This is a genomic window from Neobacillus sp. GCM10027624 (assembly GCF_042675345.1).
GTDB classification, from domain to species: Bacteria; Bacillota; Bacilli; order Bacillales; family Cytobacillaceae; genus Neobacillus; species Neobacillus cucumis_D.
Genome location: NZ_JBHTHD010000008.1, coordinates 115343 through 230685, shown reverse-complemented (window position 1 = coordinate 230685; position 115343 = coordinate 115343). Strand labels below are relative to the sequence as shown.

At 36.5% G+C, this 115343-nt stretch carries 87 protein-coding genes and 2 pseudogenes (1 of these 89 cut by a window edge); 59 read left to right on the top strand and 30 right to left on the bottom strand.

Annotation, left to right across the window (positions count from 1 at the left end; all coding sequences use genetic code 11):
* From ACFQZ9_RS12330 to ACFQZ9_RS12320, 3 genes are all read left to right on the top strand, one after another.
* Nucleotides 1-1821: the 3' portion of a PAS domain-containing hybrid sensor histidine kinase/response regulator gene (locus ACFQZ9_RS12330; RefSeq protein ID WP_498944016.1), read on the top strand. It extends 189 nt beyond the left edge of the window; only the last 1821 of its 2010 coding nucleotides appear in the window; the start codon falls outside the window, past its left edge; its stop codon occupies nucleotides 1819-1821.
* Nucleotides 1822-1890: 69 nt separating this feature from the next.
* Nucleotides 1891-2622, top strand: a complete 732-nt coding sequence (locus ACFQZ9_RS12325; protein ID WP_498944015.1) for a LytR/AlgR family response regulator transcription factor — start codon at nucleotides 1891-1893, stop codon at nucleotides 2620-2622.
* Between the two features lie 514 nt (nucleotides 2623-3136).
* On the top strand, nucleotides 3137-3301 hold the full coding sequence (locus tag ACFQZ9_RS12320) for a YwzD family small protein (protein WP_498944014.1): 165 nt from the start codon (nucleotides 3137-3139) through the stop codon (nucleotides 3299-3301).
* Between the two features lie 87 nt (nucleotides 3302-3388).
* On the opposite strand, the gene ACFQZ9_RS12315 is transcribed toward ACFQZ9_RS12320, so the two are convergent.
* Nucleotides 3389-4141 carry an SGNH/GDSL hydrolase family protein gene (locus ACFQZ9_RS12315; protein ID WP_498944013.1) on the bottom strand — a complete coding sequence of 251 codons (753 nt, stop codon included), beginning with the start codon at nucleotides 4139-4141 and terminating at the stop codon, nucleotides 3389-3391.
* 226 nt (nucleotides 4142-4367) lie between these two features.
* Here ACFQZ9_RS12315 and ACFQZ9_RS12310 point away from each other — a divergent pair, with 226 nt between their 5' ends.
* The 19 genes and pseudogenes from ACFQZ9_RS12310 (at nucleotide 4368) to ACFQZ9_RS12220 (ending at nucleotide 26738) form a co-directional block, all read left to right on the top strand.
* On the top strand, nucleotides 4368-5117 hold the full coding sequence (locus tag ACFQZ9_RS12310; protein WP_498944012.1) for a YveK family protein: 750 nt from the start codon (nucleotides 4368-4370) through the stop codon (nucleotides 5115-5117).
* Complete coding sequence (locus ACFQZ9_RS12305; protein ID WP_498944011.1) at nucleotides 5107-5805, top strand: CpsD/CapB family tyrosine-protein kinase; 699 nt, start codon at nucleotides 5107-5109, stop codon at nucleotides 5803-5805. The genes ACFQZ9_RS12310 and ACFQZ9_RS12305 overlap by 11 nt, the downstream gene beginning before the upstream one ends.
* Nucleotides 5806-5877: 72 nt before the next feature.
* Complete coding sequence (locus ACFQZ9_RS12300) at nucleotides 5878-6639, top strand: tyrosine-protein phosphatase (protein WP_498944010.1); 762 nt, start codon at nucleotides 5878-5880, stop codon at nucleotides 6637-6639.
* 298 nt (nucleotides 6640-6937) lie between these two features.
* Complete coding sequence (locus tag ACFQZ9_RS12295) at nucleotides 6938-8764, top strand: polysaccharide biosynthesis protein (RefSeq protein WP_498944009.1); 1827 nt, start codon at nucleotides 6938-6940, stop codon at nucleotides 8762-8764.
* Nucleotides 8765-8819: 55 nt separating this feature from the next.
* The gene (galU, locus tag ACFQZ9_RS12290) at nucleotides 8820-9701 is read left to right on the top strand and encodes a UTP--glucose-1-phosphate uridylyltransferase GalU (RefSeq protein WP_498944008.1); all 882 of its coding nucleotides are present in this window, start codon (nucleotides 8820-8822) and stop codon (nucleotides 9699-9701) included.
* Nucleotides 9702-9860: 159 nt separating this feature from the next.
* The gene (locus ACFQZ9_RS12285) at nucleotides 9861-11078 is read left to right on the top strand and encodes a DegT/DnrJ/EryC1/StrS family aminotransferase (protein WP_498944007.1); all 1218 of its coding nucleotides are present in this window, start codon (nucleotides 9861-9863) and stop codon (nucleotides 11076-11078) included.
* Nucleotides 11079-11092: 14 nt separating this feature from the next.
* Nucleotides 11093-11713 (top strand): sugar transferase, encoded by a 621-nt coding sequence (locus ACFQZ9_RS12280; protein ID WP_498944270.1) that lies wholly within the window; start codon nucleotides 11093-11095, stop codon nucleotides 11711-11713.
* A 22-nt stretch (nucleotides 11714-11735) separates the two neighbouring features.
* Nucleotides 11736-12461 carry a GNAT family N-acetyltransferase gene (locus tag ACFQZ9_RS12275; RefSeq protein WP_498944006.1) on the top strand — a complete coding sequence of 242 codons (726 nt, stop codon included), beginning with the start codon at nucleotides 11736-11738 and terminating at the stop codon, nucleotides 12459-12461.
* Between the two features lie 33 nt (nucleotides 12462-12494).
* Nucleotides 12495-13721 carry a glycosyltransferase family 4 protein gene (locus ACFQZ9_RS12270; RefSeq protein ID WP_498944005.1) on the top strand — a complete coding sequence of 409 codons (1227 nt, stop codon included), beginning with the start codon at nucleotides 12495-12497 and terminating at the stop codon, nucleotides 13719-13721.
* An 81-nt stretch (nucleotides 13722-13802) separates the two neighbouring features.
* Nucleotides 13803-15032 carry a glycosyltransferase gene (locus ACFQZ9_RS12265; protein WP_498944004.1) on the top strand — a complete coding sequence of 410 codons (1230 nt, stop codon included), beginning with the start codon at nucleotides 13803-13805 and terminating at the stop codon, nucleotides 15030-15032.
* 20 nt (nucleotides 15033-15052) lie between these two features.
* Nucleotides 15053-16078 (top strand): EpsG family protein, encoded by a 1026-nt coding sequence (locus ACFQZ9_RS12260; protein WP_498944003.1) that lies wholly within the window; start codon nucleotides 15053-15055, stop codon nucleotides 16076-16078.
* 86 nt (nucleotides 16079-16164) lie between these two features.
* The gene (locus ACFQZ9_RS12255; protein WP_498944002.1) at nucleotides 16165-17364 is read left to right on the top strand and encodes a glycosyltransferase family 4 protein; all 1200 of its coding nucleotides are present in this window, start codon (nucleotides 16165-16167) and stop codon (nucleotides 17362-17364) included.
* A gap of 21 nt (nucleotides 17365-17385) precedes the next feature.
* Nucleotides 17386-18408 carry a polysaccharide biosynthesis protein gene (locus ACFQZ9_RS12250; protein WP_498944001.1) on the top strand — a complete coding sequence of 341 codons (1023 nt, stop codon included), beginning with the start codon at nucleotides 17386-17388 and terminating at the stop codon, nucleotides 18406-18408.
* Nucleotides 18409-19272 carry an SDR family oxidoreductase gene (locus ACFQZ9_RS12245; protein WP_498944000.1) on the top strand — a complete coding sequence of 288 codons (864 nt, stop codon included), beginning with the start codon at nucleotides 18409-18411 and terminating at the stop codon, nucleotides 19270-19272.
* Nucleotides 19273-19288: 16 nt separating this feature from the next.
* Nucleotides 19289-20398: a non-hydrolyzing UDP-N-acetylglucosamine 2-epimerase gene (gene wecB, locus ACFQZ9_RS12240; RefSeq protein WP_498944269.1), complete on the top strand. Its 1110-nt coding sequence runs from the start codon at nucleotides 19289-19291 to the stop codon at nucleotides 20396-20398.
* An 82-nt stretch (nucleotides 20399-20480) separates the two neighbouring features.
* Entirely contained in the window at nucleotides 20481-21698 is a 1218-nt protein-coding gene (locus tag ACFQZ9_RS12235; RefSeq protein ID WP_498943999.1) for a glycosyltransferase family 2 protein, read from the top strand.
* Between the two features lie 38 nt (nucleotides 21699-21736).
* Nucleotides 21737-23116, top strand: a complete 1380-nt coding sequence (locus ACFQZ9_RS12230) for a lipopolysaccharide biosynthesis protein (protein ID WP_498943998.1) — start codon at nucleotides 21737-21739, stop codon at nucleotides 23114-23116.
* A 163-nt stretch (nucleotides 23117-23279) separates the two neighbouring features.
* A complete protein-coding gene (locus ACFQZ9_RS12225) occupies nucleotides 23280-23975 on the top strand; it encodes an acyltransferase (RefSeq protein WP_498943997.1) in 696 nt (231 codons plus the stop codon).
* 1449 nt (nucleotides 23976-25424) lie between these two features.
* Nucleotides 25425-26738, top strand: a pseudogene (locus tag ACFQZ9_RS12220) (transposase).
* 461 nt (nucleotides 26739-27199) lie between these two features.
* Here ACFQZ9_RS12220 and ACFQZ9_RS12215 read toward each other — a convergent pair.
* The 10 genes from ACFQZ9_RS12215 to ACFQZ9_RS12170 all read right to left on the bottom strand — a co-directional run bounded on the left by ACFQZ9_RS12215 (nucleotide 27200) and on the right by ACFQZ9_RS12170 (nucleotide 35975).
* Complete coding sequence (locus tag ACFQZ9_RS12215; RefSeq protein WP_498943996.1) at nucleotides 27200-28690, bottom strand: right-handed parallel beta-helix repeat-containing protein; 1491 nt, start codon at nucleotides 28688-28690, stop codon at nucleotides 27200-27202.
* Between the two features lie 390 nt (nucleotides 28691-29080).
* Nucleotides 29081-29389, bottom strand: coding sequence for an IS66 family insertion sequence element accessory protein TnpA (gene tnpA / locus ACFQZ9_RS12210; protein WP_498944268.1), 309 nt, complete (start codon nucleotides 29387-29389; stop codon nucleotides 29081-29083).
* Between the two features lie 155 nt (nucleotides 29390-29544).
* Nucleotides 29545-29967: a hypothetical protein gene (locus tag ACFQZ9_RS12205; RefSeq protein ID WP_498943995.1), complete on the bottom strand. Its 423-nt coding sequence runs from the start codon at nucleotides 29965-29967 to the stop codon at nucleotides 29545-29547.
* A gap of 14 nt (nucleotides 29968-29981) precedes the next feature.
* Nucleotides 29982-31295, bottom strand: coding sequence for a replicative DNA helicase (locus ACFQZ9_RS12200; protein WP_498943994.1), 1314 nt, complete (start codon nucleotides 31293-31295; stop codon nucleotides 29982-29984).
* Complete coding sequence (locus ACFQZ9_RS12195) at nucleotides 31295-32263, bottom strand: DnaD domain-containing protein (RefSeq protein WP_498943993.1); 969 nt, start codon at nucleotides 32261-32263, stop codon at nucleotides 31295-31297. The genes ACFQZ9_RS12200 and ACFQZ9_RS12195 overlap by 1 nt, the downstream gene beginning before the upstream one ends.
* A gap of 82 nt (nucleotides 32264-32345) precedes the next feature.
* A complete protein-coding gene (locus ACFQZ9_RS12190; protein ID WP_498943992.1) occupies nucleotides 32346-32882 on the bottom strand; it encodes a competence protein ComK in 537 nt (178 codons plus the stop codon).
* 303 nt (nucleotides 32883-33185) lie between these two features.
* Complete coding sequence (locus ACFQZ9_RS12185) at nucleotides 33186-33395, bottom strand: helix-turn-helix domain-containing protein (protein ID WP_498943991.1); 210 nt, start codon at nucleotides 33393-33395, stop codon at nucleotides 33186-33188.
* 321 nt (nucleotides 33396-33716) lie between these two features.
* Nucleotides 33717-33968, bottom strand: a complete 252-nt coding sequence (locus tag ACFQZ9_RS12180; RefSeq protein WP_498943990.1) for a helix-turn-helix domain-containing protein — start codon at nucleotides 33966-33968, stop codon at nucleotides 33717-33719.
* Nucleotides 33969-34471: 503 nt separating this feature from the next.
* Nucleotides 34472-35092, bottom strand: coding sequence for a DUF3885 domain-containing protein (locus ACFQZ9_RS12175; RefSeq protein ID WP_498944267.1), 621 nt, complete (start codon nucleotides 35090-35092; stop codon nucleotides 34472-34474).
* Between the two features lie 496 nt (nucleotides 35093-35588).
* Nucleotides 35589-35975, bottom strand: a complete 387-nt coding sequence (locus ACFQZ9_RS12170; RefSeq protein WP_498944266.1) for a hypothetical protein — start codon at nucleotides 35973-35975, stop codon at nucleotides 35589-35591.
* Nucleotides 35976-36732: 757 nt separating this feature from the next.
* Here ACFQZ9_RS12170 and ACFQZ9_RS12165 point away from each other — a divergent pair.
* From ACFQZ9_RS12165 to ACFQZ9_RS12120, 10 genes are all read left to right on the top strand, one after another.
* Nucleotides 36733-37581: a MurR/RpiR family transcriptional regulator gene (locus ACFQZ9_RS12165; RefSeq protein ID WP_498943989.1), complete on the top strand. Its 849-nt coding sequence runs from the start codon at nucleotides 36733-36735 to the stop codon at nucleotides 37579-37581.
* 40 nt (nucleotides 37582-37621) lie between these two features.
* Nucleotides 37622-38767: a cyclically-permuted mutarotase family protein gene (locus ACFQZ9_RS12160; protein WP_498943988.1), complete on the top strand. Its 1146-nt coding sequence runs from the start codon at nucleotides 37622-37624 to the stop codon at nucleotides 38765-38767.
* 163 nt (nucleotides 38768-38930) lie between these two features.
* Nucleotides 38931-41411 carry an exo-alpha-sialidase gene (locus ACFQZ9_RS12155; RefSeq protein WP_498943987.1) on the top strand — a complete coding sequence of 827 codons (2481 nt, stop codon included), beginning with the start codon at nucleotides 38931-38933 and terminating at the stop codon, nucleotides 41409-41411.
* A 455-nt stretch (nucleotides 41412-41866) separates the two neighbouring features.
* Nucleotides 41867-43597, top strand: a complete 1731-nt coding sequence (locus tag ACFQZ9_RS12150; RefSeq protein ID WP_498943986.1) for a sigma-54 interaction domain-containing protein — start codon at nucleotides 41867-41869, stop codon at nucleotides 43595-43597.
* 255 nt (nucleotides 43598-43852) lie between these two features.
* Entirely contained in the window at nucleotides 43853-44668 is an 816-nt protein-coding gene (locus ACFQZ9_RS12145; protein WP_498943985.1) for a substrate-binding periplasmic protein, read from the top strand.
* Nucleotides 44669-44671: 3 nt separating this feature from the next.
* Nucleotides 44672-45340, top strand: coding sequence for an amino acid ABC transporter permease (locus ACFQZ9_RS12140; protein WP_498943984.1), 669 nt, complete (start codon nucleotides 44672-44674; stop codon nucleotides 45338-45340).
* A gap of 46 nt (nucleotides 45341-45386) precedes the next feature.
* Nucleotides 45387-46145 carry an amino acid ABC transporter ATP-binding protein gene (locus ACFQZ9_RS12135; RefSeq protein WP_498944265.1) on the top strand — a complete coding sequence of 253 codons (759 nt, stop codon included), beginning with the start codon at nucleotides 45387-45389 and terminating at the stop codon, nucleotides 46143-46145.
* A 42-nt stretch (nucleotides 46146-46187) separates the two neighbouring features.
* Nucleotides 46188-47351 carry a saccharopine dehydrogenase family protein gene (locus tag ACFQZ9_RS12130; protein ID WP_498943983.1) on the top strand — a complete coding sequence of 388 codons (1164 nt, stop codon included), beginning with the start codon at nucleotides 46188-46190 and terminating at the stop codon, nucleotides 47349-47351.
* A gap of 153 nt (nucleotides 47352-47504) precedes the next feature.
* Nucleotides 47505-49124, top strand: coding sequence for an amidohydrolase (locus ACFQZ9_RS12125; protein ID WP_498944264.1), 1620 nt, complete (start codon nucleotides 47505-47507; stop codon nucleotides 49122-49124).
* Between the two features lie 108 nt (nucleotides 49125-49232).
* On the top strand, nucleotides 49233-50690 hold the full coding sequence (locus ACFQZ9_RS12120) for an aldehyde dehydrogenase family protein (RefSeq protein WP_498944263.1): 1458 nt from the start codon (nucleotides 49233-49235) through the stop codon (nucleotides 50688-50690).
* A gap of 1260 nt (nucleotides 50691-51950) precedes the next feature.
* Here the strand turns inward: ACFQZ9_RS12120 and ACFQZ9_RS12115 are convergent.
* Nucleotides 51951-53288: a DUF5050 domain-containing protein gene (locus tag ACFQZ9_RS12115; protein ID WP_498943982.1), complete on the bottom strand. Its 1338-nt coding sequence runs from the start codon at nucleotides 53286-53288 to the stop codon at nucleotides 51951-51953.
* Nucleotides 53289-54346: 1058 nt separating this feature from the next.
* Here ACFQZ9_RS12115 and ACFQZ9_RS12110 point away from each other — a divergent pair.
* Nucleotides 54347-56062, top strand: coding sequence for a bifunctional metallophosphatase/5'-nucleotidase (locus ACFQZ9_RS12110; protein ID WP_498943981.1), 1716 nt, complete (start codon nucleotides 54347-54349; stop codon nucleotides 56060-56062).
* 306 nt (nucleotides 56063-56368) lie between these two features.
* Here the strand turns inward: ACFQZ9_RS12110 and ACFQZ9_RS12105 are convergent, their stop codons facing one another.
* On the bottom strand, nucleotides 56369-56569 hold the full coding sequence (locus tag ACFQZ9_RS12105) for a cold-shock protein (protein WP_026574136.1): 201 nt from the start codon (nucleotides 56567-56569) through the stop codon (nucleotides 56369-56371).
* Between the two features lie 300 nt (nucleotides 56570-56869).
* Nucleotides 56870-57346, bottom strand: a complete 477-nt coding sequence (locus ACFQZ9_RS12100; protein ID WP_498943980.1) for a hypothetical protein — start codon at nucleotides 57344-57346, stop codon at nucleotides 56870-56872.
* Between the two features lie 488 nt (nucleotides 57347-57834).
* Here ACFQZ9_RS12100 and ACFQZ9_RS12095 point away from each other — a divergent pair, with 488 nt between their 5' ends.
* From ACFQZ9_RS12095 to ACFQZ9_RS12070, 6 genes are all read left to right on the top strand, one after another.
* Nucleotides 57835-59460, top strand: a complete 1626-nt coding sequence (locus ACFQZ9_RS12095) for a PucR family transcriptional regulator (protein ID WP_498943979.1) — start codon at nucleotides 57835-57837, stop codon at nucleotides 59458-59460.
* Nucleotides 59461-59691: 231 nt separating this feature from the next.
* The gene (locus tag ACFQZ9_RS12090; protein ID WP_498943978.1) at nucleotides 59692-61317 is read left to right on the top strand and encodes an amidohydrolase; all 1626 of its coding nucleotides are present in this window, start codon (nucleotides 59692-59694) and stop codon (nucleotides 61315-61317) included.
* A gap of 36 nt (nucleotides 61318-61353) precedes the next feature.
* A complete protein-coding gene (locus tag ACFQZ9_RS12085) occupies nucleotides 61354-62610 on the top strand; it encodes a M20 family metallo-hydrolase (RefSeq protein WP_498943977.1) in 1257 nt (418 codons plus the stop codon).
* 34 nt (nucleotides 62611-62644) lie between these two features.
* A complete protein-coding gene (locus tag ACFQZ9_RS12080) occupies nucleotides 62645-63829 on the top strand; it encodes a M20 family metallopeptidase (RefSeq protein WP_498943976.1) in 1185 nt (394 codons plus the stop codon).
* Nucleotides 63830-63857: 28 nt separating this feature from the next.
* The gene (locus tag ACFQZ9_RS12075; RefSeq protein ID WP_498943975.1) at nucleotides 63858-64058 is read left to right on the top strand and encodes a DUF3311 domain-containing protein; all 201 of its coding nucleotides are present in this window, start codon (nucleotides 63858-63860) and stop codon (nucleotides 64056-64058) included.
* Entirely contained in the window at nucleotides 64055-65539 is a 1485-nt protein-coding gene (locus tag ACFQZ9_RS12070; protein WP_498943974.1) for a sodium:solute symporter family protein, read from the top strand. The genes ACFQZ9_RS12075 and ACFQZ9_RS12070 overlap by 4 nt, the downstream gene beginning before the upstream one ends.
* Nucleotides 65540-65793: 254 nt before the next feature.
* Here ACFQZ9_RS12070 and ACFQZ9_RS12065 read toward each other — a convergent pair whose 3' ends face one another.
* Nucleotides 65794-65865: a helix-turn-helix domain-containing protein gene (locus ACFQZ9_RS12065; RefSeq protein WP_498944262.1), complete on the bottom strand. Its 72-nt coding sequence runs from the start codon at nucleotides 65863-65865 to the stop codon at nucleotides 65794-65796.
* A gap of 722 nt (nucleotides 65866-66587) precedes the next feature.
* On the opposite strand from ACFQZ9_RS12065, the gene ACFQZ9_RS12060 reads away from it, so the two are divergent.
* Complete coding sequence (locus ACFQZ9_RS12060) at nucleotides 66588-67028, top strand: SRPBCC family protein (protein ID WP_498943973.1); 441 nt, start codon at nucleotides 66588-66590, stop codon at nucleotides 67026-67028.
* Between the two features lie 165 nt (nucleotides 67029-67193).
* Here the strand turns inward: ACFQZ9_RS12060 and ACFQZ9_RS12055 are convergent, their stop codons facing one another.
* The 4 genes and pseudogenes from ACFQZ9_RS12055 to ACFQZ9_RS12040 all read right to left on the bottom strand — a co-directional run.
* Nucleotides 67194-67715 carry a cell division site-positioning protein MapZ family protein gene (locus tag ACFQZ9_RS12055; RefSeq protein WP_498943972.1) on the bottom strand — a complete coding sequence of 174 codons (522 nt, stop codon included), beginning with the start codon at nucleotides 67713-67715 and terminating at the stop codon, nucleotides 67194-67196.
* A gap of 78 nt (nucleotides 67716-67793) precedes the next feature.
* Entirely contained in the window at nucleotides 67794-68486 is a 693-nt protein-coding gene (locus tag ACFQZ9_RS12050) for a hypothetical protein (protein ID WP_498943971.1), read from the bottom strand.
* A gap of 552 nt (nucleotides 68487-69038) precedes the next feature.
* A complete protein-coding gene (locus tag ACFQZ9_RS12045) occupies nucleotides 69039-70280 on the bottom strand; it encodes a multidrug effflux MFS transporter (protein ID WP_498943970.1) in 1242 nt (413 codons plus the stop codon).
* 223 nt (nucleotides 70281-70503) lie between these two features.
* Nucleotides 70504-71013: pseudogene (locus ACFQZ9_RS12040) on the bottom strand (methyl-accepting chemotaxis protein); the annotation flags it as partial.
* A 279-nt stretch (nucleotides 71014-71292) separates the two neighbouring features.
* On the opposite strand from ACFQZ9_RS12040, the gene ACFQZ9_RS12035 reads away from it, so the two are divergent.
* The 5 genes from ACFQZ9_RS12035 to ACFQZ9_RS12015 all read left to right on the top strand — a co-directional run bounded on the left by ACFQZ9_RS12035 (nucleotide 71293) and on the right by ACFQZ9_RS12015 (nucleotide 82611).
* Nucleotides 71293-72375 (top strand): hypothetical protein, encoded by a 1083-nt coding sequence (locus ACFQZ9_RS12035; protein WP_498943969.1) that lies wholly within the window; start codon nucleotides 71293-71295, stop codon nucleotides 72373-72375.
* Nucleotides 72376-72514: 139 nt separating this feature from the next.
* Nucleotides 72515-73408 carry an NPCBM/NEW2 domain-containing protein gene (locus ACFQZ9_RS12030; RefSeq protein ID WP_498943968.1) on the top strand — a complete coding sequence of 298 codons (894 nt, stop codon included), beginning with the start codon at nucleotides 72515-72517 and terminating at the stop codon, nucleotides 73406-73408.
* Nucleotides 73409-73624: 216 nt separating this feature from the next.
* Entirely contained in the window at nucleotides 73625-74209 is a 585-nt protein-coding gene (locus ACFQZ9_RS12025; protein WP_498943967.1) for a hypothetical protein, read from the top strand.
* A gap of 621 nt (nucleotides 74210-74830) precedes the next feature.
* Nucleotides 74831-80047, top strand: coding sequence for an Ig-like domain-containing protein (locus ACFQZ9_RS12020; RefSeq protein WP_498943966.1), 5217 nt, complete (start codon nucleotides 74831-74833; stop codon nucleotides 80045-80047).
* Between the two features lie 128 nt (nucleotides 80048-80175).
* Nucleotides 80176-82611: an Ig-like domain-containing protein gene (locus ACFQZ9_RS12015; RefSeq protein WP_498943965.1), complete on the top strand. Its 2436-nt coding sequence runs from the start codon at nucleotides 80176-80178 to the stop codon at nucleotides 82609-82611.
* 338 nt (nucleotides 82612-82949) lie between these two features.
* Here ACFQZ9_RS12015 and ACFQZ9_RS12010 read toward each other — a convergent pair whose 3' ends face one another.
* The gene (locus tag ACFQZ9_RS12010; protein ID WP_498943964.1) at nucleotides 82950-83129 is read right to left on the bottom strand and encodes an aspartyl-phosphate phosphatase Spo0E family protein; all 180 of its coding nucleotides are present in this window, start codon (nucleotides 83127-83129) and stop codon (nucleotides 82950-82952) included.
* Between the two features lie 309 nt (nucleotides 83130-83438).
* Between ACFQZ9_RS12010 and ACFQZ9_RS12005 the strand changes: the two genes are divergently transcribed.
* A complete protein-coding gene (locus ACFQZ9_RS12005) occupies nucleotides 83439-84731 on the top strand; it encodes a protoglobin domain-containing protein (RefSeq protein WP_498943963.1) in 1293 nt (430 codons plus the stop codon).
* Nucleotides 84732-84970: 239 nt separating this feature from the next.
* On the opposite strand, the gene ACFQZ9_RS12000 is transcribed toward ACFQZ9_RS12005, so the two are convergent.
* The 4 genes from ACFQZ9_RS12000 to ACFQZ9_RS11985 all read right to left on the bottom strand — a co-directional run bounded on the left by ACFQZ9_RS12000 (nucleotide 84971) and on the right by ACFQZ9_RS11985 (nucleotide 90730).
* A complete protein-coding gene (locus tag ACFQZ9_RS12000) occupies nucleotides 84971-87946 on the bottom strand; it encodes an EAL domain-containing protein (protein WP_498943962.1) in 2976 nt (991 codons plus the stop codon).
* Between the two features lie 557 nt (nucleotides 87947-88503).
* Nucleotides 88504-89175 carry a hypothetical protein gene (locus ACFQZ9_RS11995; protein WP_498943961.1) on the bottom strand — a complete coding sequence of 224 codons (672 nt, stop codon included), beginning with the start codon at nucleotides 89173-89175 and terminating at the stop codon, nucleotides 88504-88506.
* Nucleotides 89176-89188: 13 nt separating this feature from the next.
* The gene (locus tag ACFQZ9_RS11990; protein WP_498943960.1) at nucleotides 89189-89293 is read right to left on the bottom strand and encodes an LPXTG cell wall anchor domain-containing protein; all 105 of its coding nucleotides are present in this window, start codon (nucleotides 89291-89293) and stop codon (nucleotides 89189-89191) included.
* Between the two features lie 717 nt (nucleotides 89294-90010).
* Nucleotides 90011-90730: a hypothetical protein gene (locus ACFQZ9_RS11985; protein WP_498943959.1), complete on the bottom strand. Its 720-nt coding sequence runs from the start codon at nucleotides 90728-90730 to the stop codon at nucleotides 90011-90013.
* Between the two features lie 284 nt (nucleotides 90731-91014).
* Here ACFQZ9_RS11985 and pgaC point away from each other — a divergent pair, with 284 nt between their 5' ends.
* Nucleotides 91015-92253 carry a poly-beta-1,6-N-acetyl-D-glucosamine synthase gene (pgaC, locus tag ACFQZ9_RS11980; RefSeq protein WP_498943958.1) on the top strand — a complete coding sequence of 413 codons (1239 nt, stop codon included), beginning with the start codon at nucleotides 91015-91017 and terminating at the stop codon, nucleotides 92251-92253.
* Nucleotides 92254-92271: 18 nt separating this feature from the next.
* Complete coding sequence (gene pgaD, locus ACFQZ9_RS11975; protein WP_498943957.1) at nucleotides 92272-92640, top strand: poly-beta-1,6-N-acetyl-D-glucosamine biosynthesis protein PgaD; 369 nt, start codon at nucleotides 92272-92274, stop codon at nucleotides 92638-92640.
* 229 nt (nucleotides 92641-92869) lie between these two features.
* Here the strand turns inward: pgaD and ACFQZ9_RS11970 are convergent, their stop codons facing one another.
* The 5 genes from ACFQZ9_RS11970 to ACFQZ9_RS11950 all read right to left on the bottom strand — a co-directional run bounded on the left by ACFQZ9_RS11970 (nucleotide 92870) and on the right by ACFQZ9_RS11950 (nucleotide 99393).
* On the bottom strand, nucleotides 92870-95158 hold the full coding sequence (locus ACFQZ9_RS11970; RefSeq protein WP_498943956.1) for an EAL domain-containing protein: 2289 nt from the start codon (nucleotides 95156-95158) through the stop codon (nucleotides 92870-92872).
* Nucleotides 95159-95580: 422 nt separating this feature from the next.
* Nucleotides 95581-96351, bottom strand: a complete 771-nt coding sequence (locus tag ACFQZ9_RS11965; RefSeq protein WP_498943955.1) for a diguanylate cyclase domain-containing protein — start codon at nucleotides 96349-96351, stop codon at nucleotides 95581-95583.
* A gap of 322 nt (nucleotides 96352-96673) precedes the next feature.
* Nucleotides 96674-96760 (bottom strand): YjcZ family sporulation protein, encoded by an 87-nt coding sequence (locus ACFQZ9_RS11960; protein WP_198313910.1) that lies wholly within the window; start codon nucleotides 96758-96760, stop codon nucleotides 96674-96676.
* A 52-nt stretch (nucleotides 96761-96812) separates the two neighbouring features.
* Entirely contained in the window at nucleotides 96813-96932 is a 120-nt protein-coding gene (locus tag ACFQZ9_RS11955; RefSeq protein ID WP_198313895.1) for a YjcZ family sporulation protein, read from the bottom strand.
* Between the two features lie 424 nt (nucleotides 96933-97356).
* Nucleotides 97357-99393 (bottom strand): sigma 54-interacting transcriptional regulator, encoded by a 2037-nt coding sequence (locus ACFQZ9_RS11950; protein ID WP_498943954.1) that lies wholly within the window; start codon nucleotides 99391-99393, stop codon nucleotides 97357-97359.
* 330 nt (nucleotides 99394-99723) lie between these two features.
* Between ACFQZ9_RS11950 and ACFQZ9_RS11945 the strand changes: the two genes are divergently transcribed.
* The 5 genes from ACFQZ9_RS11945 to ACFQZ9_RS11925 all read left to right on the top strand — a co-directional run bounded on the left by ACFQZ9_RS11945 (nucleotide 99724) and on the right by ACFQZ9_RS11925 (nucleotide 105026).
* Nucleotides 99724-100494: a gamma-glutamyl-gamma-aminobutyrate hydrolase family protein gene (locus tag ACFQZ9_RS11945; protein ID WP_498943953.1), complete on the top strand. Its 771-nt coding sequence runs from the start codon at nucleotides 99724-99726 to the stop codon at nucleotides 100492-100494.
* Nucleotides 100495-100616: 122 nt separating this feature from the next.
* Nucleotides 100617-102047: a YfcC family protein gene (locus tag ACFQZ9_RS11940; protein ID WP_498943952.1), complete on the top strand. Its 1431-nt coding sequence runs from the start codon at nucleotides 100617-100619 to the stop codon at nucleotides 102045-102047.
* Between the two features lie 996 nt (nucleotides 102048-103043).
* Nucleotides 103044-103766 (top strand): hypothetical protein, encoded by a 723-nt coding sequence (locus ACFQZ9_RS11935; protein WP_498943951.1) that lies wholly within the window; start codon nucleotides 103044-103046, stop codon nucleotides 103764-103766.
* Between the two features lie 392 nt (nucleotides 103767-104158).
* On the top strand, nucleotides 104159-104401 hold the full coding sequence (locus ACFQZ9_RS11930) for a hypothetical protein (RefSeq protein ID WP_498943949.1): 243 nt from the start codon (nucleotides 104159-104161) through the stop codon (nucleotides 104399-104401).
* 166 nt (nucleotides 104402-104567) lie between these two features.
* Nucleotides 104568-105026, top strand: a complete 459-nt coding sequence (locus ACFQZ9_RS11925) for a 2-thiouracil desulfurase family protein (protein ID WP_498943948.1) — start codon at nucleotides 104568-104570, stop codon at nucleotides 105024-105026.
* A 175-nt stretch (nucleotides 105027-105201) separates the two neighbouring features.
* On the opposite strand, the gene ACFQZ9_RS11920 is transcribed toward ACFQZ9_RS11925, so the two are convergent.
* Nucleotides 105202-108327, bottom strand: a complete 3126-nt coding sequence (locus ACFQZ9_RS11920; RefSeq protein WP_498943947.1) for an efflux RND transporter permease subunit — start codon at nucleotides 108325-108327, stop codon at nucleotides 105202-105204.
* 300 nt (nucleotides 108328-108627) lie between these two features.
* On the opposite strand from ACFQZ9_RS11920, the gene pssA reads away from it, so the two are divergent.
* From pssA to ACFQZ9_RS11890, 6 genes are all read left to right on the top strand, one after another.
* Nucleotides 108628-109119 (top strand): CDP-diacylglycerol--serine O-phosphatidyltransferase, encoded by a 492-nt coding sequence (gene pssA / locus ACFQZ9_RS11915; protein ID WP_327838593.1) that lies wholly within the window; start codon nucleotides 108628-108630, stop codon nucleotides 109117-109119.
* Between the two features lie 214 nt (nucleotides 109120-109333).
* Complete coding sequence (locus ACFQZ9_RS11910; RefSeq protein WP_498943945.1) at nucleotides 109334-110611, top strand: VTT domain-containing protein; 1278 nt, start codon at nucleotides 109334-109336, stop codon at nucleotides 110609-110611.
* Nucleotides 110612-110628: 17 nt separating this feature from the next.
* The gene (locus tag ACFQZ9_RS11905; protein ID WP_498943944.1) at nucleotides 110629-111342 is read left to right on the top strand and encodes a response regulator transcription factor; all 714 of its coding nucleotides are present in this window, start codon (nucleotides 110629-110631) and stop codon (nucleotides 111340-111342) included.
* Nucleotides 111320-112672, top strand: a complete 1353-nt coding sequence (locus ACFQZ9_RS11900; RefSeq protein WP_498943943.1) for a sensor histidine kinase — start codon at nucleotides 111320-111322, stop codon at nucleotides 112670-112672. The genes ACFQZ9_RS11905 and ACFQZ9_RS11900 overlap by 23 nt, the downstream gene beginning before the upstream one ends.
* Before the next feature lie 74 nt (nucleotides 112673-112746).
* Nucleotides 112747-113343: a DedA family protein gene (locus ACFQZ9_RS11895; protein ID WP_498943942.1), complete on the top strand. Its 597-nt coding sequence runs from the start codon at nucleotides 112747-112749 to the stop codon at nucleotides 113341-113343.
* A gap of 218 nt (nucleotides 113344-113561) precedes the next feature.
* A complete protein-coding gene (locus ACFQZ9_RS11890) occupies nucleotides 113562-114749 on the top strand; it encodes an MFS transporter (RefSeq protein ID WP_498943941.1) in 1188 nt (395 codons plus the stop codon).
* The last annotated feature ends 594 nt before the right edge of the window (nucleotides 114750-115343 follow it).

The following is a 115343-nucleotide window of genomic DNA, read 5'->3' as shown; positions in this document are numbered from 1 at the left end:
ACGTTAAAATATGTAAAAATCGGCGATCGATACATACATACTTTGTGTGAAGGAGAACTGCTAGCCAAATTAGGACTATCTTCTGAAGCAGTAGTCGGAAAAGATTTACGCGATTTTTTACTTCAGGAATATGCGGAAGAAAAGCTTCAGTCCTATCGAAAAGCCTGGGAAGGGGAGCAGATAAACTATGAGCAAAGATTAAATGGAGTCGACTACCTGGTCGGTTTACGTCCGGTTTTTGAGAACGGCCAAGTGGTGGAAGTGATTGGTTCAGGTGTCGATGTCACCTCGCAAAAGGAAAATGAAAAAAAGCTGAAAGAATCCTATGCCTTAGGCAGAACGTTAATTGATAGTCTGCCATTCGGCATCCTTGTGGTGGACAAAGAGAAGAATATCATCGCGATTAACGAGGCATGCGGCCAAATCTTTCATTTAGACCAACCCACCAAGTGTTACATGGGAAAAAATGTGGCAGATTACCATCATGTCTATTTTGAACATGTCGAAAAAGAGGGAAAAAGAGTGGGAGAAATGATCGAGAATCACCAGCCGGTAGTGGATGAAGTCTTCTTTAAGGGCGGAAGAACCCTGAGAAGAAGCTATCGCCCTTTTTATATGGATGAGGAGCTAAAGGGACATCTGTGGACATTTGAAGACATTACCGAACGTAAGACATTGGAAGAGGCCAATCGAAAGGCTAAGGAAGAAGCGGAAAAAGCGAACCGAGCCAAATCAGAGTTCTTGTCCAATATGAGTCATGAACTGCGAACACCGTTAAGTGGAATTCTTGGATTTTATCAACTGCTGGAATTGGATGAAACGTTGACCGAAAAGCAGCGGGGATTTTTAGAGGAAATCGGTAAGGGTGGACGCCATCTGTTGGATTTAATCAATGAAATCCTAGACCTTTCCCGAATTGAAGCGGGGAAACTAAAAATCACAACGAAAAAGATCAACATTAACGAAATGATCAAGGAGTGCATCGATTTCACACGTCCTTCGGCCAATCAGAAAGGAATCCTCATCCTCTATCAAGAAAATGCCTTAGACCAATATGTGGTGGCAGATCCTGTTCGTTTACGGCAGATTATTTTGAATCTATTGGATAATGCGATCAAATACAATCGGGATAACGGGGAAATTTTTATAGTATATACGAGCGAAGAAGGGTTTCTCTCTGTTCATATCCGCGATACTGGAATTGGCATACCAAAGGAAAAACAGGACGAGGTGTTTGAACCCTTCTATCGGATTGACCATTCCTCTGTGGAAGGGGCAGGAATCGGACTTTCGGTTGTCAAGCGTCTCCTGGCCTTAATGGGCGGCCGGATGGGGGTAGAAAGCGAGAGCGATAAGGGCAGCGATTTTTGGTTTAGCCTCCCATTGGCCAATCATCATGGGGGGGCGAAAGAAGAAACGATCGTGCACGCTGGCAAAAACCCCCAAAAACCGATGAACACAAAAGTATTATATATCGAGGACAATATCGCCAATATGCAATTGGTTTTGGAGATATTCGAGACGCTTGAGGGAGTTTCGTTGATTTCGGCTTTAACCGGCGCGGAGGGAATCAAAGCAGCCCGTGAACAATTCCCTGATATAATCCTCTGTGATCTCCATCTTCCTGATATAAGTGGATTTGAAGTCATCAAGGCGCTAAAGGCAAATCCGGAAACCGCCAACATCCCGGTTCTGGCGGTAAGTGCGAATGCGATGGAGGAAAACATCCATCGGGCATTGGAGGCTGGTTTTTTGGAATATATCACAAAACCGCTGGAAATTGCCTCTTTTATTCAGCAGATTTCCAAGTATTTAATTTAATGTATAATAACAAACAGATAAGCGAAAATATGGATGGATCGATAGGTTCGTTTCAAATGGGGGATCAATATGGAACAGATTAAGGTGGTCATTGCCGATGATGATCCTTCTTCGAGAACACTTTTAGCACAATTTACACAGCTTATGCCCAATTATATCATTGCCGGTGAAGCGGCAAGCGGCAATGAATTGCTGGAATTAGTCATGAAAGAAAAACCGGAAATTGCCTTATTGGATATCCAGATGCCCGACCTAAATGGTGTGGAGGCAGCAAAAGCCTGCAAATTGATGGCCCCATCTCTTCATATCATTTTTACCACGGGCTATGAGGAGTATGCAGTGGAAGCATTTAACCTCTCAGCCGTGGATTATCTAGTCAAGCCGATTGAGCGGACCCGCTTTTTTATGGCACTTGAAAAGGCAAGGAAGTCGATTGAAGTAGCGAAAGTAATCGAATCAAGAGCGGCAAAGAAGGAATGGAAAAGGCTTGCGATTCGGTCGAATCAAACCTTTGTCTATCTCCCGGTGGAAGAGATTCTTTTTATCGAAAAAGAGGGAAGGAAATCGGTCGTTCATACGGTGGATGAGCGGTTTGTAACGCATGAACCGCTTCAAGAGCTGGAGGAGCGACTCCCTGACTATTTTTATAAAACCCATCGATCCTATCTTGTCAACTTGAAGAAAATTGTCAGAATAGAAGCCTTGGGGGAAACCTATTCGGCACACTTCGCAACCTCTGAAAAAATAGTTTATATTTCTAAATTGAAAATCAACGAGGTTCATCGATTGATGGGGACATGAGGAGGTCTTTTAACGTTAGTAAAAGGCCTTTTTCGTTTGGGAAATTCATGGATAATTTTTTAGCTAGAAAGATCCGTCGGTGATGAATCGATTTGGCCATTCTGTCTTTTTGTTATGAACCTGTATAGGTCACGGGTCACATACACCCTTTATAATTTTACCAACCTCTCATAGCCCTTCATGTCATGGATTCCGCATTTCATACCTCCCTAACCGCATTTCAATCCAATATTCTTCCATATGAGAACCTTCCTATTATAATGCGTTTTTTTTTATGATATTTTGGTGTTCAAAGCTTTTTATGGATTACAAAAGTGGAAAAATTGATTTTGATGAGTTTGTGAGTCAAGGGTGAATTGCCTGTTAAGAAAACGGCATAGTGGCATTAGGCCGGGCTGTTATTCCGATTCCCATTGTAGGTACGATGATGGGCAGTTTTGCTGCAAGTACTCTTGTTACCATTCCTATAAATTAGGAATAAAATAGGTGATTAGGATGATAGTAGGAGGCGTCGATGAAAGTGGAAGGCAAGGAGAAGAAGAGTAGGTCTGAAGAGCAAAGTGCATTTTCAGAGATCGTAAAGAAATCTTACGAAAAAGGCCTAAAAGATAGTAATCTCACAGTACATAAGTTACTAGAAGACTTAGAGACTGAACTAAAAAATATAATGGTAAGGTAAAAAGTGATAATAGGGTCGCCTACAAACGACACCCTGTTTTCGCTTTTTATATTTTTACACAAAAAAAGCGAATCATGACGATTCGCTCTAGCTGTTCATTAAATAATGTAATAAATAATCGCTCCAAACCTGAATTCCTTTTTCATTTGGACCGCTTTGATCTGGAAGCAGGTAGTCCTTAATTTCTTCCTTTTGATAATCAGGCCATGCAGACCAATGATCAAGAAAAGGAATATCCTTCTTTTCAGCAAATTTCTTCAGTTCTTCAACTTGAATAGGATAATATTTTGCTTGATAAATAGGATAGGACGGTTGCAGAACTAAAGATGCATCCGGATTCGAAACAACCACCTGTTCAGTGATCTTCGACACATTTTTAAGGGTATCATCGATCACTACTACGCCATTATCCGCTACCAAAAAAGGTTCAAGCACGAATAAATCGGCCTTCTTATCAGCAAGATCCTTTTCTTCAACAAATTTCGTGGAAGTTTCATTAAAGGAAACTATGGAAACAGAGATATGGTCCCCAAATGCTTCGGTAAGCTTCTCTTTTACATCTTTATAGCTTTTCGCATCAGACTTATTACCTACTAAAAGAAGCTTAAACTTCTTTTTCTCTTTAATAGTTTGCTTCATTCTTCCTACTGCCTTATCAGGCCAATTTTTTGTAAGGTCATCGATATCGATGGACTGTTCAACTGCTTCTTCGCCTGCTCCCTCACTTATCTCAGTTCCTTTATTTGATGCTGCTTCAATTTTTTGATTATAGTAGGAATGGCCCCAAAAAAGTATTGCCACACATATAATTCCCAATAGAACAGTTAAAAAATTCTTCATAAACAAAAAAACCTCCAATAAGTTCTGCATTTCTATTATAGCAGAAAGAAGAAAGCATTTTATTCCAATTACCAAAAATGCCTACAAAAATTTACAAAAGAGGTGTATGATTAGAAAGTCAAAAGGAAGAAATTTAGCAAAAATTGTAGATTTATGGTTCTTATCGACTACAATCTATGATATAATTATGGATGTTTTGAACTTGAAATAATATCAGGAGGACCCCATGGAAGAAACTATCAGTTTACAGGAATTATTGCAAACCCTCAGAAAAAGGCTAAGATTAATCCTTTCAATTGCCTTTATCGCCGTTTTAATTAGTGGTGTGGTTAGTTATTTCTTCTTAACACCCATCTATCAAGCTTCCACCCAGTTGCTAGTCAATCAATCGAAAAACAAGGATAATTTATATAACACAAATGAAGTTCAGACTAACCTTCAATTAATTAATACCTATAATGTCATTATCAAAAGTCCTGCCATTTTGGATCTTGTTATCAAGGACTTAGATCTAAAGATGACGGTAAATGAATTAAACCAGAAAATAACGGTACAAAATGAAACTGACTCCCAGGTTGTCAATTTATCTGTTCAAGATACAAATCCAGCAATGGCGGCGAAAATTGCCAATAAAACGGCCGCAACTTTCCAAAAAGAAATTGTCAAAATCATGAGTGTAGACAATGTCAGCATCTTGGCAAAAGCGTCGGTAGGAGAAAATCCGTCTCCGATTAAACCCCGCCCATTGTTAAACATAGCAATCGCATTAGTGGTAGGTTTGATGGCTGGTGTAGGTTTTGCTTTCCTATTAGAGTACTTTGATAATACAGTGAAAACAGAACAAGATATTGAAAAACTAGTCGGACTTCCAGTACTTGGAGTCATTGCGACGATGGATGAATCGCGTTTGAAGGAATTGTCAAAAAAACGGGTAGACCGAAAAGCTAAATTAAGAGGTGAGACAATTGGCTCTTAAAAAGGATAAAAAAATATCTAATAAAAGAAATCTAGTCGCAATGATTGATCCAAAATCAACGATTGCGGAACAATATCGAACGATTCGGACAAATATTCAATTTTCGTCTGTTGATCAGGAAGCAAGAACGTTAATGGTAACATCAGCTGGTCCAGGAGAGGGGAAATCGACAACGGTTGCGAATTTAGCCATTGTTCTTGCCCAGCAAGGTAAAAAAGTCTTATTGGTGGATGCGGATTTACGTAAGCCAACGGTTCACTACACCTTTAATAAAACGAATACTTTTGGATTGACGAGTGTTCTTACAAAACAGTTGAAGCTAGAAGAAACGGTAGTAGAGTCTGCGGAAAGAAACCTATACATTTTATCAAGCGGGCCGATTCCTCCGAACCCGGCAGAATTGCTAAGTTCGATGGCCATGGAGGTTTTCCTCAATAACGCATTAGAAGAATTTGAAATGGTCTTGTTTGATGCTCCTCCAGTACTAGCCGTAACAGATGCTCAAATTCTTGCCAATAAATGTGATGGAACGATTTTGGTCGTTTCGAGCGGAAAAACGGAAAAAGATAAATTAGAAAAGGCAAAAGAGTTGTTAGAAACTGCTCAAAGTAAAATCATAGGAGTCGTTCTTAACAATAAAAAGATCGATTCAAAATCAAATTATTACTATTATTATGGAACGAAATAATAATAGATAAGCTATTAAAATAGTTATGAAGTGAATTATTGTATTGAAAAATATGGAAGGGTGGTAGTTAACGTGATTGATATACACTGTCATATATTGCCGGGGATCGATGATGGCGCAAAAAGCTTTGAGGATAGTATTGCCATGGCCAAACAAGCGGCAAAAGAAGGGATTCATACAATCATTGCTACCCCCCATTTGAATAGTAAATATGATAATCGAAAGCCGCAAATTCTTGATCAAGTAGAAAAGCTAAACCATGTTCTACAAGAACATGGAGTTGGTGTTAAAATCCTACCTGGACAAGAACCAAGGATTTACGGTGAAATCCTCGAGGATTATCAGCAAAATCAAATTCAAACCCTAAATGGCAGTTCCTATTTATTTATTGAGTTCCCTTCCAACCATGTTCCAAGATATACAGAAAGGCTTCTTTATGATCTACAAGTAAAGGGATTGACACCAATTATTGTTCATCCTGAACGAAATTCCGAATTAATGGAACGCCCAGAATTATTGTATCAGTTCGTGGAAAAAGGGGCATTGACGCAGGTCACAGCATCAAGTGTTGCCGGGTATTTCGGAAAAAAAATCAAGGAATTTTCGAATCAAATAATTGAAGCGAATTTAACGCATTTCATTGCATCGGATGCTCATAACATCACAAGTCGTTCCTTTAAAATGGAAGAGGCAATCTATTTGATTCAGTCAAAATTTGGAGATGATCAGGTCTACTTGTTTAGGGAGAATGCCGAGCTATTGGTAAATGGAGAAAATGTGATAAAGGAAGTTCCAGAGCCAATAAAAAGGAAGAAAAAGTTTATATTTTTTTAATAGATGAAGCCGATAGACTTAATTTATTCTTTTTAGATGAAATCACCTGACAGTGAGGCTTCCATCTCCGATATCCATTGGAGTACTTGGTTACAGTGTGCGGGGAGGAAACATTTTCTCCTTAATCAGAGTTGACAAGGGCGTGTTGTAAGGATGGGTTTGGCGTACGATACATAAAAATAATAAATATCTAATGAAAGAACAGGTGTTGTCACACATGCATTTCCATTAGGTATTTATTTTTTTGTGAAAATAATTTAGAAGAACGAAATAGAGAGAATAAAGGGGGAAGAAACCATTGTCCTATCGAAAGAGATTGACGACACTTGCTTTATTGGATTCGGTGATTGTGCTTACTGCTATTTACATAAGCTATTTCACACTGGTACCGGAAATACCGATCTTTAAACTGAAAATGCTGCCAATTACGGCGATTACGTTATTATGCAGTCATCATGTGTTTGCTTCACTTTATAAGCTTTATAATAAGGCGTGGCAATATGCGAGTGTTGGTGAGTTGGTGGCGATTGTTAAGGCAGTGACTTTTTCCATTGCCGTGACAGCTGTAATGCAAGAAATTGTGTTCCATAATATTTATGTTCGAGCGCTAATGATTACCTGGATGCTTCATGTTCTGTTCATTGGCGGTTCACGATTTTCGTGGAGAATGTTTCGCGACAACGTTATGAATAAGCAGCAAAATATCAAAAAAACGTTGATTATTGGTGCAGGTTCAGCCGGAACTATGGTTGCACGTCAATTACAGAAAAACCAGGAAATTGATTTAAAGCCAGTAGCATTTATTGATGATGATCCCGTTAAATACAAGTTGGATATTCTTGGAGTCCCGGTTGTCGGCAATTCTGATTGTATTGTACAAACAGTTGAAAAATATCAAATTGATAACATCGTCATTGCGATTCCTTCTTTAACACAAAGAGAGTTAACTCGGATTTTTGATGAATGTGCAAAAACTAAAGCAAAAACACAAATTATTCCAAAGCTTGAGGATTTGATGACAGGGAAGATTTCAGTAAATCAGTTCCGTGATGTTCAAGTAGAGGACTTGCTTGGTAGAGAACCTGTCGTATTAGATATTCAAGGGATTTCAGCAAAGGTTGCGGGAAAAACCGTGCTTGTTACAGGTGCAGGTGGTTCCATTGGTTCCGAAATTTGCCGGCAAATTTGTAAGTTCAATCCTAGTAAAATCGTATTAGTAGGACACGGTGAAAATAGTATCTATCAAATTGATATGGAACTTCGGAATAAATATCAGAAACAAATTGAAATTGTCCCGATAATTGGAGATATTCAGGATCGGACAAGGATCTTTGAAATAATCGAAGAACATAAGCCATTTGTTGTATATCATGCGGCCGCTCATAAGCATGTGCCGTTAATGGAATACAATTCAAGAGAAGCAGTTAAAAATAATATTTTTGGAACAAAGAATGTAGCAGAAGCGGCAGAAACATTCGGAGTTCATACATTTGTAATGATTTCGTCAGACAAGGCTGTGAATCCACCAAACGTAATGGGGGCAACAAAGCGTTTTGCAGAAATGATTATTCAGAGCTTGGCACAACACAGTAATACTAAATTTGTAGCTGTTCGGTTTGGTAATGTATTAGGCAGCCGTGGCAGTGTGATTCCATTATTTAAAAGGCAAATTCAGGTTGGAGGGCCAGTAACAGTTACTCATCCGGATATGACACGTTACTTTATGACCATTCCAGAAGCTTCACGTCTTGTGATTCAAGCAGGGTCATTAGCAAGAGGAGGCGAAGTGTTTGTGCTTGATATGGGAGAGCCAGTGAAGATTGTAGATTTAGCAAAAAACTTAATTAAACTCTCAGGTTATCAAGAAGATGAAATCGGAATTCACTTTACAGGGCTTCGTCCAGGAGAGAAGATGTATGAAGAACTTCTCAATGAAAATGAAGTACACCCAGAAAGTATCTTCCCAAAAATTCATATTGGGAAGGCAAATGTAATGAATGCTGAGGTACTCAATCAACTAATCTACCAGCTATTAAAAATGAGTGAAACTGAAATGCATGACACGTTAATTGCGATAGCTAATAATAAGTTCGATAATACATTAATTTTGACAGCAGTAAATTAAAAAATGCTTTTAAAAAAGCATTAACTTTTTGAAAGTATTCAAGGGTGGAATGCAAATGAAAAAAGTACGGAAAGCAATCATACCAGCAGCAGGGCTAGGAACAAGATTTCTTCCGGCTACAAAAGCAATGCCTAAAGAAATGTTACCAATCGTAGATAAGCCGACAATCCAATACATTGTTGAGGAGGCTATAGCCTCGGGGATTGAAGATATTATTATTGTTACCGGTAAAGGCAAACGAGCAATTGAAGATCATTTTGATTTTGCACCAGAGCTTGAGCAAAATTTATTAGAAAAAGGAAAAACCGACCTTCTCGATAAAGTTCGTTATTCTACTAATCTAGCAGATATTCATTATATTCGGCAAAAAGAGCCAAAAGGGTTAGGGCATGCAGTATGGTGTGCACGAAATTTTATTGGGGATGAGCCATTTGCAGTCCTGTTAGGTGATGATATCGTGCAAAGTGATACTCCATGTTTAAGACAACTAATAAGTATATATGAAGAAACACGGTCATCAGTTATTGGAGTTCAAACAGTACCTGACGATGAAGCACACCGCTACGGAATTGTTGATCCATCTATACAAGAGGGACGACGTTATCAGGTTAATAATTTTGTTGAAAAACCGAAACCAGGTACAGCACCTTCAAATTTAGCAATAATGGGACGGTATATTCTTACACCTGAAATCTTTAAGTTATTGGAGCAACAGGAAACCGGGGCTGGTGGCGAGATTCAGTTGACAGATGCAATTCAAAAGTTAAATCAAATTCAACGTGTATTCGCTTATGATTTCGAAGGAAAGAGGTATGATGTCGGAGAAAAAATTGGGTTTGTAAAGACAACAATTGAGTTTGCGTTGCAAGATGAAGGATTAAGAATTGAATTGATTAATTATATTAATCAGGTCATGGATGAATTTAAAGTGAAATAGAAAATGGATCATTTTGGTCCTTGTTCATATACTTCTTTGGGTTGGGACCATAGATTCTAAAACTTTAGTGGTTAGTAGTTGGTTGGATAAGTACTAAGCGTCTGAAAAAATAATTATTAGTTCTTTTAATTTAATCTAAATTAAGCGAGGAAGATAATAATGATTGATACTAAACTAAGAAATATCCCTTTCTCTCCTCCGGATATTACGGAAGCTGAAATTGAAGAAGTAATTAAAGCGATGAAGTCTGGTTGGATTACAACCGGACCTAGAACAAAAAAGTTTGAAAGCAAAATTGCTGACTATGTTGGTGTAAATAAAGCTGTATGTCTTAATTCTGCTACTGCTGCTATGGAGTTAACTCTTCGTATTTTAGGCATAGGTCCTGGAGATGAAGTTATTACTTCAGCCTATACCTACACTGCATCTGCTTCGGTTATTGACCATGTTGGAGCAAAAATTGTCCTAGTCGATACCGCACCTGATTCTTATGAGATGGATTATGCGAAACTTGCCGATTCGATTACAGAGAATACGAAAGTGATTATACCAGTGGATATAGCAGGGAAGATGTGTAATTACGATGCTATATATGAGATTGTTGAAAACAAGAGAAATCTCTTTAAGGCCAACAATGAAATTCAAAATATATTTAATAGGATAATTGTTATGACTGATGCTGCTCATGCTTTCGGAGCTGAGAGACATGGCTTGAAATGTGGACAGGTTTCAGATTTTACTTGCTTTTCATTTCATGCGGTAAAGAACCTAACTACTGCTGAGGGTGGGGCTGTTGTTTGGAATAGAGGTCTTGGATTGGATGATGAATGGATTTATAAACAATTCATGCTATTAAGTCTGCATGGTCAATCTAAAGATGCTCTGGCAAAATCACAAAAAGGTTCATGGGAATATGATATTGTATATCCAGCTTATAAGTGCAATATGACTGACATTATGGCAAGTTTCGGTTTGATTCAGCTAGATAGATATAGAGGTTTATTACAAAGGCGTAAGGAAATTATTGGAATGTATGATCGTTCTCTATTGCCGTTAGGTATTCAAAGCTTAAGGCATTATGGAGATGATTTCGCATCTTCAGGTCATCTATATTTAGTAAGAATTCCAGGAATTACAGAAGCTGAGAGAAATGAAATAATTATTAAGATGGCTGAGGCTGGGATTACATGTAATGTCCACTATAAACCTTTGCCTATGTTTACTGCATATAAGAACTTAGGATTTAAAATTAAGGATTATCCAAATGCTTTTAGTGTATATAAGAATGAAATAACATTGCCACTGCATACTTTGTTGAGTAATGAAGATTTAGAGTATGTGATAAATAATTTGAAGAGGATAATGGATGAAATCTAATGTGTGGTGATTATATGTATAAGAATTTTTTAAAAAGAATATTTGATTTATTATTAGCTTTTATAGCACTCCCTTTTTGGCTAATTATCCTTGCTCTTATAGGACCAATTATATATTTTCAAGACAAAGGGACAGTTTTTTATAATGCACCGCGACTTGGAAAGAACGGAAAAATATTTAAAATGTATAAATTTCGTTCTATGAAATTGAATGCTCCTGATCTAAGAAATGAAGATGGTTCAACTTTTAATGCAGAAGACGATCCTAGATTAACTAACATAGGGAAGTTTATTCGAAAGACAAGTTTAGATGAAACACCTCAAATCTTAAATATACTCAAAGGTGATATGAGTATTATTGGTCCAAGACCTGACTTACCGGAACATATTGATTTATATGAGGGAAACGAAGAACGAAAGCTAGAAATTAGACCTGGAGTTACTGGATATAATCAAGCATACTTTCGAAATACTGTGCCTTGGAAAGAAAGAATTCAAAATGATATTTATTACATTGACCACCTTTCTTTGGCGCTTGATATTAAAGTGTTTTTTAAGACCGCTATATCTGTTTTAAGGCGTGAAGATATATTTGTAATCGATAAAAATACTACTTCAAATAAAGATGCAGATTAGAAATGTAAGGGGAAATATCATTTTGGAAAATATCGAGAATGCAATTTCTTTTAATAAATTAAAGTGGGATACAGATTTTTTTGGTGTAACTAGTGCTAGGGCAATTTTGCATAGGGCTATTTCATTTACCGAATGGAATGAACTAAAAACTAGGTTTAGTGATTTTCAGTTTTTATCTATTGTTAACCAAAATTCGGAGCCTGTTAATGCACAATTGATAGGAAAGGAAACATCAGCATTTTTAGCTGATGTGAACATTCAATTTGTAAAAGAGATAGAAGATATAAATGAAATGCCGAAAAACATCACAGTTCATCAATCTTTAAAGAGAAATAATCAAGTAATCGATTTGACAAATTTTTCGGTATCAAAATTTATCGAGGATGAAGAACTATCTAAACGTGGAGGTAAACAAGTGTATCGGCAATGGGTAATGAATTCATTTGGTAAACCGGATAAATTCTTTGCTTTATCCTTGGATGAAAATGGCGAAATAAATGGTTTTCTTTTGCATTCATATTCAGGTAACACTTGTGTTATAGAGCTTATCGCTGTTTCAACATCAGTAACTAAAAGGGGTGTGGGTTCTAGGCTATTCAAGGCAGTTGAATTTACAGCTCATTTAAAGGGGATCAATGAAATTAAAGTTGGTACACAAATGAGAAACATAGATGCAATAAATTTTTATCATCGGGTTGGTTGTAAACAAACTGAATGCCATCAAGTCTATCACTTGTGGAATAAATAAATTTAATTTTGTGAAATGAGAAGTGGTGATATAGTGAAAAAAATTCTAGTTGTTGCGCAGTTCACACAGTTGCCGGGTGAAAAGGGAAACAATAGAAGTCGATTTAAATTAATATGCGAGATACTATCGAAAGAGGGCTATGAAGTTACAGTTTTAACAAGTAGATTTAGAGAATTAGATAGAACTTTTAGAAGTGATAATGAGCTATTTAACAGTGCCCCATATAAAATAGTTATATTAGATGAAGTTGGATATCAAAAGAATATAAGCTTTAAACGAATTTACAGTATGTGGTCCTTTACTCAGAGTTTAAAGAATTTTTTAAATAATAGTAAGGAAAATTTTGATTTGGTATATGCTTGTGTACCCGGATTAGATAGTGCGCTGGCTGCTGGGAAATATGCTAGCAAAAAAAACATACCTTTTGTTATTGATGTCCAGGATGTATGGCCTGAAGTTATGTATGATTTAGTGCTTGATATTCCAATAGTAAGTAATATACTATTTTCTCCTCTACAATTAATGGCTAATAGGGTTTATGCTCTTGCAGATGGAATTATGGCAGTTTCTAAGACTTATTTAGAGATTGCTAAAAGAAAAAATACTAAGAGTTTGATAAATGACTATGTTTTTATAGGTACAGACTTAGACAAATTTGACAGTGGTATAAATGAGAAAATTGGGCTTATTAATAAACCACCTGGTGAGTTTTGGATTACCTATATTGGTTCTCTAGGGCATAGCTATGACATTAATACTTTTATAACAGGAGCTAAGATTGCAAAGGATAAGGGTATTAATGTTAGACCTATAATATTAGGAAGTGGACCTCTGGAAAGTGAATTTAAAGAATTTGCAAAGAGAAATAATAGTAATGCTTTATTTGCTGGCTGGGTAGACCATGCCACAATGGGGGGATATTTGAAAAAATCTGATGCAGTTATTAATGCGATTAAAAGAAAGGCTCCACAGAGTATAACTAATAAAATCGGTGACTATTTATCTTCTGGTAGGCCGATACTTAATGGGAGCTTAAATAAAGAGTTTTTAGAATTGCTAAATGCCTATAATTTTGGATATAACTATGAACCTGAAGATGCAAAAAGCCTATCTTTAACTATAGAAAAAGTTTATAAGATTAGTGAGCAGGAAAGAAGTTTAATGGGGCGAAACTCAAGAAAACTTGCTGAAGAAAAATTTGATAGAAAAGTTACTTATACAAATATAATTAGAATGATTGAGCAATTAACTAGTAGATAATTGGGATGAAAAAATAAACTTGAATAAGTATAAAGGAATTTTAGCGTATACTTCTTAATTTATTGTATTGGATGGGTAATTATGGAAATGATGTTCTTGGGTGGAGTGTTTTCAAAAGAGATGGAAAAAGAGATATTGGATAATTCAAAGGGGACAGTGCATTATGCCGCGAATAAATTCCAGTGGGCATTAATAGATGGAATAATGAATAATAATGATATTCATTTGGAAGTATTGTCTGCACCCTTTATTGGAACATATCCAAAGGAATACTCTAAATTGTTTTATGGAAACCATAGTGATTTTTATAAGAATGAAATTTTATGTAATTATGTATCATTTTGTAACCTTTGGGGATATAGAAATCTTTCAAGAAAAGATTCACTTAAAAAAGCAATAGAGAATTTTATATTAAAGAAGGATAGTCGAAAGGTAATTTTAGTTTACTCACCACATACTCCGTTTTTACAAGCAGCTGTCTATGCGAAACAAAAAGATCCATCAATACACATTTGTTTAGTGGTGCCAGATTTACCTATATATATGAACTTAAACGAGAAGAAGTCGATTTTGTATAAATTATTTAAAAAAATAGATATAAAAACATTTGAAAGTATACTAGAAAAAGTTGATTCATTTGTATTAATAACTGAATACATGAAGGATATATTGAAAGTTGGTAAAAGGCCCTATGTTGTTGTGGAGGGGGTAGTTGACGATGCTAATAATGAATTAAACAAGAATGTTCAAGATATTAAATCGGAAGAAGAATCAAAAACAATAGTTTATACTGGTACATTAAATAAAAAATTTGGAGTACTAAATTTAGTTCAAGCATTTCATGAAATTGATCATCCTAATCTGTATTTGAAGATTTGCGGAAGAGGAGACGCTAGTGACCTAATTAATGATTATATTAAAAACGATAATCGGATTTGTTACCTTGGACAATTGACAAATGAAGAATCAATAAGATTACAACGAGATGCAACCGTATTAGTGAACCCTAGACCAAACAATGAGGAATTCACCAAATACTCCTTTCCAATAAAAACTATGGAATATCTTTTGTCAGGAAAGCCAGTAATTGCATATAAACTCGATGGAATTCCAAATGAATATGATGATTATATATTTTATATAGAAGAAGATACAATTGAATCATTGAAAAATAAAATTTACGAAGTCATTAACCTTTCATATAAGGAAAGGATTGCAATGGGTGAAAAAGCAAGAAACTTTATTCTAAAAAATAAAAATAGCAGTAAAATCGGGATTGATATTTTCAATATGATAAATAGCAATATGTAATAGAAAGGAAAGGTAACTAAGTGACCCATTTAATATTTTTATTTGCACTATTTTTTACTTTTCCAGATTTAAACAAAAGATACCCTGTCTATATTATTACCTTTTTTTCGCTTTTTCTTTTTTTAGCATTAAGGTATGACTATGGAAATGATTATATGCAATATTACAGTATTCATAATTTATTTGTTAATGGACAATCAGCATGGGGAGAAAATGATATTTTATTTAAATATTTAAATTTGTTAATTCCTAACTTTTATTTGTTTATAGCTATTACTAGCCTTTTTTATATCTTAACTATTTATTTATTAATCAAGAAAAATTTAAGAGTTAAAGACTATTGGCTTTCTGTAATGCTTTTACTAATTAATCCGTATCTTTTTTTAGTCCAATTATCCAGTATAAGACAGACAATCGCAATCTGCTTTTTTGTCATTGCGGTCAATTTTGCAGTAAAACGGAAACTTTTATTGTTTTTATTATTTATTTTAATTGCTGCAGGTTTCCATTCAAGTGCGATAGTATTATTACCTTTATACTTCGTATTAAATGATTCAAAAATTAAAAAGAAGTGGTTTGTATTAATAACGGTCTTAACTGCTATTTTAATCGGAACACCACTATTCGATCTAATTATGACAAGAGTATTGGTATACCTGCCATTGAATTATACTGCATATTTTGAACAAGGACTTACAGGAAGTCTTAGAGCGACTTTAATTTCTAGCGTTTTCTTCTTTATAGTTTTATTTAATATTAACAGGCTAGATGGTAAAGAAATAATATATGGAAAGCTTTCTTTAATCGGTACAATAATATCACTTTTGGCTATTAAACTTTCCATGATTGCACGTTTAGGAATGTATTTTGAAATATTTTTAATCCTAACATTAGTCCAAATATTGCTAAAAATAAAAGTTAAAGCTTATAGACAACTATTATTTATTATTGTTATTATTATATACCTTTTAAGATATGTTTCATTTTTCTTAAACCCTTTATGGGCAGAACACTATGTCATTTATAGAACAATATTGGGCTACTGATTTTATATGCATAATTTAAATAGATTTTTATAATTGAGTTATTTTCATTAACAATTAAAAAAGAAAATTATAAAGTGGGAGTATTTATGAAAAAAATTCTGTTAATACATCACTGGAGTTCAATAGGTGGATCAGGTATTAGCATGTATAACACGTGGGAATCACTAAGAAGCAAATATAATGTGATAGCATATATTCCGGATAGCCCTCCGCATTTACTGGATTTTTTACAATCAAAAGGTTTGAATCCAAAGACCTATTCTTTTATGTGTGGACAAATCCCATATTATAGTGGTGGAAGCAATGTGTTTAAACCTGGTTTTTGGTATCTATTAAAAAATGCAATTTCTCAACTGAGTTATTGGAAAAATATAATATCCGAAGAACAACCAGACTTAATTATCGTGAATTCAAAGGTACTTTGCTGGATGGGGAAGTTATTTAAAAAATATAAAAGTGTTTGTTTCGTAAGAGAAACAATTAAAGGAAATCCTCATAACTTTATTAATAAAATCATGAAAAATATGTTAGAAGACTTTACATTGGTTTCCTTTCTATCAGAATATGACCTTTTACAAACAAGTTTAAATAAGGCAAAATCACTGGTTGCACCAGATTTTTTGTACCCAGAGAACTATGTAGACAAATTGGGGAAAGAATTTGCATGCAAACAAATAAATGTTGAACAAAGTAGTTTTAATGTTGGGTTTGTAGGTGGAATTGACAAATTGAAAGGTATTGATATAGCCATTCAGGCAATGGAATTATTAAAGAATGAAAATATAAATCTACTGGTAGCTGGTAATGATATAGGAGCAATTACTGCGGATAGTGGAAGGAATTTTTTAAAAAAAATAATAAATAGGAAATCAATTAAATTTTCCAATAAAATAAAATTGTATATTAGCCAAAAAGGTATTGAAAGTAAAATTAAGTTTGTTGGAGTTCAAAATGATATTTCAGTATTATATTCAGCATCTGATGTACTAGTTTTTCCGATGAAAAAGCCACATCAAGCAAGACCAGCCTTTGAAATTGGAGTTCAAAAGAAACCTGTAATTATAAGTGATTTCCCTAATATTCGAGAATTTGTACGAGAGGGAGAAAATGGACTGACATTTGAGCCGAACAATCCAGAAGAATTAGCTAAAGCTATTTTAAAACTTAAGAACAATAGACAACTTTCGAAAAAGATGGGAAGTTCAAATTTTGAATATACAATGAAGTATCATACGGAAGAATATGCGATGGGTAGATTGATAGATAAGATTGATGAAATTATATAATTTCTTTAGGAGGATAAAATAATGTTTAAAGACAAAACACTACTTATAACTGGCGGAACGGGTTCATTTGGGAATGCTGTAATGAAACGTTTTTTAGATACAAATGTTAAGGAAATACGAATCTTCTCAAGGGATGAAAAGAAACAAGATGATATGAGGAAGTTATATAAGAATGATAAGCTCAAATTTTATATCGGTGATGTACGAGATCTGGCAAGTGTTAAAAATGCTATGCACGGTGTTGATTATATATTTCATGCTGCTGCACTGAAGCAAGTTCCTTCATGTGAGTTTTTTCCCCTTGAAGCTGTTAAAACTAATATTATTGGAACAGATAATGTTATTACTGGAGCTATAGAAATGGGTATCAAAAAGGTTATTTGCTTATCAACCGATAAAGCCGCATATCCAATTAATGCAATGGGTATCTCTAAAGCTATGATGGAAAAAGTGTTTGTTGCGAAATCAAAAACTGTTGATTCTGATAAGACATTAATTTGTGGAACTCGCTACGGAAATGTTATGGCATCTAGAGGCTCAGTCATTCCTCTATTTGTTGATCAGATTAAGAATGGACAACCTTTAACAGTAACAGATCCAAATATGACAAGATTTTTAATGAGTTTAGAGGAAGCGGTGGAACTGGTTGTTTTTGCATTCGAAAACGCAAAAGCGGGAGATATAATGGTTCAAAAGGCGCCTGCTTCTACAATTGGAGAATTAGCCCAAGCACTAATAGAGATTTTCAATGTCGATAATGAAATAAAAATCATTGGTACTCGGCATGGAGAAAAATTGTACGAAACTTTACTTACTAAAGAAGAACATCTAGTGGCACAAGACTTAGGTGGGTTTTACAGAGTTCCGGCAGATAATAGAGATCTTAACTACGATAAATACTTTGTTGAAGGTAATGAGCAGTTAAAGGAAGTTGAGGATTATAACTCTCATAATACTCAAAGATTAAGGATTGAGGCAATTAAAGATAAACTTCTAAATTTAGACTATATTCAAGAAGAATTGAAGAAATGGAGGGATAAATAGTTGAAAATTCTTGTCCTTGGTTCAACTGGTATGGCAGGTCACTTAATATCAATCTATCTAAAAGAAGTTGGTCATAATGTAACTGCATTTAGTAGAAGACGGTTCGAGTATTGCAATAATATTATTGGGGATATTACTGATTTTACTTATCTTAAGGATGTAATTGCTGAAGGTAGATTCGATGCCATAATTAATGCAATTGGAATACTAAATAGTGATGCAGAGGAGAATAAGCCACTTGCAGTTTTATTAAATAGTTATTTACCACATTATTTAAGTGAGATTACCAAAAATCTAAAAACCAAAGTTATCCACATGAGTACAGATTGTGTTTTTTCTGGTAAAGAAGGTGGATATACCGAAACATCATTTAAAGATGGGGAGACATTCTATGATAGATCTAAAGCACTTGGAGAACTAGAAAATAATAAAGATTTAACATTTAGAAATTCAATAATCGGTCCAGATTTAAATAAAGATGGAATTGGTCTTTTTAATTGGTTCATGAAACAACAAGGACAAATTAATGGATATACCAAAGCCATATGGACAGGTGTAACTACGCTAACATTGGCAAAAGCTATGGATAAGGCATTAGAAGAAAATTTAACAGGGGTATACAACCTTGTAAATAATGAAACTATAAATAAGTTTGAATTACTTAACTTATTTAATAAATACATGAAAGATAACTCCATATCAATAGTGCCAAGTGATTCATTAGTTTTGGATAAATCCCTTATTAATAATAGGACCGATTTAGGATTTAAAGTGCCAAGTTATGAACAAATGATTATAGAAATGAGAGAGTGGATTGAAAAGCACAAAGAGCTTTATCCACATTATTTGGTCAGGGGGGTATAAAGTGAAATTAAAGGTAATGACAATTGTTGGGACACGGCCTGAAATTATTAAACTATCAGAGATTATTAAAAAGTGTGATAAGTACTTTGATCATATATTAGTTCATACAGGTCAAAACTACGATTACACGCTTAATGAGGTATTTTTCGAAGAGTTAGGGTTACGTGCGCCTGATTACTATCTTGGAGTTGTTGGAGAAAACCTTGGGCAAACAATGGGGAATGTTCTTTCGAAATCTTATGACTTAATGGTTGACCAAAAGCCAGATGCTGTCCTAGTTTTGGGAGACACAAACTCTTGCCTTAGTGTAATTTCTGCTAAAAGATTAAAAATCCCAATTTTTCACATGGAAGCTGGTAATAGGTGTTTTGATGAAAACTTACCAGAAGAAATTAATAGAAGAATTGTTGATCATACTAGTGATGTTAATTTATGTTATACAGAGCATGCTAGAGGTTATTTAAATTCGGAAGGAGTACCTAGAGAAAGGACTTATGTCGTAGGTTCTCCTATGGCAGAAGTTTTAAATGTTAATGAAAGTCTAATTAATAATAGTAAAGTCTTAGAAATTCTTGGGCTAAAAAAAGGAAATTATATCTTGTTATCCGCGCATCGTGAAGAGAACATCGATAATAAAGAAAATTTCATGGCGCTTATGAATGCTATTAATAAAATGGCTGAAACATATGACATGCCTGTTATTTATAGTACCCATCCAAGAAGTAAAAAAATTATAGAACAGCGTGACTTTAAATTTCATCAGAATGTAAGAAGCTTGAGCCCATTTGCTTTTTCAGATTATAATAATTTGCAAATGAATGCTTTCTGTGTTGTTTCTGACAGTGGGACAGTTGCAGAAGAAGCATCCTATTTTAAATTCCCTGCCGTGTCAATTAGAACTAGTACCGAACGTCCGGAAGTATTTGATAAAGGCAACATGATAATTGGAAGCATAACAACTGAACAAGTACTACAAGCTGTAGAAATGGCGGTTAATATGAATTCTAATAATGATTTAGGCATTGATGTTCCTTTTTACACAGATCAAAATGTCAGTGTTAAGGTAGTAAAAATTATTCAGAGTTATACCGGAATTGTTAATAAAATGGTTTGGAGAAAGATATAAAATCTTGATGTTATTGGGCTTTAAAACACAATACCTATATACCTAAATATTATTGTACTTAGTAACAAGAGGGTAGGTTTATATGAAAAAAAATTTTTTGTTATCCGTTGTAATCCCAACTAAAAATAGAGAAAAATATGCAAGTGCAACAGTAGAGCAAATTTTAAACTTTAACGATGATCGAATACAAATTGTAATACAAGATAATAGTGATACGCGTGTATTATCTGATTTATTGATTAAATATAAAAATGATATCAGATTAAAATATAACTATACCAAGGGAATAATATCATTTGTTGAAAATTTTAATTTAGCTGTTAATCAAGCTGATGGAGAATATTTGTGCATTATTGGTGATGATGATGGAATAGTCCCCCAAATTATTGAAGCGGTTTTGTGGGCGAAAAATAATAATATTGATGCAATTAAACCAGAATTAAATGCAGTTTATTTTTGGCCAAATTCTGAGGCACTAAGTACAAGAGAAGATGATGGATACCTAAGTATTAATAAAATCACTACCAACGCAAAAATTTGTAATCCTTATTATGAAGTAGAAAAACTGCTAAAACAAGGGGCGCAACATTACTTATCTTTAGACCTTGTAAAATTATATCATGGAATAGTAAGAAGAGATTGTCTTGATGACATAAAAAAAGTTACAGGAAGATACTTTGGAGGATTATCGCCAGATATCTATATGTCAGTTGCCCTCTCGTTAACAGTTAATAAGATGGTAAAAATTGACTTCCCTCTAACTATTTCAGGGATTTGTAATAAAAGTGGTTCTTCAGATTCAGCTACAGGAAGACATACAGGGAGATTAGAAGATGCTCCACATTTTCGTGGTCATTTAAATTATGATTGGTCAGCGCTAGTTCCACAATTCTATAGTGTAGATACCATTTGGGCAGATTCTGCTTTAGCAGCAATTAGAGATTTAAAAAGAAGTGATTTGATTAAAAAATTTAATGTTGAGTTCTTAACAATAAATTGCCTTTTAAAATATCCTCAATTTAAACAGGCAATTATTATGAATTATAAAAACTATTTTCATAAAAACATTTTCTTAGTAACTACTGGAATAGGGGCATTTTTTAAGTATCTATTTAAGGGGTTTTTTAAAAAAATTCTTAGAAAAGTTAGTGGTAAACAAAGTGATTATTATCGGATAAATGGTATCGAGAATATATTAGTAGCTGATGAAACTCTTCAAAGAAGATTTAAAGAAATAGGAATAGATACAAGAACTATGTTAAAGTCCTTAAATAATGCTTTTGGAAAAGTCGAAAATTAATAAAATAGCCAAAACAATGCAATGATTGGAGAAGGAAAGTGAAGAAATCGATAAGAAATTTTTTTTCTAGTGAAAAAGATAAAGTTGTTATTAAAAATATATTGGCTGCCTTTTCTATTAAGGGAGGCAGTTTAATAATTTCTCTCCTTACCATGCCGGCTTTTATGAGGTATTTTAATAACCAAGAAATACTAGGAGTATGGTTTACAATCTTTTCGGTTTTAACATGGGTTCTTACTTTTGATTTTGGAATTGGTAATGGACTAAGAAACAAGTTAGTTGGAGCGATAGTTCGAAATGATAAGTCTGAAATAAGGCAGTATATATCTTCAGCTTATTTTGTTATCGGTGCAATAACCGTTTTAGCTCTTGTCCTAAGTTTTGTTCTTTTTCAATACATTCAATGGAATTCAGTTTTCAATATATCTAAGACCCTAGTATCTCCAAATACAATGAATTTTGTTGTAACGTGTGTATTTATTACAATTATGTTGCAATTCTTTCTACGTCTTGTCTCTTTTATACTATATGCCTTACAGAAGTCAGCGATAAATAATTTTTTGTCTCTAATAACTAGTACGTCTCAATTAATATATATATTATTTGCTCCTTCATTTGATGTAGAGACAAACTTAAAAATGTTATCAACAGTATATTTATTTTGCGTAAATTTACCCTTAATAATTGCAACAATTTATATTTTTAGGAAAGAGTTAAAAGGATGTTCTCCGAGTATAAAAAATCTTAATAAGAAATCAGCAACAGAGATAATAGGGTTAGGGGGGGTCTTTTTTTGGAACCAAATCATGTATACTGCTATTACTCAGACGAATTTAATATTAATAACAAAATTTATTGGACCAGGGAATGTTGTAGAATATCAAATTTATTTTACCTTATTTACCCTTTCAGGTACTTTATTCAACCTGGCCCTAACTCCTATGTGGTCTGCGATAACAAAAGCTTTTGAGGAAAAGGACGGAAAGTGGATTAATAAGTATTTTGGATTCTTTAATGGCTTAATAGTAGTTGTAATTATTGTGCATTTTCTTTTTATACCCTTTATGCAAGTTTGTGTAAATTTATGGTTGGGACAAAAAAGTATTGATATAAATTATATCAGTGCAATAGTTTTTGCGATATTTGGAAGCACTTTTGTACTTCAAAATGTTTTATCTACATTTGCTTGCGGATTAGGCAAAATGAAATTACAAGCATATTTTTACACTATTGGATTTATAATCAAATTCATCTTTATATATTTTGTGAGCCATATATATCCTCATTGGACTATTATTGTTTTGGCTGATATTATCATACTATTTCCATATTGCATAGTTGAATTGTTTTCATTAAAGAAGCAGTTTTCAGAGTTGACAAAGAAATGTGAAGAAAGTTTAAAGGTTAAGGCTGTTTGAGGCCATAGTCAAAGGAATTTGATTTTTCAGGTAAGTACTTAAATAAAAATTTGCTTCTATTGGATGTAATGCTTTCATCATTTTTGATATTAACTAGTGCTTTAAAAGCATACTATGAAAGCAGTAAACAAATCATAAATATTTGGAAGGGCGCAAGAATATTGTGAAAAGTATATTTAAAAAATTATGGGTTTATACACAAAAAAGAGAACATTTAAGAAAGATTGCTTCTATACTTTTCAATAAAATAGGCGGAAATAAAAAAAGTATTAAAGGTATAGGAAATAAAATTAATTATGAAGAAGCATTTTTAAAAGGATGTTCAATTATCGTTAAGGGTAATAATAATTTGATAAATATAAAAAAGGGAGCTGTTTTAATAAATACAAATATATTAATAGTCGGAGATAATCATTTAATTGAGATAGGCGAAAATTGCATTATTAAAAAAAGTGGGTTTTGCTTTGAAGATAGTGGATGCAAAATCATTATTGGTAAAAACACAACAGCTGAAGGTATACAAGTTGCAGCGCTAGAATTAAACACTTCAATAAATATTGGTGAAGATTGTATGTTCTCTGCTGGAATAAGTATAAGAAATAGTGATTCTCACACTATAATTGATAAAATGACAAATAAGCGTATAAATTATGCAAAAAATATTGTAATAGATAATCATACATGGGTGGGGGAAGATGTAAGGATCTTAAAAGGTGCAGAAATAGGAAGCAATTGTATAATAGGGGTGGGGGCTATTGTTACTAATAAAATACCAAGTAATTGTGTTGCAGCAGGAGTACCCGCAAAAGTTGTAAAAGAGAATGTATCCTGGTTAAGACAACGTATCTATTCTGAATAACACCTGAATTTAAGTTTATGTGGCATCGATTGACTCAAGTGGAAAATAATTTGGTTGTGATGCCCGCTGCGATGGTCATTGCCCACACATCATAGTTTGGTGAAGATTAGTAAGTTTTTTAAATGAGGGAATATGGCACGGTGGGCCACGTATCTATGACTTCCGCCATACTAATAAAGCTTATTGTCTAAAAAGGTGGGATGAACTGGAAAGGGGGTTAAGGGTATACCTTCCAGTACATAAAACGTTTTTAGTCCATAATTCTCTTTGAAGAAATTGCTTATTATTTGCGCCTTACTGCTGATGTGTTTATTTAACATAAGAAACCGTTAGTGAGATAATACTGGCGCAATTTTTTAAAGTGGTTAGCATCTTCCGCCCATTACTCTATTAGGCAGGACTCTAGTCATTACGTAATGCACTCTATTTTCTAAGTGTACAATACAATAAAACGTCCCTAATTCTATTTTGGTATTTATGATTCATTTTATATATTAAAACCGAACGGCGTTCTATCCAAAGCTTTATGTTTAATAATTACTTGGGCACATTTTGTAAGTCTTCGCAATATCTTTTGATGTGTGTTGAGTTTAAAATAACATAACTCATAAAAGGAGAATCAACAACACACGGGATATATGGTGAAAAAACATAAAGAAAATGAGTCATATAAGTGGAATTTTAGTTGGAAAAGTGGAAAAGGTGATTCCAATTTATTTGGTTAATATACGTAAATACATATACCTATATGGTATGTATGCAAAAATCAGTAAATTGTTAACCACGTAATTTTCTACGAAATAAAACAGCTTCATAATCTTTCTGTCTATTCACATCATTTATTATGTTATTGAAATTGTTATTTGATCGTCACTACAAAAATCAATATATTCATAATTAAATTGTCGTCCAAATATAAACTTGATTTGGTTGCTAATTCGGCTACTTTACGACCATTTTCAATAAAGCCTGCATATACTACATGCATATTACCATCATTAATCCTAACTTTAGGTCGTATAGATAACTCGTAATTACCATAAGAAATTAAGTAAGGTTGGTATTATTGAATTTTCCCTCGCTATGTTGTTGATAAAAAGATAGGCATCCGCATTGGATAAAAGCTAATTCCTCACTTTTTTTATTTTCATGAGTTTTTGAGACTAAATGATAAAGATTGTTAAATTCAAGGAAGAGATTAATTTTTGAACTTCAAAAGAAATTAAACGGAATTATATACAGTAATGAATGATAAATCAACACTTGATCATTCTTTTTTACATTAAAAAGGACATAGAATATGTTTTGTAAAACTCATAAATGAATGAATTTCATAATTATGAGCCCTACGGGCTCAGGGCTTATAAAGACTAAAAAAAGGAGTACCTCCCCAAAATGTCGAATTTAGTAAGCGACCAAACCAACTAAACGACTGGAGGAAGACTCCCTATGCCTATTATAAGACAAGGAAGCCTTTTTGGCATCCAAGATTTTATGATTTAGCACCTACCCAACGTTTTGAAGCCATTTTTTCTTCTATTGATATGGATACAACCATTTAAGCAGTGTCCAAAAAATCTTGGCGTGGTGCACCAACCGAGTTGAATTACGCTGTAATGATCTATTCTTTGGCCGCTTGAATCGTTGAGCGTATTCCTACAATAAAGGATCTTGTAAAGCGATTAGAAAATGATATCATTTTCCGTCTTGAATGTGGATTTTTGGTTTCAGAGGATGTCCCATCTGAAGCTTCTTTTCCCGATTGATTTTGAAATTATCGGACACAAGTGTCATTGAAAACATTAAAAATTGCACTCTTCTTCAAGCCATTGAAGAAGGTTTTGTTCAGGATGAGAATGTAGATATAGATGCCTCCCATTTTGAAGCGAGAGATCAAGTTCCTGCTCAAGAAAAGAAGGATAAACCTGAACCGAAAAAACGTGGTCGCAAAAAGAAAGAAGAAAAAGAACGATATGACCAACAAAAGCTAGAAGAAGATCAGAATAAAACTCTTTACGAAAAAAACATTGCCGAACAACTTGATGTTTCCTTAGAAGAACTTCGTTCTGAAATCCTATTGAGCCAGCTGAGGGTAATAAGAAAAATAGTGAAGGAAAAAATGTTTTCTGGTATGGGTACAAAGCTCATCTAGCAATTGGCACGAAAAGTCAATATATTCTTCAATCTATTCTGAGTTCCGGCAATCTAAATGACGGTAAAGCTGCCATTCCATTATTAAAAGGAATTGAAAAATTCCCTCTATGCATTAAGTATGGAACGATGGATGCTGGTTATGATTACACCCCCATTTATCAGCAGCTTTTTCGTATGGATATTCATTCAATCATTGCTTATAACAAATGCAGGGAAGGTGAAATGGAAGGATTTGATAAACATTTCGCGCCAACGTGCGTTAGAGAGCATTCATATCGCTACGATAGCTATGATAAGAAATATAAAACGATAAAATTTTGCCGGCCTAAAGAGTGTAAAGATTGTCCTTTAGCGCAGGATTCACTCTGCCAAAAAATTTACAATGTAAAAATTGAGACAGATTTGAGAAAGTATGCAGCACCAGCCCGTAGCTCAGAGAAATGGAAAGGTCTATTCTCTGAAAGAACAGCAGTTGAGCGTGTGAATGCATATTTAAAAGAATTTTTTCAATTAAACAATGTTCGTCATAGAAAAGGGAGAAAAGCCAAGTTGCATTTTGATTTGGTCACACTTGTCTATAACGCATCGAAATTAGCAGTAGATCGCTAAGAAAAATATTAGAAAATCAGCAAAAACAAGTAGCATAATTTTTAAAATTGAATAAGTCCCGCTAGTGACAGTCTAATTTCTTTTAAAAGAAGCAATTATGAAATTGATTCAAATAGATCCTTATTTATAGAAATCTTATTGTTGGTAAATAAATATTTTGTTCTATCAGATATTTTAATGGTTTTCCTTTTTAAAAATCCTATTTTGCAATTGCTGTTGAAATGAAATTTAACTTAATCCTCCTAGTTTACCACTGACTTTTTACGTATTCCACTTTAGGAGGTGCTACAGGATTTGACTTCCTTTTGTTTCTCCATATCCTCACTTAAATAAAAAGAAAAATAATGCCCCTATTGCCCACGTTTCTTTTCCGCTTTTCGTTACTTCTAATTAAAATACACCATAAAGTCCTATATTATATCAACAATGGGAAAAACTATTAATAAAGTGCATATTTTATCCTATTCTACATACGTTATAATTGGGTTTTGCACTTGAAAATTAGTTCCTCCTCCACTATTCACAAATTGTAATTGTAGGTAGTATTCTTCATTCGCCATTATTCTACCATTATTAGGTGAATCCAAAGTCTGAATATCAGGGGTCTCAATATACCTAGTTCCACTTTTATTCAATATGGTTGAACTGACAACGTTTGAAAAGGATACCCCTGTACATGCATTTCTTTTTAAAATGGTAAAGGTCACATTGTAATTAGTTGAATCGCTAATGATAACAACCCCTGCTTTTATAAACTGTTTACCACTCGGTAATTGAATCGGATAGCAAGCTTTGATTGTTTCCAACGTGGATATGATGTTATTACTCATAGCAGGATCTTTATAAGTAATCCCTTTACAAAAGAAATATCCATTAATAACAAAGGTTTTTTGATTATTATTTACGCCGCAAGTTCCTAGATTTTTATAGGATAACGAAAAGTCAGATGTAGGTAAATTTGATTCAATTTTAGACTGTCCATCTTGGTAGATGGAATTTCCTAAGTCGACATGAGCTAAAGTATCGGTAAAAACGGTATTACCTTTTTCAAAAATAAAACTGACCACTCCATCATAGATTGTATCTGTTGTGGCATTTATGATAGAATTAATATTCGCATTAACTTGATTTGCATTTAGATATAGATAGTTGCCATTTACTCGGCATGAATAAACTCGATAACCCAATGATGGGTACAAATCAAAGGAAATGTGACCGTTTTTATTACCTTCAAAATAATTATCTTCAATATTTAGGTTGGTAATATTAAATTTTTTAGTTGAAACAAAAATACCTGATTTACTATTATTTTCAATGACGTTATCCTTTATATTTACAACGGTAGTTCCTCCAAGATAAATACCATGCTCTCCATTTAACCAAGTATGAGAGTTTTTTATATTAATCGCATTGATTTGACCGTTTCCGCCACCCGAAACTGCATAGATACCACTTTGGGTATTGTTGAACAAATAACAACGTTCAATATTGACAATCCAAACGTTAGGTAAAATCTTGATACCATGTTTTCCATTTGCACTTAGGAAAACATCAATCAAGTTACAAGATTCATGTCCAACGACTACCCCTGATTTAGAGGAGGAAGTTCCTTGGATCATAATGTTTTTAATATTAGCTCTTTCATAGTTAAGAAGAATGCCATCGTCTGAACCATTGTTTTGAATTATTGTACTGTAATAATTTTCCCCGACAATTTCTATTCGTTTACTTATCGTAATTTTTGAGGAAATTTTATAGGTACCTTTTGGAAAATATAAGATTTGCCCATCTACCATAGACGACAAAGCACGATTGATTCTACCTGTATCATCTGATTCTGGAACTTTAATAGGGAAATTTCTTATATTTGTCGCTATATCTGCAAAGAGTGTCGAAATGTTATTCTCATCTTTATCTAGACCCTTCCTCACATTTGTATTAATAAAATCCATGCCCTCACCTTCCTTTTTGATCATGTATCCAAAAAAGAAAGCTAGAATCCAAAGTGTAAAGTCTAATATGAAATTCCTTCGTTTCAAAATAATCACCTCATATTGGGAACATGGGGAGGGTTCTTCTGGCATATCTCCTAGTATTAGAACCGCTGGGAGGTCCTGCCGGAATTTTTGGTACAAAAAATAAAGAAAATAGATCAAGAGAACCGTCCCTGTGAACCCATTAAACTAGAATTTGAGAATTTATATATTATTATAATAAACGGATTTAGGCAAAATTAAAAGGCATGAGTCCGGTTATTTACCGAACTCATGCCCAAGTAGTTGCTTAAATTTCTCTGTCTAACTTTTTTGGTTCTGGTCATTTTGAAAGGTGGGAATTATTTTTTAATTTTCTTTTCTCGTTTTAAACCGATAGTGTCCTTGAAGCCCTATAAATGTTTTCTGTTCCAAACAATCTCTCATTTGGAGTATCTTTATCACAGCGCCGAAGAATTCAAATCCTACTTTTACAGACAAAGAGTTTCTAGTTCGCATCTGTTCACCAATATCAATTAAATGCCAATTTGAATTTGATAAATTTTTGGACTCATTTAAATTGCAAGAGTTGAATTTTCTTAACCAATACTTGAATTGATGAATATTTAAATCGTGAGTAGCGCACCATTTTGATTGTGTTTGGCCACTAGCTTTAATTCAGTAATTCGCTGTTCCCATTCATTACGCTATTAGAATTTATTCTATAAAAAACCCCAAAAAAATTTTTATTTGAGGAGATTATTTCATGTTGGATATCTTTTAATAGGTGGAAGTATTTGACGCTTACCCTTAAAGAACCGTCCCTGTGGAATTCACCCCCTCATAAAACACCCCGCAATAGCCGGAAAACTCTTGAATTCCTTCTTCATCTCCCGAAACGAAATGACACCCTTTCCTCTAGCAAGCTCCAAATCTAGCGGATATTCGTGACAGTTCAAAGGGGTTTTATGAAAGGATTGGACATAGAATTGAATGGCCTCATCCTGGCTGCCCGCATAGATAAAGGCAAAGGCCTTCTGGTTCATCTTTAAGGAGTAGATGCCCACCTTATGAAAACCTAATACATTGTTTTCAATCATTTCCGCTACCTTCTGATGATCTGCTTGGCTTAAGTCTATTTTGGAAGAGTCGCACTCTAATGAAATTTTCTTCTCTGCTAGTAAATGGTAGAGGTAATAGGCTAATGGGGTTTCTTCATAAAGTAAACAATCCTGGTATAGATCCTTCACAAGCATGTGACAACACCCCGTTATTCGATTCCTTTTTCAGTTATGGGCTTACGTTTAGCAGGGTCCAAGATATATTCAAGGGTAGGTTTCTTATCCTTTTCATTCTCAATCCTTCCCGTATGCTCGTTATAATTCACCCTGATGGTACCAACCGGACCATTTCGGTTTTTGGAGACAATGATTTCAAGGGAATGGTCCGTGGATTCCTTGTCATAATACACTTCACGGTACAAGAACAAAATGAGATCGGCAACCTGTTCCACACTGCCTGATTCCCGAATATCCGACATCATCGGCCGTTTGTCGGCTCTTGATTCCACCGATCGATTGAGCTGCGCCAAACAAATGACGGGGCAATCAAAATCCTTCGCCATCGTTTTCAGGGATTTGGATATTTCTGTTACCTGTAAATGAGCATTCCCGCCATAAAATTGACTTGAATGAATCAGGGTTAAGTAATCAATAAAAAGGATTGGTTTCTTGTAGGGAAATTGATGCATCATCTTCCTCGTTTTCGCCCTCATTTCGGCAATCGTCTGTCCTGCTCCATCAAAAATTTGCATATGGGTTTCCGTGAGATCCCCAATCACATCCGACCACTTATTCTTTTGATTTGGCGTAAGCATTCTTTTCGGATCCCGCATTTTTGCCCGGTTAAAGCCCCCGGTTGAAGCAATTAATCGGGACGTTATTTGCTTTTCAGGCATTTCTAAGGAAAATACGAGGGGCAGAAACCCTGCCCAACCCGTCATTTTTGCAAAGTGAAGCATCACATCGGTTTTTCCCATTGATGGTCTTGCCGCTACAATCGTTACTTCCCCGTTCTGAAAGCCTCCCGTTATCTCGTCGAGCTTTTTGATCCCTGTGGTGGCAGTTTTCAAGGCAGCCTGATCCTCCCAGGGGGCCTCATAGACATTGGCCAGCGCTTGTTGTAAGGACGTGTGATCCTCCGTCTTTAATTGATTAATTTTATCCAATTCGGCAATGACTTTCGCAATTTCCCAATCATTTATTGCAGCAATGCTCAAGATGTTTCGCTTTTCCCGTTCCTTCCACAGTCCAAGAATAAGCTTCTCCGTTCCGTCAAATTTCTCCACATCTGCAAACGATAACAACTCCGAGAGGTAAGACATTCCACCGAATGATTCGAGGTCGGGGAGGGTAGTAAAGGTAATCAAATCAATATTCTTACCAGATCGTTTCAACTCCACCATTTTTCGCATCAATTCTTGATGCCGTTTACTTTCAAGCTGTTCCGATTGAATCACCGTATCCTTGAGTAAATACTCTGCCTTCATCAAGCTTCCTAAGAACGTCTTTTCAGCTATGCTCATTACACTTCACCTGCTGTTAGATCAAGTGTAAATTCACTTGGAATGGCTCTTCCGACAGAAGGGGATACGGTGAATGTCTTAGACTTAAGTACAGGCTTTTGGTTCTCATAATAAGAGTCAATTTCTTCTATGGTCCGTAAAGATTCATTTTCCCAGTTTTTAAGAATCCCCACAATATAGTTCAGCCTTCGTTTGTTATTGGCACAGGCAATATTCATGGCCTTTAAAATCAGCTCTTTTGGCTGTAAAAAGCTAGACTCGTCTAGCCAAGATAATAGCTGTTCTTTTGCATTCACGTTCGTAAGCCCAAATCCATTCATGTCCCAAAACTCAATAATTTCTTTCACATCTTCTGTTGTTTGGGGATTTTCTATGTCTAGGTAAAAGGCTTTTTGTTGTTTTTCATTTTCATTTTCTTTTTGTTTTTCTTTTTGTCCACGTATCGTATGACGACACGGGTACGAATCGTCCATTTCTATATATTCCGTCTTATATGTATCATTTTTATCCTGTTCTCTTTCTTCGTTACCGAAAAACCTCTCATCTTGTTTATAAAAAGATTCATAGAGGCTGCGAAAGTACTGTTTAGGAATGGGTTCCGAAACATAACGGATGAGCGAATGATCCTCAACCCTTTTTAATTCGGAAAGAATACAATCCACGACTGGTTTCCCGCCTTTATCCAGGTTATCCTTCCCCCAGTTTTTAATCGCAAGTTCTCTTGTTTCAGAATTGTAACGAATCAACTTGTAATGTAGGATGAAGCGCTCTAATAACAAATGGACACTCTCAATCGAATAGCCCATATCAAAAGCCATTTGTTTTTCTGTAATTTTATAGATTCCAATTTGAGTCGTATGCGGATTCGTAAGAAGATATAGGTAAAAATATTTCTCCTCCGGGGTCATCTCTTCTGAAACGATGGGAATCTTCCAAAATTCAGTTTGTACCATTCTATATTTTGCCATTATCCATCACTGTCCCTTCTTATGACCAAGGGGACGGTTCTCGTGGTTTTTTCGGACCAAGGAAACCGTCCTTGTGGAATTTTTAGTTGCTCCGCTTTTCTTGTTTTTTCTGACCAAGCTCCATGCGCTTCTTCTTCGGCTCTAGAACAAAGCAAAGAGGATCTCTTGCAATCCCACACGTAATCCTTCTAAACTGTTCCGCCGTCTGCAGCTTTGTGTTAAATGCGGTCAGCCTGCAGGGAACAATCAGAATATGTCCATTCTTAAATTCAAATTTTGTCTTGTTGTAATAGCTGCTTGTCCGGAGGATTTGGTCCGGGTTCAACCAGATGGAGTCCTCATTTTTGATTGATTTTGTTGGGAACACGACGATTCTTTGAATCGGATTCACCATGATGGGAGACATATAGGAATCCCCCATGATCCATTTAGAGGTTTTCATTGCGCCTTTTAAAGTAAATCCAATGCATCGGATGCTATCATCGAGAATTTGGATAGGGGACTTGTCGACAAGGATGATTCCATCTGATTGGGTTACCTTTGAACAGAGCCACGCGTTCCGATCGACATGGCCTTCCATGTACATAAACGATGGCTGAATGATATGAAATTTTTCCATAAACGTTCCACAACTCCTTCATTTATTTAAAGAAAGCATTACAAACAAAGAGTGAGAGCTGTTCTATTTAAGCGGTTACAAAAAGTAAGGGATTAAATTTTGGCAAATGGTTTCATTGCCTGAGGATTGAACACTAACATTTTGGGGTTGAATGACGGGCGCTGAGGCTGAATGTTAAAGAATTTCTGGAATATCCAATTCTCTTAAACGATTTGATTTGTTCCCATTCGCCAAGATAGAGGGGCGGCAATGAATAGTTGCACGGTTAATAGAAAAGCCGCCCGTTGAAGATTAGGTATTTATTTATTCCAGGTCAATGATTTCACGAATATCATTGATGCCAAAGACATCAGCAATTCGCAAAATATGGGGTATATGAATATTTTGCACTTTTTGACTCATTAATTTACTTAAAGTAGAACGAGGAATATCCGTTCTTCTGGACAATTCTCTTATGGATATATTGTATTTCTGTACTATGTTGTGCAATTTGACTGTCACTGTCTTTTCCATCTCTGTGCCTCCATTTCTTGTAATGCCTCTAGGTCAAAAGTAACACATGGAAATTATCCGAGTGGAATGCGTTCATTCCCCATTTGTATGTTTTCATGCAGTTGTTCAGGATTTTGTCAAATTTTGCGGTAAACCTTCGACAATGTTCTTGTCCAGCTGAATAGACAAAGCCAGTTATAGGAAGGGGTGTTGCCGAATTTAATCAAACGATTGATTGATAAATACATTTGTCGAAATCAATCAAAGATTGTAATTATATGTTGTTGTTAACCGCAACCAGTTTACGTATTTAGGAAAAGCTGCAATGGGGAGTTATCCCTTTTATTCCTCTTCCTTAAACATACGATTGAAGTTAATGGAATCAGCAATTATTTTTACAAATTGATCAGGTTCTAATCCGAACCCTTTAGCAAGCTTAAAGGTAACATAGAGCGACGGTTCTTTTTCATTCCTTTCGAGTTCGCCTGTGTAGGTTCGGTTTAGTTTACTTTCTTCTGCAAGTTTTTCTTGTGTATATCCTAACTCTTTCCTTAACCTTTTGATCACTTCTCCAATGTGCATGGCTTTATCCAAGGGAATTTCTCCTTTTTAAAACCATTACATATTTAGAAGGGCTCTTGCTCTACCGTCTATAGACGGCAATTTTGAATAAGGGAGAAATTCTTTATTTCTGCCCATACTTCCGACAACTTTCTTGGCTCTTTCCATTAAGAAACCTATATATTAGATGGGATTACTCAATTTCTAATCAAACGTTTGTGTAGAAAGCCAGTTTGTAGAAATTGGTATAATTTTGAGAGATAAAGTCATTTATTGAGAGTTTGGGAGATAAATCGAGAAGGACGGAACGAATTTATCGACAAAATATTTCCTCGGAAACTGGACAATGTTCATTTTTCAAAAGGCTTTGTGGCGGTTTTAATCAAACGATTGATTAAAAAAGAAAGCGCAAGAAGCTGTCGACTTTTCATGATTGCTGTCCGGATTCAATCGATTGGCAGTACCTTTTCTCAAATAATTCTTCAACATGATAAAAAGGGGAAACGCCAATAAATGGCATTCTCCTTATACAAAATTCAATTAAATACCTGATCAATTTCAGGTTTGTCATAATCCAATATCCAGTCATTGTATCTTTTATAAATATCTCTTATTGTATCGGGGGAAGCTGCCAACAAATCACAGCCCCTGTCATCGTAAACGTGAAAGATGGTTTTCCTGTTGATATTAATGAAGTAAACTCTATGGAAAATACTCGGTTTCAAACCCAGGTCTTGATTGCAAATTGCTTTTAATAATGGAACATATTTAAAATCGGATGTTTTGCATTTTAGAGTAAATCTATGAGTTTGATATATGCCTTCTTCATCATCTTCTGGAAAAATATAAGGCAATACTTGATGTTTCAATTTAAACAATAATGATTTTTTAACATAAGGAGAAAAGTTCTTTAGCTGATGTCTAAGGTTTTTCCCTTTATCAAAATCATTGACATCTATCACCACAAGAATATCTTCTGTTGGTGAATGTGTGGCCTCGAATAAAGAAATAGCCCTTTTATAACACACCAGTACATATGGGTTGTTTGGAAAATCATATTCCCTTTTCCACTCTACCCCAAGTTCAAAGCGTATCCCAATATCCCAGTTGTAAAACAAAGGCGGTCTAAGCTCTAAATGGGGGAATGTTTGGTGCATAAAATCATTTAACTGCATCTCAACACCTCATCGTTACAATTTGTATCGGTTAACTGAATTGAGTTTGGACTGATGTAGACTATCATACGTTTCTATCATTTCAAATACAAATGTTGTCAATAACCGGCAACGATAAAAAGTAAAATAATCAAAAAATAAGCGCTTGAAGGCTTCATCCTTCAAGCGCTTACTGGTTATAGATTTTTTACGTTGCCTGGATGAGATGGTTTATGTTTCGGTGACTAGCAATGGAAGGATGAACAGTTTTTAAGGATATCAACACTTTTTCATTGAATATCAACACTTTTAGACGGATAACAACACAAAATTGGATGATATCAACACTTTTTGGCAAGATATCAACACAAATTTGGGGTTTATCGGCAATTTTAAAATCCCCTTGCATCGAAATGTAAGGGGAGTGGGCTGCAGGGGGAGACCCCATAAGGAGTCTCCACTACCTATTGCTGATTTATTAAATTTCTAGAACTTTTAGTTACCCAAAAGTGTATTCTTCATTTCTGAAAACAGTAGATGGCAGATTGTGACCTGCAGAGTCTGCTAAAAAGGAATACACAAGGACATCCTCAAGATCATCTTTGCTTCCTCTAATGATGACATCAAGAAAATCTTCTACTTGGAATCGTGGGGTAAACAACACAATCTTAGTCGTTCTGTTTGGTTGTAAAGTAACAGAAGTACGAGAGATTTCGACTAATTCATTTTGAGTTGGAAAAAAAGTGTTTGGACTTCTTCTTACAATCACCGTTACATTATTAACAAGGTAGAGTGAATCATTGTTTAACATGATGTTGAGAGCGGTTGGAACAATCCCATTTTCAGAAACCGGAACTCGAAACACCCCAGTAGTTTTATGAGCCATATAATCACCTCCATATGTTTGATACTGCAAAATATGTCGAAAAATAGTTTTTGATTGGACAAATCTAGTATGGAAAATGACTAACTTTAGTGGGGTGAACCCCACTAAGGTTATTTTGCTATACTCAGCGAGTTGTTCTTGTGTAAAACCCGCCTCTTTCCTTACCTCTTTGATTACTGCTCCAATGTACATGGCTTTATTTTTATCCAAGAAAATTCTCCTTTTTAAAACCATTACATAGGTAGAAGAATAGTTATTACACCGTCTAGACGGGAATTTGAATAAGGGAGAAATTCTTTATTTATGTCAAACTTCCGACAACTTTCTTGCCTCATTCCATTAAGAAACCTATATATTAGATGGGTTTACTCAGTTTCTAATCAAACGTTTGTGTAGAAGCCCAGTTTGTCGATATTGGTGCAATTTTGAGAGATAAGGTTATTTATTGAGAGTTTGGGAGATAAATCGAGAAGAGCGGAACGAAAAGCAAGGAGAACCGTCCCTGTGGGATTTTTGATAGTTGATTGTCAATATTTAAAAAATATAGACAACTAATTGTCAATTGTGTTAATATTTCCCTAACATAATCGAACGAACATCATGTGAAAAAATGAAGAAGAGAGGTGACTTCTGCAAAAAAACGATTTAAAAAGGTTTTGAAAGCGTTCGCATAGAACCGTTCGCTCCGCTATGCTATTTTTAAAGAAAGGTCTTATAAAAACTGTGGGGCTGTTTTCAATTTTGGAGGTTAGAGACGATGACAACAAATTCGATGGATAAAATGAAGGGGATTAAGCCGTCCATTTTATTGGAGCAAAACAAGCATACCTTTACGAAAGCAGAAACTAAAATCTATGAATACATTCGAAATCATAGTCAACAGGTGATCTATTATTCTTTAACAGAGCTATCAGAGGCGAGCGGGGTAGCGGAAGCAACTGTTCTACGTTTTTTTCGAAAACTGGGGTTTAAAGGTTTTCAAGATTTTAAGTTTTTATTTGCACAAGAGACATTACACGCAGTACAAAAGGACAGCCATGAAACCATCATTAGAAAAATCAGAAATACGATGATCCAAGCGATAGATGAATCATCTGATATTGTCAGATTGGAAGATTTGCAAGCTGGAATCGATATGATCCATCAATCCGATGATGTCGTGATCTTTGGTATTGGTTCTTCAGGTATCGCCGGATTAGATATGCAAAATCGCTTAATGAGAATTGGAAAACATGCTAGTGTTGTCACGGACCCGCATTTTCAAATTATGCGGGCATCGTCTATGACAGAGAAAACGGTGGTCATTGCTATTAGTCTTACAGGCAGCACAAAAGACATTGTCGATGCGGTGGAAGTGGCCAAGCGAAATAACGCGACCGTGATTGCCTTAACAAGTTATGTGAAATCTCCGTTAACAAGGTTTGCTGATTTAGTCTTATTGTCGTCTGCGAAGGAGAGTCCATTAGATAGTGGATCCTTAGTGTCGAAAGTCGCTCAGATGTATCTCATTGACCTTCTCTGTACGGGAATTGCTATGCAAATATTTGAAAGTGCAAAATCGATGAACGTGAAGATATCTGAAAATTTATCAAGTAAGCTTTACTAGGATTTTTTGAAGGAAGAGTACAATACGAGGAGGAAATCGCTTGAAAAAATTTTTAATAGCAGGAATGACATCTATGCTGGTTCTGGGAAGTTATGTTGGAATCAAAGCAGATGCATCTGGTAGTGCAAAATCCGTAGATCGAATTACGTGGGAGTACGCAGGAGCACTAGAGGCACAAAAAGGATTTGATAAGAATATCGGTACAGCGGGAGTGTTAGCGGGATCGTATAAAAAGAATTTAATCGTTGGAGGCGGAGCGAATTTTCCTTATGAATCCGTCTTAAATGGAGGGGCAAAGAAATATTACTCCGATATCTATGTTTTAAAAAATGAAGATCATCAATTAACGATGGTCGAACATACAAATCTTAATCATGAGATTGGATATGGAACTTCGATCACTACAGATCAGGGAGTTTATTATATTGGAGGAAGTCCTGAAAAAGAATATGCAGATGATATTACGCTGCTAACTCTTGATTCACATAAAAAATTGAAAGTGAAAAAAGTAGGCGATCTGCCGTTTACGATTAGTGATGGTATCGCTGTTCAGAAAGATGGAAAATTGTATATTGGTCTTGGTAAGCAAAATGGAAAAGATAGTAATAAATTATATGAATATGATTTGAAAACTTCTAAAACGAGAGAATTAGCGTCCATCCCGGGGGAAAGTGCCAGGAATCAAAGTGTCGCTCAACTGTTAAACGGAAACCTCTATGTCTTTAGTGGTGGAGGATCCGTTGCTTATACGGACGGGTATAAATATGATATCGAAAAAAATACCTGGTCAAAGGTTTCTTCCGTCAAAGTGGATGGAAAAGAAATCTCTTTACTAGGAGCCAATTCCGTCAAATTAAATCAAGATGAAATGATGGTCATTGGAGGATTTAATAAAGAAATCTATGACAATGCCGTTAAAAATTTAAGCACCTTAACGGGAGAAGAATTAGCAGCTTTTAGAACAAAGTATTTCAATGCAGATCCTTATGAATTTCATTGGAATAAAGATGTTTTAATCTATAATGCAAAAAAGGATACGTGGAGATCGATCGGAAAGGTTCCTTTTGATGCACCTTGTGGGGAAGGCTTAGTGTTAATGAATAAAGATATTTTTTCTATCAATGGAGAAATAAAACCTGGGGTAAGAACGAATGCGATTTATTCAGGAACCTTACTCAACCATTAAATAGATTAAATGATTTTTAGAAATAGGGAGAAATCCCTTTATTGTCTCGTGAAACGAATATTTCATGCAGCTTATGAGGACAAGATCAGCTAAAATGCAGACTTTACAGCACAGAAAGAAGTAGGTTGTTTCATTTCAAAAATTTATAGAAATGGAGTTTTGTATGAATACTTTTTTAGTTAAACGTCTATTCAATTTTTTGCTAGCGTTTGTGCTTGTACTCTCTTTTAGTTCCATGATCCATGTGAGTAAAACAAAGGCAGAGGCCAATGCACTGCTTGATTACTCAGTAAATAAAACCTTTAACGGCACGAGTGACTACATAGATAAAACAGCGGATGTTCAAAAGATCTCAGGACTGACCGAAGGATCGATCGTTGCGAAGTTTAAAACGACAAGCGGTGCTGCTGCAAAAGCCATCATTAGTGGTACAGATACGAAAGACCCTTCGAGTAATATCACCTTAAGTGTAAATGGATCTGATTTATACTTTGAAAATCGGGAAAATGGAAGTTACGCTTCTAGCCTGAAAGCGGCTGGTTATTATAATGACGGGAACTGGCATACTGCCGTCCTTACGGTGGATGCTGCTGGAACCAAATTATATGTCGATGGAATTTTAATGGCCACCCATTCTTCAAAAGCATTTTTCTCGAATGTATCAGACATGGATGGCTTGTATATTGGCCGTAATGCCGATAATGGCGGCGGGCAGTGGTACTTTAATGGAGACATTGAGAACGTGAAGATCTTCAACCAAGCCTTAACTGCGGAAGACGTGAAAAAGATAAGCGGTGATACCATCTATCCTGTACCGGATGTACCTGCCGCTGTTCCTTTATTTGAACCAGGCATGGCGAATACTGCAGCATATCGGATTCCCTCTTTGCTTACCACCCAAAAGGGAACGATCATTGCTGCGGCTGATGTAAGAAAAATTGGTATAGGGGATAGCCCGAATAATATTGATACCGGCATCCGCAGAAGCACAGATAATGGTAAGACATGGAGTGATTTGGATGTCATTATTGATTATCCAGGTTCTGGATATGATGGTGCTTCTACCATTGATTCTTCCATGCTGCAAGATCAAGAGACCGGGACCATCTGGCTTTTGGTTGACCATTTCCCTGGCGGCATTGGGTTTGGAAGTGCCACACCAGGTAAAGGATTTGATGCCAACGGATATCGCCTTCTCTATGACAAGGCTGGAAATGAATTCACCCTAAGAGAAAACGGACAAGTGTTTGATCAAGCCGGGGTCAAAACAGATTACACGGTGGCTTCCAATGGTGATGTCGATCTAAACGGCGAAAAACGCGGAAACATCTATCTGAAAAAAGGTATTGACCCGCAAGAAAGCCTGCTTGAAGCAAGAACCGCCTTTTTGCAAATCATTAAAAGTGATGACGATGGCAAGACATGGTCAAAACCGATGGACTTGAACAGCCAGGTGAAGGAGTCCTGGATGAAATTCCTTGGTACAGGACCTGGAAGAGGGCTTCAATTAACTAAGGGCGAGCATAAGGGAAGATTAGTTTTTCCAGTTTACTATACAAATAAAAACGGGATGCAATCAAGTGCTGTCGTCTATAGTGACGATCACGGAAAGACGTGGAAACGCGGTGAATCTCCAAACGATGGCAGAGTATGGCAAGGCACAACGCTGCAATCTGAAACAACAGGTGTTTGGGGGGCACAATTAACCGAATCACAAGTGATTGAACTGGATAACGGAACGTTAAAATTGTATATGCGAAATACTTCAGGGACAGGAAGAGTGGCAGTTGCTGAAAGCTTGGATGGAGGAGAAACCTGGGGGGATGTAACCTTTGATCAAACCTTGTTAGATCCTTATTGTCAGTCAACGGTTATTAATTATCCTGATCTGGGAGATGGTAAAAACCGTGTCATCTGGGCGAATCCGGCAAGTACCTCCGGCAGGGTAAACGGGACGGTCCGTGTAAGTGAAGATGACGGAGTAACATGGAAATCTTCCATGCTGGTAAAACCGGGCGGCTATGCGTATTCTGCCTTAACCGTTCTACAGGATGGGAAAATTGGTCTGTTATATGAAGATAATGCAGGGTCGATTTTATTCACCTCCTTCTCGCTATATGATGTTACGAAAGAGGATTCCACCCCGCCTGTGATTGATCTTAAGGACTCTCTGACTGTAAACCAGACAGATGAAGCCAATATTCCAGTTACAGTGACGGATCCAATCAGCGGAGTGGCTGACGTTCAAATGACTTTGGATGGGAAAGAAGTCGAGAATCCGATTCATTTCGAGCCGCTATCCCTTAAGGCGGGCGATCATACGCTTCAAGTGAAAGCAGTGGATGTTGCTGGAAATGAAGCAGTGAAGACAAGTACGCTCCATGTATCCTTTGATATCGGTTATCTGGATGAATTCCTGGCTGTCGCTACGAATAAAGGCTGGGTGACAGATGAAGGAATTTTGAACAGTTTAACATCAAAAGTTCAGCACATTCAGTCTAAACAGGATGACAACGGTACCGTTCTGAATGGTCTGAAGGCTCTCGAGAACGAAGTGAAAGCACAAGAAGGCAAAAAGATCGATGAAGATGGTGCGAAATTACTTTTGGAGGATATCTCTTATCTTAAAGCCCATATAGAGTAGATTTCATCTTTGCGGCTGGAGGGTCAAAATACACGTGTCGTGTTAGCTAAATAAGAAGGAATGGTTAGATTCCGAAATCGTGATTGACCCAAAAGAATTGATAAGTAGGATTGCTAAATATTTTGATAGATAAGAAGTTTTTTAAAGCCGTAACCTATTGGCAGGTTACGGCTTTTTAATGAAGGGTGTTTTCAAAAATTCAAAATTTGGGGTCAGAACCCCCTGCTCGGCTAGTTCTATCGGCCAATTAAAGGTTCCCATTGGAAAACCGCCCCGCGCCGCAGCAAGCACAAAGGGCTATTTCCAAAAGGCAGGAAATTGCCGGTCCTTGTCGAATACTTGTAACCAACAACCTCTTCATTTCCCATTACTCCAACATAAGGTGACCATTGATATCTAAAGATTAACATTCGTGATATGAATAAATTTTTTATTGAATAAGGAGGGGACCGATCATGAAGGTAGATGAATATCTCATAAAGGATGTAGTTTGTATCACATGGCCTGCCACTGTTGAAATCATTTATTTAGAAGCGATAAAGAGTAATTATCACTGGTTTCTATTAACAAAAGGAGAAGAAATTATTGGATGTATAAAACGAAATACGCTATATGACCAATTAAAGGCTATCAATTTCGCAGAACTCAATTCAATATCGATAGAAAATTTATTGACAGATGTTTCAGTCGTAACGGATGAAGAAGCGAGCCAAATAAACTATGATGCCAATAAGGTTGTTGTTGTAATCGAGTCAAAGGGGAAGGTTAAGGGAGTAATTGATTGGGAATTTTGGAAAAGGATGCATCAAGTGGTTAATGAAGATGAATGGATTATCAAAGAAATGCAGACAGTTTTTGATGAGTTTTATCAAAGTATTTTTGTTACAGATGATAAAGGAAATGTTATACGGGTCAGCTCTTATGATGACCAGCAGCACTTGGGGAAAAATGTTTTTGATTTAGAGAGAGAAAGAGTCTTTTATCCATCCATCACGGCAAAAGTAATTAAGTCAGGCAAGCGGGAGAGCGGTTTACAATATACAAATACGGGTGAAATGTTTCAAATTGATTCCATTCCTATTAAGAATGAATTGGGAGAAATTGTACGTGTCGTGTCCATTACGAAACATTCTTCGGAAATTGAGAATTTAAAAAAGTTACAACAAGAGACCAAGACTTTATTTGATAGTTACCAAAGAGAGGTGGCGCGAATTAAGCAAGAGAAATACGAGGATAAACCCTTCATATACAAAAGTAAAGCGATGGAAGATGTGTTTGAGCTTATTAAGTCAGTATCCTCTGTAGATACTTCTGTTCTCATTTTAGGCGAAACGGGTGTAGGGAAACAAATGGTTGCCAATCAAATTCATTTATTATCTCATCGAAATGATAAGCCGTTTGTTACCATTAACTGTGGAGCGATACCGGAAAATCTATTAGAGTCTGAGCTGTTCGGTTATGAGGAGGGGGCTTTTTCTGGTACAAGAAAGGGAGGGAAATTAGGACTTTTTCAAATTGCTGATAAAGGGACTATATTTCTGGACGAGATTGGCGAGATGCCAGTATCTTTACAGGTGAAACTATTACGGGTTTTGCAAGAAAAAGTGATTTTAAAAGTTGGAGGAACAAAAGAGCATAAGATTGATGTTCGAATCATTTCAGCAACAAATAAAGATCTGAGTCAAATGATTAAAGATGGCTCCTTTCGTGAAGATCTATACTATCGAATCAATGTTGTTCCCATCAGAATTCCAGCCCTGAAAGAACGAAAGGATGATATAGAAGCACTTGTCTATCATTTCCTTGATAAATTTAATAAGAAGTATCAAAAAAATGTCGAGCCCTCATCCAGACAATTGGAACAAATATTAAACTATTCATGGCCCGGAAATGTAAGGGAGCTTGAAAATGCAATTGAAAGAATGATTGTCTTAGAGAAGTCTTTGTTCTTTGAAGATGAAAGAACAGACTCATTGTATCTTCATGAGGTTGAAAAGGAGGAAGGAAAACTTCCTCATTTAACGAAGTTCATGGAAACAGCCGAAAAGGGGCTTATTATGAAGGCAATGTCACGTTTTTCAACGACGAGGGAAATGGCGAATAGTCTGGGGGTCAATCAATCCACCATCGTTCGAAAGCTACAAAAGTATGGATTGCGGGATCATCTCCAACAGAATGATATTTAAAAGCAGGATAAAATAGGAAGTTAACTCCTTTTTATGCAAATACAAGGTAATGTTTGCCGATTAGATGCCGATACGCATCAATCTTGATGCATGATGTCATCAAGCACGTCTTGTTTTTACAGAAAATTCAATAATAACTTACTTTTCGCTCAATTACATTTTGGCACGATTATTGCACAATAGAATACTAAAGGGGATTTGCTTTTTAAATAAAATGAAAGCATTTTCAACACACGATAAGGGGGAAAAAGGAAAATGAAAAGAAACTTAGCAATAGTTATAGGATTGATTATGTTATTTGTTCTATCAGCGTGCGGGCAGTCCGCCACTAGCGGAAAAGAAGACAAAAAGGGGACGAATGAAAAAGTCATTCGTGTTGCTACAGACAGCGAAAGTGTTCCTTTTACTTATCTTAATACGAAAACTCACGAACTAGATGGCCTGCTTATTGATGTTATTAAGGAAATTGGAAAGAGAACGGATTATAAAATTGAACTGCAAAATATGGAATGGACAGCACTCATTCCATCCGTTCAAACAGGAAAAGCTGATGCAGTTGTAGCCGCTATGTATACTACAGAGGAAAGAAAAAAGATTATTGATTTTACGGAACCTGTATTTGGATATGGTGAAGGCTTGATTGTTCAAGAAGGAGATCATACCACTAAAACATTAGAGCAGTTAAAAGGAAAAACGGTTGGCGTACAGATGGGAACATCCTATAAGGATATGTTAGATAAGAAAGCCAGCAATCTAAAATTGAATATTAAATCATATAAAGCATCTGCAGATATGGTAAAAGATTTAGAGAATAAAAGAATAGATGCAATGTTATCGGATAAGCCGATTTTTCAATATATGAAAGTAATTAATCCTGGTTTGAAAATAAATATCGTAGATGATTATAAGCCAGAGCTGTTTGGAAATATTGGAATTGGAGTAAATAAGGATAATAAAGATTTATTGAACAAACTTAATGCTGCAATCAAAGATATGAAAGAGGATGGATCCTTAAAAGAGATCTATAAGAAATGGAAGCTCGACTACGATTATGAAAAAAATGGGGAATGATAAATGGACAAATTCATCGAAGGATTAAAAACTTTTTCTCCGCAGTTGTTACAAGGGACGTATATAACCATTGAATTAACTGTAATCTCGCTTATTCTTGGCCTTATTCTTGGATTGCTTGTTGCAATGGGGAGGCTGTCAAATAATAAGCTAATCAATAAAGCCTGTGGTGTCTATATCAGTATCTTAAGAGGAACACCTTTGCTGGTCCAATTAATGTATGTATATTTTGTATTTCCGGAATTAGGGATTCAAATGACTGCTTTTCAGGCGGCCATTGTGGCATTATCCATTAATGAAAGCGCCTACCTCGCTGAAACATTCCGGGCCGGAATTCTATCAATCCCAAAAGGGCAGATGGAGGCTGCAATGGCTGTTGGAATGGATTATTCGAAGGCTATGCGAAGAATTATTCTACCGCAGGCAATTAGAAATATGCTGCCGGCCATTGGGAATTCCGCGATTACCTTAACGAAAAATTCCTCCCTGGCTGCAGTGATCACTGTGTCCGAGCTCATGTACCAGGGGCAAATCCTGGTTGCGGCAACCTTTGAAAATATCCTTATTTTTACACTAGTTGCGATTATTTATTGGCTGTTACACTATCCGCTGGCATTATTAGTCAATTATCTAGAAAAGCGTGGTGATTATAGAAATGCTGCAAGCAGCTAATCTTGAGGCATCCTCTAATCATGAAGTGCCATCCACTAGGCCCAATATTTTGGAAGTCCAAAATGTAAAAAAGGAATTTGGCTCAAAAAAGGTTCTTAAGGGAATCGATTTGACGATTCATAAAGGCGAGGTTGTTGTAATCGTAGGGCCGAGCGGGAGCGGTAAAAGTACGTTGCTTCGGTCAATGAATGTACTTGAGGCACCTACGTCTGGAGATATTCTATTAGAAGGCCAGTCTATTTTATATAAAAATTCAGCAAAGAAAAGAAAGGAATATACTCCAAAAGAAATTAGTAAGTTTCGTGCAGAGATTGGTATGGTCTTTCAGTCTTTTAATCTTTTTCAGAATAAGAAGGTACTAGAAAATATTATTGAGGGCCCCGTACAGGTACGAAGGATTAAGAAAGAACAGGCAATTGAAGAAGCCAAGATCTTACTCGGCAAAATGGGGTTGTCTGATAAATGGGATCAATACGCACATTCTCTGTCCGGAGGGCAGCAGCAGCGTGTAGCAATCGCAAGAGCTCTCGCTATGAAGCCAAAACTATTATTGTTTGACGAACCAACATCTGCACTTGACCCTGAGCTGGTAGGGGAAGTGTTATCGGTTATGAAAGACCTGGCATTAGAAGGGTTAACCATGGTGGTGGTAACCCATGAAATGGGATTTGCACGTGAAGTGGGAGACCGGATTATCTTTATGGATGAAGGAAATATTCTTTACGAGGCCCCTTCAGACCAATTCTTTGGTAAACAAAATCGACATGAACGAATACAAAAGTTCTTAAATACGATCGATAAATAAAAAATGTTTTTATTACGAAAAAAGAATTAGGAGGAATTCAATATGAATAAAGTAGTCGTACTAGGTGCAACAGGGACAATCGGCCAGGTAATTGTGCGGGATTTAGTTGAAAGCGGTGTAGAGGTAATTGCTGCGGATTTAGATATTAAAAGATTAGAAGAGTTGAAGGCAAAAACGAATCATCAAATCGAAATTACCCCTTTGAATATTAAAGATCAAGAAAGAACGGAAGAAGTCCTTCTTCAAGGAAAGGTTTGTGTCAATGCTACAAACTATGTTTTTAATATTGAAGTTATGAAGGCAGCGGCTGCTGTGGGAATCAGCGTTCTTGATTTAGGCGGGTTATATAAACTGACCAATGAACAGTTAAAGCTGGATAAGGAAATGAAGGAAGCGAATATATTATCGATTGTGGGAATGGGGTCCGATCCAGGAGCATCCAATGTTTTCAGTCGTTATGGTGTAGAAATGCTGGATTCTGCCGAAGAGATCCATATTCGTTTCGGCTCTACCTCCTCAGGGGCTACCTTCGCTTTTGCGGTAGATACCATCATCGATGAAGCCATAAAAAATGCAGTGGCCGTTAAAGATGGAGTCCTTACTGAAATTCCACCTCTATCGGATGAGGAGCTGACAGTCTTCCATGAAGATATTGGGGTACAAAAAACCTACTCCATCATTCATTCGGAATTAGCAACCTTGCCAACTAGCTTTCCAGAAGTTAAGAACATCACGTATAAGGATTCCTGGGATCCGGCTACAATTGAAAAAATCAAAACATTGGACGCACTAGGCTTGTTAGAAACAGAACCAGTCGAAATTGCAGGGAATACTGTCCTTCCTAGACGTCAAACTGTGTCTTTATTACAAAATGTATTAGTAGCTAAAGAAAAACCACAGTGGGGGAAAGATGTATTGTTGGTTGAGGTTAGAGGGTGGAAAAACGGAAACAAGGCATCTGTTAAATTAGAAATGCTCACTGATTACCAGCCTGAGTGGGATGTGAGTGGTACCCAATATGGCACTGCCATTCCTGCTTCCATTGCAGCCCAAATGATTTTGAATGGAGAGGTAACAGAAAAGGGAGTTAAGCCTGCAGAACAATGTATTGACCCGAAAATATTTTTATCCTATCTAAAAGACAAGAATGTTGAAGTAAATATTACGTATAGTGAAACAAAAAAAGATATAGCTGTTTTTGCTTAAGAATATCTAAGATTGAGGAATCATGAACTCAGGTGTCAAATGAGTTTCTGATCCCTCGATCGTTTTATTTTTTATCGGAAAGGTTTAATTTTCTATTAAATTGAATCGTATAAGTAACGAATAGATCATAGAGGGATAGGGAAGGTGAAAAACATGCATGTAGGGGCTAAAGCAGATGTTATTCTTTCTAGCAATGCAGTATTTACGGCTGTTGATGACAGTCCAAGGAAGGCATCTATTGCAATTATAGGAAATAAAATTGCCTGTGTTGGCAGTGAACTTGAAATGGAGCCATTTATAGGCCCGAAGACTAAATTCTATCGTTTTGAGGACAATCTGATCATGCCGGGGTTCAATGACGTACATACACATGTGATTCTGGGCTGCCTCATGGAGGATACTGTCAATTTACTTGAAGCCGGATCAGCTAAGGAAGCGGCTTGCCTCATGAGGGATTTTGCCGAGAAAAGGCCAAATGATCAATGGATTTTGGGATTTAGCTGGTATCATACATATTGGGAGAATCAACAGGTACCTCACCGTTCAGAATTAGATGACGTAATCCCTGACCGTCCCGTTTTCCTTTTGCATGCTGCCGGTCATATTGGCTGGGCAAACAGTAAAGCGTTAGAGTTAGCAGGCATTAATCGAGATTCGGTTGATCCGGTTGATGGAGTGATTGAACGGGATGAACAAGGTGAACCAACAGGAATTCTGTATGAAAATGCCCTATCATTAGTGGCGAAAAAGGCATTTAATTTACAGGGTGAACAAAGAGAAAGAATATTTACCAGATTTCTTGGTAAGGCAGCTAAACTTGGAGTTACCTCCGTTACAGATATTTTTACTTTGACAGGTTATGAAATTAATGAATTAGATTTATATGAAGAGTTTCTTAAAAGCGGAAAATTAACCACCCGTATTTTCTTTTTAACTGGATTAGCGGACATTGAACGGGCAAAACGATTACGTGATACCTATCAATTTGATAAGCTCCAGTTCTCCGGACTAAAGGAATTTTTAGATGGGATTGTGACTGCTCACACAGCCCATCTTGTAGAGCCATACTCAAACCGTCACGAGACTTGCGGGCCTAAACCGCCTGATAGAATGAAAGATTTGGTGTTACGGGCAGATCAAGAAGGATTTCGAATTCGATTTCATGCCGTAGGTGATGGAGCCGTCCGTTATGCTTTAGATGTTTTTGAAGAGGCACAGCGAATCAATGGAAAAAGAGACTCTAGACATACTGTTGAACATATTGAAGTGATCCACCCAGATGACATACCGCGTTTTGCAGAATTACGTGTTCTTCCTTCCATGCAGCCGGAACATATGGGCCTTATTGAAAGAAATCATTATGTTTCCTGTATAGGTAAAGGGAGAGAACCTTATACGTTTCCAGTAAAGTCTTTAATGGAAACAGGGGCAACGCTTTTACTGGGGACGGATTACCCGATTGTTGAATTGAATCCGATGTTCGAACTATATCGAGCTGTCTCAAGAGTTTCCGGAGACGGAAAACCATGGAATGAAAGTGAAGCTATTTCCTTGGCCTCTGCTTTAAAAGCGTATACTGCAAATGCAGCCTATGGAGTGTTCAAAGAAAATGATTTAGGTACTCTAGAACAAGGAAAACTAGCCGATCTCATTGTCCTTGATCGAAATTTATTTAATGTTCCTGTAAGCGAGATCAAGGGTACAAAGGTAAAACTAACGATGATGGATGGAGAAATTGTTTTTGAAGATGTTCCATCTGGTCTTTTTGTATAGAAGCTTGAGAAAAAGTGAAAGTCAAAAAGTATAGGGAGGGCGATTTAATTGTTGATCTCAAAGGAAAGATTTGAATCTGTTCTAAGAGGAAAATCGGATGTTCAAAGAATGTATATTAACGGGGAATGGGTTACAAGTAAATCAAATTTAGTTCGGGAGATCGTAAACCCTGCAACTAACGATAGTATTGCAACCGTAACGGAGGGGACTATTGAGGAAGTTGAACTTGCTATTAAGGCTGCTAAAGAGGCTTTTTATAAAAATGGCTGGAAATTAACTTATGCCCGTACCAGAGCGAATCTTCTATTAAAGGTAGCTAGTAAACTAGAAGATCGAAAAGAAGAATTTGCCATGCTTGAGACATTGAATAATGGAAAGGTATATGCGGATGCATTAAACGATGTGGAGGATGCCATTAACCAGTTTCAATATTATGCGGGACTTGCCACAAAGCCGCATGGCCAAACATATGATGTACCGGATGAGATCCGGGCGATGGTTGTCCGTGAACCTGTTGGCGTGGTAGCACAGATTGTTCCTTGGAATTATCCTCTTGTTATGGCTTCACAGAAAATGTCAGCTGCATTGGCGGCCGGCTGCACAGTTGTCATTAAGCCAGCTTCGCAAACTCCTTTAACCCTGATTCGATTATTTGAAATTCTTGATGAAGTTGGTTTTCCAAAGGGAGTTGTAAATTTAGTTCTAGGATCGGGCTCTGTTGTTGGGAATACACTTGCCAATCACCCTGATGTTGATAAAATTTCATTTACTGGGGGCACATCTACAGGTATACAAATTATGAAAGACGCTGCAAATACGATTAAAAAGGTTGGTTTGGAGCTTGGGGGGAAATCACCGAATATTGTCTTTGCTGATGCGGACTTCGAGACAGCTGTGGATTATGCTTTGTTGGCTATCTTTGCCGGTCAAGGGCAAGTTTGTTCCGCTGGGTCACGCCTCCTTCTTGAAAAAAGTATTTATGAAAAGTTCGTTACCGAGCTTGTAGCCCGTGCAAAAAAGATTAAAATCGGTCCGGGCTGGGAAGAGGAGACAGAAATGGGTCCCCTTATTTCTAAAGAGCATTTGGAAAGCGTGCTTAGTTATGTAAAGATTGGATTGGATGAAGGTGCGGAACTCTTGTGTGGAGGGAAGCGGATTACAGATGGCGCACTTGCCCAAGGTAATTTTATGGAGCCGACTATTTTTTCAGCGACAACGCCCGATATGAGGATTGTTCAAGAGGAAATCTTTGGCCCTGTCCTTGCCATTCAAGTGTTTGAGACAGAGGAAGAGGCAATCGAACTTGCAAACGGGACTGATTTTGGGCTTGCTGCCGCCGTTTTTACAAATGATGGAGCTAAGGCACAGCGTGTTATTCGTGATCTGCAAGCCGGAATAACATGGATTAATACGTATCATCCTACATTCAATGAGGCACCTTGGAGTGGGTATAAACAAAGCGGTATTGGCGGAGATTTAGGAACGTATGGTTTTGAAGAGTACTTGCATACAAAGCAAATTAATATTGCATTAAATGTTCAACCCTCGGGTTGGTATAAAGGATAAAGTTAACGGCCATTTCCTATGAAGGAAATGGCCGTTTTAAGGAGTAGCGACAGATGCCATCCAGTAATTTTTTTAATTCTCGATTCCCGGGGTTAGACCAAAAAGAGGTGAACCCCTTTTGTTGGACCAAAAACCCAACATGGGGGTTTTTTATTCTAATAAGGCTGTTTTCTAAAAGATTGTGTTTTTATATAGGTAGCACGAGAAGTTGATGGAGGTGGAAGGTGCAAGACTCCTCGAAGATGCTACCACATTTTCTTCGGGCGTGGGCGGATTCAAGGATGTAATTCAATGTCCTGCGGGAGCAGCGGGACAGGTAAGACCCCACAGGCGCTCAGCGCCCGCCCCGCGGAAAGCGAGCAACCTAGAGTGGAAATCAACCACTCTACTTTTTAGTAAATAGCAGCCAAGTTTACGAAATCAGCCTTTGATAAAGACAAAAAAATTACTTTTAATAAAAAATTTCACCTGCTATAACACCCAAAATAATAAGAATGTCTAATGTTACAAGTATCTTCATCCATATTTTCATAGTGTGAGATCTCCATTCTTTAATGTCTTATAATGACCAGGGACCAAAAGACCAAGAGAACCGTCCCTGTGGAACCTTTTCTTTATCTTTTTCTTCCTTTCCTAAAACCCAAGTAAAAAACACCCAAACTATAGGATACAAACCCGAAAATAGTCATAATAACTTTCTTATGCGATTTCCATAGTAAGGCCATATTGTACATAAAAGTACCTTTGGTATGCAAATAATAAAGATAGACAATTAGTAGAGATAGGAAAATAAGAAAGATAACCTTAAGTAATTGAAAAAAGCTTACATTTTCTAGAAAAGCTGTTTTCTGTTTCTTTTTTTTGAGGAAGATTTTTTTATTGCTCTTGTTTCAGCCACAGAATTCTCCTCTCGATTTTTAGCTAAGAAAATATAATTAATACTAATTATATAAAAAATCTCTAACAATATTATAGTGTCAGAGCTTTTCAACATCTAAAACCTCTCTGGAAAGCTTGGAGTCAGAACCCCGCTCGGCTAAAGTTTAAAGTGGTAATGTAAAAGAATCCCCTGCCTCATTGAAGCGGGGGATTCTTATTGATTATTTGAGAGAGGAGAGCTTTTTTACTTTGTAACTTGTAATTTTGGGGTCAGACTCCCGCTCTGCCTAATTCTAAGGCACCAATCAAAGCGGCTCAAGAAAAAGAAACAGGGGATACCGTCCATTCAGGGGTGGCTTAGGTTTTTGGGAGGTGAAATCATTAATAAAGAGTTTGCTTTTGTGTCCCATCTGTTTTTATTCTATATACCATTTTCTCCGTTCTTGTGTAATAAATCCAATCATCGAAAATGTTTATATTCGTTACAAAATGCTCATTTAAGAAAGTATTACCTGTTCCATCTAGTTTCATCTTGTAAAGATCTCCGCCAGGGACATCCACTGTGGCATAGTATATCCAACCGTTCGACACGTTGAAGGTTGAAGAAGGGACATCACTCAATTTTATAAGATTTGACCCATCCAATGTCATCTTATAAATTCTATTTTCATCCGCTGGATTTCTAAAATACATCCAATACCCATCTATTTGAAAATAGTAGGCACTTGTTTCATTTAATTTTGCTCTTTCTGTTCCGTCAATTTTTACTCTGTATGGTTTTTGGCTGTCCGATACATTTTGGTAGTAAATCCAATTACCGATTAGGTTAATGGCGGAAGTTTGATCATCATTTAATTTTATTCTTCCTGTTCCATCTATGTTTAATTTGTATAATTTGGCACCGTCGGATTGATTTGCATAGTAAATCCAATTGCCTGCAACCGTTACATTCGTTGAACTATCATCCGTTAATTTTGTCCTTTCCGTCCCATCTGTTTTTATTTTGTATATCTTTCCATTATCCCTTCCATTTCGATAATAGACCCATCCATTTAAAACATTCATATAGGTTGGATCATCATTTGCTGATAACGGTGTATCCAATGTTAAATCTGTTTTGATTTTAGACAATGTTCCGTACAATGCTGTGCCTTGTCGTTTATTATAAAATAGCCAATCATTTTCTTTAGCCACTATACCGTTATTCAATATATTTCCTGTTGTATTCCCTAGCCCTCCCGTAGTTAATTCTTCTGTGAGAGCTAATAAATATTGATTCTCCTGGGTGAGGACATTCACTCTATTTTGCAATTCGTTATAATCAGAAGTGACATTAATTAACTGATTCGTTTCATCCCACACTACCTTAGCCCCCACCCTGCTGAACTCGGCAATTGGAACGTAAATAAACGGGTAGGTTGCACCTTCGGGTTTAAAATTAAGTACAGGATAGAGACCAGTATTAATATCTACACCATTCACAAGAATGGGTCTATCTGCTGTGTAGGCAGTAACAGGCTTGTATTGCAACTGCCTGACTTCCATGCCCTTTTTTGCTGTTAGATCGGGAATCAAAAGTGTTTGCCCAATATATATGATTGGGGTCGAAAGATAATTTGTATGGGTAATACTTTCCACAGATGTATTGAACTTCATGGCTATTGAATATAAGTTATCACCTGGTTGAACAACATAACTAAGATTAAGGTTTCTGTTCATGATCGCACCCTCCTTATGGCAGATTACATTATTTATCGTATTACTCTGTAAAAGAAAAAGTGCCTAATTGATTTTGCTTCCTTTTAGTTAGGGGTTATGGTCGGTTCAAGGATTGTGAAGAAGCCTAATTTGTAGGAACTTGAATGTTTTGAAGGCCAAAGGACATTTTTTGAGAGTTTGGGAGATAAATCGGGAAACTGAATTGAATTTTCGACAAAAAATTTCCGGGGAAACTGGACAATGATTGTTTTCTAAAAGGCTTTAGTTCAGTTTTAATCAAACGTTTGATTGAAAAAATATGTATCAGAATTTGTCGGTTTATACGGATTAGGAGCTGCATGATCAGATGAAGAAGAGCGAAACCAGAACTTGCCTCCGGGCAAGTTTTTTATTTTTTCTATGCTAAATATGGGGGATTAATCTATGAAAAAGATGCTGATTTAAGATGTAGTTCATTTTGTTATGGATTTGACCTGGACACTATGAATGGGGTTTAATCCCTTTTTCGGGAAATCCTAGAATTATTGGAGATTCTCGTAAAGTAGGCAAGGACAGGGTGGAAGTCACTGAATCTGGGGAATTTGAATTAACTGTAAGAGTATATTTAGGTGTAGATTTACAGATGGAAGAACTGAAGAAACAGTTATAGTTGATTGTGTCAGAACAGCTAACAGAGAATTTAGTCAGTGAAGAAATAAAGCAGCATCGCAGTATTTTTAAAAAGTGGCTGAATCAGTCTCTCTTTCTTCAAATAAGGGTGCTTTACAAATGATCTGGTTTCCAAATGGGTTTTGAATAATTCTAAAAATTCAACCTTTTTTGTTGACAAAAAAGAATTGTTTAATGTAATTTATTTATAGGTTACTATTTTGGTAGTAACTCATGGTTGTTTCTAATCATCGAGAAAATCACTGGAAAATTATCAGAAACCGGTTCAACTCTTGCAATGCAGCACTTTTAATTTCGGAGGTGATAAATGTAACCGGTTGCTTTATGCTCAGTCCAATTCTAAGTATTTTTCTATCAATCTATAAAACAGCCAAAGGAGGCTAAGTAGTGTGAAGAAGGTATTATTATCCATTTTAATTGTATCTTTTCTATCGGTTTACCTTGCTGTAACCCCATTATTAGCACAAGCAAAAATGAAAAATAAAAGCATTGATTTTCAAATGCTTGCAGTTAATGATTTTCACGGCAATTTAAATACCGATAGCGATTTTGAACAAAACGGTAAGACAGTGAAAGTTGGTGGAGCTGCCTATTTGGCTACTCATTTGAATATGGCTGAACAGGATATGAGAAAGCAAGCCAAGAAAGAGGGGCTTAAGTCATATACGATCCGTCTACATGCAGGAGACCTTGTTGGTGCAAGCCCCCCGATCTCCGCATTACTTCAGGATGAGCCGACAGTAAAAGCCTTTAATGAGATGAATTTTAAAGTAGGAGTCCTTGGAAATCATGAATTTGATGAAGGCATACCTGAAATAAAACGTCTATTATATGCGACTTCTGTTCATCCAAATGTCGCGGTCTACACAGAAGGGTTTCACTATCATTACAAAGGGATTGATAAAGACTTTGATTATTTGGCAGCCAATGTGATAGACAAAGAAACTGGCAAACCAATATTTCAACCCTATTCGATTAAATATTTCGGAAGTGTAAAGGTTGGATTTATTGGAGTGGACACGGTAGAAACCGTAACAACGACTTTAGCCAAAAATATTGAAGGATTAAAATTTCTTGATGAAGCAGAAACAGTTAATAAATATACGAAAGTACTTCAAAAAAAAGGGATCCATGCCATTGTGGTGGTAGGCCATATCCCGGCAGACAATCAAGATGGGAAAATTGTCGGAGCCGCTGCGGATTTAGCCAAAAAGGTTAATCATGATGTGGATGTCATTTTTGCCGGACACAATAACACAAACGTTAATGGCTTTGTCGATGGAAAACTGATTGTGGAAGACCTTAAATATGGACAAGCTTATGGTGACGTGAGAGGCAAGCTTGATCTGAAAACGCAAGACTTTGTTAAAGGATCGCTTAAAGCAAATGTGGTTCCAAACACAATGGACGTCAAACCGGACAGGAAAATAGAGAGTATTGTTGAACAAGCCAAGACCATAACTGATAAAGTAACAAAAAGCCCAATAGGTTATACTATGGACGGTCAGACAATCGGTAAAAAGAATCCTAGGGAAGGGGAAGATCCTTTAGGAAATCTTATTACGGATGGTCAGCGAAAAATGGCAGGTTCACAAATTGCATTTACGAACTCTGGGGGGATACGAACAGGCTTAATACCACATTTGAATAGTAAGGGTGAGTATGAGATTTCCTGGGGTGATGCTTATTCTGTTCAACCGTTCCAAAACCAATTAGGGGTGTACCAATTAACAGGAAGTCAAATTAAGGAAGCCTTAAACGAACAATGGCTAAACCCTGATAAAATGGTGTTCATGCAATCATCGGGTATAAAATACACTTACGTTTACGGCAACAAGGTCCCTGGATGCAATCAAACCTATTGTGTAAAAGATATGTATTTATCTGATGGAACAAAAATGGATATGGACGGGATCTACACAGTAACCTTAAATGAATTTTTAGCAACAGGCGGAGATGGATTTTCTGCATTTAAACAAGGGAAATTACTAACACCTTATAAGGAAGATACGGAAACTTTTATTGATTATATTAAACAATTAACAGCTGAAGGAAAAAAGATTGCCCCCCAAATTGAAGGGCGTGCAAAATTAGTAGAGCAGTAGGTTTATACCTTTAAAACGCTTGGACTGTAACGTAAGGGGAGGAGCTAAAATAGCTTGCTCCTCTTTTCCTGTTTACTTTATCTCTTTTGGGGTCATTATCTTGACTTCTTTCCAATGCCGACCATATATTTGATTTCAATTTTATTCAAAGTTAATTAGGATAATTCGTGATTATGTGATACACTTTGTTTACCATTTGATTTACTGTTTACATGTACCCCACTCATTTATGAGTGGGGTTTCTTGTTTTTAAGATAAATAAAAAAACAGACTCTATAATGAGCCTGCTTAGGTTTAGGTTTATTATTAAGCTTTACGCACGTTAGCTGCTTGAGCACCACGTTGACCTTGCTCAACATCGAAAGTCACAGCTTGACCTTCTTCTAAAGTTTTGAAACCTTCGCCTTGAATAGCTGAGAAATGAACGAATACGTCTTCTCCACCTTCACGCTCGATGAACCCGAAGCCTTTTTCGCTGTTAAACCATTTTACTTTACCATTTTCCATTTTTGTTGCCTCCTAGTGTGTAAAAACACACATTGTGTTACTATCCTTGCTCTCAGTGATCATCAAGACGAAAAGTTTTACTGATACGATCCTTTACACCGAACAAAAATAATTCTTATATACATTAACATTTTTCACAAGTATTAGCAAGAAGACATACAAGCGACCATTCTTGCCAGTTATGAATGTGGGGTCAGACCCCACTCAACTCGTAAAATGTACCCTATAAAATAGAGGCTTTGAAAAAAGACCTTTCTATAGGGTGCATTTTAGGGACTGGTTGCCCTTTTGGTTTCGGCCTTATCTTTTTTTCTCCTTCAATAAGGCCGCGTAGTGTGCTGCCTTTTCGGGTGGGGCAGTTAGAGAATTCTCATAACCTTTTTGGAAGCTACTTTCGTACGCTCTCACAAACCTCTGCCCAAGGATCCGCTGGGCCGCCTGTACCACATTGATTTCCGGATTTTCATGAAGGTAGGCGTCGAATTTTTCCGCAGAGGAAAAAGAGAGGTACACCTGTTGGAGAAGTCCTATTTTCATGAGGGACCGAGCGATCTCCTTCTTGTTGTTCAAGCTCAACTTAGAGGGCGGTAGCTGCTGCCAAGCACGGGAGATTCTGAAATTATGCCGGTCTTCAAGGCCCGAACGGATTCCTTCATAGTATCCTTTTTCCATCCCCATCTTGGCGGGGTCTGGCGGTGGGTGGCCGTCTGTCTGAAGAACGCCTGCGAAAAAAAGAAGGCCGGTAAATAGGAAAAAGGCCATAATTTTCCGGATCACACCCTTTTCCTCCTTTCTGTTTATTCGTCTTCTTTAGTTTAACCAGTCATTTCTTTCATATGTAGTAGGGATCTGAAGTCTGTCTTAGGTTTTGAATGTAAAAAAGATCCTTAATCAACTAAAACATGTAAAAAATGGTCAACCGGATATAAAGTGTACCCGTTGAGTTGTTAAAAAAGGCGAAGTCAATGTCACCGAAGACAAAAACAAGGAAGAAAAAGGCAACGGTTATTTCAATAGTGCAAAAGTTTATTCTGGTCCTGAAACCCACTATAGGGTGTTATTTTTAAATCCCCGATATTATTTTAAAAGTCAATATTAAGTAAATATCATTATATGATAAAATAAACTAAATAGAAAAAATATTATAAAAAATATGAATATAGAAGAGAGTAAATATCAGGACGTTAAACCAATACCGCATCGTTTTTGTTTTGCAAAAGATTAAGAAAATGTTTTATGTTGACATCATAGAAAGGAGATTCCTGGTGAGTGTAAAAGTTAGAGATTTGCTGGATGATAAGTTTTTTGTTGGATACAAGATTTTAGCCGGGGCTGGTGGCCTTGACAGGGAAATCCAGTCTGTCTCCGTGTTTGACGCCCCAGACGGATATAGATGGTTTAGTGGCAAGGAATTTGCGCTATCCACCGGGTATTTATTCAAGGATAATATCGAACTCTTTAAGGATGTCATATATCATTTGAACGATCATAATTCTGCTGCATTAGGCTTAAAAGTAAACCGATATCTAAAGCAAATTCCTAAAGAAATCTTGACATTGTGCAATAACTTGAATTTCCCTCTTATTGACATTCCTGATGAACCTGCATGGGTAGAAATCATGGATGCTGTAAATGCAATTGCCATGCATGGTTTTATGATCAGAATGAATAACGGGAAAAGACACCCAGGCTCTACCTTAGAAAGTCTTTATCCTGAAATAAAGATCAATGAGTGCATTGAGAATCTCTCAAAGGAAATTGCTTTGCCCATTTCGATTGTAGATTATTTGGAAGATAGGAATTTTCATTACCCGAGTGAGGGGAAAACAATAGAGCTTGAAAAAACACTAAGAGGCCTTGCGGAGCCCAATTTTGACTATCAAAGAGAAAAGATTTACGACAAAATCAATATTTATAGAATGAAAGATTTAGAAGATGGCCGGAATAAAAGCTGGATCATCATTCCCATCATAGTTCACGATATTCTAGTCGGGAATTTGGTCGTGTGGGAAATGGGCAAAGAATTAGGCTATTTTGATTTTTCAGCATTAAGGATAACCTTTGAACTTCTTTTGTATATTTTTACGCAAATGTATTATATGAATTCAAAGGAAGCAAATTTCCAAGATGATTTTATTCAAGAAATCCTGCTGGAAGAAAGTGATCAGGAAAAACTATTTAAAAAAGCAAAACATTTGGGTTGGGATGTTCGTAAGAATTATGTGTGCATCCGTTTTAAGCAATTAAATGATGGTATTAACTTGGACGATTATCGTGGAGTAATCAATTCTTCTATCAGAAGGTTTTTTCCAAAAAGGGAGTCACCTCTGGGTTTGCTTGAGGGGAGTATTATTATTTTCCACCCGGTTGAGGAAGAGTTTAGCCAAAGCAATATGGAAGAATTAAAAAAGAAATGCACAAGACTTATTGCTGCGCTTGAAGAGGAGATTCCCAAAGCAAAAATAAAAGGCGGAATAGGCTATACAACAGCTCCTTTTTATCATATAAAAAAGAGTTATATGGAAAGCGTGAAAACCGTTGAAATAGGCCAGTTTATTTACCCGGAAAGAAACGTGCTTTCTTATAAAGACTTAGGACCTTTTGGATTTATTCATCTTCGGTCTTTTAAAGAAGACTTCAGTAACGTAATAGAGAATCTTTTGCCTGTTTTACAACAGGATGACGGGGAAGAATTAATTGGTACGTTAAAGGCATTTCTCGAAAGTAAATGTAATTTTAATTTAGCTGCGAAAAAATTATATATACACAATAATACGGTAAGATATCGAATCGCGAAAATTCAGCAGCTTACGAAGATTGATTTGGAGGATCCACCCGAAAGATTAAAATTGGAGATCGTTTTAATGTTTGAGAAGCACTTAAATTTTTAATTAAGTGCTTTTTTTATTTTTTTGTAAAAGTTTGCAACAAAACAAACTATTTTTATGAATATTTATAAGGTTACAAAAATTATAAATAATTTCTAAAAAAGTTACAAAAGAAAGCGAAGAATTATGTTGTATTATTAAAAAGTATCAAATTTCATAATTTTTAGAAAATATATCCCTGAAAAAAGGACGAATACCGCAAAATCATTTCCATTTAGGAAGGGGGAGAGGCAGTTGGTAAGCAACTACCTATTCATTAACGGAGAGGTCATTACGGTCAATCAAAAGGATGAGATTCATCGCGCGGTTGCGGTCAAGGGGAGAGAAATTATTGCCGTTGGCAGCACAGAAGAGATTTTGAGATTGAAAGATGATGATAGCAAGGTCATTGATCTGAACGGAAGGACCCTTCTTCCAGGTTTTATTGAATCCCATCTTCATATCAGCCTGTATGGCACAAACCAATTATCTGTTTCATGTAAGGATGAATCTGTACAATCCATCTCTGATTTACTGGAGAAATTGAAAGAAAAGGCAAAAGAAACGCCAAAGGGTGAATGGGTTCGTGCCTGGGGCTATAATGACCAAACCATCGCCGATGGCCGTTTTCCTACAAAAGAGGAATTAGATACTGTTTCAACCGAACACCCGATTATGGTTGTACGGGCATGCAACCATATCTCAACGGTCAATAGCCTTGGCCTGCAAATAGCTTCCATTGATAAAAATACACCGGATCCTGAGGGCGGGAAGATTGTCCGGGGGGCTGATGGAGAGCCGAATGGAGTGCTGCTTGAAAATGCCCATATGCAAGTGTTCCAAATTGCCGGGTTTACTCGCGACGAGCTGCAGAAAGCTCATTCGATTGCATCCGGGGATTTTGCTAAAAAGGGAATTACCTCTACCCATGATGCAACAGGGTACGGTGTATCAAATATTGAAGCTCTTAAACAGGATTCTGAAAGCGGTGTCATTAAACAGAGAGTTTATGCCATGGTCGGGGCACTAAATGAGCCTGAAAAGGTGATTAAGCATTTTCTCGCAACGGATCTCAAGACGAAGGATGGAAATGACCGCTTTAAATATGGTCCGGTGAAATTATTCCTTGATGGAAGCAGCAGCGGTCCAACCATTTGGACGAGAGAGCCTTATGACAGTGACCCGAACAATTATGGCATTCATTATTATCAACAGGAAGAAATCGAGGAAATTTTTATTCCGGCTCATCAAAAAGGCTGGCAAATTACCTCACACGCCCAGGGCGATGCAGCGATTGACATGCTCTTGACGTGCATTGAAAAAGCAAACAGCTTGTACCCAAGAGAGGATGCGCGTCACCGGATTGAGCATGCCGGAATTGCGCAGCCAGACCTGATTGAAAGGATGAAAAAGCAAGGGGTCATTCCAACTCCGAATCCGGCATTCTTCTTTGAATATGGTGATATTTATAGTAAAAACTACGGGAAACGTTCCAGCCAAATGTATCCATTACATAGCTACCTAGAAGCTGGGGTGCCCGCTGCCATCGCATCTGACTGTCCGGTGACAGATTTCAATCCGCTTAGGGGGATTCATAGTGCCATCACAAGAATCGCTCCATCAGGAAGTGTTCTCGGTGAACAGGAACGAATCGGACTTTTGGAAGCCATCCGTATGATTACTTGGAATGGGGCTCACGCATCCTTTAGTGAAAATGAGACTGGCTCCATTGAACCAGGAAAACTGGCGGACATCATTATCCTGGATCGTTCCATCCTTAAGGCAAAAACAGATGAAATCCCATCTATTCAAGTGGTTTATACCATGATCGACGGTGAAATCGTTTACTCAGAACAGCTAGAAAATGAACCTGTGAGATAGGGTTAGGTTTTATCTTATTGGAAGAAGGTAATGAAGATGAAAATCAATATAGAAAGATTATTTAAGGATTTGGACTATATTGTCACATTCACGAACACCCCAGGAAAGGGCTGTACCCGTTTTTCTTTTAGCAGTGAAGATCGGCAAGCAAGGGAGTATTTGTTAACGCTGATGAACGAGTTAGATCTTTCCATTAAGGTTGACGGGTTTGGCAATATTCGGGCGACTTATGGTAAAAACATCAATCTGCCGCCTATCTTAATCGGCTCCCATATTGACACTGTTGCAAACGGTGGAAAGTATGATGGTTTACTTGGCGTTTTGGCAGCTTTAGAGACGATTAGAGTATTGAAGGAAGAAAATGCCGAGCTTACCCGTCCCGTTGAATTGATCATTTTTTCCGAAGAAGAGGGTTCAAATTTCGGCGTGACCATGATGGGAAGCAAGGTGATGACAGGTAAATATTCATTAGCAGATTTAAAGTCTATTAAAAACAGTGAGGGGAAATCCTGTTACGATATTGTCAAAAATTTTGGCTTAGGCGTTGACCATATCGAGCAGGAGACGGTTAGAAAAGACGAAATTGAGGCAATGATTGAACTCCATATTGAACAAGGAGCCGTTTTGGAAACTGAAAATAAAACGATTGGGATTGTCCAGGCGATTGCAGGGATGAAAACCTTTAAAGTGACGCTTGAAGGGGATTCGAATCATGCGGGGACAACCCCTATGGATTTAAGGTCAGATCCGATGGTTGGAGCTGCCAGCATCATCGCCCATCTTCAAGGTATTGTGAAGAACGATGCTTTACCAACGACTGTTGCAACGGTTGGGAAAATTAGCTGTGAGCCCAATTTACCGAATGTCATTCCGCAGAAAGTTAAGTTCTTTGTCGATGTCAGAGATGTTGAGGTGAAGGGAATCGATTTTGTAACGGACTATCTTGTTGAAAAGGTTAGCGAAGTGGCAAAAGAACATTCACTTACAAGCCATATTGAGCTGGTTGGCCAATCTCAAATTAAACAGCTGTCCCCTCAAATCATGAATGTGATTGAGCAGGAAGCGATTGCTGCCGGTTTCAACTATAAGATAATGAATAGCGGTGCCGTCCACGATGCTGCTCTTATGACCGACGTGACCGACGTTGGAATGATTTTTATCCCGAGTTTGAAGGGAAAGAGTCATTGTCCGGATGAATTTTCAAAAGTGGAAGATATTGAAGCAGGCTGTCAGTTATTGCTAAAGGCTGTCGCTTCTTTAGCCGTTAAAAAGCATGTGATCCAAGAAAAATAGAGTTACACAATGAATGAAAATGGAGGGAGTTACAATGACTACTGAAGTAGTTCATAATGTCGAGAATTTAGTCAATGAGGTAAAGGCTGAGGTAGTAAAGTGGCGCCGCCATTTACACGAAAATCCGGAAGTTTCCTTCCAGGAAGAAAAAACGTCCGATTTTGTCTATGAAACTCTAATTTCTTTTGGAAGCCTGGAAGTTTCCCGGCCCACCAAAACAAGTGTCATGGCCCGTTTAATTGGCGAACAGCCTGGGAAGGTTTTGGCGATCCGTGCTGATATGGACGCTTTGCCAATCCAAGAGGAGAACACCTTTGAGTTTGTCTCCAAGAAACCTGGCGTCATGCATGCTTGCGGTCATGACGGACATACCGCGATCCTGCTCGGTACAGCAAAGATTCTTTCTTCGTTAAAAGCACAGATTAAAGGGGAAGTGCGTTTTCTGTTCCAGCATGCCGAAGAAACGCTGCCTGGCGGGGCTGAAGCAATGATCCAAGCGGGTGTCATGGATGGGGTTGATTTGGTCATTGGAGAGCACCTATGGTCCCCAATCGAATTCGGCAAAATCGGTATTGGCTATGGACCTGTTATGGCATCCATGGATACTTTCTACATTACCATCCAGGGAAAAGGCGGGCATGCCGCGATGCCGCATCAAACGATTGACAGCATCACCATTGGAACACAGGTAGTCAACAATTTGCAGCAAATTGTTGCCAGAAATATTGACCCGATCGACCCGGTTGTCCTTTCCGTTACCAAATTTATCGGCGGGACCACTCATAATGTCATCCCGGACACCGTTGAAATTGTCGGGACAACCCGTACGCTCAATTCAGATGTCCGTGAAGGCCTTCCTAAACGAATGGAAGAAATCATCAAAGGGATTACAATGGCGCATCAAGCGACCTATACATTTAAATATGATTTTGGCTATCGTCCGGTTGTGAATGATCAAACTGTGACAAGTGTTGTGGAAGAGCTTGCTCGTAAAGTGGTGGGAGATGAAAATGTCGTTCCATTTAGACCGACAATGGGAGGAGAAGATTTCTCTGCTTACCAGCAAAAAGCTCCAGGCACCTTCTTCTACGTCGGGGCAGGGAATGCTGCAAAGGGTATTACCTATCCACATCATCACCCAAAATTTACGGTTGACGAAGATTCCTTTGAAATTGCTTTAAAAATGTTTGTCGAGGCTGTATGTAAGTTTAATTTGTAAGAATTATACAATTTCGGGAGGCGAAAAAATGAAACTCCAGCATTTGCTTAGTCTATTGCCCTTTATAGGTATTCTTGTCTTGATGCCATTTGTCAATACAGTAAAGCCATATGTACTCGGCCTGCCATTTGTCTTCTTCTGGATGGTTATGTGGGTAGTGCTTACATCGATTATTTTGTGGATTGTTTATCGAATTGATCCTATCAATAAGGAGAGTGAAGCAGAATGAATATTGCACTCGTCGTCATTTTTGCCTTTCTGTTGCTTGCAGTTTTTCTAGGTGTCAGGGCAAAAAAAGGCCATGACATGAACCTGGAGCAATGGACGGTTGGAGGCCGTGGATTCGGGGCCATGTTTGTGTTCCTGTTAATGGCCGGAGAAATCTATACCACGTTTACGTTCCTTGGAGGCAGTTCATGGGCCTATGGCAAGGGCGGGCCTGCCCTTTATATTTTAGCTTATATGACGCTTGCTTATGTTATTTCTTACTACCTATTGCCGGTTATTTGGAAGTATGGAAAAGAAAAGAAGCTTTTATCGCAGCCTGACTTCTTTGCCAGCAAATATAACAGCCCAGCCTTGGGTGTTGTAGTAGCCCTTGTGGGTGTTCTAGCCATGGTTCCTTATATTATCCTTCAATTTAAGGGGCTGGGAATCATTGTATCATTGGCTTCCTATGGCAGTATTTCCAATACGGCGGCCGTCTGGATTGGGGCCATCGCGGTTACCTTCTATGTAATGGTATCGGGGATTCACGGTTCCGCTTGGACGGCTGTATTAAAAGATACTATGATTCTAGTGATTGTCGTTATTATAGGAATCTATTTGCCATACCATTATTATGGCGGAATCCAGCCAATGTTTGAGTCCATTGATAAGGCACATCCGAATTTTGCAACGATTCCAGATCAAGGAAATAGTATGTCGTGGTATATTTCTACCGTCATATTGACATCCCTTGGCTTTTATATGTGGCCGCAATACTTTGCCTCTTCCTTCTCGGCAAAAAGTGCAAAGGTATTCCGTAAAAACGCCATGATTAGTCCGCTCTATGCTCTACTAGTACTGTTTGTCTTCTTCGTCGGCTTTGCTGCCATTCAGCAAGTTCCGGGCTTGCAGGGATCGGATCAGGACCTTTCTTTATTAAAGCTTTCGATAAAGTCCTTTAATCCATTTATTGTTGGCCTGATTGGGGCCGCAGGATTATTAACAGCACTTGTCCCAGGATCCATGCTGTTAATGGCGGCTTCCACTTCGTTAGCCAATAACGTGTACAAACCTTTTGCAAAAAATGCTACTGACAAAAAAATCATCAAGTTGGCAAAAATTTTGGTTCCTGTTATTGCTTTGATCTCTATCTATTTCACCTTAAATGGAGGAAATACGATTGTATTGCTGCTGTTAATGGGATATAGCTTTGTAACTCAGTTATTCCCATCCATGATCTGCAGTTTATCGAAGAAAAATTTTGTAACCAAGCAGGGGGCCATTGCCGGAATTATTGTCGGTGAAGTGACCGTCTTATATGTCACCATTACAAGCGCAACGGTTGGGACGCTGTTCCCGTCACTGCCTCAGTTGATTAAAGATCTCAATGTAGGGATTATCGCGCTGGTGCTAAACGTCTTTGTCATGGTGATTGGCAGCCTTGTCACAAAAAACTCCAGCCTTCAGCTGGTAAAACAGAATGCTTCTAAGGTCACTCCCTGAATCTTGCAACCGTTAAATTAATCGGTACAAGGTATATTTAACAGTTGTTTATCCAAAATCTTATCCTGAGAATAAATACATGGAATCTTATATAAACGATGGAAAACATAAAAGTAAGAAGAGTGGCTGAAAAGTCACTCTTCTTTAAATTTCTCCAATATGTGGTACACCTTTAATCCTTTAAGTCACCCAAATAAATAAAAAAGGCTCTAGTGGCATCGGTTTCATTTATTCATCTTGAAACTCCAACAGAGCTATTTATTTAAATATCTCCATAACGTTGTTCGACTGATACCAAGCTGCTCGGCTGCTAAAGTTTGGTTGATTACTTACGTGTAAGTTAGTCGATTCAATTTTCAAAAATGAGGTCAAGTAACCGAACCAGCTGATTTAAGTGAGAAATATTATTGAAAACTGTAGAATTGATAGAATCTTGGCTATGGGGGCAGGCAGGTTTTTAGGATATCGACACTTTTTCGGCGGATATCAACACAATATGGGATTATATCAACACTTTTTGGTGGGATATCAACACTTTTTACGATTATATCAACACTTTTATGATTATATCGACAATTTTAAAGATCCCCTTGCACTTACCCCACTTATACTGAAGAAACAATCCAAGGCACTATGCAGTTGTTTTTCCACGGCTTTGGTGAGGCTGGGAGAACCGTCCCTGCTGAATGTTCCCCTTGGAATTCACATGCCAATACTGGTGCATACGCCTATTCCCCTCATTTTAAAAACGTAATGTTAGACTTAACCTATGTAATATTCCTTTTTGTGGCTGGTTAAATAACTAAGTCTGCAAGCCCATATTTAAAAGAATGGGTGCGTGGTCTTGTTTTAGTGGGATATCAACACAAATTCCGATTATATCAACACTTTTTATGACTTTATCGACAATTTTGAAGATCCCCTCGCACTTAGGTTAGTGGGGTCAGGCCCAAGCTCAGTTAGTGATGTAAGTTTATGCTTTTTATGTAATAATGATTTTGTAGAAATGTAAATTTACAATTCATACATAGTGGAAGTGGGGATTATAATGGCAACGGGAACACATACAGTAGAAATTCCAGTAGATGTACATACAGTTTGGGAGTATGTCAGTGATCTTGAAAAATGGGCAACGTCAGTTCCAGCCTATAAAGAACATGAAACCATAAATAACAAGCAATCTATCTGGACATTTGAAGGTAATGTGAAAGGTATTAAAAAAACCATTCAAGCGCAGGTAGATATTACCGAATGGAATGAACCTTCAAATATTAAGTTTGAACTAAAAGGTCTAACTGATAATTTTACAGGAAGCGGTCACTTTACTGCAGAGGATGTTAATGGTAAAACAACCATGACTTGTACAGTGGACGTCCATGCAGGTGGATTATCGGGTGTGGTATTAACACCCATTATTAAATGGGCTGTTCCAAAAGTAGCATCTCGTTTAACAGAATCGATCGCACGTAAAATTGTAGTATTCTCATAGTTTTCCAAGACTGAAAGCCGGTTCATTTCGGAGAAGAGTTTTACTAGAAATTTTATAGTTAGCGAAAAGGGGGCTATCGAAAAATGGATAGATCCTCCCACCATTATCGAAACAAAAAGCGTAAAGGTCCTTGCAGATCTTTACGCTTTCTATTATGTAAAAAGACTAACCGTGATACCAGCCTGTTTTACAGTTGATAACGACAAGCTGTTGCCATTTGCCTTTTCCATTCATTTTAATAAACATAGTGTAGAAGCCTTGATTGGCAGTGACACCTGATTTAACTAATTTTGTTTTATCTTTTTTTGAAACATAATTTTTCTTAATCTCTTTAATCGTTTTTGATTTGATACCTGGTACCCAATTATATGGATTAGCAAAGCTTAACTGGTGTGTTTTAACATAGGCATATTTGTTTTTGTATTTGATTTTGGACCAGCCATATTGCTGATATGAATACCAGTCTCCCTGATCTTTACCGATTGGAACACCGCCATATACTTTCACTGTTTGACCGGCTTTGATTTTTCCTAAAGTTTTATACGATGTACCTGGGGAAGATTTTACAACAAGAGTTTTAGCTGCATAGGCTTTGTCATAGCTTGCTGCTTGTGCTTCAGTCGTGTTGATTGCAAAGCATAGTATTAGTAAACAAATACTGGTAAAAGCCGAAATGGATTTTTTCATTTTTAATACTCCTTATAAAGACTCGTTATAAATTGGGCAGACATAATATAGTTTTAAAAAGGGTTTAATTTTAATAGGCTATCTCCAATCCTTTTTCCATTTATGAACGATGGATCCACCTTTTTCAAAAGAATAATATTTTTTGTTAGTGCGTTTAAAGCTAGCTTTAGCAGGAGAGAAGGTGTAGGTATCAATCCGCCAAGGATTAACTTCCACTGCATTGTTATAGTCCGCAATCTGAAGCTTATTTTTGCCGGCAAATCGAGGTCGAACTGTATAGCCTATTGATGCTGTTTTCTTAAGCTTCCCACTTTTCACATAGTAAATGTTTGCCGATTCTCCATTGGAAGATTCTGTTTCTGCAATTGCCAATAGGTCAGGTTGTCCTTTATATTTCGATGGCAACCAATAGATCATTTTCCGTGTCTTATTATAAATGTAATTCTTCATTTGATATCCAGTATAGGAAATCTTTTTTGAGCCCTCTTTTTGTATGTAGATTTTATAACTTCCTTTATACAAGATGTCACCTTCATTAATTCCAGCCCAAATGAAAGCCCAGTCGTATTTTGCATCAATGCTGCCAATTGCCTTTTTCTCATTTGAGCCAATTATGTACACTTTATACCTTTTTCCGCTAACATCTTTAAGTTTAAAAGTTACACGACTATTTTTTGTATTGACTGTTGCTGCTGAGGTAGAAGCAGTTGCAACTGAAAATACCAAAATAAAGGATAATAGTGCGATAAATGGCTTGAACCAACGCTTCATAATCATTCTCCTTTCCTATTTTTATAATAGAATTTTACCATATTTCAATTTGCAAAATGTAAAAGAATAGTATAAAAGATCTAGAAGAGAATAATTTAGGTGAAAAGTAATGGATGAAGAAAGAGCATATTTAGGAATTATCATTATCATGTTCTATTTGAGGGATTATGTTTTCAGCATCACTATGGGCAGCGTGGGAAAAAACAGGGGAACGGTCCCTGTGGAATTATTTATAAATATTAATAGCCAATTCAAGATTTATATAACTTGAATTGGCTATTTTTAGGTTAAGTGTTTTAATCAAACGTTTGATGGGATTGCTTATTTGTAAGATTTGGTCAAAGTTTGTGATATAATGCCATTTATTGTTTGTAATAGTAAATATAAATATAAAAAAGCACAAAGCGATGCTTTGTGCAAGTGAATACCAAAATGGAAGAGGAAATGTTTGAATTCCATTACTTCAAATTCCTTATAAACATTTTAGGTCTCTTGTATATGACCATATAGGGACACGGAAGATCAACATGATCCTTTTATTAAAGGATAATTTTAAGAACCGGATTCCTTCATGTTGCACGGATCGTTTGATAGTTGTACCCTAAGTGAAGCTTTGCGTACGAAAACAAAATAGGATAGGAAAGCCAGAAAACTTGAGCAAAAGATGAGAACGCCCATGGGAATACCTGTATAAGCCCCTGCAATTCCCACTAGTGGAGCCGTTATGGATCCAAGGACAAAAGGCAATAACCCTAATAGGGCTGAGGCACTGCCAGCAATATGTCCTTGCGTCTCAATAGCTAAGGCAAAAGAGGTGGTTCCAATCATACTGATGGACATGACGAAAAAGAATACTGGGATGGCGACAGCTAAAAGCGGTGCTTTTAAGAACAGAGCGATTAATAAACTGACCCCTGCTAGGTTCGAAATGGCTAAGCCTATTTTTAAGAATGTCCGTTCCGAAATCGTGTCTGCCAAAAATCCGACCATCTGGCTTCCAATAATCAATGCCAATCCATTCACCCCAAATAATAAACTAAATTGTTGAGGGGTCACTCCGTAAATATTCTGATAGACAAATGAAATGCCTGATACATAGGCAAAGATTCCAGCCGTCGTAAATCCTTGAGTGAACGCGTACCCCATAAACGTTCGATCCTTGAATAAAGAACCAAAGTTTTTCCTGATTTGCGACAAATTGCTTGGCACACGGTTTTCTTCTGGAAGTGTTTCCTCTAATTTAAATGTGACAGTAATGAGTAGAACCGCACCAACACAAGTCAAAGCAACAAAGACTCCATGCCAATTGGTGAATGCAAGAATTCCTCCTCCGGCAATCGGTGCAACAATCGGCCCGAGGTTCCCTACTAACACCATCATCGTAAAGAACTTGGTCAGTTCCCTTCCACTGAATAAATCTCTAACGATTGCTCTTGAGATGACAAGTCCACCGGCAGCAGCAAAGCCCTGGATTAGACGAGCGAGGATAAGAAAATAAATGTTGGGTGCAATCGAGCATGTTATGGAAGCAAGTAAGTAAAGAGCAATAAAAAATAGCAAAGGTTTTCTACGGCCTTTTACATCACTTAAAGGACCAATAACCAGTTGCCCTAATCCCAATCCTAATAAACAGGATGTTAAACTAAGTTGTACGAGTGAAGCAGTCGTATCAAAGTCTTTTACAATTGTGGGGAATGACGGTAAATACGTATCGATTGTAAAAGGTCCTAAAAGTCCAAGGGATCCTAAAAGGATAGCCAGTTGTATTCGTTTTTTTCCATTAGGTGTATTCAATGTTCATCGCCTTTCGAAAGGAAGTATTTTTCCCTTTTGTGAATTTATTTCGGTATCCTAAATTAATTGGGTTTATTATAACTTAAACCTTGCCTAAGGGTAAACAAATAAAATAAATGGAAGCGATTGCAGTTTTCGACCTTTTTGGCATCATGAAAAAAGGTAATCATAGGGACGGTTCTCACGGCCTTTTAGAGCCATGGGAACCGTCCCTGTGGAAACCTTAAAAAGTAAATTTGTTTATTAATAATTTTAAATCCTCTGCCATATTAGAAAGAGATCTAACTGAAGCTGAAACTTCTTCAATCGCTGCTTGCTGTTCCCGAGTGGATTCGGCCACTTCTTCAGAGATTGTGGCATTGTCCCTTGCAATGAGTGCCAGTTGATTTGCAGTTGTTGTCACTTCTTGTATGCCGGCAGATATTTGCTGTACAGTAGCTGATATTTCTTCCATTTGAGGAGTCATTTCTCTCGTACTTCTGACGATTTGATCAAACTTTTGAATGGTTTCCGATGACACTTTAATCCCATCCCGTACCTCTTCTGTTACTTTAGCCATCATTTGAACAGAATGATTTGTATCACGTTGTATTCCTTTAATAAGCTCAGATATTTGTTTTGCAGAGGCTTGTGATTGTTCAGCCAACTTACGCACTTCATCCGCAACTACAGCAAATCCTTCTCCATGTTCACATGCTCTTGCAGCCTCAATCGCAGCATTTAAAGCTAATAAGAACAGATTTCCTTCCTTCTTCCGCTTGTTCAGATGTTTTGACTGCCAGTTCTGTAACCATGCCAGAGTTTTTTGCTGCTTGAGCTTCAGTGGAGTTGATTGTGAAGCAAAGTATCAGCAAACAAATCATTCGTGATTTAGGCGGATTAGCTATGTATTAAAGAAAAATGGTAAATCCAAAGGTAACATAATAGTTCTTTTTACTTATACGAAAGTACAATATAAGTAAAAAGTGCTATAATGACTAAGGTTAATTTAAGATTAAAATTGGGGAAAGTTATGAAAAAGAATATGATACTATTAGCGACCCTTTGTATCAGTACTATGCTGACGGCGTGCGGTGCACAGGAAACCGTTAAAACTGAAACAAAGGAAAAGAAAAAAGTAAACAAAGTGAGTGAAAAAGTAGAAAAGAAACAACCTAGACTTTATAGCTATGAAAATGGGAAATTCTACTTACATATGCCGTCTGGTGCTTCCATTACTGATAAGGCGATTACAGTAGGGTATACAAAGCTGCAGGTGGAGAATAAGATTGGAAAAGCTAAAAGAACAGAACATGATGAAGAGCATTATAAAGATGAGTGGGATATATACGATGTTACTTATCTACATAATAAAAAGGATACCAGCAGCAAGAAGGATACATTATCTATCTCTTATATGAATAAAGAGGCAGCCAATATTTATCTTGAGGATAAGGGTGAACCTTATTTAACGGAAGAGTTTTTGGATCACTTTGATGGGAAAATTTTTAAAATCCCGAAATCGAATAACGAGTATGAAGTTACAGCGACATACGTCTTCATAAAGGACCAGTCCTATCTTACCTTTCAAATTATAGTAGATGAAAATAAAGAGATAATCAATAAGTATGAAATCAATAAATTAGGCTCAAAAGATGGAGACAATTTACTGGTGAATTCAAATGATTTTGTAAATGTTACGTTAAAGCAAATGAAGAGTGAAGTAAAAAACGATATTCAATCCCAAAAAGCATCTGAACCTGCAAAAGAGAACGTCCAAAAGACAGGCCCATCAGAAACAGCTAAGGGAGACTATTCTCAAAAGGCTGAACTTGGAAATAAGAAGGAAGAGGGACAAACATCAAAACAATCCCTAGAGGATCAGTTGGTAGAAAAAGCAAAGGCGTATTTTGACAGTATTGGCGGGGACTCATCAACATTAACTTTATATCCACCAGCTTGGAACTCCGATGTTTATGATGGAACCTACTATATCATGGAGTTCAGTGATGGAAATAGGGTCGTAACCATGTTAGGGGATAAAGAAGGAAACCTTTACACCGATACAGGAATTCCAGAAGAAAATGGGACAACCAAAATAGAGAAGGTGAACTAAGGCTTTTGGGTCATTTCTGCTTTATCTTTAACGGAAAAACGTATTTAGAAAAAAGTATTCCAGATTCTATTTTGATTGAGATTAACCACTAATGAATATAGTTGCAGAATTTATTGGTTATTTTAAAGGGGGAAGTACAATGGAAAAAATAAAAAGGGCGTCACTCATTACTTTGGTAACCTTTTTAACACTCGGTTTAGCCACACCGACATTCGCTAAGGGGGATACGCTTTCTACACTCAAGAAACAAGTAAGTCATTTAAAATCCACTGTTAAAGGTTTAGAGAAAAAGATTTCAGTCCTAACGAACGATAACAAAAAGTTAACCGCTGAGATTAAAAAGTTGAAGAGCACAAACAGTACTTTAACCAGCGAGAACAAGGCATTGAAGCAAAAAGTACCTACCTTATACTCTGGTAAAGTTTATAGGGACGGTGTCTATTTAGGAACCACTAATTTTATTAAAAGGAATACGATCGATTATGTGGCCGTAAATAGTTTTATTCCGCTCATTACCGAATGGAAGAATCGAAACTTTAAATTGGTAGGCTCTAGTCAAAAAGTGTTAGACCTAGGAGTTGCCCCAACAAAAGAAGGGAAGATTAATTTAACGAACTTAAAACCTTACAATATACATGAGGATCATGATCATACTGTATACTTCCGTAAGGATTTTAACTACTTTACCATAAACAACAAAAGATTTGCTACCGGTATTGCGGCACTATCTTATAATGGAAATATGCCCTATGTAGAGTACAATTTAGATGGGAAATATAAGACCTTGTCTTTTAAAGAAGGTATGATTCCACATGAAATCAATGCTCTAAATGATGGGCTTATAAGCATCTATGGCGATGAAAACAACATTTATGAAGGGGACATGATGTCATATACTGATAATCCACACGATGTAACCATTGATGTTACAAATGTGAAAATTTTAAAAATCCAATTTATGGTTGATATTCATGGTTCTTATAGTATGGGTTATCCCGCAATGGTTGATCCAATGCTGACTCCCATTAAATAGTCTAATATATTAAGGCATCCTTCTAGGATGCCTTTTTTAACAATAAAAGTAATCTATGTCGAATTGTGATACATAGGTGAATTGAAAATTTCTCCTTCTAAAGTCTTAAGAACTAGAAAAAAAAGGTAGAAATTAGGTTTTTGGAGTAGTACAATAGACTTGGTTTTTCCTGTGCTGGAAAAAATATCAGGTAAATATTAAAAGGGGGAGAAGTGAATGAAGAAGTACCTACCAATGGTAATGGCTATTATTTTATTATTTTCTGTAGCATTTTTTGGTTCAACAGCGGAAGCGGCTACGACTAATTCTTATTCTATTAAGGACCAAAAGATGAAGAAAGTAACATTTTACGTAAAAACATTAAAGAAAAAGAAAGAATATGGTTCAACCTATTATTCTTATCAATTGGCAACGAAATATCCGGGAAAAAGCAAAAAAATATTATCAACAAAACTAAAAAGCCAATACTATATTGATGGTGATACGTCTTGTGCGGCTGGATCTGATGATAAAGTTCGTATAAGGACCCAAAAATCCTCGCCAACCATCATTTATTCTGAACGTGATTTTTGCGGGGATATCGCTGTTGTAACAATGTATACCATAAAAAATGGAAACCTCACAAAAGTGAAAAGACCTGCGGATATTTATTTTAATTCAATTAAGTATACAGGGAAAAATAAATTACAAGCCTGGTCTCAATATCGCGACGGAGACAAAACAATCTATAACTTTACGTATAATTCAAAGACCAACTCATTAAAATTAGTAAGTTCAAACACGAAATATATGAACTATTGATACGATTAACCGTAAAATATACAGTTATTATCATAGTAAAGAAGACCGGCTTCAGGAAGAATCCGGTCTACCTCGTTTTTAAACAGCCTCATAATCTGTAATATTTCTTTCTACCACACGAGCTCCCATTGCCTAAACAAGGTCACCACTTCCTGTAGCAAACACTCCTGAGATCACGAATCGAACATCCTCTCTTTTAAATTCTGCCTTGTCCTAGCACGCCCGTTTTTCAGGGGATCATGGAGACCTTCTCTTGTTCGGCGATTTCTTTAATGGAAAGATCGTATAGTACGGTGTACAGCACCCACTTTTTTTGATTTAGGGTCAAGGTGGTGCAGTGAGACATTATGTTTTCTTCCTCTAACGGATGATTGGTGGCGATGTCCTTAACGGTCTTCCAAAAATTCTTCCTTTGGCAAAACACATTAATACCTTTACAATATTGTTTTAGAATATAATAGAAAAGTAGGATTTAATTTACAAAATGTAGTAAAGGATTAGTCAGAAAGACGGTGATTGAGTTTGGGAATAAGGTAACTTTAACAATTTAGGAAAAGAAAAATGTAGTAAGTTTTTAGATTCTTAGTTTTAGTATTTAAATCCATAGTTAGGAGTAGAAGAATGAAGGTAAGTAAGAGAATTATTAGTTTATTTTTATCTATCATAATGTTAGTAACGCTTGTAGCTCAGCCGGCATTAGCTATTGAGGCAAATAATCCTGATACAAAGGACCCAGCAACGGATGTTGCACCGGAAAATTATAAACCGCAGAATACGATTCTTAAAAAATCCAAAATTAAAGCTTATGCTGAATCTGAAGAAACGAAAAAAGTACTACTAATAGAAGACCAGGACCCATGGAATACGACATCGAATCAAGATGTATTATCGCAAATTACCCAGTACGATAAAATAAGTACGGAAGATTTTTTGTCAGTTGATTTAACCAAATATGCAGTGGTTGTTTTTGCGAATGACCAGCCTTTCTCTACATACGAAAATTATAAAAGTTTTAAGAAGCAGCTTGAATCATTTGCAAGTATTGGCGGTGTTATCGTTTTTGGTGCTTGTGATGGCGGCTGGGCAGATAGTTATTTGGCCGAGGATTTACCAGGCGGGGTTAAGAAGGAACTTCAATACGAATACCAAAACTATATTGCTGATTATACACACCCTATTGTTACCGGCAGCCTTATTGACAATAAAATGCTGCAAAACAGCGAACTTGATTGGCATTATGCTAGTCATACAGTCTTTAATGAATCCACATTCCCTGCAGGAACAAAAGTAATTTTACGTGAAACAAGCACAGATAAACCTACTTTAATTGAATACCCATTAGGAAAAGGCAGAGTAATAGCATCCGGTCTTACTTGGGAGCATAATTATGCTTACAGTAATGATCCATCAACATCCTATGCAAAAACAGCTATGGCGGATATGTTTAAATATGCTATTCGTGTAAGTAATATTGATGTAAATGACCTGAAAACACTTGAAGACTATTACTTAAAAAATAACTCACATCATATTATAATCGGTTCAAGAAGTACTTCCCTGCCTATAAAAGGCGCGAAGGTTGTAATTGATGGAAAACAATATATCGCAGATGATAAAGGAGTAGTGAATTATTCGGGCTCCTATGGAGAGAAGACTGTTACAGTATCGGCAGAAGGATATAGAAAGAATCAATTAATCTATAACTTGCAGCCTAAAAATGCTCAACTTGTCTTCCTGGAAAATGACACTAAGGATGGTTTGCCTTATTTCACTATGGTTCGCGATATGGAAAGAACCTATGATTTGCGTATACAAACAGTCAGGTATATTTACGGGGATAAGAAAATGCTTCGGTTAAAGGTGGCTGGTGATTGGGGAGCGAATGGCACCGGCAAATATTATCTCTACCAGGAAGGAGTAAAGGGTGGTGCAGTTGGTAAACAACTGACCAGTACCAATGGTGAGTTTAATTTTGCACCTGGCATTACCCTTAATCCCGACCAACCGGTAAAGTTAAAAATGGTCGCAGGAAATGGCAAGTCTTCTACGCCGATTGCGGTAAATTTGGTCATTGATGAGCCCATTAAGCCTTCCGAAGATCAAGTCGGTTCGGAATTGGAAAATACAACATCCTATAGTATCGCAAAGGAGCAAAAAGGATCTGTTAAAGATGATACAATAACTGCCGTTTTCCCAGGTGACTTTACTCTAAAGGCACCTTCCCTGCCGATTAAAATGAACAAGTCGGTAGATGAGAAGGGCATTGCGACTTATAGACTTGCTATAGGCGTAACAGAAGATAACATGTTAAAAGATGACTCAAAATGGGATACTTATAAAGAAGACGTAGAAAAAGCAAAAAAGAATTTAAATAAATCTATTGATTTTTTAATAAATGAATACGGACCGACCAAAAAGTCATTTCCAATGGAGAAAACATTATGGGATCCAAAGGTTTCTGGGGTAGGTTATGTTGAAATTAAACAGGATAAAAAGGGAAAGATTATTCAAAACACGGGTGGAGTAGTGTTAACCGGCAGTAATAAGTCTGTTTATTCGCGCCAGTTTTTTTATGGACCCGTTCCAATTTATCTTGACCTTTCTGGAGAGGTTGAAATTTCACTTCAAAGTGGTATAGGGTATTCAAACGAAAAGAAAAGTTTGATTAATGATGGAGAGCTTTCAATCACCCCAACGGCAGCATTAGGCGGAGGTCTTGGCATTAGCGGTGTTGCGACAGTAGGTGTAGAGGGGCAAGCTGGCTTAAAAATCGAAATATTCCCTGAACCGAACCCTGGATCGACAGGGACATTTCAGGGCGCGGCATTGATTAAAGCCTACGTTTTATGGGTCTTTGACTATCAATATACTATTGGTAAATTTTCGAAACCACTATGGTCGAAAAGGGAAGAGGAAGCTAATTTATTAGGGGATGACTATAAGCTAAGCGAACCCAAATTGTCTCTAAGTTCTCGTGACTATAATCAGAAGACCACCCAATGGAATACGGGCAGAGCAAAGAAAAATCTATCGATTATTGGGGATCAATCAGCGAGTCTATTAACCTTGCAAGATTGGATTATTCCAAATACAATCCCTCAAATTACTAAAGTAGACGATAAACTTGTGATGCTATTTCAGTCCGATGATAAAACGAGAAAAACCGGCGATAATACCGTTTTGATGTATTCTGTATTTACCAATGGGGTTTGGAGTGAACCGAAGCCAGTTTGGGAAAGCGATACCGCGGATTTTTTTGCAAAACCGTTTGTGTACAATAACGAGCTATATGTTCTGTGGCAAAAAGCAAAAGCAAAGGTTACCAAAACAGATGTGAATGACATGCTTAAAGAGGTGTCTGCCAATAGTGAAATTTCCTTTGCAAAATGGAATAAGAACACCCAGAAATTCGAAAGTCAACGGTTTATAACCAAAAACAACATACTTGATATGTATCCAACCATTGCTTCCAATGGAAAAGAAGTTTCGGCTGTTTGGGTAAGTAATAGTGCCAATGATCCTCTTGGCAAGTCTGGAACCTACTCAGTCATGAAAAGTACCCTGACTAATGGAGTTTGGTCAGCTCCAAAGGCTGTATACCAAACAAAACAATATATCACTGAGCTTGCTGCGGGTTACGTCAACAATTCTCTCAGTATTGCCTATGGCATAAAGGCTGAAGAAGGCAAGCCTAATATTTATCTTGTAATAGATGGTTCAGCAAAGGCGATTTCAGGAAATAATCATGCCGAGGCATTAAAATTCGGGGAAAACAATTTCTATTGGCAGTCAAATGGAAGTGTAATGGAATATGCAGTAAGTAAGGGCTCATTAAGCACCTTAACTGCAGGCGATAAAAGTGTAGTCACCTCATCTTATAAATTTGTTAAGAATAATAGCAAGACTGCTCTCGTTTGGTCTGCAGCCGATGATGAAGGTTCTCATATTTATGCCTCTATAAAAACGGATAAAGGTTGGAGCAGCCCGATTTCATTGTTCATAAGTGAGGACGCGATACAGTTTATGGACGTTGAACTCATGAACAATGGCGAGTGGAAGGTAATCGCAAACATACTTCAAAAAGTTGGGGACGATTCCAAGAACTCACTAGTTTTTGTAAATGTCAATACAAAAACAGATGTGGAATTAAACTATGCAATTGCTGATGATTCTAAAAAGTCTGGTAACCTTCTGCCTGTCAACTATGGTGTCACAAATCTTGGCGAAAATGATGTTAAGAAGCTTAACGTAAAAATATATACAGACAAAAATGTTTACTTTACTAAAACCGTACCATGTAATATTAAACCTGGTGAAACCTGGAACTTTATCGAAAAAGTCGATGTCTCCAAGGTAGCATCTGAAACCGATGCGACAGTCAGCGTTCTTTCAGACGATGAAAGTGACATCACAAACAATACCGATCATCTTACATTGGGTAAAGTAGATGTTTCTCTTTCACTTTCTCAATACAAGGTCGACAATAAATTAATTGTTGTTGCCAACGTTTCCAATAAGTCAGATATCCCTGCCAATACTGCCATAAGCGTAATTGAAGGTGCAGAAGACGGTATCGTCCTGGATGTCAAGAACATAGGTGAATTGTCTAAAACCTCGGATTACAGATATATGTATTCAATTGATTTGGATAAGGTAGATTTTGCTGGTGCTAACAGTAAGACCTACCGCATTAAAGTACAAACTAAGGAAGCTGATATCAACAATTTTGACAATTCAGATGTTTTGGTCGTTTATAATGAAAAGGTAAAAGAGATAAGTGACAAACCGCCAGTAAATGTCAATATCGTTAATGCGACTGGAGTTTCCGTTGCACCTAAAAAGGTGACTTTACTAAAAGACTATGCAAAACAATCGAGCATCCAGCTGAATGCGGAAATTAAACCAAAAAATGCAACTTATAAAGGATTAACCTGGAGTTCAAGTAATACGAAGGTCGCGGCCGTAGATGGAAAGGGTAAAGTAACAGCAGTAGGAAAGGGAACGGCAACCATTACTGCCACTACTCTTGATGGAGGGTACCGTGCAACTTGTGCCGTAACTGTAACCACGGCAATACATGTAACAAAGGTAAGTATGAATAAGACCAGCACCACCCTGGCTGTTGGAGCAACAGAGACTTTAAAAGCGACAGTGGCTCCTATGAATGCTACCAATAAAGAATTAAAGTGGAGTTCTAGCAATGCAAAAGTAGCAACTGTGAGTTCGAAAGGGGTAGTGACGGCGAAGGGAGCGGGAACAGCGACCATTACTGTCACTAGCGTTGATGGATCACATAAGGCTACCTGCATGGTAAAGGTAAATAAGGTAGTCAAGGTTAAGGGAATAAAACTGAATAAGACGAAAACGACCTTATATGTAAGGGCGAAGCAAACCCTTAAAGCAACAATAACGCCTTCAAATGCTACTAATAAAGGGGTAACCTGGACCTCAAGCAACACCAAAGTGGCAACTGTAAGCACTAAGGGAGTCGTAATAGCAAAAGGAAAGGGAACCGCAATGATTACAGTAAAAACTAAAGATGGTTCCTATAAGTCTACATGTAAGGTAACGGTAAAAGTACACCCAGTAAAAGGGGTAAAATTAAATAAGAAGAGTTTAAGCTTAAAGGTACGCGGGAAAAGCACGTTAAAAGCAACCATAACACCGTCAAACGCTACGAACAAAGGAGTCACCTGGAGCTCTAGCAATAAAAAGGTAGCAACCGTAAGTAAAAGCGGTGTGGTGACGGCTAAAGGGAAAGGAACCGCAACTATCACTGTAAAAACCAAAGATGGGTCGTATAAAGCAAAGTGTAAGGTTACGGTGAAGAAAAAATAGCCACAAAAAACGAGGAGGGGAGTTTTGGTTTCCCCCTCTTTTTTTGAAGGGACGGGGGGACAGGTACCTTGTCCTAAAAATCGGACAAGGAAACCGCCCCCATTTCTATTGAAAGGGAGCGGTATTTTTTGCGTAGGTTGGTAGTTTTTTTGCTTGCATTGCAGCTATTCTTTTTACCTGGGGCGGTTAATGCCGAAGATAGGCAGTCCAATCAGCCCTATAATGATATGAGGTTGGGAATCTCAAAGTCTTATTCTAATTCAACGGATATGGACGTTCCTGTTCTTAAGGTAGCTGATCCTTATTATTCAGGCAGTAATCCAGCGAACACCTCGTATGCTGTTATTAGCAATGAATCTACTGATGGGGATTCGGAGCAGCCGACAGGAACGATCAATTTTAAAAGTATGAAGAAGTCTATGGATAAAAGTGCGAAACCGGGTATGATGTATAAAATAGATGCGAACAAGCCGTTTGATCTCAAAGATTATAAAGGGAAGTTTTTTAGTAAAAATACCAAGTCTTTTGTAAAATCGTACAATATAGGGGATTTTAAAAATTTCTGGGTATCCAACCTAAATACAGACACAGACTATGAAATTAGTGCCAGATTAGCCTATAGTGGTACAAAAGCAAATGTTTGGGTCAACGACAATCAAATTAGCGATGAGGATGCTGTAAAATTAGGAAAAGAGTTTGATAGTAAAATTTATTCAGTTGTTACGAGTAACTTTGGAGAACCATCTGATGTAGACGGTGATGGAAAGATAAATATTTTAACCTACGACATACAGGATGGATTTACAGGAAGCGGCAGTTATGTAGGTGGGTATTTTTGGCCAGGGGATCTATATAATGATTCCCATTCCAATCGATCAGAAATCTTTTATATTGATACGTACCCAACCATGGGTAGCAGCGAGAAGGATGTAACAAAAGCATATGAAACATTAGCCCACGAGTTTCAGCATATGGTGAATTTCAATCAGAATGTGATGATGGAGGGTTCCAACGAAATGAATCCATGGCTCAATGAAGGCTTGTCCATGGCTGCGGAACAAATTTATGCTGGGGTGGGACTTCAGAATCGTATAGATTACTATAATCAGTCTACTTCCATACAAAACGGGCATTCTCTTTTATATTGGGAGGATTATGGTGACATATTATCCAATTATGCTTTGTCCTATTTATTTGTTCAATATGTTAAAATTCAAGCAAATCAAGGGAATCGTATTTTTAGAGAAATATTAACAGATTCGAAGAACAATTATCAAGCGATAGAAAACGTTGCTAAAAAATATATCAGTCCCGATATGACCTTTGGGAAGTTAATGACCGATTTCAGAATTGCTCTTCTTCTAAAAGAACCAACCGGCTTATATGGATTTAAAGGGAACCCATTCTTTGATTCCCTTCAAAAGAAGATATTTACAGGCAGTTCAGCATATTTGCACGGCGGGGGGGCTGTTGTTACAGCTTATGACCAGGTAAAGGGTTGGACAGCGCCCGCTGGCAAAGGACAAGATGTGACGTATACTCTCTTAGATATGTCTGGGGCCGGGGATGTGGATAAGACTGCTCCAGCCACTCCGGATGTTAAGAAGATTGCGGATCGAGATACGAATATCACCGGAACTGCCGAACCCAGTGCAACCGTATATGCAAGAGCGGGAAAAAATGAAATTGGAAGAACTGTCAGCACCCCTTCAGGAGCCTTTACAATGGCGATTCCAAAACAAAAGGCAGGAATGATTGTGAATGTCTATGCCGAGGATGCTGCAGGAAATGTGAGTAAGGCGGCAGTTGTTAAAGTCGTAGATAAAACTGCCCCTTCGTTCACTGTAAATGCGGTTTCCAACAAATCCAAAGAAGTAATAGGAAAAACTGAGGCTGGGGCAACCATAACGATTGTAATCGGGTCGGCAAAGCACGTTGCAGCCGCTGACTCGAAAGGTAATTTTAAAAAGGGAATACCGTTGCAGAAAGCTGGTGTGAAATTAGCCATAACGGCTAGGGATACCGCAGGCAATGTAAGTGGAATCAAGACGATTACGGTCCTTGATCAAATTGCACCCGCATCTCCAACTGTGAACAAAGTTTCAAACAAAACAAGGACCCTATCGGGAAAAACAGAAGCCAAAGCGACTATTACGGTGACGATTGGAAAGAAACAATACACTGTTAAAGCCAATGCTAAAGGCAACTTTAAAGTAACCATTCCTCTTCAAAAAGCGGGTGCAAAGTTAACAGTGGCAGCTCAGGATGCTGCAGGAAATATTAGTGCTGCTAAGAAGATGACGGTTGTAGATAAAATACCTCCAGCCGCAACAAAGGTTAAAACGGTTGTGAAAAGCAATACAAAAGTGGTAATTGGCACTGCAGAGGCCCATTCTACCGTCACCATAAAAGTTAAAAATAAGGTGGTGGGCAAAGCTAACACTAACTCCAAAGGCAAATTTAGCGTGAAAATTAAATTACAAAAGAAAAATACCTTACTAAGCGTGACTGCTTCGGACAAAGCAAAGAATGTTAGTAAAGCAACAACGATTAAAGTAAAATAGGTTTAGTCCATTCACTTAATATTCACTCTTCAGGAAACAAGAGTAAAAATAGAAGTGTAAAATATACTAGAAAATGTTGTTTAAAAGGGATAGTCGTTTGGACTATTCCTTTTTCTTATAGATTAAGGGCGTATTGATGACCAAATAAAAGTTTTAAGATTCAGAACAGTGATGAATCCTCTCCTCCGACTCGACAGGAAGGACATTTTTTTGATTTTAAAAAGAATAATGTCCTATAGGCAGCTTTTTACATGTTTTTGAATTAAAAGATGATAAAAATCCTTCTTGAAATATTGTAAGCAAAAAAAGCCAGGAACTCCTGACTAAATCTTTTCACTTCAAGAAACCTTTTTTTTATTAGAATAATGCTTCATATATAGATTCAGTAATTTATCTAACTCTTGGCTGCATCTTAATGTTTCATAGCTATTAATACCCGTTCCATTGGCAAGGTTAATCATTTTCTTTTTCAATAAATCTATTTGGTTTAACAGTAATAACTCAAAATTTTTATACATGATAGGTAAATGCTCCTAGTAAAAATTATTTATAAAAAAACGCTCAAAAGCTATTATAGGAAAGATTTTTAAGATTAAAAATAGATTCGACAAAATTTGTCAAAAAAAGACAACTTCCTCATATATAGCTTAATACAAATTCCTAGCGATTCATCACTTGTTCCTTGATTCACACTGGAATGCCTTAAAAATAGATGAAACTTAAAAAATTCAAAAGATTGTCAAATTTTGTTGGGGTGAAGTGCCTAGTTCTATGATTAAATAGTATAATATACCCATATAAACATCGTGTAGATAGGGGGAACATTCATGTTTTTTTTAAAGTTAAAGCAAGACGATTCAAAGCTTAACTTACGAGGCTCGAATGGGGTTATAAATATCTCCAAGGGCAGTGTGGTGGAAAAACAATTAGAAATGATCGGTCTAACCAAAATAGATTTACAGGTGATCCATACTTTACAGCCATATGTAAAAGAAAATATCAATCGCATCGTTGATCAATTTTATAAAAATCTGGAGAATGAACCTTCTTTGTTAAAAATTATTAATGATAACAGTTCCATTGACAGACTGAAAAAGACGTTAATGCGACATATAGTAGAAATGTTTGAAGGGATAGTGGATGAATCTTATTTAGAAAAAAGGATTAAAATCGCGCAAATTCACGTTCGAATCGGTCTTCAGACAAAATGGTATATGTGTGCCTTTCAAGATCTCCTTTTGTCCCTTATGAATATTATTGAAGAAAGTATTTTTCAAAAAGATGATTGCCTACGTGCGATAAGGGCAGTAACGAAAATCCTAAACTTGGAGCAACAATTAGTTCTAGAAGCATATGATGCTGAAACAGAAAGGTTAAAAGAATCAGTAGAGGAGCAAAAAAAATCAGTTCGAGAAAACGTAGCGAGTGCAACTCGAAATCTGGCTGTTATTTCTGAACAAACCAATCATTCATTTCAACAATTGATTTCACAATCTAATGAAATTGTTACGCTGGCCAATAATGGAACTGAATTATCCCTACTTGCCAGGAGACGAGCTGAAAATGGAAAAGAACAAATAGGTAAACAGACGATAACCATGTCAAATATACATAGATCAATAATCGAAATATCTAACGATTCTAAAGTATTGTTGGGGCTATTGAGCCAAATGCAAAAGATTGTTGATATTGTAACTGGCATCTCCGACCAAACCAATTTGCTTTCTTTAAATGCGGCTATTGAGGCGGCGAGAGCAGGAGAATATGGAAGGGGATTTTCTGTAGTGGCAGGGGAAGTTCGTAAATTGTCAGAGCAAACGAAGGATTCTGTATCAAATGTATCTTCATTGATCCTAAACACGAATGTACAAGTAGAAAAACTTACAAATTCACTCGAAAACATTAATGCCGAAGTGAAAAATGGTGATATTAATATGAAAACAACTGAAAATGATTTTGAACAAATTTTAAATACGATGGAAAATACCATGGTTCAAAACAATAAGATACATAATGAACTCATTTCGATTGTAAATGTAGTCAATGAATTGGGAGGGGCTTTTGAAGAGATTGCTCTTTCAGCAGATAAACTTTCTTTTATTACACAAGAACTGGACTAGGTTTTTAAAATACTACAAACATATTATTGCTCATTTACAAAACTTCATGAAAGGACTTAAAGAGTCGAAGCAAATGAAAAACCCCCTAGGGTTGGTGTCTAGTCAACATCCATTATACCATTTAGGGGGGCATGTTAAGAAAACCGTACAGTTTTCCTCTCTATTAATAAAAATCTGATCAGAAATATGGGGACTTTTTCACTGGTATCGGACGCTTCCTATGGAATTCGACTTTTTTATTATTCACCCAAAGAAAGCGGCAACCTAACTTTTACCGTTGTCCCCTGATTTTCAATACTTTCGAATGTAATTTTGCCTTTATGCTGTCTGATAATCCTCATACATAACATTAAACCTAACCCCATTCCTTTTTCCTTGGAACTAAAGAAGGGTTCTCCAAGTCTCTTTAAACGTTCGTTGCTTATTCCGACACCGTTATCACGAACCTGAATCAGTAGATTTTCCTGATCTTCCATGAGAACAGTGATTTGTATGCATTCTTTTCTATTAACATCAAAAGCTTCCATACTATTTTTACAAAGATTGATTAAAACTTGTTTTATTTGATTTGCGTCGCACATGATGGGGGGAAGGTCCGGTTCTATATCTATGTGAAATTCAATCCCTTTCAGATGTGCTTCAGATTCTAGTAATGTTTCTACCTCTTTTATCAGGGTAGAGATTTTTATATGATTCAGTTGAATTTCTTGTGGTTTTGCCAGGGAAAGAAACTCTTTGATAATATCCTCAATCCGATTAAATTCCGACAGAATCACGTTATAGTGTTCTTTTTTTAAGGGACCCTCTTGGAATAGTTGAATAAACCCTTTTAAAGATGTAAGAGGATTTCTTATTTCATGTGCAACTCCAGCAGCTAACTCGCCAACTAATGATAATTTCTCTGAATTCCATAAACGTTCTTCTGCTAATCTTTTCTCCGTAACATCTTTTCCGACTACCATAATATGCTCTACTTCGCCATTATCACCCATCACTGGTGTCGCCACTAATTCGAATAGTTTCCATTCTCCATTGGCATGTAATAAGCGAACATCCACCTTGGAAATGGATATAGTCCTGATAATTTCTTCAAATTGCATCATGATCACGGGAATATCTTCTGGGTGAATCAGGTGAAGGGTAGTGTTCCCTTCAAAATACTCCGGAGAATAACCTAATACGGTTGAATGCGACGGTGATGCATAGATACCGTTTCCATTAATGTCAAACAAAATAAGTAAGTCCGACATGTTTTCGGCAATCAAACGGTATTTATTTTCACTTTCAAGTAGAGCTTTTTCTGTATTCTTTCGGTCCGTTATATTGATACAGGAACCAATTACCTCCACTACTTCACCGCCACGTTTAATCGGGCTTAAGGCAGCAAGATAGTAAATTCCATTCACCTCTGTTTCATAGGAAACGTGTTCTTCTCCATTCCATGCCCGTTCGTAACATAATTGCTTTTCTTTGGCAATCTTTTCAGGTATAAATTCTATTAATTGTTTACCGACCACTAGACTTGGAATAAGGCCTAAACGATACAATAATTCACCATCACATAAGGTGTGAATAAAATTCCCGTTTATTTTTTTAAATTTAAAGATCATTCCCTGTTGTAAGCGGATGGTTTCATTTAATTCCTTTTTAGCTTGACGCACTAATTCTTCGGACCATTTACGTTCATTCGTATCTTGAGGGATTCCAAAATCCTTCACGATTTTTTCAATTTCAAAAAGGGAATCCTCTAATTCCTTTGCTGGTAATGGGCGAGTGAAGAGAAATCCTTGTCCCTCATCACAAAGATGTTGTTGTAAAAAGATTAGTTGTTCTTTTGTTTCAATTCCTTCCGCCACCACACTCAAATTTAAATTATGAGCCATTGAAATGATGGTTTTTACTATCGTTTCATCATTGGGGTTATTTTGCAGTTTCCGAACAAAGGATTGATCAACCTTTAATGTATCAACTGGGAATTTTTGTAAATAATTCAAAGAACTAAAGCCCGTTCCAAAATCGTCAATGCTAATATGGACTCCAAGCTTTTTTAGTTTTTGTAAAGTTGTAATTGTGCGTTCGATATTCGCAGTCATACTTTCTGTAATTTCTAATTCTAAATATTTAGGGTCCAATTTCGTATTATGTAGAATTTTAGCTACGATTTCATCCAAATTTGATTGAGTAAACTGTTTGGCTGATAGATTGACAGATACCGTTGTAAAAAATCCTTTCTGTTGCCATTCTTTATTTTGTTTACATGCGGTATAAAGTGCCCACTCCCCAATTGGAATAATTAACCCCGTTTCTTCTGCAACCGGAATAAAGGTTCCAGGTGAGACCATTCCCAGTTCTGGATGGTTCCAACGGATTAAAGCCTCAACTCCCACTATTTTCCCTGTTTTTAAACTTACTTTCGGTTGATAGTGAAGGATTAATTCCTCTCGTTTGATTGCTTTATGAAGGTACATTTCGATTTTCAAAGGATTAATATCTGATTCCTGGTTATTCAAGGAATAAAATTTAAAATTATTTTTTCCTTCCTTTTTTGCTTGGTACATGGCAAAATCAGCATGTTGTATTAAGGTATCAACAGTCTCGCCATCTTCCGGGAATAAACTAATTCCGATGCTTGGAGAAGTAAAAATATCATAAGTTTGAATTTTAAATGGAGAAGAAAGAACTTCTAGTATTCTTCTACTAACCATAGAAGCCGCGTCTCGATCCGCATTATATAAAATGACAATAAACTCATCTCCGCCATGTCTGAAGACGACGTCTTTATCATCTAATACGGACTTCACACGAACAGCTACTTCCTTTAATAATTGGTCACCTGTATTATGACCAAGGGTATCATTGATGACTTTGAATCGATCAAGATCCATAAATATTACGGCAATATTTTGTCTCTTTTCTGCCGCCATGATCAATTTATTTGGGAGGCTTGAATTTAACTTATTTCGGTTTGGCAGGCCAGTTAAATAATCATGATAGGCCATATGCTTATAATTTTTATCATTTAAGTCATATGAAAGAACACTGTCGGTATAATGTTTAAAAAGCGATTTATACTGTTGATCGATTAATTCTAATTGTTCAAGTAGTTCTTTCTTTTCTGGAATCTCCGGTATGTGATCTATGATTAAACGATATTGTTGCTCATTTAATTTCAATTTTTCTAGCACTTCTTTTTGTTCAAGTATGTCTTTGACCATCAACATAACTCCTAAACATCATATTTAAATTTCTATATCAAACGCTCATATTTCAAGTCTATGGTTAAGGTACTATTAATAGATTAAAGTCTCTTGCAGCGTAATGGGTGACCAATTTCAGCTTACCCTTTTCCCGAACTATAACTTTATTTATTATAAACTGTTTTTCAAAAAATTGATGAAACTTTCATTGAAAAAACTAGTAACCTGAATATAAGCTTACAATAGAAGATTCTTTGATTTTAGGTAGAATGTTAGAAGAGGTAGTGTATATACGATTTCGGAAGATATAAAAAGGGGCTTACTTGGGTGAAATGAACTTAGCTTTGTGATTAAGGGGGCGTTCAAAATTAAAGCAGAAGGCTCAATCACCTTCTGCTTTTAATTTTTGGGTAATTTGTAATTACTAAAACTTGAAGAGTAATTCAGGCACTTTTTAATCTAATTGTAGTCAAAAAGTGATTCAGGGAAACGAGAGGATATACCTCTTTCAATAATAAAGGGACTGGTAAATGTAGAGATTACACTTTCGTATCTGAATAAATGCCTTTTCATTTTTAAAACTTTAGTGACATTTTAATATCATAAGAATAAATGGTACCTATACCTTGCACAAATATCACATAGGAAAAAGTACCTCTTCCGTAAGCTTTTCCACCAGTTTTGGTAGAATTTAAGCTAGCATAGGCATTTTTTTCATCCCAAGCAAATCCTAATGTAATTCCTGTAAGGGTTGTCCATACATCCGTATTAGTAACTTTCCCTTTGGAATTACGGTTTACATCTGCATATAGATTTAACTTTGATGCTGCATGCCACTCACTGTATTTATAAGTTTTTACTGCTGCATCGGCTGTTCTTATACCAAGCAGGGATGCTAAAAACTGATTATTTTCTGATTCGTCTTCACTAATTTCAATTTCAGTAGGTTTACTAGTATCTTCTAAAAATCGCTTAAATTCCTTGACACTATCAAAATTAATAACTGGTGTATTAGCAGGTAACTCTTTTGTTAATGGTTCTAGATTATATTCTTCAAATAAATATTCAATTTGTTTTTCTTCTTTTTTAGTTGCAACTTCATTTTCGGCTTTAGCTTCTGTCATCACATCATAATCTGCGTCAGTAATTCCATCTAAAATATCTGATTCTTCTGCTTTAAATGGTGCTACTATTGATAAAAACATTAGGCCAAAAATGATACTAAATGAGATAAAATATTTTTTCATGTAATATAACCCTCTACTTTTTTTTAGAAATTTTTCTTTTTTTAATTACAAAAGCAATTAAACTAATAATTGCTATAAGCCCTGCAAAATTAAGAATCTGCCATAAAATATCGCCCATTTGACTACTCCTTTTCCAATTAGTATATATTTCCTTGGATAATTTTACATAATCTTGCTCTCTTTTTCAATTAGAATATTTATTTTTATGGGGAAAAATACCTGATTGATTAGGTTGTTTTCACTATTGATCCAATCGGTCGGAGGGGTGAAAGCAAATAATTAGAATAGGAGTTGGGGTTTACCAAGTGGATATGCAACTCAATAAGGAAATCTGCAACAAAAAGCTATGTAATAAAGGGAAGGAGCCTAGGCGCCTTCCCTCTTGATTAATTCACGTTAGTGGTGCATTCAGCTTTATCCTATGTCTATTATATAGGGAGTTTCTCCTATTTGAAGTGAATATTTTTACAATTTTCAAATTATTATTGAATAACATTAAACTTTTTTATTAACTTTAATTTAATGGTTATGTAATCATTCTTAATTGAACTGTAATGGCTCGATAATGTTGTTCCTTTATGATTAGCTGTATAAGATTTAAACAGCTAAGGAGTAATCGTACATGAAGAAATTACTTAGGATTCTTTGTAGGTTCCGAAAATATCATAAATACGACTATTATACAGATGAGTGTAAAACTTGTGGAAAGCAAAGAAGAATATCTTAAAATTACCCGGATGTGTTAGGCGCACCCGGGTTTTTTCAAGATAAAAAGACCACCTCAATGATGGTCTTTTCTATTGTATGAATCAAATAGTGATTTTCCGAAAATTACTTATCTCTCTATCCTTTTTGACTTATCATACATTTTGTTCGTTGTTTTATCTAAAGAGATATTCAGTGAATCTAAAACTCGTATGATAAAAGAGAATATTGGGATAGAAAACTTATAAATGATGACAAAGATAAAACTAAATAACGAAGTAATAAAACGAATTACGCTACTAGAGAATATCCATATAATTTTAGATAATAGTTCTACAAAAATCAGTACTATTTTAATTAAACCACTAAAAGGAAACGAAGGAATGTTCGTTCTGACTTTTTCTGAATACTGAAATAGTCCCGGAAATAACTCAGGGAAAAACTTATCTACAAATCCAGTTATAGAAAAAACAACAAAATAGTTACTCATTAAATTGGTTGCTTGAGCATTTTGTAAAAAATACACGTGATCTTGTATTTGTGGACCTATAAAGCCTAAAGAAGAAAGAAGTTCTAATAGCCCACTAAAAAGCGCGAATAACGTCAAAAATAAAAGAATCCTGCATTTATAAATGAGCCATCCCAATCCAATCAAAACAGCTACTCTTGATGCAATACCCCATTCACCTATTGAACTTTTAACATCGTGCAAAGGGTTGGATTGACCCTTTTGTTCACTTCTATATTTGAGTCTACTAATAGTTTCTAAGGAATGTCCACATTTTCTGCAATTAAGTTCTACTATTTGATTTGAATATTGACAATTCGAACAGATAATTCCTTTTTCCATTTTCTTACCTCATTATGTCAAAATAGCATTAGGAGTCATTAATAGGTATATTATACAATAAAATGATAATATTGTTAGTGCATTTTACCTAATTTTTTAAATATATAATAAAATTTTCCTATTTACTTTATTGTGAGAAGATTATCAATTTTTGAGACAATACAGCCAAATTTGGTTATATGATAAAAGTCTTCATTATAAAATAAAACGATTGCTATTATAATCCCTAAACAGTAATATCTTCTTAAGGATTTTTTACTTTTTTAAATAGGGCGTGTTCGAATTTGAAAAATATTCTTGTCCTTTTTCTATTTTATTATCCGTTGGTCATGGGGATTATATGGATCATTGGTAGTTTAATCTATTACACCAAGAAGGAAAAAAATAATAACTTTCCTGAGTTTAGTAGGGAAGAATTACCCTTTGTCTCCTTATTAATTCCTGCCTATAATGAGGAACAAACCATTGAAGATACGGTAAGCTATGCTTCAAAACTAAATTATCCCGATTATGAAATCATTGTAATCAATGATGGAAGCAAGGATCGAACGCTTGAAATCTTAAAATCAATCGTAGATTCCTATCCAAAATTACGAATCGTAAATGTTGTGGGCAATAAAGGAAAAGCGAACGCTTTAAAGCAAGGTGTTTTAGCTTCAAGAGGAGAATTTATTGCAACAATTGATAGCGACGCCATTCTTGATCCGGATGCGCTTAACTATGTGATTCCCCATTTTATTACTCCTCACAATGGAGAGCGGGTCGGAGCCGTAACAGGAAATCCAAGAATAAGGAATCGGACGAGCTTGCTTTCTAAGATTCAAATTGTTGAATATTCCAGTATTATTGGGTTAATTAAAAGGACTCAGAGAGTGCTGGGGAAAGTCATGACGGTATCTGGAGTTTTTGTGGTCTTCCGCAAAAAAGCCTTATTAGATGCGGGGATGTGGGATACCGACTTAATCACCGACGACATTGGTGTAACCTGGAAGTTACAAAGGGATTTTTGGGATATTCGTTACGAACCTAAAGCTCTATGTTGGATGTTAGTCCCTGAATCGATTAAAGGAATTTGGAAGCAGCGGTTAAGATGGACACAAGGTGGAATTGAAGTTATCTTACGTCATCGAGACATATTCCGAGATTGGAGACAAAGAAGGCTATTTCCTGTTTATTTTGAACAGGTGCTAAGTGTCTTGTGGGCAATTTGCTGGTTTATTTCAACACTCATTTTTTTCTATCAATTGATTTTTCTTCATCAATATATCATGCCTACCATGTGGATAGGGAATTATCTTTCTATTATCTGTTTACTGCAATTTTTTGTGGCTCTTTATATCGAAAGAAATTATGAAAAAGGGATCTTGAAATTTCTATTATGGGGGATTTGGTATCCTATTGTTTACTGGCATATCAATGCTTTATTAGTCATCATGGCCTTACCTAAAGGATTGATGATTTTAAAGAAAAATAAAAAGCAATTTGCCACTTGGGAAAGCCCGGACCGAGGACTCCATTTATAAAACGCCAGGGAGAAACGGATGATTATTACCATAAAAAAATCAAAGTTCAGAAAAATTTTAGATTTTCTTTTTACTCTTTTGGGTTGGATCTTTCTTTTTTTATTCCTTTATAATTTTATCACTCATCTCAATAGTAAATTGAATTTAAGGTTTTATTTCTTAAATTTATCGAATGCTGATGCCATTGTAATCTTTACTTTTTTATTAATATTGATGAGTGCTGCGGTATTAGGATTCTGGAGTTTCTATAATAAACGTAAATATGGTGCTCTAAGAAGAAGGAGTTTCCCAGAGCCTGTAAATGATAAAGAGATAGCTGAATATTTTCAAAAGACGGAGACGGAGTTAAAGCTTCTCCAAAATGATAAGTATGTTGAAATTAAATAATTTATAAGAAAACGTTGTAGAACGGTTGTCGAGAGATGATCCTTTTTCGGTAAGCAGTTATTTCTATCATGTTTTACATCATCCCGGAGAAAAAAAGATGCCTCCTGTATAACTGCGCCATCAGTTTCAGGAGACATCTCGCAATTCAAGTAAATGAAGCAGAATTTAAGAGTTTATTCACTGTTATGGTAAGATGTTCGAGGCCATTTTGAGTTCTTGGAATTATAAATTATATAACCTTGGCCAACCCTGCGATCAATTGCTCAAACTCCGTTACATGGATCGGTTTACTTATAAAATAACCCTGAACCTCATGGCAACCATTTTCTTTTAAGAAATGAGTCTGAACTTCTGTTTCTACTCCCTCTGCAATGCATTTAAGTTTAAGGTTTTTCGCTAAAGCAATAATCGTTTTAACGATGTCAGAATCCGTTTGATCAATTTGGATGTCATCCACAAAGGACTTATCAATTTTTAATGCATCAAGCGGCAGGCGTTTTAAATAACTCAGAGAAGAATACCCTGTTCCAAAATCGTCTATAGAAATATAGATTCCCATTTCTTTGAGCTTGTGAAGCATATTGATGGTGTATTCGCCACTTTGCATGACACTTTCTGTTATTTCCATTTCCAGGTTTGCAGCGTTAAATCCTGTTTCATGTAGAACCTCTTCGACATTATTTATAAAGTCGTCCTGCATTAATTGTTGTAATGAAACATTTACGGCAATCCGTAAGGGGATAAATCCTTTTTCTATCCATTCCTGTCCTTGCCTGCATGCAGTGTGAAGCACCCATTTTCCAATCGACTTGATTTGTCCTGTTTCTTCCGCAATCGTGATAAATTCATTTGGAGGGACCATTCCCAGTTCAGGATGCATCCATCTAATTAATGCTTCCACTCCGATAATCTTACCAGTGCCCAATTCCACTTTTGGCTGATAATAAAGGATAAATTCATTTTTTTCGATTGCTTTACGTAACCCTTTATGAATCAACCTTTTTCTGTTTAATTGTTGATTCATCTCTTTGTTAAAATAAAAATAATTATTTTTTCCATTCATCTTGACATAATACATGGCAGTATCAGCATTTTTTATAAGTGTATCCACATCCGTAGCATCCTCTGGAAAGAGGCTGATCCCAATGCTTGGAGTGATAAATAATTCATTTCCTTTCAACATATAGGATGTGGATAGGGATTGGATCATTCTTTTAGCTGTTTGTTCCAACTGTTCTTTCGCGATATCTTCCATGATAATGGTAAATTCATCGCCGCCTAAGCGAGCAACAATATCCTTTTCTCTTACACAGGCGATTAAACGTGATGACACTTCTTTAATTAACAAATCCCCTAAATCGTGTCCCAATGAATCGTTAATAAATTTAAAATGGTCTAAATCTATGAACAGTAGTGCCATAGGGTGAGTATTCCGTTGAGAGTTAACCATTGCGATGGCTATTTTTTCATAAAATAATCGTCGGTTTGGAAGTCCTGTAAGGGTGTCGTGAAATGCGTAATATCTAATCTGTTCTTCGTATTTTTTCTTTTCAAATAGGTCACGAAATACCATTACAGCTCCAAGGGTGTCCCCCTGATGATCAATAATAGGAGAAGCGCTATCATCAATTGGCAGCTCAGCTCCCTTCTTAGTAATGAGAAGGGTATCTTTATCAAGACCCACTACACGTTTTTGCGCCAATGCCTTTATAATGGGGCTTCCTACCATTTTTCGTGAAAATTCATTTATAATATTTAAGACCTCTTGATGGTCTTTGCCTAATGCTTCTTCTTGAAGCCAGCCGGTCAAGGTTTCAGCAATTGGATTCATATAAGTGATTTTTCCATTAATATCAGTAGTGATCACGCCATCTCCAATACTATCAAGCGTAACTGATAATTTTGCCTTACTTTCTATTAATTCATCTTGTCGCATTAATAAATCGTTAGAATCGTTAAATGACTTAAAAATAAAAATTAATAAATAGTTAGAAAACATACCGGCAAGCAGGGAAAAGCTCCAGACATAGGTTAATGTCTCCCACAACAAATTTGAATCTTTTAAAAGATGGGTTATGAAAATACTGGCAACCGACAGGGAAATTAGTTGAAGGAACGCCCAATTTTTCCAATTGCTTTGTTTAAGGTATTTCGAAATGATTCCAAGTATAAAGCCAAGAAGTAAAGCTGAAATCACTCCATAAATGGACGAGGTGTTGATACCAAATAGTAAAATTCGCCCCAATGCGATTACAATCGATGCTGAAAGGGAAGTGACAAATCCACCATGTAATGCAGAAAGTACAAAGACCACATACCGTAGATCGATTATTGTTGTTTCATTCACTTGAATGGAAAAATACATTAAAGCGATTCCTAATACTCCATACCCTAAACCATAGAGCAATTTTGAAATCAATTTTGAGTGTAAATTAGAATAATATAAAAAATAAATTTGATGCCCTACAAAAAGAAATGTAATTAATATTGTTGTGTTAATGAACAATTCATGGAACATTTCATCACCCATCACCTGTATCATTCTATATTTTTTAATCATTCGTAATAAAAGATTTGTATTTAAAAGACCTGCTTTAAATAACCACTCGTTTTAATACTAGACCTATCAAATCTGGAAAATATTCTTTAATCTTAAATAATATCGGTATTTTTTATTAAATGATTAGTGTTTTTACTAGTTTCCTAAAATTGGAACTAGTGGGGGAGAGGGATAGAAGAAAAGGGGGAAATTGAATGGTTTGATCATTCGATAATAAATTATTAAATACAAATAAAATATTTATTTAAATAGATAAATTTCAACTTATAATCAATTTGAAAAAACTTAGAATTAGTCTCTTTTGTAAGCCCGCCTTTCAGCGTACTCAAATATCTTTCCATGAAAAAATCCAGACCTTTATTAGCCTGGAATTAATAAGATTAGCAACTCTTTGCTTCATTAGCGCCCTGTTCATACATATAATAAGAGTTTTTCCCCAGTGATTTAGCTTTATACATAGCTAAATCAGCGTTTCTTATTAATGTTATCGCATCTGTTCCATGTTCCGGAAAAAAGGCTAAACCAATACTTGTGGAAGTCTTGATTTGAAAATTATTGATGGTAAAGGGCTTATTAATTTCCTCAAAGATTCCTTTTACAATTTTTAAAATTGCAGGTTTGTCCGTGTCTGGTAAGAAGATCACGAACTCGTCACCAGCATAACGTGAAATCGTATCCTCTTTACGTAAGCAGTTTAAAAGTCGATTCCCCATTTCCTTTAATAAAAGATCACCAACTTCATGTCCATAATTATCGTTGACCTGTTTAAATCCATCAAAATCTAAAAAAAAGACAACGCCCGTTTTATTTTCTTTTCCTAAATCTATTAGTGAATCAGTTAATTTCTCTTCAAAATATCTCCGATTTGACAGTCCCGTCAATTCATCATAATAGGATAGGGCTTTGAACTTTTCTTCTGCCCCCTCTAATCGAATCCTTTGTTTCATTACAATAAAGAGGAAGGGCATAAGGATCAATGTAGTACTAATAGTACCAATGAGCTCTTCAGTTCCAACCACCGGTATTTTCCAAAACCAATGGATAATCCTAAATAGAATGTTAAATTCCGAAACTTTTAATACCAGTAAACCCATTAAGATAAAAATTATTTTATATGACCAATTTAAATATTTCTTTTTTCTTATTTCCAAATAAGTCATCTCCAATTTAGTAAATCCCTTTAAAACAGATTACTAAATCTCAATGAGTACTTCAAATGATGTTTTCTGGTAAAAGAACTGAGTCGTATGTCGAGGCTTGTAATGAGTACTTTCATGGTATTCTAAAGCGTGATCTAGTGTATCCAATGAAGTAAAAAACAAGAGATGAGGAGAAGAAAACACTGTTTAAATACATCGAGTTCTTCGTGTAGAATAGGTCTTCAATATTGATGACATCATTGCTAACAATGTCATTCTTTGATTAAAAAAAAGGCCCGATAAAAAGGGCCTTTTTCCTACTCCATCCATCTTATTAGTACATCATAAATGATGCACCAACGATGATAAGGAGAATGAATAATACAACGATTAACGCAAAGTTATTTCCATATCCGCTCATATATTACACCTCCAGCATGAATGATTCTTTAGACTAGATCGTTATTGGTTTATTAATAAACAAAAGCAGTACCAACAATAATTAAAAGGATAAATAATACTACGATTAAAACAAATGTGCTGCCTCCGTAAAAACCGCCGCCGTAGCCAAAACCACCGTATCCAAAGCACATATTTATCACCACCTGTTAGAAGATCCTGAATATACTTTCACTATGTATCATATTTCATAAAACAAAAGTGGCTTGGACAACTATCATACGATATCGAAAAATATACGATTTACCTAAAAATGCAAAGAACGTCTGCCATTATAGGCAAACGCTCTTTCATGAAAAGAAGGTAATGTAGAATATGTTGGTTTTACGCTGGCGGTAATCATACTATATGTACAAGATCATAAAATGGCATGGACAAGGGCTGATTTTCTTAAATAAAAATTTCTCAAAATAGGCTTAATCGGTTGGGTACTCATTTAAACTGTTGAATAGTCTAAAGTGTAGCCGTAAACCCATGTTCTTCCTTAACGCTTAGACTTGTTAAAGTAATCTCAATCAAAAAAAGCCCTGCTCGGGCTTTTTTGTATTTTTTAATCCATCACTTAATTGTGGTTAGAATCTCCCGCCCATTTCTTGTTAGATTAATTCCTGCTCTCCCTCTTTTTGTTTGCAAATACCCTCGACTTTTTAAAAAATTCAACCGGTGTCTAACCTGTGCCTCAGATAATTTCATGTCGACTTCTTGGCTCTTTTCAGAAATAATCCTTCTTCCGATTACCCTTCCATTTTCTTCATAATTCATGATGAGGTTAAGGATGAAAAGTGATTCTTCATCAAGAGCGATTGAACCTGAATAAAAGGGTGGTATGCTCTCCATCGGGTCACGATCTGGTATTCTTTGTGGAGGTTTTTGAAAATAATGTTGATTCGGCAAATCATTCTTTGTTAGTTGGTTTCCGGTACGGACAGCAAGCATATAATCGATGGTATTTTTAAGTTCTCTTACATTTCCATACCATGGATACCCTTGAAGTTCCTCCATTAATTCTTGTTCCATTTTGACCTTATGGTTCGATAGCGCAACAAAATGCTTAGCCAATAATTCAATGTCATTTCGACGAGCCCTTAATTCGGGAAGGTGTACAAAGAGTACCTTAAGCCGATGGTATAAGTCCTCTCTAAACACATTTTCTCGAATCATTTTCAGTAGATCCTTATTGGTGGCTGCAATAATCCGAACGTCTATGGGGATAATTTGGCTTCCACCCACACGCATGATTTCTTTTTCCTGCAATACTCGAAGTAGTCGTGCTTGAAGTTTAAGACTAATATCTCCAATCTCATCCAAAAAAATAGTGCCGCCATTTGCTTGCTCAAACAATCCCATTTTTCCGCCCTTTTTTGCTCCGGTAAACGCTCCGTCCTCATAGCCGAATAGTTCGCTCTCGACTAAATCATCCGATAATGCACTAAAGTTAACGGCAAGAAAAGGACCGCTGTTTCGAAGAGAGGCATTATGAATAGCACCTGCAAACAACTCTTTTCCGGTCCCGCTTTCGCCTTCAATTAAAACAGTTAACTCCGTCTTAGCTAACCTTTTAGCAATTTGTTTCGTTTCTTGGATGTTGGAGCTGATCCCAACGATATCATGAAAGTTGTATTTTGCGACGTATCCTTTTTTAACAAACTCATTTCTCAATTTACGTTCAATCTCAATGGTCTTAAGGGCATTTCTAAAAGTAACAATAATCGATTGATCATTGATATGCAGACGTTCCACGATCACGTCCAAACCGTTTACAACAAATATACTGCTTTCTTGTTCCCTATTTGAAAGGATAAACGTTATCAAATCAACATTATCAATAATGGAATCAATAGGATGGCCAATCGCATTTTTGCTTTTTATTTTAAGCATATTTTCCAGGATTTCATTAAAGACAATAATCCTTCCTTTATCATCAATCGCTAGTATCCCGTCACCAACACCATCAATCACTTGATGAAGTTGTCGATGGGCTTTAGCTAGATTTTTCGTTAAATCTACTATTTTTCGATAGTACCTTTCAGAAACATGGTTACCGTATTCCTCCATTAAACGGAATCGCTCCAGAATGGAAATGATCGTCGTAATATCGATTAGTCTATGACCAATATTAATCACTTGTTCTACAAAGTTGGGGATAATTGTAAGTTCACCGGGTGTGATTGCAAGCTTGATCCTTTGGATATTTGTTTTTCCAGGATAGTATGGGATATATTCAATGTGGTTTAGCCCCAATTGACGCATGGTTTCAATCGATTCATATACGGTTTCAGGATGATCATTCACATACAGGGCTTGTGTTCCTTCTGGCAAAAATAAAAGTTGATCCACATTTTCATAATTTAATGTTCGTTTGGTTATAATTACTTCGCAGTTGTCCCCAATAAAGTCCTTGACCTCTTCTTTCAACATACTAGAGAGTAAAACGATTACTGATGAATTAAATACTCTTGGAATCCCTTCTTCTACAGAAAAACTTTCAATATCGATAAAGTCACTTACCATCTCTGCTAATTGTTGATGGAGGGCTTTTCGTGTTTCCTTGAGGCCGGTAATCAATACAATGTGGTTGTTTTCAACTTCGTTCATAGAACACCTCTTTAGTTTGCATCTAATTGGTCTAAAATTGGTTATTTAATTTGGTTATTTCATAGCCAAATAATAACCAATTATAATGCATATCAACATAGCAAGCACTGGTAAAATAACAAAATATTTAAAACGGTGGGAATAATCATTTGAATTTTAATGTTGGTACAATATTTGCAAGTATAAACAGCATGTAAAGAAAAATGAATTTAGTAGAGTAGTCATCCACCTATTCGAATTCTTTACCATTTCATAGCAAAAGGAGGAAGAGAATATAAAATCACTTAGTGAAAGACAACGAAACCATTTAAAACTATGAGGTGAGAAGAAATGAAACCACTAATTGGCGTTACCGGGTATTATGTTGACCATAGCGAAATAGGGAAGGAGGGCTTACGGGGGCTGCCAGGTCAAGATATGGCAATATTCTCTTATGACTACATCCGTTCACTTCAACGGGCGGGTGCAACGGTTCTTCTACTTCCAATCGAAGAAGTTGATCAAATCGATTCGACACTTAACCAATTAGATGGATTGTTATTGGCTGGTGGCGCAGATATCAATCCATTTTATTACGGTGAAATTCCCCAATCGTATATAGGCACTGTAGAGGAAGAGCGCGATCACTTTGAATTAAATCTAGCAAGGCAGGCTTTAGAGAGAGATATTCCTATTCTAGGAATCTGTCGAGGATTACAGGTGTTAAATGTTGCTGCTGGAGGGTCGCTTTATCAAGACTTAGAACATGAGATGGGTCCTGAACATTTCCATGCTCGGGAACAGTTTCGTAAATGGCAAGGCTCCCATTCTGTAAATCTCCTTGAAGGGAGAAAAATTTATGAGGCGATTGGCGAAAAATCCTTAATGGTTAATTCTTTTCATCATCAAGCAGTGAAAACGCTGGGAAGAGACTTTGAAGTGAGTGCTTGGTCCTTTGATGGTGTAATAGAGGCCATTGAATCCAAAGCCCATCAATATGTAGCAGCCGTTCAATGGCATCCAGAAATGATGGCGGAACGGGATGTGCTGCAGCAGCGGTTATTTAACCACTTTGTGAATGAAGTAAGTAATATGGTGGTTAGATCGGAGTGTTATAAGTAAAAGAATCGATGGAATTATTCAATTACCTCTTAAAGATTTTTAATATGACGGCCTGGGACGCTCAGCAGTTGAGTTACCTAGACTGTCGGTTGCCAAAAATTTATTGAAAAGGGGAACGGTATATGAGTCAAATGTCAGAAAAAGTACTTTCATTCGAGTCAGGAGAAAAAAAGGAAAAAAGGGAACGGAAAATAAACGTTTTTGCACTGTTACTTGTCTTTTTAGTGATTGCAACCATTATTACACATATCATGCCAGCTGGAGAATATACACGTATTCAAAAGAATGGATATACAACAGTAAATCCAAATTCATTCAAATGGATTGCTTCAGCGCCGGTTGGATTCTTTGATATGTTAAAAGCCATTCCTTCAGGGATGGTAGAAGCGGCTAATATTATCTTTTTTGTTCTGATTATCGGAGGATTCTTTGGTGTATTAAAGGCTTCAGGTACGGTTGAGGCTCTTGTTTCAACGATGGCAAGAAAACTCGCGAACCGTGAAAAGTTGATGATTCCGATTATCATGCTATTCTTTGCACTTGGCGGATCCTTAATGGGGATGGCCGAGGAAACCTTGGCATATGTACCTCTGTTTATCCCACTGGCTCTCGCGATTGGATTTGATACAATAACAGGAACGGCGATGGTATTGGTAGGGGCGTCCGTCGGATTTACAACCGCCATTATGAATCCGTTTACAGTTGGGCTTGCGCAGGGAATTGCTGGCCTTCCTATGTATTCGGGGATGGGGTTCCGCCTGGTTTTATTCGTAATCTTATATCTTATTGCTGTTACATTCGTCTATCGTCATGCAATGAAAGTTAAGAAAAATCCATCAACCGGAATTTTCGGGAAGTTTGATACAAGTAGGTCAGACACCCTATTAACAGCAAAAGTACAGTTAACAACAAGACATAAATGGATTTTAACAGCATTTTTTATCAATTATGTGATTCTTGTACTCGGTGTTATTAAGTACAAATGGTATATAACAGAAATTGCAGCCTTATTTATTATCTTAACGATAGTCATTGCAATCCTTGGCAAGATATCGATTGATGATACCGTTGAATCGTTTACACAGGGATCGGCATCTTTAATCAGCGGAGCTTTAATCATTGGTGTATCGCGCGCCATTCTGGTCGTATTGAATCAAGGGCATATTATTGACCCTCTGCTTCACCAAGTATCAGAAGGAATGAAACATATTCCTGCTTTTTTAAGTGTTGTCGGAATGTTCAACTTCCAAGCGGCTATACATTTCATTCTAGCATCAGGCAGCGGCCATGCGATGTTGACCATGCCTATTATGGCACCGCTTGCCGATTTATTGCACATTACACGCCAAACAGCCGTATTATCCTTTTCCTTCGCGGATGGTATTGGAAATATTATTTTTCCGACAGGTGGTACGCTAATGGCTGGGTTGGCAATTGCAGGAATTTCCTGGACAAAGTGGGCAAAATGGATTCTCCCTTTGATTCTAATTGAATACGCAATTGGTACAATAGCGGTCATCATTGCTCATGCGATTGGTTATGGTCCATCTTAATATCAGGCGGCTAGTTTTTATAGTGGGGTTACCGGCTAAGATAAAAAGTTAATTTATTTGAATCGGAAGAAGGAAGGTAGAATTTTGACTGACGCTGACTTTGACATTAATATTTAAGCAATGATCTCCAATAATCGGGCGCAATTCTGTAGTAAGAATTGTGCTCTTTCTTTATGTTAACGGCCTGATTGTGGGGGAGACAGTAAGAGTAAGAATACTGATTAAAGACCTTTTGTGAAGTGTTTCACTTAAACTAGCTGGCAGGTTAGTTTAACAAGAAGGCAGTAAATTTTTGACTGTTGCTAATTGCCTTGTGAACACAAGTAAAATGAGGAGATACTATACCGCAAATAAAATAACAGCCAAGAATACATTTTACAAATTGGCAAATATCTATTCCTCTTTAAACATGGACACATACACTATTTTTGAAACAATTTGAGGCGGAGATATAAAATGGAAAGACAATTCTTTGGTTGCGGTATGGGTTATGGAGGCTGTCCTTTCCACCATCATCATGGATTCCATCACTGGTACTTTTGTTAACTTACAAAATGGATTTAACCCTTGGAGCAATATCTTCAGGGGTTTTAAATTGTCTTAAAAGGATTACATAGGTCTTATTATTAACCTTTGTTAAATAGAGTGTTAATTTTTACTAATTATTAAACTGACGTGTGAAAGAGTATAAGATCGAGGCTGTCAATAAGCCGCTTTTTATTATTTCAGTTACCATATAATTTTTTTTTCATAATTTATCAGTGAACAATAATTTATTGAAAGAGGTTGGTTAAATGGTTTTAAAACTTGACATGGAACAATTGCTTTCTTTAGCAAAGGAAAATGGTGTAGTTGATTTTCTTGATAATAATCCAGTAGAAGTTATAGCAAAGTTAGGAAAAGGACCTAAGTCAAAAGGAAGCAAAGGTAAAAAAGGAAGCAAAGGCTCAAAAGGCAGCAGCGGGTCCAGCGGCAGTCACGGTAGCAGCGGGTCCAGTGGCAGTCACGGTAGCAGCGGGTCCAGAGGTAGCCACGGCAGCAGCGGATCAAGCGGCAGTCACGGTAGCAGCGGGTCCAGTGGCAGTCATGGCAGCAAGAGATCCAGAAGCAGTAGCAGTAGCAGCGGATCAAGCGGCAGTCATGGCAAAAGGAGATCCAGCAGCAGCAGCGGATCAAGCGGCAGTCATGGCAAAAGGAGATCCAGCAGCAGCAGCAGCAGTAGCAGCGGATCCAGTGGCAGTCATGGCAAAAGGAGATCCAGCAGCAGTAGCAGCGGATCAAGCGGCAGTCATGGCAGAAGGAGATCCAGCAGCAGCAGCAGTAGCAGCGGATCAAGCGGCAGTCATGGCAGAAGGAGATCCAGCAGCAGTAGCAGTAGCAGCGGATCAAGCGGCAGTCATGGCAAAAGGAGATCCAGCAGCAGCAGCGGATCAAGCGGCAGTAGCGGTTCAAAAGGCAGTAAAGGATCAAAAGGTAGCAGCGGTTCAAAAGGCAGTAAAGGCTCGAGGGGCAGCAGCGGTTCAAAGGGAAGCAAAGGCTCGAGGGGCAGCAGCGGTTCAAAGGGCAGCAAAGGCTCGAGAGGCAGCAGCGGTTCAAAAGGGAGTAAAGGTTCAAAAGGCAGCAGCGGTTCAAAAGGCAGTAAAGGTTCAAAAGGCAGTAAAGGTAAAAAAGGAGGTAAAAGGTAATAGCGGAAATTCAATTCTGAAAAAAATTATTTAGTGCAATTAGTAAACTCTTCACCTAATAATTTTTTATAAAGTTAAAACGTTCACTTTAAAACCGATTTCATAAATCGGTTTTTTTGCTTCTTATAAAGTAACGGATGATTTCCTTAAAGCAAAGGCACAAAAAGCCAGCCTTTTTCTTCTTCAGCTATCCTGAAAAATAGTAATGGTGAAAGGGCATTTTGGCAATATTTTAGTTGAATTTTATAATTGTGTTTAACTCATTAGATTGTGAAAAAATATTCTTAAAGTAAAGGGTGCAAGAGTAAAATTTGAGGATCATTGTGGTGATTCTGCTTTGTTGATGTACTTATGGGCAGGTTAGTAAAACGATAGTAATATATTATTTATTAAGTAGTATGACTAAAATAGCATCGGAGTAATATAATGGATTCTTTTGGTAAAAAAATTATCAACTTGTTTTTTGAAAAACCTAACTACACTGAAAAACCTCCAATAGAGCGAGCACAATTTATATTATTGGTAGCTTCTTTGTTTTCATTTTTCTTTGTTGGCTTAAATGTTGGAAAATCTACATATCCAATATATTTTTCAATCTCAGACTTTTTAATTGGTACTTTATTTGTTTTACTTTTGTATAGCAGTATTTTTTTATTGGGATTCTATTGATAATTTCTTATAATTTAAAATCAGCTATTATTTTTTATTCAGCATACGGGAGCAAGAGCTAAAGTTGAGATCGTTGCGGCGGTCTTTTTGTTGTACTAACGGATAGTTGAACAAGAAAATATTTGGTAAAATTCAATTAGAAGGACTAGCAGAAGGGGGTTAGTAAATGATATTGGTGAGTTCCTGCTTAGCGGGGTTAGATGTGAGATATAATAGGACAAATTGTTTAAATGATAAAATAAGTAAATTGGTAGAAGAAAATAAAGCTATTACAATATGTCCAGAATTACTTGGTGGGTTTTCAACGCCTAGAGAACCAGCTGAGATAATTGGTGGAAACGGAGAAGATGTTCTAGATGGAAACGCTAAAGTAGTTGATAAATCAGGTAAAGATGTTACCCAACTTTACATAAAAGGAGCATATTCTACGCTAGAACAAGCTATAGAATTAAATGCAACTTTGGTGGTTCTAAAGGAAAATAGCCCATCTTGCGGCAGTTCAACCATATATAACGGTGAATTTACCGAAAAAAAAATTATGGGGATGGGAGTCACTTCTGCTTTACTAAAAAGAAATGGATTAAAAGTAATCTCAGAAGAACAATTTGCAGATATCCTCCTTTAGTTCTCACTAATATTGGCATTTTTATATTGTTTATTTTAAAGAGATTGTGAAATACTGCACTTAAACAAACGGGGCAGTTGAAGAAGAGCCGATAGGAAACAAAAAAACACCGACAAAAGGTCGGTGTTTTTGTAAGGGGTGTTCCACTTAATAACTAAATCCTTTAATAATTTTTCTAACTAATATTGCTTTGATTTGGAACATTAATGTTTTTAATTGCTGCTTTTTTATGCAACCATTCGTAAATGATCGGGATGATAATGAAACTATTGATTGTTGATGTTACCATACCTCCAATTACGACAATACCAAGTGTTTGAGAAATGACCGTATCCGCATTATGAGAAAATGCAAGTGGTAACAAAGTAAGGATTGTTGCTGCTGCTGTCATTAAAATCGGTCGAATCCTTGAAAGACTACCATTCAATACAGCCTCTTGTACAGTCATTCCTTCTTTTCGATTTCTTTCAATTTTATCAATTAATACAATACCGTTTGTAACCACGATACCTGTAAGCATCAGAACCCCAATTAATGCAGCTAAATTCCATTCTCCGTGGAATAAAATTAATGCGATTACTACACCACTTAAAGCAAGTGGAATGCTTAAAAGTACAGATAATGGTGCTCTCCATCCTTTGAAAATAGAAGAAGTAATGAGTAATACTAAAAGGATAGAGAAAGCAACGGCTACAGCCATATCAAAAATCATATCTTTTACTTGTTGAGTAATACCACCCAATGAGTACGTTACATCCTTAGGAAGTTTCATATCGCTTAGAACTTTGTCTGCTTGACTTGAAACTTTACTAATGTCATTAGATGTGATTTGTGCAGTTACAAGTGAGAATGGTTGACCATCTCGTTCGCTAATGGTTGAAGCAGATGTATCTTTTCCAATCTTAGCAATTTGGTCAAAACGAACCATCTGACCATTATTTCCTATTAATTTTTCAGCCGCAAGAGATGCTAAAACATCATCTGCAGAAGCATTTAAGGTGATCGTAGAGTTTGATCCTGTTGCAATTTGATCTAAATATTGGTCCACAGGAAGTGCTTTATGATCCACGGTAACCGTTGCATCCTTAGATTGAGACATATAGCGGTTAATGACCGTTAAAATGTCAGCAACTTTTACGCCTTTATCTTGAATCGCTTTTTGGTCAAAAGTCACTTTATACTTTGGAGAACCGTTCGTTAAATCCACTTTTCCATCTACACTCAGGTTCGCAATTTTTGATAAGTTGGTTCTCGCTTGTTGTGCGACTTGATCCAATGTTGCTTGGTCTGAACCTGTGAACAAGATACGCATTTGTGAATCATCACCAGAAATGTTCTGGCTTGTTACGGTATAAGTAACATCTTTAGATAAAGTCGGAAGCTGCTTTTGTAACTGTTGAATAACAGCATCAGCATCCTTGTCGTTCTTCAACACAACAGAAAGATTCGCGACATTTGGATAGGTGATAAAACCGCCGCCTTGGTCAAACACGTCATCACTTTGAGGTGTCATAGTCGAACCGAAATTAGCTGAATACGCATCGACTTTTGTATTTGCCTTCAATGTTTTCTCAATTTTTTGTACTTCTGAATCGACTTGAATGAGTGTGCTTCCTTTTGGCAATTCTGCTTTAATGGCAATTTGTCCGATTTTTCCACTAGGCAATAAACTTACAGGAAGAAAAGCAGAATAGGCGCCAGCGGCTAAAAACACCAGTATAGAAACAATAATCATTGCTTTTTTGTGTTTAAATGCAGATTGCAGAATTGGTTTCATTTTTGTATCGAGTTTGACGGTTTGTTTTTCTCCGTTTCCGCCTTTCCATCCCATGAAAGCAAGAGCTGGAATGACAAGCATGGCAACAAAGAATGAAATGATGAGTGCAATCACGACGGACCATGCAAATCCGCTATATGAAGCACTAATGACTCCGCCAACAAACGCGATAGGAATATAAACTGCAATGGTCGTTAAAGTGGAACCTAATATTGCAGGGATCATTTCAACAACCGATGATGCTAGGATGGAAAGCAAAGGTTTTTCCTTGTTTTCTTCCCGTTTACGGTACATGTTGTCTAATATAACAATCGAGTCATCGACAATACGGCCCATCGCTACAATCAAACCTGAGACCGTTAAAATGTTTAACGTGATACCCATTGATTTTAAGAAAGCCGTTGTTGCCAGTAATGAAATAGGCAATGAAATGGCAATTAATAATGTGCTTCTTACATTTCGGAAGAAGAAGAATACACAAATCATTGAGAATAAGCAGCCTAGTAAACCTTCTCGAACTAACCCGAATAGAGAACTGTTTAATTCTTTTTCTCGGTCAAGTAGGATCTTAAAAGAAACATCCTTTGGATTTACTGTATCCAAATGAAGATGTGCAACCCGGTCTTTTACTTGATTGGCTACATCCGTAATATTGGCTGATGGTGTTTTGATCACATTTAAAGTTACACTTGGTTTCCCGTTTGTTCTTGAAACAGTTTTAAAGTCATTCAAAGAATGAGTTATAGTTCCAAATGCTGATACAGGAATCGCTTTTCCTTCCTTGTTCATAATGGTTGCGTTTTTCATTTGTTGCACAGTTAATGGTAAACCATCAAATGAAACTGGAATAGATAATTGATTGTTTGCAATCGTACCTGACGGCATAGATGGAACGGCTAATGCAAACGATTTATTAATATCATCCAATGTTAACCCGTTTTTCACTAGGTCTTTCATACGGACCGTTAATACATATCCATCTTTTGCTCCACCAAATACGGAAACATCCGCTACACCAGGAACAGATTTTAATTGTTTAATAATTTCCTGTGTTGCTGTTGAGCGAAGTGTTGCTTCATCCAATTTCGAACTTGTTACGCTGTAAGTTAAAATCGGGAATGAGCTAGTTGTTAATCGTGTCACCGATGGAGTAGATGTAATAGTCTGCGGAAGATCAGCATTAGCTAATGCTTTATTGACTTGATCTTCAGCTTGTTTCATGTCTGTATTCATTGGAAAATACAGACTCATAAATAGTCCGCCATCATAGGATGTGCTTTCCACATTGGATAAACCATCTACTGTTTTGACGGCACTTGCCAGATTATCGGTTACTTGCTGTTTTACCTGAGCTGCTTGATAACCAGGCACTCTCATGCTAACTGTAAGGGTTGTATTGTTAATCCCAGGCAAATAATCTCTTTGCATCTGGTAAGCTGAAATCCCCCCCCAAGCCAAGATGATGACAACACACACAATCATCAGAATGGCTCTTTGCATGGTTGCTTCAACCAACCTTTTCATTATTTTTCCTCCTCAATTTTTTTATATAAATTGAACCCAAGTAACCTTATAGATTTTGTTATAAATGCAAAATTATTACTGTATCGTAATTGGGCAACTCAAGTATATAAAACATACTTGTACGTTCCCTGAATGAAACATTAAAAATACATTAAAATGAAAACATAAACCATTTTTTAGGGTCCAGGGGTGTTTTTGCTTCGAAATATGATTTTGTTGCTTGATTTTTAGAATAACCTATGAAATTTTAGAAAATGCTACATAAATGGGAAGCATTCGTCAAAGTCAGGGGTGGAATCCTTGTTCAATCAGATAGCAAAAGCTGTCCCCAATTTGTTTACAATTGGAAATTTATTGTGCGGCGTTCTTTCAATAACCTGTAATATGAGTGGATTTATAGAAGTAGCCTCAGTTTTGATTTTCTTTTCAGCAGTGTTTGATGTTCTTGACGGAAGGGTTGCAAGAGCATTAAAAGTAAACAGTGAATTCGGTGTCGTATTGGATTCCTTATCTGATATTGTTAGTTTCGGAGTAGCTCCTGCACTACTATTTCATTCAATATCGGCGCCATCAATATTAACTTCCTTAGCATTTATCCTCTTTCCTACGATGGGGGCATTAAGGTTAGCTAAGTTTAGTGTTAAGCCAACCATTGGGTATTTTAAGGGATTGCCAATTCCAGCGGCTGGATTGCCATTGGCCGGTATGGGATTCTTCTTATATAGCAATGCATGGATTACCTTAATCCTCGCGCTCTTAATGGTCAGTCCATTCAGGGTTAAAAAGTTTTAATTGTATGCTTCCTTTGTTAAAAAAGCTAGTAACCTTATCGAATGGGTAATAGCTTTTTTATTTTATCCATAAACCTTTTTCTTCCATTAATGCAAGATTAATAATTCATTAAGCTGCAAATTCTTTTCAAAAATCGTGCTACATTGTAAATAGATCTAAGGTGAAATTATGCTTATTAGTTCTTTTCTTCTTTAGCATTTTTGGAGGCATTGATATGTCATATTTAATAACACTATTCGAACAACACAGCTATCTGATTTTATTTATTGGAATCTTCCTTGAGCTCATGGCACTACCTATTTCTGGTGAACTTTTAATGAGTTATGCAGGGTACTTTGTATATCAAGGGAAAATGAATTACTTTTTAGCACTTCTGATGGTCTTTTTGTCTGGTGGTTTGGGAATAACCGTAACGTATTGGATTGGGAAGGCAGGAGGATATAAACTTATTGAAAAGTACGGGAAGTACATTCATCTAGGTCCTGAAAGATATAAGAAAACAGCTGCTTGGTTTGAACGGTCAGGCAGTAAATTGTTGGTGTTTGCTTATTTCATTCCAGGGATTAGGCATTTTACTGGGTATATTTCCGGGATTTCTAGAATGCCTTTTCGAAAATTTATCATTCCTGCTTATATAGGAGCATTTTTATGGGGTGTTTGTTTTATTACCCTAGGGAAAGTGTTGGGGCCTCAATGGGAGAGTTTCCATCAGGCAGCTAGTAAATATTTAATTATTTTCATTATTGTCATGGCAGTATTATTAGTAGGGTATTTAGCCTATCGGTTTTATAAAGTTCAAATTAAAAACTTTTTTATTTATTTATTAAAACGGGTAATTGAACGCCTAAAAACAATAAGAGCAACGGAAATATTTCTTATTTTCCTTACTTTAGTTTTGATTGGCATGGTTAGCTTGATGCTGGGGCTTGCTCAAGACTATCTATATAATGAGTTTACTCAGTTTAATGAAATTACTAAATACATGGTTCATTCAGTTGTATTTATGAGTTGGATGAAGGGATTTTTAGTATTCCAACCTCTGTATGCACTTTCTAGCATTATCGCTTTAACCATCATCCGTATTTGGATAAAGGGAAGGAACAGGGTCCTTGAGTACCTTTTGCTATTTGTTCCGATTTTAGGAGTAAGACTATTCCATGAATCAGTCATACAGATTTTTCACTCTTTACAAAGATTTGGTTTCTTAGGGAAATTTCATTCACCAAATTTTCCTGATTTAAATGGAATGATTATGATCACAATTTATGGAACTTGTTTATTTCTTCTTGTTCGTCATTCGAAAAGGAATTATATAACAATAACCATTCCAATTATTGGATTAGTCATATTAATTGGTTTTGCTATTGCAAATATTGCATTGACTAACGTACTTCCAAGTGATATTACTGGCGGCTACGTATATGGTAGCGTCTGGATATTTTTTAATTTCTTGTTATTTGAAATGTTAAGACTTGTGTTGGAAAAGTATTAAGAAAGGTCGATTTAAAGATGAAAACACATATTCTTGTAGTTGAGGATGAAACCCAAATTGCTCGTGTATTAAAGATGGAATTGGAGTATGAAGGTTATGAAGTAACAGTAGAGTATGATGGGAAAGCAGGATTAGAAACTGCCCTTCAAAAAGAAATTGATTTAATCCTATTGGATGTAATGTTGCCTGGTTTAAGTGGAATCGAAGTATTAAGGAGATTAAGAAGGGAAAATAAATTTACTCCTGTTATACTTTTAACCGCTCGAGATACAACATTTGATAAAGTAGCTGGATTGGACCAAGGGGCGAATGACTATGTAACAAAGCCTTTTGAAATTGAAGAATTATTAGCACGAATTCGTGCTTTTCTTCGAAATTTTCCTAAAGAGGAATCCAAAGAGCAGAAGTCCTTATTGAAAGTTGATGACTTAATCATAAATACAGAAACAAGAGAAGCGAAAAGGGGTGGAAAATCAATCACGTTAACACCCAAGGAGTATGATTTCTTGGTGTATTTAGTAATCAATAAAAATAAAGTTGTTACACGAGAGAACATTATCAATAACATTTGGGGATACGAGTTCGAGGGTGAAACCAACGTTATAGATGTTTTTATTAGCCACCTAAGACAAAAAATTGATGAGGATTTCTCGAATCAATTAATTACTACCGTCAGGGGAGTAGGTTTTACCATAAGGGAGAAAACGAATGAAGATTACAACAAAAATTAATCTTTTAACGACTGTCTGGATGCTTTGCATATTAATTCTTATTAATTTCGTAGTCTATATATCATTTATGAAAACAACAATAAATATGGAAGAAGATACGCTTTTTCAAAAGGCTGGGGATATAGTAAATGAAATAAATACAAAGCAATCACAATCTGAAATTGAAGATTATTTATCGGAACATTCCTATATTCGAATTATAGAGCCAAGGAATAAAATAGTCCATGAAGTAACGAATGATAAGATACTTTCAAAAAAGATAAAAGGGAAATATACAAAAATAAAACAGGCTAAATCTTATCTAATTTCGGAAGAACACGGGGAAGAGCAGGTATTGGTTGTACGTATTCCAATTAATAATGGTAATCAGTTTAAAGGAAGTTTGGAAATTGGTGAACGATTACAAGGGCTAGAAACAAGAAAAGAAATTCTTAGAGCAATCTTAATATTTTGTACCATAATGGCTGCATTATTGTCCTTATTGGGGGGAAGATGGTTGGCTAATATGATTATGAGGCCGATTTCCAATATGATAAAAACGATGGAGGAAATTGAAAAGAGTGGTGTTCCTAAGACCATCACCATTCAAAATAAGGCAAAAGATGAGCTCCAAACCCTAGTAAAAACCTTTAATCGTATGATTGATAGGATTCAAATAAATATGGACAAACAAAAACAGTTTATATCTGATGCTTCTCATGAATTAAAGACGCCTTTAACCGTCATTAAGAGCTATGCAAACTTATTAAGAAGGCGTGGATTAGAAAACAAAGATTTGGCGGAAGAAGCAATCAAAGCCATTCATTCAGAAGCAACAAGAATACAAAAAATGACCGATACTTTTCTAGACTTAGCTACATTAGAGAAAGAAAATGTTTTAGAGATTAAGGAAGTAGATCTGGTATCTTTATGCAAAAATATTTTAAAGCAATTTAAAGATGTTTATAGGAGAGAAATTACATTACATTCTAATGGATTTCCGATTATGATTTGTGCGGACGAATTGAAGATTAAACAGGTAATCATCATTTTGTTAGATAATGCCATGAAATATAGTAAGGACAAAATCGATGTGTTTCTGGAAAAGAATCAACAACATGCCATCATACGAGTAAAAGATTATGGAATCGGCATCCCAGAAGGCGAGATAAATAATATTTTTGAGCGGTTTTACCGCGTAGATAAGGCAAGGAGCAGGGAAACAGGAGGCTCTGGTTTAGGACTGCATATTGCCAAAGGAATTATAAAACTGCATAAAGGAGAAATTAACATTAAAAGTAAAGAAGGAGAAGGAACAGAGGTAGTATTATTTCTACCAATTTTAGAATAATGATTCAATTGGCTGCTGATTATTTTAGCAGCCTCTACTCTAAAGAAATTATTAAATTAAGGGGGGAAGAATTTGTGCAGCATATTGATTTCCTAATTGAACATTTTGGTTATTTTGGTATTATTCTCGTGTTAATCGGCGGTATTGTAGGCCTTCCGATACCTGATGAGGTGCTTTTAACATATGTCGGCTATAATGTCTTTCAAGGTAAATTAACATACATACTTTCTTTAATAAGTGCTTTTGTAGGAGCAGCAGGCGGAATTTCTCTAAGTTACTATATTGGCAAGAAATTTGGGATGCCCTTGTTAAAGAAGATTGGACCCAAATTTCACATCACCGATCAGAAAGTCCATTTAACAAGGAATTTATTCACTAAAATCGGACCTCCCCTATTATTAATTGGCTATTTCATCCCTGGTGTTCGCCACCTTGTAGCTTATATTGCTGCTATAAATAACTACCCTTTTAGAAAATTTATTGGTTATGCTTATTCCGGTGCATTTATATGGAGTTTTACTTTTATCACTTTAGGAAGAAAATTAGGAGAAAATTGGAATCGAGTTGATTTTTACGTATCCAAATACAGTCTTTATGTAATTTTGTTCTTTGTAATCGTAGTAATAATTTTTTATTATTTTTGGAAAAGAAGAGTTCAAAATGAATTTTAAGAAGTAAATATTAAAAATGTATATAACATAGAGTTTTATAAATTGATAAAATTTTAAAAATCAAAAAAGATTTTAATTGGAAATTATTTTTACATACATTCCTTCCTCGCATAAGTTTACTAATAGCAATAGCTTTAAACTGATATATGTCTTAAGTTCCTGAGAAATTAAAAATATTTAAAAAATACACACTATAAGAGAAAAATAGAGGTGATGAAATGATTAGTTCGGCGGAGCCAAATAAAAAGAGACTGTTTACAATGAATCCGGTAATTCTTGTACTAGGGCTAGTTAGTTTGTTTACAGACCTATCCAGTAACATGATTGTTCCCATTTTACCTTTATATCTTACGGCTGTTTTACATGTACAGGTAGGGGCAATTGGCGTTATTGAAGGAATAGCCGAAAGTACTGCTAGTATTTTGAAGTTGTTTTCCGGATGGATTACGGATCGCGTGGGGAAACATAAGCTTCTCATGTTAACGGGTTATGGTTTATCAAATTTGACAAAACCGCTTTTTGCGTTAAGCGCTTCATGGAGTCAGGTTCTTATTATTCGTTTTTCCGACCGATTTGGTAAAGGAATAAGAACCACACCACGTGATGCGCTCGTTGCCGATTCCACAACGAAAGAAGAGCGTGGAAAAGCGTTTGGTTTTCGCCGTGCTATGGATGCCTTGGGTGCAGCAATAGGACCATTGGCTGCTTTTGCAATTTTAGCCATTTATGCAGGTAATTATCGTCTTGTATTCTGGCTATCCGTTATTCCTGGGGTTCTGGCGGTTATCCTTATCGCCTTTTTTTTGAAAGAAAAGGATCGAGTTGAAAATGTAAAACAAGCCAGTCTTCCGAAAATAGGTTTTAGAAATCTAGATCGTCGCTTTATTTGGTTTTCTTTGATTTTCACGTTTTTTACAGTCGGTAACTTCTCGGATGCTTTTCTAGCTTTACGGGCACAGGATGTAGGGATGCTACCCGCTTTTATTCCACTAGCCTTTTTCGCATTGAATATGAGTAGCAGTATCTTTTCGATGCCTATAGGAATGTTATCTGATCGAATTGGTCGTCGTCCCGTCCTCATTTCCGGCTTGCTTATTTTTGCAGCCATTTACTTTGGTTTTGGCACAGTAAAAAACGTTCCTTGGATTTGGGTATTGTTTGTTTTATACGGATTTTACTATGCTTTTACCGAAGGGATACAAAAAGCTTATATTGCTGATATTGTACCCGAAGGGCAAAGAGGCACTGCGATGGGCACCTTCAATGCTATGACCGGTCTGGCGGCTTTGCCAGCAAGTATCATGGCAGGCTATCTATGGCAGACGTTTGGACCTATGGCGGCTTTCAGTACGAGTAGTGCGATTGCTGTAATCGCTGCACTATTAATGATTATCTTGCGCATTTAAGGGTTATGTAAACAATAATCATAAAAAAATACCTTTATAAGGCAATTGTTTTTAGAATTTTTCTATAAATTTAAGGAGAAGAAAATGAATAGGGAATTCGTAGATATTGTTCAGCTTGATAATCATAAATATAGATTTAGTAGTGTTCCTTCTGCTAAATGCAATTTCTATAATTATACAGCAAAAAGGTATAATCCCCTTAATTTAAGAGTTATACCTTTTTTTATTTAGCCTGGTTTAGCCTGGGTAAAAGAACTCTGTTGATTGGAGGAAATGAACATGTTAAACATACAACCAAAATTTAAGGGATTTTCAGTGCTCTAATAAAAAGGCCGCTTTATTTTATTTTTTAAAGGTCTGCCCTATAGGGTACTATATTTATCATGATGAAGGAATAAAAGCTGGATGAGCCGAATAAGTCATAGTGATCATGGTTTTGTTGTATTCTCAAAATAAATGATTGGAGTATTTCATTGAGAATATTTTTTCGTTATATGGCCGACAGTCGAAAATGAAGGTTATTTTATGCGTATGAATGGCTTTTTTCGAAATTGATTGAGGATTATTGTTATCGTCACCCGGAAATTTCGGATT

What these genes read in the sequence shown, in the direction of transcription:
- ACFQZ9_RS12280 (WP_498944270.1), top strand. Translation starts at nt 11,093, where the DNA reads ATGTATAAGAATTTTTTAAAAAGAATATTTGATTTATTATTAGCTTTT.
- ACFQZ9_RS11910 (WP_498943945.1), top strand. Translation starts at nt 109,334, where the DNA reads ATGTCATATTTAATAACACTATTCGAACAACACAGCTATCTGATTTTA.
- ACFQZ9_RS12125 (WP_498944264.1), top strand. Translation starts at nt 47,505, where the DNA reads ATGCATGTAGGGGCTAAAGCAGATGTTATTCTTTCTAGCAATGCAGTA.
- ACFQZ9_RS11995 (WP_498943961.1), bottom strand. Translation starts at nt 89,175, where the DNA reads ATGAAAAAATATTTTATCTCATTTAGTATCATTTTTGGCCTAATGTTT.
- ACFQZ9_RS12070 (WP_498943974.1), top strand. Translation starts at nt 64,055, where the DNA reads ATGAATATTGCACTCGTCGTCATTTTTGCCTTTCTGTTGCTTGCAGTT.
- ACFQZ9_RS12170 (WP_498944266.1), bottom strand. Translation starts at nt 35,975, where the DNA reads ATGGCTCATAAAACTACTGGGGTGTTTCGAGTTCCGGTTTCTGAAAAT.
- ACFQZ9_RS11920 (WP_498943947.1), bottom strand. Translation starts at nt 108,327, where the DNA reads ATGAAAAGGTTGGTTGAAGCAACCATGCAAAGAGCCATTCTGATGATT.
- ACFQZ9_RS12030 (WP_498943968.1), top strand. Translation starts at nt 72,515, where the DNA reads ATGGAAAAAATAAAAAGGGCGTCACTCATTACTTTGGTAACCTTTTTA.
- ACFQZ9_RS12205 (WP_498943995.1), bottom strand. Translation starts at nt 29,967, where the DNA reads ATGCTTGTGAAGGATCTATACCAGGATTGTTTACTTTATGAAGAAACC.
- ACFQZ9_RS12190 (WP_498943992.1), bottom strand. Translation starts at nt 32,882, where the DNA reads ATGGAAAAATTTCATATCATTCAGCCATCGTTTATGTACATGGAAGGC.
- ACFQZ9_RS12215 (WP_498943996.1), bottom strand. Translation starts at nt 28,690, where the DNA reads ATGGATTTTATTAATACAAATGTGAGGAAGGGTCTAGATAAAGATGAG.
- ACFQZ9_RS12025 (WP_498943967.1), top strand. Translation starts at nt 73,625, where the DNA reads ATGAAGAAGTACCTACCAATGGTAATGGCTATTATTTTATTATTTTCT.
- ACFQZ9_RS11930 (WP_498943949.1), top strand. Translation starts at nt 104,159, where the DNA reads ATGGATTCTTTTGGTAAAAAAATTATCAACTTGTTTTTTGAAAAACCT.
- ACFQZ9_RS11945 (WP_498943953.1), top strand. Translation starts at nt 99,724, where the DNA reads ATGAAACCACTAATTGGCGTTACCGGGTATTATGTTGACCATAGCGAA.
- ACFQZ9_RS11905 (WP_498943944.1), top strand. Translation starts at nt 110,629, where the DNA reads ATGAAAACACATATTCTTGTAGTTGAGGATGAAACCCAAATTGCTCGT.
- ACFQZ9_RS12035 (WP_498943969.1), top strand. Translation starts at nt 71,293, where the DNA reads ATGAAAAAGAATATGATACTATTAGCGACCCTTTGTATCAGTACTATG.
- ACFQZ9_RS12000 (WP_498943962.1), bottom strand. Translation starts at nt 87,946, where the DNA reads ATGGTCAAAGACATACTTGAACAAAAAGAAGTGCTAGAAAAATTGAAA.
- ACFQZ9_RS11950 (WP_498943954.1), bottom strand. Translation starts at nt 99,393, where the DNA reads ATGAACGAAGTTGAAAACAACCACATTGTATTGATTACCGGCCTCAAG.
- ACFQZ9_RS12185 (WP_498943991.1), bottom strand. Translation starts at nt 33,395, where the DNA reads ATGGAAAAGACAGTGACAGTCAAATTGCACAACATAGTACAGAAATAC.
- ACFQZ9_RS12165 (WP_498943989.1), top strand. Translation starts at nt 36,733, where the DNA reads ATGACAACAAATTCGATGGATAAAATGAAGGGGATTAAGCCGTCCATT.
- ACFQZ9_RS12145 (WP_498943985.1), top strand. Translation starts at nt 43,853, where the DNA reads ATGAAAAGAAACTTAGCAATAGTTATAGGATTGATTATGTTATTTGTT.
- ACFQZ9_RS12310 (WP_498944012.1), top strand. Translation starts at nt 4,368, where the DNA reads ATGGAAGAAACTATCAGTTTACAGGAATTATTGCAAACCCTCAGAAAA.
- ACFQZ9_RS12155 (WP_498943987.1), top strand. Translation starts at nt 38,931, where the DNA reads ATGAATACTTTTTTAGTTAAACGTCTATTCAATTTTTTGCTAGCGTTT.
- ACFQZ9_RS11985 (WP_498943959.1), bottom strand. Translation starts at nt 90,730, where the DNA reads ATGGAAAAAGGAATTATCTGTTCGAATTGTCAATATTCAAATCAAATA.
- ACFQZ9_RS12085 (WP_498943977.1), top strand. Translation starts at nt 61,354, where the DNA reads ATGAAAATCAATATAGAAAGATTATTTAAGGATTTGGACTATATTGTC.
- ACFQZ9_RS12250 (WP_498944001.1), top strand. Translation starts at nt 17,386, where the DNA reads ATGTTTAAAGACAAAACACTACTTATAACTGGCGGAACGGGTTCATTT.
- ACFQZ9_RS12105 (WP_026574136.1), bottom strand. Translation starts at nt 56,569, where the DNA reads ATGGAAAATGGTAAAGTAAAATGGTTTAACAGCGAAAAAGGCTTCGGG.
- ACFQZ9_RS12115 (WP_498943982.1), bottom strand. Translation starts at nt 53,288, where the DNA reads ATGAACAGAAACCTTAATCTTAGTTATGTTGTTCAACCAGGTGATAAC.
- ACFQZ9_RS12320 (WP_498944014.1), top strand. Translation starts at nt 3,137, where the DNA reads ATGAAAGTGGAAGGCAAGGAGAAGAAGAGTAGGTCTGAAGAGCAAAGT.
- ACFQZ9_RS12050 (WP_498943971.1), bottom strand. Translation starts at nt 68,486, where the DNA reads ATGAAGCGTTGGTTCAAGCCATTTATCGCACTATTATCCTTTATTTTG.
- ACFQZ9_RS12315 (WP_498944013.1), bottom strand. Translation starts at nt 4,141, where the DNA reads ATGAAGAATTTTTTAACTGTTCTATTGGGAATTATATGTGTGGCAATA.
- wecB (WP_498944269.1), top strand. Translation starts at nt 19,289, where the DNA reads ATGACAATTGTTGGGACACGGCCTGAAATTATTAAACTATCAGAGATT.
- ACFQZ9_RS11990 (WP_498943960.1), bottom strand. Translation starts at nt 89,293, where the DNA reads ATGGGCGATATTTTATGGCAGATTCTTAATTTTGCAGGGCTTATAGCA.
- ACFQZ9_RS12020 (WP_498943966.1), top strand. Translation starts at nt 74,831, where the DNA reads ATGAAGGTAAGTAAGAGAATTATTAGTTTATTTTTATCTATCATAATG.
- ACFQZ9_RS12175 (WP_498944267.1), bottom strand. Translation starts at nt 35,092, where the DNA reads ATGCACCAAACATTCCCCCATTTAGAGCTTAGACCGCCTTTGTTTTAC.
- ACFQZ9_RS12140 (WP_498943984.1), top strand. Translation starts at nt 44,672, where the DNA reads ATGGACAAATTCATCGAAGGATTAAAAACTTTTTCTCCGCAGTTGTTA.
- ACFQZ9_RS12150 (WP_498943986.1), top strand. Translation starts at nt 41,867, where the DNA reads ATGAAGGTAGATGAATATCTCATAAAGGATGTAGTTTGTATCACATGG.
- ACFQZ9_RS12285 (WP_498944007.1), top strand. Translation starts at nt 9,861, where the DNA reads ATGATTGATACTAAACTAAGAAATATCCCTTTCTCTCCTCCGGATATT.
- ACFQZ9_RS12200 (WP_498943994.1), bottom strand. Translation starts at nt 31,295, where the DNA reads ATGAGCATAGCTGAAAAGACGTTCTTAGGAAGCTTGATGAAGGCAGAG.
- pgaD (WP_498943957.1), top strand. Translation starts at nt 92,272, where the DNA reads ATGATTATTACCATAAAAAAATCAAAGTTCAGAAAAATTTTAGATTTT.
- ACFQZ9_RS12055 (WP_498943972.1), bottom strand. Translation starts at nt 67,715, where the DNA reads ATGAAAAAATCCATTTCGGCTTTTACCAGTATTTGTTTACTAATACTA.
- ACFQZ9_RS11925 (WP_498943948.1), top strand. Translation starts at nt 104,568, where the DNA reads ATGATATTGGTGAGTTCCTGCTTAGCGGGGTTAGATGTGAGATATAAT.
- ACFQZ9_RS12235 (WP_498943999.1), top strand. Translation starts at nt 20,481, where the DNA reads ATGAAAAAAAATTTTTTGTTATCCGTTGTAATCCCAACTAAAAATAGA.
- ACFQZ9_RS12005 (WP_498943963.1), top strand. Translation starts at nt 83,439, where the DNA reads ATGTTTTTTTTAAAGTTAAAGCAAGACGATTCAAAGCTTAACTTACGA.
- ACFQZ9_RS11900 (WP_498943943.1), top strand. Translation starts at nt 111,320, where the DNA reads ATGAAGATTACAACAAAAATTAATCTTTTAACGACTGTCTGGATGCTT.
- ACFQZ9_RS11890 (WP_498943941.1), top strand. Translation starts at nt 113,562, where the DNA reads ATGATTAGTTCGGCGGAGCCAAATAAAAAGAGACTGTTTACAATGAAT.
- ACFQZ9_RS12120 (WP_498944263.1), top strand. Translation starts at nt 49,233, where the DNA reads ATGTATATTAACGGGGAATGGGTTACAAGTAAATCAAATTTAGTTCGG.
- ACFQZ9_RS12255 (WP_498944002.1), top strand. Translation starts at nt 16,165, where the DNA reads ATGAAAAAAATTCTGTTAATACATCACTGGAGTTCAATAGGTGGATCA.
- galU (WP_498944008.1), top strand. Translation starts at nt 8,820, where the DNA reads ATGAAAAAAGTACGGAAAGCAATCATACCAGCAGCAGGGCTAGGAACA.
- ACFQZ9_RS12060 (WP_498943973.1), top strand. Translation starts at nt 66,588, where the DNA reads ATGGCAACGGGAACACATACAGTAGAAATTCCAGTAGATGTACATACA.
- ACFQZ9_RS12080 (WP_498943976.1), top strand. Translation starts at nt 62,645, where the DNA reads ATGACTACTGAAGTAGTTCATAATGTCGAGAATTTAGTCAATGAGGTA.
- ACFQZ9_RS11955 (WP_198313895.1), bottom strand. Translation starts at nt 96,932, where the DNA reads ATGTGCTTTGGATACGGTGGTTTTGGCTACGGCGGCGGTTTTTACGGA.
- ACFQZ9_RS12325 (WP_498944015.1), top strand. Translation starts at nt 1,891, where the DNA reads ATGGAACAGATTAAGGTGGTCATTGCCGATGATGATCCTTCTTCGAGA.
- ACFQZ9_RS11970 (WP_498943956.1), bottom strand. Translation starts at nt 95,158, where the DNA reads ATGTTCCATGAATTGTTCATTAACACAACAATATTAATTACATTTCTT.
- ACFQZ9_RS12130 (WP_498943983.1), top strand. Translation starts at nt 46,188, where the DNA reads ATGAATAAAGTAGTCGTACTAGGTGCAACAGGGACAATCGGCCAGGTA.
- ACFQZ9_RS12010 (WP_498943964.1), bottom strand. Translation starts at nt 83,129, where the DNA reads ATGTATAAAAATTTTGAGTTATTACTGTTAAACCAAATAGATTTATTG.
- ACFQZ9_RS11960 (WP_198313910.1), bottom strand. Translation starts at nt 96,760, where the DNA reads ATGAGCGGATATGGAAATAACTTTGCGTTAATCGTTGTATTATTCATT.
- ACFQZ9_RS12195 (WP_498943993.1), bottom strand. Translation starts at nt 32,263, where the DNA reads ATGGCAAAATATAGAATGGTACAAACTGAATTTTGGAAGATTCCCATC.
- ACFQZ9_RS12265 (WP_498944004.1), top strand. Translation starts at nt 13,803, where the DNA reads ATGGAAATGATGTTCTTGGGTGGAGTGTTTTCAAAAGAGATGGAAAAA.
- ACFQZ9_RS12075 (WP_498943975.1), top strand. Translation starts at nt 63,858, where the DNA reads ATGAAACTCCAGCATTTGCTTAGTCTATTGCCCTTTATAGGTATTCTT.
- ACFQZ9_RS11940 (WP_498943952.1), top strand. Translation starts at nt 100,617, where the DNA reads ATGAGTCAAATGTCAGAAAAAGTACTTTCATTCGAGTCAGGAGAAAAA.